This is a genomic window from Thermobispora bispora DSM 43833 (genome assembly GCF_000092645.1).
Lineage (GTDB): Bacteria > Actinomycetota > Actinomycetes > Streptosporangiales > Streptosporangiaceae > Thermobispora > Thermobispora bispora.
In genome coordinates, this window is record NC_014165.1 from 2,230,515 (window position 1) to 2,345,857 (window position 115,343).

The 115,343-nt window shown below is 73.2% G+C and carries 99 protein-coding genes (1 of these 99 only partly in view); 31 read left to right on the top strand and 68 right to left on the bottom strand.

The genetic code is table 11. The features are described 5' to 3' along the window. Nucleotides 1-239: 239 nt before the first annotated feature. Complete coding sequence (locus tag TBIS_RS18165) at nt 240-3,833, top strand: lipopolysaccharide biosynthesis protein (protein WP_013132171.1); 3,594 nt, start codon at nt 240-242, stop codon at nt 3,831-3,833. Nucleotides 3,834-3,925: 92 nt separating this feature from the next. Here the strand turns inward: TBIS_RS18165 and TBIS_RS09545 are convergent, their stop codons facing one another. After that, nucleotides 3,926-5,290, bottom strand: coding sequence for a GH39 family glycosyl hydrolase (locus TBIS_RS09545; protein ID WP_206771171.1), 1,365 nt, complete (start codon nt 5,288-5,290; stop codon nt 3,926-3,928). A 490-nt stretch (nt 5,291-5,780) separates the two neighbouring features. On the opposite strand from TBIS_RS09545, the gene TBIS_RS09550 reads away from it, so the two are divergent. Next, nucleotides 5,781-6,875 (top strand): GNAT family N-acetyltransferase, encoded by a 1,095-nt coding sequence (locus tag TBIS_RS09550; protein ID WP_013132173.1) that lies wholly within the window; start codon nt 5,781-5,783, stop codon nt 6,873-6,875. Nucleotides 6,876-6,935: 60 nt separating this feature from the next. Here TBIS_RS09550 and TBIS_RS09555 read toward each other — a convergent pair whose 3' ends face one another. Next, nucleotides 6,936-8,174 carry a cytochrome P450 gene (locus tag TBIS_RS09555; RefSeq protein WP_241019650.1) on the bottom strand — a complete coding sequence of 413 codons (1,239 nt, stop codon included), beginning with the start codon at nt 8,172-8,174 and terminating at the stop codon, nt 6,936-6,938. A 162-nt stretch (nt 8,175-8,336) separates the two neighbouring features. Between TBIS_RS09555 and TBIS_RS09560 the strand changes: the two genes are divergently transcribed. After that, entirely contained in the window at nt 8,337-9,419 is a 1,083-nt protein-coding gene (locus TBIS_RS09560; RefSeq protein WP_013132175.1) for a GNAT family N-acetyltransferase, read from the top strand. A gap of 237 nt (nt 9,420-9,656) precedes the next feature. Here TBIS_RS09560 and TBIS_RS09565 read toward each other — a convergent pair whose 3' ends face one another. The 7 genes from TBIS_RS09565 to TBIS_RS09595 form a co-directional block, all read right to left on the bottom strand. Then, entirely contained in the window at nt 9,657-10,946 is a 1,290-nt protein-coding gene (locus TBIS_RS09565) for a GH39 family glycosyl hydrolase (RefSeq protein ID WP_013132176.1), read from the bottom strand. Between the two features lie 136 nt (nt 10,947-11,082). Next, a complete protein-coding gene (gene mshC / locus TBIS_RS09570) occupies nt 11,083-12,294 on the bottom strand; it encodes a cysteine--1-D-myo-inosityl 2-amino-2-deoxy-alpha-D-glucopyranoside ligase (RefSeq protein WP_013132177.1) in 1,212 nt (403 codons plus the stop codon). 35 nt (nt 12,295-12,329) lie between these two features. Next, nucleotides 12,330-13,070 carry an NRDE family protein gene (locus TBIS_RS09575; RefSeq protein WP_013132178.1) on the bottom strand — a complete coding sequence of 247 codons (741 nt, stop codon included), beginning with the start codon at nt 13,068-13,070 and terminating at the stop codon, nt 12,330-12,332. A gap of 77 nt (nt 13,071-13,147) precedes the next feature. Further along, a complete protein-coding gene (locus tag TBIS_RS09580; RefSeq protein ID WP_013132179.1) occupies nt 13,148-13,909 on the bottom strand; it encodes an SCO1664 family protein in 762 nt (253 codons plus the stop codon). Beyond that, nucleotides 13,910-14,467 carry a DUF3090 domain-containing protein gene (locus tag TBIS_RS09585; RefSeq protein WP_013132180.1) on the bottom strand — a complete coding sequence of 186 codons (558 nt, stop codon included), beginning with the start codon at nt 14,465-14,467 and terminating at the stop codon, nt 13,910-13,912. 10 nt (nt 14,468-14,477) lie between these two features. After that, nucleotides 14,478-15,179 (bottom strand): histidine phosphatase family protein, encoded by a 702-nt coding sequence (locus TBIS_RS09590; protein WP_013132181.1) that lies wholly within the window; start codon nt 15,177-15,179, stop codon nt 14,478-14,480. Then, complete coding sequence (locus TBIS_RS09595) at nt 15,176-15,994, bottom strand: undecaprenyl-diphosphate phosphatase (RefSeq protein WP_013132182.1); 819 nt, start codon at nt 15,992-15,994, stop codon at nt 15,176-15,178. Before TBIS_RS09595 ends, TBIS_RS09590 begins: the two co-directional genes overlap by 4 nt. Before the next feature lie 35 nt (nt 15,995-16,029). Between TBIS_RS09595 and TBIS_RS09600 the strand changes: the two genes are divergently transcribed. Beyond that, complete coding sequence (locus TBIS_RS09600; protein ID WP_013132183.1) at nt 16,030-16,968, top strand: aldo/keto reductase; 939 nt, start codon at nt 16,030-16,032, stop codon at nt 16,966-16,968. Between the two features lie 150 nt (nt 16,969-17,118). Then, entirely contained in the window at nt 17,119-18,057 is a 939-nt protein-coding gene (locus tag TBIS_RS09605) for a hypothetical protein (protein ID WP_013132184.1), read from the top strand. 84 nt (nt 18,058-18,141) lie between these two features. Here TBIS_RS09605 and fabI read toward each other — a convergent pair whose 3' ends face one another. Then, nucleotides 18,142-18,906 (bottom strand): enoyl-ACP reductase FabI, encoded by a 765-nt coding sequence (gene fabI, locus TBIS_RS09610; RefSeq protein WP_013132185.1) that lies wholly within the window; start codon nt 18,904-18,906, stop codon nt 18,142-18,144. A 48-nt stretch (nt 18,907-18,954) separates the two neighbouring features. Beyond that, nucleotides 18,955-19,659 carry a 3-oxoacyl-[acyl-carrier-protein] reductase gene (gene fabG, locus TBIS_RS09615; protein ID WP_013132186.1) on the bottom strand — a complete coding sequence of 235 codons (705 nt, stop codon included), beginning with the start codon at nt 19,657-19,659 and terminating at the stop codon, nt 18,955-18,957. 78 nt (nt 19,660-19,737) lie between these two features. On the opposite strand from fabG, the gene TBIS_RS09620 reads away from it, so the two are divergent. Beyond that, nucleotides 19,738-21,234: a TldD/PmbA family protein gene (locus TBIS_RS09620; RefSeq protein ID WP_013132187.1), complete on the top strand. Its 1,497-nt coding sequence runs from the start codon at nt 19,738-19,740 to the stop codon at nt 21,232-21,234. Further along, nucleotides 21,231-22,631, top strand: coding sequence for a metallopeptidase TldD-related protein (locus TBIS_RS09625; protein WP_013132188.1), 1,401 nt, complete (start codon nt 21,231-21,233; stop codon nt 22,629-22,631). The genes TBIS_RS09620 and TBIS_RS09625 overlap by 4 nt, the downstream gene beginning before the upstream one ends. Before the next feature lie 215 nt (nt 22,632-22,846). Here the strand turns inward: TBIS_RS09625 and TBIS_RS09630 are convergent, their stop codons facing one another. Then, the gene (locus TBIS_RS09630; protein WP_013132189.1) at nt 22,847-23,062 is read right to left on the bottom strand and encodes a dodecin; all 216 of its coding nucleotides are present in this window, start codon (nt 23,060-23,062) and stop codon (nt 22,847-22,849) included. 67 nt (nt 23,063-23,129) lie between these two features. Here TBIS_RS09630 and TBIS_RS18660 point away from each other — a divergent pair, with 67 nt between their 5' ends. Beyond that, nucleotides 23,130-23,462, top strand: a complete 333-nt coding sequence (locus tag TBIS_RS18660; RefSeq protein WP_013132190.1) for a DUF3099 domain-containing protein — start codon at nt 23,130-23,132, stop codon at nt 23,460-23,462. A gap of 516 nt (nt 23,463-23,978) precedes the next feature. Here TBIS_RS18660 and mobA read toward each other — a convergent pair. The 3 genes from mobA to TBIS_RS09645 all read right to left on the bottom strand — a co-directional run bounded on the left by mobA (nt 23,979) and on the right by TBIS_RS09645 (nt 26,301). Continuing rightward, nucleotides 23,979-24,587, bottom strand: coding sequence for a molybdenum cofactor guanylyltransferase (mobA, locus tag TBIS_RS09635; protein WP_013132191.1), 609 nt, complete (start codon nt 24,585-24,587; stop codon nt 23,979-23,981). 7 nt (nt 24,588-24,594) lie between these two features. Further along, nucleotides 24,595-25,584, bottom strand: coding sequence for a GTP 3',8-cyclase MoaA (gene moaA / locus TBIS_RS09640; protein WP_013132192.1), 990 nt, complete (start codon nt 25,582-25,584; stop codon nt 24,595-24,597). 102 nt (nt 25,585-25,686) lie between these two features. Then, entirely contained in the window at nt 25,687-26,301 is a 615-nt protein-coding gene (locus tag TBIS_RS09645; protein ID WP_013132193.1) for a class I SAM-dependent methyltransferase, read from the bottom strand. 404 nt (nt 26,302-26,705) lie between these two features. Between TBIS_RS09645 and TBIS_RS09650 the strand changes: the two genes are divergently transcribed. Both TBIS_RS09650 and TBIS_RS09655 read left to right on the top strand, forming a co-directional pair. Next, on the top strand, nt 26,706-27,758 hold the full coding sequence (locus TBIS_RS09650; RefSeq protein WP_013132194.1) for a type III polyketide synthase: 1,053 nt from the start codon (nt 26,706-26,708) through the stop codon (nt 27,756-27,758). 17 nt (nt 27,759-27,775) lie between these two features. Next, nucleotides 27,776-28,345 (top strand): isoprenylcysteine carboxyl methyltransferase family protein, encoded by a 570-nt coding sequence (locus TBIS_RS09655; RefSeq protein WP_013132195.1) that lies wholly within the window; start codon nt 27,776-27,778, stop codon nt 28,343-28,345. A gap of 9 nt (nt 28,346-28,354) precedes the next feature. Here TBIS_RS09655 and TBIS_RS09660 read toward each other — a convergent pair whose 3' ends face one another. The 3 genes from TBIS_RS09660 to TBIS_RS09670 all read right to left on the bottom strand — a co-directional run bounded on the left by TBIS_RS09660 (nt 28,355) and on the right by TBIS_RS09670 (nt 32,229). Next, nucleotides 28,355-29,227, bottom strand: a complete 873-nt coding sequence (locus tag TBIS_RS09660; RefSeq protein WP_148231492.1) for a hypothetical protein — start codon at nt 29,225-29,227, stop codon at nt 28,355-28,357. A 181-nt stretch (nt 29,228-29,408) separates the two neighbouring features. Then, nucleotides 29,409-30,305, bottom strand: a complete 897-nt coding sequence (locus tag TBIS_RS09665; protein ID WP_013132197.1) for a hypothetical protein — start codon at nt 30,303-30,305, stop codon at nt 29,409-29,411. An 82-nt stretch (nt 30,306-30,387) separates the two neighbouring features. Further along, the gene (locus tag TBIS_RS09670; RefSeq protein ID WP_013132198.1) at nt 30,388-32,229 is read right to left on the bottom strand and encodes an AMP-dependent synthetase/ligase; all 1,842 of its coding nucleotides are present in this window, start codon (nt 32,227-32,229) and stop codon (nt 30,388-30,390) included. Between the two features lie 173 nt (nt 32,230-32,402). On the opposite strand from TBIS_RS09670, the gene TBIS_RS09675 reads away from it, so the two are divergent. After that, nucleotides 32,403-33,908, top strand: coding sequence for a peptide MFS transporter (locus tag TBIS_RS09675; RefSeq protein WP_013132199.1), 1,506 nt, complete (start codon nt 32,403-32,405; stop codon nt 33,906-33,908). A gap of 41 nt (nt 33,909-33,949) precedes the next feature. Beyond that, nucleotides 33,950-35,746 (top strand): glycoside hydrolase family 15 protein, encoded by a 1,797-nt coding sequence (locus TBIS_RS09680; RefSeq protein ID WP_013132200.1) that lies wholly within the window; start codon nt 33,950-33,952, stop codon nt 35,744-35,746. 178 nt (nt 35,747-35,924) lie between these two features. On the opposite strand, the gene TBIS_RS09685 is transcribed toward TBIS_RS09680, so the two are convergent. Continuing rightward, a complete protein-coding gene (locus tag TBIS_RS09685; RefSeq protein ID WP_013132201.1) occupies nt 35,925-36,884 on the bottom strand; it encodes a S66 peptidase family protein in 960 nt (319 codons plus the stop codon). 30 nt (nt 36,885-36,914) lie between these two features. Here TBIS_RS09685 and TBIS_RS09690 point away from each other — a divergent pair, with 30 nt between their 5' ends. Continuing rightward, a complete protein-coding gene (locus TBIS_RS09690; RefSeq protein WP_013132202.1) occupies nt 36,915-37,793 on the top strand; it encodes a sulfotransferase family protein in 879 nt (292 codons plus the stop codon). Here TBIS_RS09690 and TBIS_RS09695 read toward each other — a convergent pair. The 16 genes from TBIS_RS09695 to TBIS_RS09770 all read right to left on the bottom strand — a co-directional run bounded on the left by TBIS_RS09695 (nt 37,771) and on the right by TBIS_RS09770 (nt 53,640). Continuing rightward, the gene (locus TBIS_RS09695) at nt 37,771-39,681 is read right to left on the bottom strand and encodes an ABC transporter ATP-binding protein (RefSeq protein ID WP_013132203.1); all 1,911 of its coding nucleotides are present in this window, start codon (nt 39,679-39,681) and stop codon (nt 37,771-37,773) included. The two genes, TBIS_RS09690 and TBIS_RS09695, sit on opposite strands and share 23 nt — an antisense overlap. A gap of 42 nt (nt 39,682-39,723) precedes the next feature. Then, a complete protein-coding gene (locus tag TBIS_RS09700) occupies nt 39,724-40,602 on the bottom strand; it encodes an enoyl-CoA hydratase/isomerase family protein (protein ID WP_013132204.1) in 879 nt (292 codons plus the stop codon). 192 nt (nt 40,603-40,794) lie between these two features. Next, nucleotides 40,795-41,022: a helix-turn-helix domain-containing protein gene (locus TBIS_RS09705; protein WP_013132205.1), complete on the bottom strand. Its 228-nt coding sequence runs from the start codon at nt 41,020-41,022 to the stop codon at nt 40,795-40,797. A 114-nt stretch (nt 41,023-41,136) separates the two neighbouring features. Next, entirely contained in the window at nt 41,137-42,735 is a 1,599-nt protein-coding gene (locus TBIS_RS09710; RefSeq protein WP_013132206.1) for an ABC-F family ATP-binding cassette domain-containing protein, read from the bottom strand. Nucleotides 42,736-42,933: 198 nt separating this feature from the next. Continuing rightward, nucleotides 42,934-43,584: an acVLRF1 family peptidyl-tRNA hydrolase gene (locus TBIS_RS09715; protein WP_013132207.1), complete on the bottom strand. Its 651-nt coding sequence runs from the start codon at nt 43,582-43,584 to the stop codon at nt 42,934-42,936. Nucleotides 43,585-43,804: 220 nt separating this feature from the next. Further along, nucleotides 43,805-44,650, bottom strand: a complete 846-nt coding sequence (hisG, locus tag TBIS_RS09720; protein ID WP_013132208.1) for an ATP phosphoribosyltransferase — start codon at nt 44,648-44,650, stop codon at nt 43,805-43,807. 66 nt (nt 44,651-44,716) lie between these two features. Next, nucleotides 44,717-44,980, bottom strand: a complete 264-nt coding sequence (locus TBIS_RS09725; RefSeq protein WP_013132209.1) for a phosphoribosyl-ATP diphosphatase — start codon at nt 44,978-44,980, stop codon at nt 44,717-44,719. Nucleotides 44,981-45,136: 156 nt separating this feature from the next. Continuing rightward, a complete protein-coding gene (locus tag TBIS_RS09730; protein WP_277397005.1) occupies nt 45,137-46,129 on the bottom strand; it encodes an acetylxylan esterase in 993 nt (330 codons plus the stop codon). Between the two features lie 1,010 nt (nt 46,130-47,139). Then, on the bottom strand, nt 47,140-47,508 hold the full coding sequence (locus TBIS_RS09735) for a metal-sulfur cluster assembly factor (RefSeq protein WP_241019653.1): 369 nt from the start codon (nt 47,506-47,508) through the stop codon (nt 47,140-47,142). A gap of 38 nt (nt 47,509-47,546) precedes the next feature. Next, nucleotides 47,547-47,984, bottom strand: a complete 438-nt coding sequence (sufU, locus tag TBIS_RS09740) for a Fe-S cluster assembly sulfur transfer protein SufU (RefSeq protein ID WP_013132212.1) — start codon at nt 47,982-47,984, stop codon at nt 47,547-47,549. 3 nt (nt 47,985-47,987) lie between these two features. Continuing rightward, nucleotides 47,988-49,253: a cysteine desulfurase gene (locus tag TBIS_RS09745; protein ID WP_013132213.1), complete on the bottom strand. Its 1,266-nt coding sequence runs from the start codon at nt 49,251-49,253 to the stop codon at nt 47,988-47,990. Then, nucleotides 49,253-50,002 carry a Fe-S cluster assembly ATPase SufC gene (sufC, locus tag TBIS_RS09750; protein WP_013132214.1) on the bottom strand — a complete coding sequence of 250 codons (750 nt, stop codon included), beginning with the start codon at nt 50,000-50,002 and terminating at the stop codon, nt 49,253-49,255. Before sufC ends, TBIS_RS09745 begins: the two co-directional genes overlap by 1 nt. Before the next feature lie 5 nt (nt 50,003-50,007). Beyond that, nucleotides 50,008-50,337, bottom strand: a complete 330-nt coding sequence (locus TBIS_RS09755; RefSeq protein ID WP_013132215.1) for a non-heme iron oxygenase ferredoxin subunit — start codon at nt 50,335-50,337, stop codon at nt 50,008-50,010. Next, nucleotides 50,334-51,452, bottom strand: a complete 1,119-nt coding sequence (gene sufD / locus TBIS_RS09760; protein WP_013132216.1) for a Fe-S cluster assembly protein SufD — start codon at nt 51,450-51,452, stop codon at nt 50,334-50,336. Before sufD ends, TBIS_RS09755 begins: the two co-directional genes overlap by 4 nt. Then, nucleotides 51,452-52,864 carry a Fe-S cluster assembly protein SufB gene (gene sufB / locus TBIS_RS09765; protein WP_013132217.1) on the bottom strand — a complete coding sequence of 471 codons (1,413 nt, stop codon included), beginning with the start codon at nt 52,862-52,864 and terminating at the stop codon, nt 51,452-51,454. Before sufB ends, sufD begins: the two co-directional genes overlap by 1 nt. 11 nt (nt 52,865-52,875) lie before the next feature. Further along, nucleotides 52,876-53,640 (bottom strand): helix-turn-helix transcriptional regulator, encoded by a 765-nt coding sequence (locus TBIS_RS09770; RefSeq protein WP_013132218.1) that lies wholly within the window; start codon nt 53,638-53,640, stop codon nt 52,876-52,878. A 377-nt stretch (nt 53,641-54,017) separates the two neighbouring features. On the opposite strand from TBIS_RS09770, the gene TBIS_RS09775 reads away from it, so the two are divergent. The 4 genes from TBIS_RS09775 (at nt 54,018) to TBIS_RS09790 (ending at nt 57,786) form a co-directional block, all read left to right on the top strand. Continuing rightward, a complete protein-coding gene (locus TBIS_RS09775; RefSeq protein WP_013132219.1) occupies nt 54,018-54,944 on the top strand; it encodes an ABC transporter ATP-binding protein in 927 nt (308 codons plus the stop codon). 26 nt (nt 54,945-54,970) lie between these two features. Continuing rightward, nucleotides 54,971-55,732: an ABC transporter permease gene (locus TBIS_RS09780; protein WP_041432144.1), complete on the top strand. Its 762-nt coding sequence runs from the start codon at nt 54,971-54,973 to the stop codon at nt 55,730-55,732. 119 nt (nt 55,733-55,851) lie between these two features. Further along, the gene (locus TBIS_RS09785) at nt 55,852-56,748 is read left to right on the top strand and encodes an EamA family transporter (protein ID WP_013132221.1); all 897 of its coding nucleotides are present in this window, start codon (nt 55,852-55,854) and stop codon (nt 56,746-56,748) included. Nucleotides 56,749-56,799: 51 nt separating this feature from the next. Continuing rightward, nucleotides 56,800-57,786 carry a COX15/CtaA family protein gene (locus tag TBIS_RS09790; protein WP_013132222.1) on the top strand — a complete coding sequence of 329 codons (987 nt, stop codon included), beginning with the start codon at nt 56,800-56,802 and terminating at the stop codon, nt 57,784-57,786. A gap of 220 nt (nt 57,787-58,006) precedes the next feature. On the opposite strand, the gene TBIS_RS09795 is transcribed toward TBIS_RS09790, so the two are convergent. Together TBIS_RS09795 and TBIS_RS09800 are read right to left on the bottom strand one after the other, a co-directional pair. Next, nucleotides 58,007-59,485 carry a PrsW family intramembrane metalloprotease gene (locus TBIS_RS09795; protein ID WP_013132223.1) on the bottom strand — a complete coding sequence of 493 codons (1,479 nt, stop codon included), beginning with the start codon at nt 59,483-59,485 and terminating at the stop codon, nt 58,007-58,009. Between the two features lie 225 nt (nt 59,486-59,710). Then, nucleotides 59,711-60,664, bottom strand: a complete 954-nt coding sequence (locus TBIS_RS09800; RefSeq protein WP_013132224.1) for a heme o synthase — start codon at nt 60,662-60,664, stop codon at nt 59,711-59,713. A 339-nt stretch (nt 60,665-61,003) separates the two neighbouring features. Between TBIS_RS09800 and tkt the strand changes: the two genes are divergently transcribed. Genes tkt through pgl form a run of 6 tightly spaced genes read left to right on the top strand, consistent with a single transcriptional unit; the run spans nt 61,004 to nt 69,195 of the window. Beyond that, nucleotides 61,004-63,040 carry a transketolase gene (gene tkt / locus TBIS_RS09805; protein WP_420883179.1) on the top strand — a complete coding sequence of 679 codons (2,037 nt, stop codon included), beginning with the start codon at nt 61,004-61,006 and terminating at the stop codon, nt 63,038-63,040. Nucleotides 63,041-63,064: 24 nt separating this feature from the next. Further along, nucleotides 63,065-64,171 (top strand): transaldolase, encoded by a 1,107-nt coding sequence (gene tal / locus TBIS_RS09810; RefSeq protein ID WP_013132226.1) that lies wholly within the window; start codon nt 63,065-63,067, stop codon nt 64,169-64,171. A gap of 6 nt (nt 64,172-64,177) precedes the next feature. Further along, the gene (locus TBIS_RS09815; protein WP_013132227.1) at nt 64,178-65,821 is read left to right on the top strand and encodes a glucose-6-phosphate isomerase; all 1,644 of its coding nucleotides are present in this window, start codon (nt 64,178-64,180) and stop codon (nt 65,819-65,821) included. A 48-nt stretch (nt 65,822-65,869) separates the two neighbouring features. Further along, nucleotides 65,870-67,459: a glucose-6-phosphate dehydrogenase gene (zwf, locus tag TBIS_RS09820; protein ID WP_013132228.1), complete on the top strand. Its 1,590-nt coding sequence runs from the start codon at nt 65,870-65,872 to the stop codon at nt 67,457-67,459. Then, a complete protein-coding gene (locus TBIS_RS09825) occupies nt 67,456-68,364 on the top strand; it encodes a glucose-6-phosphate dehydrogenase assembly protein OpcA (RefSeq protein WP_013132229.1) in 909 nt (302 codons plus the stop codon). Before zwf ends, TBIS_RS09825 begins: the two co-directional genes overlap by 4 nt. 54 nt (nt 68,365-68,418) lie before the next feature. Continuing rightward, nucleotides 68,419-69,195, top strand: a complete 777-nt coding sequence (gene pgl / locus TBIS_RS09830; RefSeq protein WP_013132230.1) for a 6-phosphogluconolactonase — start codon at nt 68,419-68,421, stop codon at nt 69,193-69,195. A gap of 103 nt (nt 69,196-69,298) precedes the next feature. On the opposite strand, the gene TBIS_RS09835 is transcribed toward pgl, so the two are convergent. Beyond that, nucleotides 69,299-70,336 carry a GNAT family N-acetyltransferase gene (locus tag TBIS_RS09835; protein ID WP_013132231.1) on the bottom strand — a complete coding sequence of 346 codons (1,038 nt, stop codon included), beginning with the start codon at nt 70,334-70,336 and terminating at the stop codon, nt 69,299-69,301. A 197-nt stretch (nt 70,337-70,533) separates the two neighbouring features. Here TBIS_RS09835 and TBIS_RS09840 point away from each other — a divergent pair, with 197 nt between their 5' ends. Both TBIS_RS09840 and TBIS_RS09845 read left to right on the top strand, forming a co-directional pair. Beyond that, nucleotides 70,534-71,931: an NAD(P)/FAD-dependent oxidoreductase gene (locus tag TBIS_RS09840; protein WP_013132232.1), complete on the top strand. Its 1,398-nt coding sequence runs from the start codon at nt 70,534-70,536 to the stop codon at nt 71,929-71,931. A 45-nt stretch (nt 71,932-71,976) separates the two neighbouring features. After that, nucleotides 71,977-73,584, top strand: a complete 1,608-nt coding sequence (locus TBIS_RS09845) for an amidohydrolase (protein ID WP_013132233.1) — start codon at nt 71,977-71,979, stop codon at nt 73,582-73,584. A 320-nt stretch (nt 73,585-73,904) separates the two neighbouring features. On the opposite strand, the gene TBIS_RS09850 is transcribed toward TBIS_RS09845, so the two are convergent. The 11 genes from TBIS_RS09850 to uvrA form a co-directional block, all read right to left on the bottom strand. Further along, nucleotides 73,905-74,261: an RNA polymerase-binding protein RbpA gene (locus TBIS_RS09850; protein WP_013132234.1), complete on the bottom strand. Its 357-nt coding sequence runs from the start codon at nt 74,259-74,261 to the stop codon at nt 73,905-73,907. A 72-nt stretch (nt 74,262-74,333) separates the two neighbouring features. Beyond that, the gene (gene secG / locus TBIS_RS09855) at nt 74,334-74,564 is read right to left on the bottom strand and encodes a preprotein translocase subunit SecG (RefSeq protein ID WP_013132235.1); all 231 of its coding nucleotides are present in this window, start codon (nt 74,562-74,564) and stop codon (nt 74,334-74,336) included. A 119-nt stretch (nt 74,565-74,683) separates the two neighbouring features. Beyond that, nucleotides 74,684-75,466: a triose-phosphate isomerase gene (tpiA, locus tag TBIS_RS19835; protein ID WP_013132236.1), complete on the bottom strand. Its 783-nt coding sequence runs from the start codon at nt 75,464-75,466 to the stop codon at nt 74,684-74,686. A gap of 3 nt (nt 75,467-75,469) precedes the next feature. Beyond that, nucleotides 75,470-76,657: a phosphoglycerate kinase gene (locus TBIS_RS19840; RefSeq protein ID WP_013132237.1), complete on the bottom strand. Its 1,188-nt coding sequence runs from the start codon at nt 76,655-76,657 to the stop codon at nt 75,470-75,472. After that, complete coding sequence (gap, locus tag TBIS_RS09870) at nt 76,657-77,661, bottom strand: type I glyceraldehyde-3-phosphate dehydrogenase (RefSeq protein ID WP_013132238.1); 1,005 nt, start codon at nt 77,659-77,661, stop codon at nt 76,657-76,659. Before gap ends, TBIS_RS19840 begins: the two co-directional genes overlap by 1 nt. A 655-nt stretch (nt 77,662-78,316) precedes the next feature. Next, nucleotides 78,317-79,297 carry a DNA-binding protein WhiA gene (whiA, locus tag TBIS_RS09875; RefSeq protein WP_013132239.1) on the bottom strand — a complete coding sequence of 327 codons (981 nt, stop codon included), beginning with the start codon at nt 79,295-79,297 and terminating at the stop codon, nt 78,317-78,319. Nucleotides 79,298-79,324: 27 nt separating this feature from the next. After that, complete coding sequence (locus TBIS_RS09880; RefSeq protein ID WP_013132240.1) at nt 79,325-80,278, bottom strand: gluconeogenesis factor YvcK family protein; 954 nt, start codon at nt 80,276-80,278, stop codon at nt 79,325-79,327. A 107-nt stretch (nt 80,279-80,385) separates the two neighbouring features. Continuing rightward, complete coding sequence (rapZ, locus tag TBIS_RS09885) at nt 80,386-81,246, bottom strand: RNase adapter RapZ (RefSeq protein WP_013132241.1); 861 nt, start codon at nt 81,244-81,246, stop codon at nt 80,386-80,388. 100 nt (nt 81,247-81,346) lie between these two features. Beyond that, nucleotides 81,347-83,281: an excinuclease ABC subunit UvrC gene (gene uvrC, locus TBIS_RS09890; RefSeq protein WP_013132242.1), complete on the bottom strand. Its 1,935-nt coding sequence runs from the start codon at nt 83,279-83,281 to the stop codon at nt 81,347-81,349. Nucleotides 83,282-83,357: 76 nt separating this feature from the next. Beyond that, nucleotides 83,358-83,762: a Rieske (2Fe-2S) protein gene (locus tag TBIS_RS09895; RefSeq protein ID WP_013132243.1), complete on the bottom strand. Its 405-nt coding sequence runs from the start codon at nt 83,760-83,762 to the stop codon at nt 83,358-83,360. Nucleotides 83,763-84,424: 662 nt separating this feature from the next. Further along, on the bottom strand, nt 84,425-87,265 hold the full coding sequence (gene uvrA / locus TBIS_RS09900) for an excinuclease ABC subunit UvrA (RefSeq protein WP_013132244.1): 2,841 nt from the start codon (nt 87,263-87,265) through the stop codon (nt 84,425-84,427). 463 nt (nt 87,266-87,728) lie between these two features. Here uvrA and TBIS_RS09905 point away from each other — a divergent pair, with 463 nt between their 5' ends. Together TBIS_RS09905 and menC are read left to right on the top strand one after the other, a co-directional pair. Continuing rightward, nucleotides 87,729-88,373: an MBL fold metallo-hydrolase gene (locus TBIS_RS09905; RefSeq protein WP_013132245.1), complete on the top strand. Its 645-nt coding sequence runs from the start codon at nt 87,729-87,731 to the stop codon at nt 88,371-88,373. Next, a complete protein-coding gene (gene menC / locus TBIS_RS09910; RefSeq protein WP_013132246.1) occupies nt 88,370-89,476 on the top strand; it encodes an o-succinylbenzoate synthase in 1,107 nt (368 codons plus the stop codon). The genes TBIS_RS09905 and menC overlap by 4 nt, the downstream gene beginning before the upstream one ends. Nucleotides 89,477-89,482: 6 nt before the next feature. Here menC and TBIS_RS09915 read toward each other — a convergent pair whose 3' ends face one another. The 13 genes from TBIS_RS09915 to TBIS_RS09975 all read right to left on the bottom strand — a co-directional run bounded on the left by TBIS_RS09915 (nt 89,483) and on the right by TBIS_RS09975 (nt 102,749). Next, on the bottom strand, nt 89,483-89,779 hold the full coding sequence (locus TBIS_RS09915; protein ID WP_013132247.1) for a hypothetical protein: 297 nt from the start codon (nt 89,777-89,779) through the stop codon (nt 89,483-89,485). Between the two features lie 95 nt (nt 89,780-89,874). Then, nucleotides 89,875-90,714, bottom strand: coding sequence for a CDP-diacylglycerol--serine O-phosphatidyltransferase (pssA, locus tag TBIS_RS09920; protein WP_013132248.1), 840 nt, complete (start codon nt 90,712-90,714; stop codon nt 89,875-89,877). Next, nucleotides 90,701-91,381, bottom strand: a complete 681-nt coding sequence (locus TBIS_RS09925) for a phosphatidylserine decarboxylase (RefSeq protein ID WP_013132249.1) — start codon at nt 91,379-91,381, stop codon at nt 90,701-90,703. The genes pssA and TBIS_RS09925 overlap by 14 nt, the downstream gene beginning before the upstream one ends. 127 nt (nt 91,382-91,508) lie before the next feature. Then, nucleotides 91,509-92,483, bottom strand: coding sequence for a TerC/Alx family metal homeostasis membrane protein (locus tag TBIS_RS09930; RefSeq protein WP_013132250.1), 975 nt, complete (start codon nt 92,481-92,483; stop codon nt 91,509-91,511). 266 nt (nt 92,484-92,749) lie between these two features. Next, a complete protein-coding gene (locus TBIS_RS09935) occupies nt 92,750-93,985 on the bottom strand; it encodes a glycosyltransferase family 4 protein (protein WP_013132251.1) in 1,236 nt (411 codons plus the stop codon). After that, entirely contained in the window at nt 93,982-95,640 is a 1,659-nt protein-coding gene (gene murJ, locus TBIS_RS09940; protein WP_013132252.1) for a murein biosynthesis integral membrane protein MurJ, read from the bottom strand. The genes TBIS_RS09935 and murJ overlap by 4 nt, the downstream gene beginning before the upstream one ends. 26 nt (nt 95,641-95,666) lie before the next feature. After that, nucleotides 95,667-96,620 carry a hypothetical protein gene (locus TBIS_RS09945; RefSeq protein ID WP_013132253.1) on the bottom strand — a complete coding sequence of 318 codons (954 nt, stop codon included), beginning with the start codon at nt 96,618-96,620 and terminating at the stop codon, nt 95,667-95,669. Nucleotides 96,621-96,671: 51 nt separating this feature from the next. Further along, nucleotides 96,672-97,643, bottom strand: coding sequence for a copper transporter (locus TBIS_RS09950; protein ID WP_013132254.1), 972 nt, complete (start codon nt 97,641-97,643; stop codon nt 96,672-96,674). After that, complete coding sequence (gene steA / locus TBIS_RS09955) at nt 97,640-98,836, bottom strand: putative cytokinetic ring protein SteA (protein ID WP_041432149.1); 1,197 nt, start codon at nt 98,834-98,836, stop codon at nt 97,640-97,642. Before steA ends, TBIS_RS09950 begins: the two co-directional genes overlap by 4 nt. A 91-nt stretch (nt 98,837-98,927) precedes the next feature. Continuing rightward, on the bottom strand, nt 98,928-100,670 hold the full coding sequence (recN, locus tag TBIS_RS09960; RefSeq protein WP_013132256.1) for a DNA repair protein RecN: 1,743 nt from the start codon (nt 100,668-100,670) through the stop codon (nt 98,928-98,930). 89 nt (nt 100,671-100,759) lie between these two features. Further along, nucleotides 100,760-101,665, bottom strand: coding sequence for an NAD kinase (locus TBIS_RS09965; protein ID WP_013132257.1), 906 nt, complete (start codon nt 101,663-101,665; stop codon nt 100,760-100,762). 92 nt (nt 101,666-101,757) lie between these two features. Further along, nucleotides 101,758-102,567 carry a TlyA family RNA methyltransferase gene (locus TBIS_RS09970; protein WP_013132258.1) on the bottom strand — a complete coding sequence of 270 codons (810 nt, stop codon included), beginning with the start codon at nt 102,565-102,567 and terminating at the stop codon, nt 101,758-101,760. Then, a complete protein-coding gene (locus TBIS_RS09975; RefSeq protein ID WP_013132259.1) occupies nt 102,564-102,749 on the bottom strand; it encodes a hypothetical protein in 186 nt (61 codons plus the stop codon). The genes TBIS_RS09970 and TBIS_RS09975 overlap by 4 nt, the downstream gene beginning before the upstream one ends. A gap of 322 nt (nt 102,750-103,071) precedes the next feature. On the opposite strand from TBIS_RS09975, the gene TBIS_RS09980 reads away from it, so the two are divergent. Further along, a complete protein-coding gene (locus TBIS_RS09980) occupies nt 103,072-103,419 on the top strand; it encodes an SCP2 sterol-binding domain-containing protein (RefSeq protein ID WP_013132260.1) in 348 nt (115 codons plus the stop codon). A 114-nt stretch (nt 103,420-103,533) separates the two neighbouring features. Here the strand turns inward: TBIS_RS09980 and TBIS_RS09985 are convergent, their stop codons facing one another. Continuing rightward, nucleotides 103,534-104,535 (bottom strand): HAD-IIA family hydrolase, encoded by a 1,002-nt coding sequence (locus TBIS_RS09985; protein WP_013132261.1) that lies wholly within the window; start codon nt 104,533-104,535, stop codon nt 103,534-103,536. Beyond that, nucleotides 104,532-104,897 (bottom strand): tetratricopeptide repeat protein, encoded by a 366-nt coding sequence (locus TBIS_RS09990; protein WP_242384261.1) that lies wholly within the window; start codon nt 104,895-104,897, stop codon nt 104,532-104,534. The genes TBIS_RS09985 and TBIS_RS09990 overlap by 4 nt, the downstream gene beginning before the upstream one ends. Nucleotides 104,898-105,081: 184 nt before the next feature. Here TBIS_RS09990 and TBIS_RS09995 point away from each other — a divergent pair, with 184 nt between their 5' ends. Together TBIS_RS09995 and TBIS_RS10000 are read left to right on the top strand one after the other, a co-directional pair. After that, a complete protein-coding gene (locus TBIS_RS09995) occupies nt 105,082-106,311 on the top strand; it encodes a DUF1015 family protein (RefSeq protein WP_050760491.1) in 1,230 nt (409 codons plus the stop codon). A 239-nt stretch (nt 106,312-106,550) separates the two neighbouring features. Then, entirely contained in the window at nt 106,551-107,426 is an 876-nt protein-coding gene (locus tag TBIS_RS10000) for an MBL fold metallo-hydrolase (RefSeq protein ID WP_083785337.1), read from the top strand. Nucleotides 107,427-107,846: 420 nt separating this feature from the next. On the opposite strand, the gene TBIS_RS19425 is transcribed toward TBIS_RS10000, so the two are convergent. Both TBIS_RS19425 and tyrS read right to left on the bottom strand, forming a co-directional pair. Next, the gene (locus TBIS_RS19425; RefSeq protein WP_204251888.1) at nt 107,847-108,929 is read right to left on the bottom strand and encodes a tetratricopeptide repeat protein; all 1,083 of its coding nucleotides are present in this window, start codon (nt 108,927-108,929) and stop codon (nt 107,847-107,849) included. A 732-nt stretch (nt 108,930-109,661) separates the two neighbouring features. Next, nucleotides 109,662-110,927, bottom strand: coding sequence for a tyrosine--tRNA ligase (gene tyrS, locus TBIS_RS10010; protein ID WP_013132266.1), 1,266 nt, complete (start codon nt 110,925-110,927; stop codon nt 109,662-109,664). A gap of 238 nt (nt 110,928-111,165) precedes the next feature. Between tyrS and TBIS_RS10015 the strand changes: the two genes are divergently transcribed. Then, on the top strand, nt 111,166-113,397 hold the full coding sequence (locus tag TBIS_RS10015) for a rhamnogalacturonan lyase family protein (RefSeq protein WP_013132267.1): 2,232 nt from the start codon (nt 111,166-111,168) through the stop codon (nt 113,395-113,397). On the opposite strand, the gene TBIS_RS10020 is transcribed toward TBIS_RS10015, so the two are convergent. Further along, on the bottom strand, nt 113,385-114,089 hold the full coding sequence (locus TBIS_RS10020; RefSeq protein ID WP_013132268.1) for a DNA-3-methyladenine glycosylase: 705 nt from the start codon (nt 114,087-114,089) through the stop codon (nt 113,385-113,387). The genes TBIS_RS10015 and TBIS_RS10020 overlap by 13 nt on opposite strands. Further along, nucleotides 114,068-115,343: the 3' portion of an argininosuccinate lyase gene (gene argH, locus TBIS_RS10025; RefSeq protein ID WP_013132269.1), read on the bottom strand. Its footprint extends 173 nt past the window's final position; 1,276 of the gene's 1,449 nt are visible here — the last part of the coding sequence; its start codon lies off the right edge, out of view; it ends in the stop codon at nt 114,068-114,070. Before argH ends, TBIS_RS10020 begins: the two co-directional genes overlap by 22 nt.

Consider the following 115,343-nt stretch of genomic DNA (forward strand, 5'->3'; position numbering starts at 1 on the left):
CCCCGGGCATGGGTACGCTCGGGTTTCAGCAGCTAGGGCGGCACCCCCGTGCCACCCCCGCGCATTCCCCGGAGGCCCTGCATGCGCACAGCTCTCCCCGACCGCTCGCCGTCCGCTCAGGTCGCCGTGCCTCAGGCGGGGTGACGGGTGACGCGCATGCTCCACACCGGCGCCAGGCGCCCCGGCGAGACGTTCCTCACCGGCCGCCGGTGGCGGGGAGTCCCCGGTAAGGGGGCCGCATGACCGCCTCAGAGCAGGGCCGGGGCGTCCTCCGCGGCAGCGCGGCCGGCTCGTTACCCGGCCTCGCCCGGCGGGCCGGGGACGGTCCGCCCGCCGGCCGGCTCCGCGCGGCGATCTCCGGCATCGTCGGCGACCCCCTCCTCCGCAACGCGTACGCGCTCATGATCAACGCGGGGGTCTCGGGCGCGCTCGGCCTCCTCTACTGGGTGCTCGCCGCCCGCCTCTACGACGCGGAAGAGGGCGGCCGGGCGATGGCGGTGATCGGCGCGATGCGCCTGCTCGCCTCCCTCACCTCGCTCGGGTTCTCCGGCACCCTCACCCGGTTCATCGCCGACACCGGCCGCGCCACAGGCCGGTTCATCGCCGGCGTCTACCTGCTCGCGAGCGGGGCGGCGCTCGTGCTGACCGCCGGCTTCCTGCTCACCCTCCCCCACTGGGGCCCGAACTACCGCGACCTGAGCGGGCTCGGCCCCGGCCTGCTCTTCTGCGTCGCCGTGGTCTCCTGGGTGGTCTTCACCCTGCAGGACGTCGCCCTCACCGGGCTGCGCAAGGCCACCTGGGTGCCGGTCAAGAACATCGCGTACGCCGTCGTCAAGATCATCCTGCTCGTCGCGCTGGCGAAGGCGCTGCCGTCGGCCGGCATCGCGGTGTCCTGGGTCCTGCCCGTGGTGATCGGGATCCTCCCCGTGGATCTGCTGATCTTCGGCAGGCTGGTGCCCGAGCACCGCAGGCGGACGGCCGGGCGGCGGCCGCCGTCGATCCGGACGCTCGGCAGGTTCCTCGCCGGGGACTACCTCGGCTCCATGTTCATCCAGGCGATCACCTTCCTGCTGCCGGTGATCGTCGGGGCCCTCGTGGAGGCGCGGCAGTTCAACTACTACTACAGCGTCACCATGATCGGCGGGCTGCTGGAGACGCTCGCCATGACCATGGCGGCCTCGCTCACCGTGGAGGGCGCCTTCAACCGGGCCGCGCTCGCCGCCAACGGCCGCCGCGCGCTCAGCCGCTCCCTGCTCAGCCTCAGCCCGGTGGTGTTCGGCGCGATCGTGCTCGCCCCGTGGGTGATGGCGCTGTTCAGCCCCGGGCACGCCGAGCACGCGACCACGCTGCTCAGGTTCGTCGTGCTCGCCACGCTCCCCCGCGCGGTGGTCGAGATCCATCTCGGCGTGCTCCGCGCCATGAACCGGGCCCGGGCGCTCGTGGTCGTCCAGGGGACGATGTGCGCCGGCGTGTTCGCCGGGACGTTCGTCCTGCTGCCCCGGCTCGGCATCACGGGGGTCGGCCTCGCCCTGTTCCTCGCCCAGCTCGGCGTCGCCCTCGCCGTCCTGCCGTCGCTGGTCCGCGTGCTGTGGACCCGCGAGGGCACCGAATCTGGTGGTTCGTCCCGCATGATGGTCCCCGTGACGACGATCAGTGAGCGCGTGACCCGGTTAGGGACCCGGATGCTGGCCGTCATGCCCCACCCCGACCGGGTGAAGAGATGGCTGCTGCCGATCCTGTCCGCCCAGGGCCTGGCCATCTACCTGATCGCGCTGCTCGCGCCGCCCGGCGAGCTCGCCGGCGTCGACGTGGAGCGGATGAACGGCCTCGGGCTCATCTCGGTGCTGCCGCCCACCGCCTTCGCCGGGCTGGCGCTGCTGATCGTCACGTTCTTCGTCACGTTCGCCCAGCGCCGGTACCGCCCCGTCCTGCTCCTCGCCCAGCTCCTCGCGATCACGTTCTGCCTGCACGGGGCGGGCGCTCTGGTCGCGGAGGAGCCGCGCTTCCCCACGGCCTGGCTGCACGTCGGCTTCGCCGAGTACATCGCGCGGACCGGTGGCACGCTCCCCGGCCTCGACGCGCGGTTCAGCTGGCCGGGCTTCTTCGCGCTCTTCGCCTTCGTGGGCGGCGCCGCCGGCATGGAGGACTTCCGCGGGCTGGTCAACTGGACGCCCCTCGTCTCGAACGTCTGCTACCTCGTCCCGCTCCTGCTGATCCTGCGGCGCATGCGCGCCGACCGCCGGGCCAAGTGGCTGGCCGCGCTGCTGTTCGTCACCCTCCAGTGGATCGGCCAGGACTACTTCTCCCCGCAGGGCACCACGTACCTGATGTACCTGCTGCTGATCGCCATCGTGGTGACCTGGTTCGGGCGCGAGCGCGATCGGCCGGCCGGGGAGCCCCGCGGGCTGCTGAGCCGGCTCGCCGGCTACCTCGACGAGGCGGAGCCGGGTGAGCTGCCCGCGAAGCAGGCCGACCCGATCACGCGGATCGCGCTGTACGGCGTGCTGCTCCTGCTCGGCGCCGCCGCGGCCGCGACGCACCAGATCACCCCGTTCATGATGGCGGCCTCCACCCTCGGCCTGGTCATGCTGCGGCGGTGCGGGGTGGCCACGCTCCCCTGGCTGATCGGCGGGTTCGCGGTCGGCTGGCTGAGCTACTTCGCCACGCCGTACTGGTACGGCCACATCGGCGACCTGTTCGGCGGGATCGGCTCGCTGCTCAGCAACCTGACCGCGAACACCACGGGCCGCATGGAGGCGGCGACCGGCGATCCCCTCCACCCGTACGTGCTCCAGCTCCGCCTCGGGTTCGCCGTGGTGCTCGTGCTGCTCGCCGGGGTCGGGCTCGCCCGCCGGGTGCGGCGCATGGTGATGGACCGGGTCGCGCTGGTGCTCACCGTGACCCCGCTCTCCGCGATGGCGCTGCAGAGCTACGGCGGGGAGATGGGGCTGCGCGTGTACCTGTTCATGCTGCCGGGCGCCTGCATCCTCGCCGCCTACGCCTTCTTCCCCGAGCCCCCGGGGAGCCTGCGGGGCATGCGCCAGGTGATCGGCAAGCCCTCCCGGCTCGAGCTGCTCCGGGCGCGGCTCGCCCTCCCGCTCGCCGTGGTGACCACGCTCGCGCTCTGCGGCGGCTTCTTCGTCGCCCGGTACGGCAACGAGCAGTTCGAGCGCATCACCACCGGCGAGGCGCTCGCCCTCGAGTACATCTACGCGCGCGACCGGCCCAGCGCCCGGGTGCTGGTGCTCGCCCCCAGCGACGCGGAACCCGGCACGGTGAGCAGCGACCTCATGGCGAGCATGGTGCCGTGGCGGGAGAAGCACGTCGAGCGGGTGGAGTGGGTCAGCACCCCGCCCCCGACCGACCCCGAGGACATCGGCCAGGTCATCACCGCGCTGCGCTCGCTGGGCCCTGGATCGTTCCTGCTCACCACCCGGGCCCAGGAGACCCTGCTCGAGGTGACCGACCCGGCCGGCCAGGGCATCGAGGACGGCTGGGGCGCGCGGCTCCGGCGGGCGCTCGGCGCCTCCCCGGACCTGGTCACGCTGTACGCGAACGAGGACGCGGCCGTCTACGCCCTGCGGCAGCCGCCGCCCGGCTCGGTGCCGCCGCCCCCGGACCTCACCTCGACCCCGCCGAACGGCACGCCCTGGACGCCGCTCGGGATCGCGGCCTATGTGCTCTACGTGGGATCGCTCATCGGGTTCGAGCTGCTGGGGCTGCGCGGCCGGCACGCCTCACCCTGGCGCCGCCGCCTGCTGCGCACCGCGATATGCGCCGCGGTGGTGGCCGCTGCGGTCGTGGTGGAGAGGTTCGTCTCGCTGGGGCTGTGACCCGCCGGGCCGCGGCGAGTCACGGTCGAGGGGACGTGGCGCGGGAGGCGCCGCGGCCTTGACGCCCGCCCGCTGACGACGGCGGCCGTGGCTCACCGGTCCGGGGCGCGGGGCAGCCAGCGCACCTCGTACGGCCCGAGCGCGACCGGCGTCCCGTCGGCGAGCACCGTCTGGGCGGTGCCGGTGGTGTTGACCAGCACCATCCGCCGCTCCTGGGCGAGGGCGCGCACCGGCGCCCGGCCCGGCGGGAACGGGCGCCCGTCCGGGGCGGTGAGGGCCACAGGCACCGGCTCCGTGCCGTGCGGGAACCACTGGGCGAACCGCTGCAGCAAGCGCAGCGTGGCCGAGGCCTCCCCGGTCTCGTTGGGGATCAGGCAGAACGGGCATCCCTCGCGGACCCGGCGCGGCGCGTACCCGTCCCAGTGGAGCACGGTCGCGGCGCCGGACTCGGCGAGCTCGATCAGCGCGGCCGCGGTCACCGCGAGGCGCCGCCGCTCCGGCCAGCCGAGGGCCGGGCAGGCGCCGCCCTCGAGCGACGCGCACGGCAGCGGGTAGAACTCCGCCCACCACACCGGCAGCCCGGAGCGCTCCCGGAGCCAGCGGGTCATCGCGCCGAACTTGCCGAGCGCGCCGAACTCGTCAGGGCGCAGTTCCCCTTCCGCGGTGAGCGAGCCACCGTCGACCACGATGAAGTCCGCGCCGCGCTTGTGCCGGAGCCAGTAGTCGATCGCCTTGAGCACCCTGCCGTCGACCGTTCCCCACGGCCCGGACACCTCAGAGGGGACCGGCGGCTCCCCCGCGTAGCTGTCCACCGGCATGTACGGCCCGCCCACCCGGATGCGGGGGTCCACCTCCTTCAGCGCGTCGTACACCCGGTTGTACAGCTCGGTGTACGCCACGGCGTCCCACTCGCCGCGCCGCTGGTCCCAGAAGCCCTTGAACTCGTTCCAGACGATGAAGTGCCGCACCTGCGGGTACCGCCGGGCGACGGCGGCGGCGAGCCGGGCGAAGTCGTCGAAGTGCTCCCGCCGCGGGGCGATCTCCAGCAGGCTCCAGTCGGTCGTGCCCGGCCGGCCGCCCTTCATCCAGTCCGGGGCGCAGCAGAGGGTGATCACCGGCACCCCTCCGGTCTCGGCGATCAGCCGCACCCGCTCGTCGAGCGAGGAGAAGTCGTACTCCCCCGGCCGCGGCTCCGGGTTGCCCGCACCGAAGCCCATGATGTGCTGGTTCTGCACGACCCGCGCGGCCGCCAGGGAGCTCACGGCACGGTCGCCGAAGTCGTCGGCGGCGGTGTACTGGGTGTGGGTCAGGCCCCAGCGCGGCCAGGTATCGGGCTCCTCGGCCCACTCCACCCGCAGCGGGGTGACGACGCTCGCGGCGCCGGGCGCCGCCACCGGGGGGCGCTGCGCGGACCGGCGGAGCGCCACCACGCCGAACAGCGCGATGATCGAGCTCACCGTGAGCGCCGCGGCCAGGAGCGCGATCGGCCACCGGGGCCGCCGCCTCCGCCTACGGCCTCTCCGGCCCACCGTGGAACGATCCTTTCCAGCCCACCCTGGCACGATATCGGGCACCGGTTCCATCTGGTAACACCGGACCCGTGGGTCACGCGACGCGGCCGTACCCGGTTGCCGCCGGGGCGGCCGAGCCGGGCGGCGCGGACCGGCTCGGGCGGCGCGCCGAGGCCGGGGAGAGGCGGCCGCGCGGCCGGGCGCGGCCGCGTCCTCACCACGCAACGCGGCCGGACGGCGGGGGCGCCGGATCGGGTGCCGTGACGACGCCGCCCGCTGCCCGGCTCGCTGAGCGACCGGAAGAGCGCCGCGTGGCCGCGTCCCCTGCGGCGTCCCGGGAGGCGCGGCCTTCCCGAGCGGGCCCCTCGAGCGTCCGGGCGTGTCCGGATGCGGCCCGGCGGCCCCAGCATCCGGCATGACCGGGGAAGATAGGTCTGTGCGGATATCCGTGGTTCACCCCAAAGATCTCGGCGAGCCGGAACTGGCCCGGTGGCGGGAGTTCCAGGCCGCGGACCCCGAGCAGGACAACCCCTTCCTCTGCCCGGAGTTCGTGCAGACCGTCGGCCTGCTCCGGCCCCAGGTCCGGGTCGCCGTCATCGCCGACGGCTCGGGCATCTGGGGGTTCTTCCCCTACGAGCGGCACCCGCTGGGCATCGGCAGGCCGGTCGCCGCCGGGCTCACCGACCTGCAGGGCATGGTGTACGCGCGCGGCCTCGAGCTCGACGCGGTGGGGCTGCTCCGCGCCACCGGCCTGGCGGTATGGGAGTTCGACCACCTCCACCCGGGGCAGCCCATGTTCGCCCCGCACCACGAGAGCCGCCACCCGTCGCCGATCATCGAGCTCGCGGGCGGCTACGACGAGTACCTCGCCACGCTCCGCCGGAAGTCGCCGACCACGTACCGGATGACCCGGTACAAGCGCAACCGGCTCGGCCGGGAGGTCGGCGAGGTCCGCCACGTGGCCGAGTCCACGGACACCGCCGCGCTCCGGCGGGTGATGCACTGGAAGTCCCAGCAGTACCGCCGGACCGGCCGCATGGACCGGTTCGCGCACCCGTGGATCGTCGAGCTGGTGGAGCGGCTGCACGCCATCCGCACCGACCGGTTCGCCGGCAGCCTCTCCCTGCTCTACGCGGGCGACGAGCTGGTCGCCGGCCACTTCGGGCTCCGCACCGGCAGCCAGCTCTGCACCTGGTTCCCCGCCTACGACACCCGGTTCGGCAAGTACTCCCCCGGCCTGCTCCAGCACCTCGCCATGGCCCAGGACTTCGCCGCGGCCGGCCTGCGCCACATCGACATGGGCCGGGGCCCCAAGGACTACAAGGAGCAGCTCAAGACCCGGGACCTCGAGGTGGCCGAAGGCCGGGTGGCCCGGGCGTCCGCCGGGGCGGCGGTGCACTGGGTCGCCCAGGTGCCGCTGCGCCGGCTCCGGAACGCCGTGGTGAGCACCCCCTTCCTCCGGGACCGCGCCGACCGGCTCCTCAAGGTGTACGGCAGGCTCAGCAGCCGCCTCCGCCCGGTCCGCGACTGACCCGTGGCGCCCGCACGGGGTGCCCGGCGGCCGCACAGACGTGAACGGCAGAGCCGCAGCTCAGAGGGTGACCGGCAGCCGCCGGACCGCGTTGTTGAACGTGGACGTGAGCGGCTCGGGCGGCCCGGCGAGCCGGATCCCCGGCGCCCTGGTGTACAGCTCCCGCAGCAGGATGGTCATCTCCCGCTTGGCGAGGTGGGCGCCGAGGCAGTAGTGCGCGCCCGGCCCGCCGAACGCCACGTGCGGGTTGGGATCCCGGGTGATGTCGAACACGTCCGGCTCGGGGAACACGCTCTCGTCGCGGTTGGCCGAGTTGTAGAAGAGCACCACCTTGTCGCCGGGCTTGAGCGGCTGCCCGCGGAGCTCGTACTCGACCTTGACGGTCCGCTGGAGCTGCGTGATCGGCGAGGAGTACCGGAGGATCTCCTCGACGGCGCCGCCGATGTACCGGTCGTAGTCGGACAGCAGCAGCTCCCGCTGGCCGGGGTGCTCGCTGAGCAGGGTCACCGCGTGCGCGAGCGCGTTCGCCGGGGAGTCCACCCCGCCCACGCACAGCAGCAGGAAGAACGCTCCAAGTTCCCGGTTGGTCAGCCGCTCCCCGTTGACGTCGGCGTTGGCCAGGGCCGAGACCACGTCGTCCCCGGGCCGCTTGCGCCGCTCCCGCGCGAGCCGTACCACCAGGCCCCGCAGGCCGAACATCGCCCGGGTGTTCCGGAAGGCGTACCGGAGCATGCCCGACGTGTCCGCGCGCACCGCCTGGTACTGCACGGTGTCCTCCACCCAGCGCACGACCTGCTGCCGGTCCTCCTCGGGGACGCCGACGAGGTCGCAGATCACATTGGTGGTGAAGGGCCGCGCGACCAGCTCGACGAAATCGCCGCCGCCCGCCCGGATGAGCCGGGTGACGGCCTCCTCCGCCCGCCGCCGCATGAGGACGTCGAGCCGCTCCATCATGCGGGGCGCGAAGGCCCGGGACACGATCCGGCGCAGGCGGGTGTGCTCCGGCGCGTCCTTGTTCTCCAGCGAGTCGCCGTAGACGTACTTCACCCAGCTCGCCGGCTCCGGATTGGCCACCGCCGGGCTGTTCGAGAAGACCGCGGCGTTCCGGCTCGCCTCCACCACGTCGGCGTGCCGTACCAGGGCGTAGAACCCCTTGCCCGATCGGGCGAGCGGAACCTTGGGCTGGGGGAAGAAGAGGGGGCGCTCCTGCGCGCGGAGCCGGCGAAAGACCTCGGCCCGCTCCTCGGCAGGTCGCGCCCAGAAGTCAAGGGCGGCGATGTTCACGTCTGGGCTCGTCACGGTCACACCACAAGCCTGTCATACGGCCTTTGCGATTCCACCACCGGCGGCCGGAACCGGACACCGCCGCCACGCGATCACCGCGTGCGGGCAAGGTAGTCACATCGAACGCGCCCCAAAGCGGCAACTGGCATGATCATCCCGTCACGACGGAGGAACGGCATGCAGGTCTCGGTCATCCGCCCCCACGAGCTCGGCCCCGGGGAGATCGCCGAGTGGCGGGCCATGCAGCAGGCCCAGCCGCGGCTCGCCAGCCCGTTCCTCGCACCGGAGTTCACCATCGCCGCCGGCGAGGTGCTGCCCAACGCCTACGTCGCCGTCATCCACGGCGAGGGCGGGCGGATCATCGGGTTCTTCCCGTTCGAGCGGCACCGCTTCGGGGTGGGCAAGCCGATCGCCGGCTGGGTGACGTTCGCCCAAGGGATCGTCCACGCGCCGGGCGCCGAGATCGACCCCGACGCCCTGCTCAAGGGGGCGGGCCTGGACGTGTGGGAGTTCGGGTTCCTGGTCGGCGGCCAGCCGTTCGCCCGGTACGCGTCCACCGTGGCGGAGTCGGTGCTCCTGGACCTCACCGGCGGCTACGACGCCTACCTGGCCCGGGTGAAGGCGAACTCCCCCCGCACGATCAAGACGGCGATGACGCGGATGCGCAAGCTCGCCCGCGAGGTCGGGGAGCTCAGGGTGGAGCTGCACTCGCCGGACCCGGCGGACCTGCGCCTGCTCATGCGGTGGAAGTCCGCCCAGTACCGCCGGATCGGGCGGCAGGACCGGTTCGCCCGGCGGTGGGTGGCCCAGCTGGTCGAGCGGATGCACGCCACCCAGGCCCCCGGCTGCTCGGGCACGCTCACCATGCTCTGGGCCGGGGAGACCCCGGTCGCCGGGCACATCGGGCTGCGCACCCCGGAGCTGCTCGCCGGGTGGTTCCCCGCCTACGACGCGGCGTACGCCAAGTACTCCCCCGGGCTGCTCCAGCACCTGCTCATGGCGAAGGCCGCGGCGGAGCACGGGATCCGGCTGATGGACTGGAGCGTCAGCCAGGGCGACGACTACAAGCAGCGGCTGCGGACCGGGGGCCACATGGTCGCCGCCGGCTGCGCCTGGCGCGGCTCACCGCGGGCGGCCGCGCACCGGCTGCTCACCACGCCCGTCGGCCGGCTCCGCCGGCTCGCCCTGGAGACGCCCTGGGCGTACCGCCTCATCGACCGGGTGATGCGCCGGTACGGGGAGCTGCGCACCCGGGCGTGACGCCCGCGCCGGGCCCCCGGCCGGTCCGCCGGCGGGCGAGCGGTCCCGGCACCGCCCGCCGGGCGAGCCGTCTCCATCCCGGCACCGCGGGCCGCGCACCCGCGGCCGGCGCGGCGCCTCCCGGGCGCCCTCTTCCGGCGCGCGCCCGGGGCGCCCAACGGCCCCGGCCGTGCGGGTGCCGGCGCGCCCGGGTGTCCTCGCAGCCCGCCGCCCTCGGGACGAGCCCTTCGGTGGATCTCAGGTGCGGGCGACCCAGCGGACCTCGTACGGGCCGAGCGTCATCCGCTGCCCGTCGACCACGGCGTCCACCCGGCTGTCGGAGGTGTTCACCACGAGCATCATCGCCTTCTGCGCGAGCACCCGCACCGGACCGGGCGAGGCGCTCACCCGGACCGTCTCGGTGCCGTACGGGAACCAGCGGGCGAAGCCCTGGAGGAGCCGGAGGATCTCGGTGGGCCGCCCGCCCCCGCGCCGGTGCGGGTCGGTCCACAGGCAGCCCGGCGGGCACTCCCGGCCCGGCTCCTGGCGGCTCCAGTACAGGACCGCGGCCGTGCCCGACTCGGCGAACTCCATGAGGGAGACCGCGGTGACTGCGGTCCGCTTGGCATCCGACCAGGTGGAGAATTCCGGCTCCGGATACCACTCGGCCCACCAGATCGGCAGCCCGATGTTCCGGTGCAGCCACTCGTTCACCGCGGCGAACTTCCGCTGGGCGCCGAAGTCGTCGGGGATCATGCCCCTGCGGCTCTCCGCGGAGCCGTCCACCACGACGAAGTCAGCGCCCCGCTTGTGCTTCGCCCAGTAGCGCAGCACGTCGAGCACCCGCTGGTCGACGTTGCCCCACTCGCCCTCGAGCTCCGACGGCCGGTCCGAGTCCTCCATGACCGGGTACGGCCCGCCGACCTTGATCTTCGGGTTGACGGCCTTCAGCGCGTCGTAGACGAGGTTGTACAGCTCCGTGTACCCCTCGTAGTTCCAGCGCTGCTTCTCCTCGTCGAAGAAGCCCTTGAGCTCGTTCCAGACGATGTAGTGGGTCACATCGGGGTACCGCCTGGCGATCTCGGCGGCGAGGGCGGCGAAGTCGCGGTAGTGCTCGGGGCGCGGCGCCTCCTCGATCCGGCTCCAGTCGGTGGTGCCCGGCTGCCCGCCCTTCATCCAGTCCGGGGCGCAGCAGAGCGTGATCACCGGGATGCCGCCGGTCTCGCGGATGAGGGCGATCCGCTCGTCCAGGGAGGAGAAGTCGTACCGGCCCGGGCTCGGCTCGGGGTTGAGCACGCCGAACCCCATGATGTGCTGGTTCTGCAGCAGGCGCTGCTCGGCGATGGCCGAGCGGGCCGTGCGCAGCGCCGCGGCGTCCCCGTAGTCCACGGTGTACTGGGTGTGGGTGAACCCGTAGACCGGCCATCCGGAGCCCACGCCGTCCACCATGCCTCCGATCGGCGAGCCGTTTCCCGCAGGGGTGCACGAGAGTATCAGCAGCGCGACGAGCACGCCGATCATCGGCAACGCCCACCGGCGAGACAGCACCCCGGTCCCCTCCCTCCCAGGCCGGTCCGGCATCTCCGGCGAACGCCCGGCCAGATCAACGCTATGGCGATCGCCATCGTTCCCGGCCTGGTTGAGCGGGAGCTGGGGAAAACTTGACCGGCCGCCGGGGAGCCCGTCAGAGCGCCACACCGAGCAGGGCGTCCACCATGTCGCGGACCAGGCCGGGCGCCGAGGCATCGTCGCCGTCCGCGGCGGCCCAGGCGTCGATGAGCGCGAGCGCCCCCGGGGCGTCGAGGTCGTCGGCGATCCGCTCGCGCACCCGGGCGAGCAGGGCCGCGCCGTCGGGCCCGGCGGGGCGCGCCACGGCGGCCCGCCACCGGGCCAGCCGCGCCTCGGCCTCGGTGAGCCGGTCCGGGGTCCACTCCCAGTCCGACCGGTAGTGCCGGGCGAGCAGCGCGAGCCGGATCGCCATGGGGTCGGCCTCGTGGCGGAGCTCGGAGACGAACACGAGGTTGCCCCTGGACTTCGACATCTTCTCGCCCTCGTAGGCGACCATGCCCGCGTGGACGTACGCGCGGGCGAACGGCCACTCGCCCGTGGCCACGTGGCCCTCGCACGCCCCCATCTCGTGGTGCGGGAAGATCAGGTCCGAGCCGCCGCCGGAGACGTCGAATCCGGGGCCGAGGTGGCGCAGCGCGATCGCCGTGCACTCGACATGCCAGCCGGGGCGGCCCCGCCCGAAGGGCGACTCCCAGGACGGCTCACCCGGCCGCTCACCCCGCCAGAGCAGCCAGTCGAGCGGGTTGCGCTTGCCGGCGCGGCCGGGGTCGCCGCCGCGCTCGGCGAAGAGCCGCCGCATGGTCTCCTCGTCGTACCCGGAGATCGCGCCGAACTTGGGGGCGGCGGCGACGGAGAAGTACACGTCGTCGCCGATCCGGTAGGTGGCGCCCCGCTCCATGAGCCGGACGATGACCTCGGCGATGTCGTCGATGACCTCGGTGACGGCGACGTAGTCGCGGGGCGGGAGGATGCGCAGCGCCTCCATGTCCGTGCGGAAGAGCTCGATCTCCCGGTCGGCGAGCTCCCGCCAGTCCACCCCGATCGCCTGCGCCCGCTCGAGGAGGGGGTCGTCGACGTCCGTGGTGTTCTGCGTGTAGTGCACGTCGTGGCCGGCGTCCCGCCACGCTCGGTTCACCAGGTCGAACGCGAGGTAGGTGTTGGCGTGCCCGAGGTGGGTGGCGTCGTACGGCGTGATGCCGCACACGTACATCCGTGCCTTCCCCGAGGGCTCCGTCTCCCGGACCTCGCGGGTCGCGGTGTCGTACAAACGGAGCGGCAGACCTGAACCAGGCAGTTTCGGGACTTTCGGAGCAGACCACGATCGCATGCTTCGAAGCCTATCCACGCAACCGCGAATCGCGCTCAGCCGGTGGCCCGCACCTGGTGCCAGGAGCCCGGGTCCTCCGGGCAGGGGCAGAAGTCGTACCGGACGCCCTCCTCCCCCAGCCCTACCAGGGTGACCGACAGGGAGGCGAAGACCCGCCCGCCGACCGTGCGCCGGATGAGCAGGGACCGCGGGTCGTCCGGGGGCAGGCCGGCCCCGGAGGCGAGGTCCAGCCACTCCCCCCAGAACCTGGCCGGGGAGGCCTCGGCCCGCCAGACCGGCCGGGCGGCCGCGGCGAACCGGTCCCGGAGCCAGGAGGCACGGGGGTCGCCGTGGCCCCGCGCCCAGCCGGAGTTGACGAGCACGTGCACGCCGTCGGGGAGCTTGTCCTCGGTGACCCGCCTGCCGTCCCAGCTCCACAGCCGGACCCCGTCGAGGCCGGCGAGCACCAGGTGGAAGGGGTCGTACGCGCGGGGATCCACCCGGGGCCAGCCGCCCTCGGCCGCGGCGAGGAGCGGCAGCTCCCCCCGGGACCGCCGGATGCCCTGCGGGGCGAGGGCGCCGCGCCCGTTGAGCACGGCCGCGGCCCTGCGGTGCCGGGGATCCGCGGCGAACCAGGTCCCTCCGGCCTGCAGGTCCCGGCCGCCGATCAGCCCGGGGTGCTCCGGCCAGTGGCGCGCGGGGGACATCCACGGCCGGGTGACGAACTCATCCCGTACCGCGGCGAGCAGCACGGGGAGCGGCGACTCCGGCATCACGCTCACGATCAACGTGCACACCGCGTTCCCTCCGTATCGGTAGAGACTGGTTGCAGCGTGCACAAATAGAACAGCCCGCGCAAGGGGGGTGAATCCCATCAAATGGGCGGCCAGGGAATGGCCGGCCAGTCGTCCGAGGGGTGCGGGTGCACCTTGCTGTGCAGCAGCCGCCTGACCCGGTGCAGGGTCGCCTCGACCTCCGCGGGCGACAGGAGCTCGTGCAGCCGCCTGCCGAGCCGGCCGTGGTCGATCTCCGCCTCCAGCCGCTCGAGCACCGTGATCGCCTCCCGGGAGAGCGGCTTGCCGCGCCACTGCCACAGCACGGTGCGGAGCTTGTCCTCCACCGCGAAGCAGACGCCGTGGTCCACCCCGTAGACGTGCCCGTCCGGCAGGGGGATCAGGTGGCCGCCCTTGCGGTCGGCGTTGTTCACCACCGCGTCGAACACGGCCATCCGGCGCAGGGCGGGGCTGCGGCTGCGGATCAGCGCCAGCAGGTCGGTGTGCGGATCGGCGTCGATCCACAGCTGCACCATGCCCGGGCCGTACGGGCCGTCCCGGTACACGGTCGGCGGCACGATCCGCCACCCGGTCACCGCGGCGACCTCGTAGGCGGCGACCTCGCGGGCGGCGAGGGTGCCGTCGGGGAAGTCCCAGAGCGGGCGTTCGCCCCGGACCGGCTTGTAGACGCAGGCGGCCGTGTGGCCGTCCAGGCCGATCGAGCAGTAGAGCGTCATGTTGCTGGCGTCGACGAGCCGCCCGGTGACCTCGAGCGTGCCCTCCCGGAGCAGGCGCAGCGCCGTCGCCTCGTCGAGGGCGGGCCTGCTCTCCTGGCGGGCACCCGGCTCGCTCCCGGCCGTCATCTACCGCAGCCCTCCGGGGTGGTGACCGTTGAGACGGACGCAGATGTGACCGTGGGGGTCGATGGGGCGGCCGCAGAGCGGGCAGGGCGGGCGACCGGCCGCCACGACCTTCAGCGCGCGCCGGCTGAACGCGCGCGCAACCGCCGGGCTGATCCGGACCCGCAGGACGGCGGGCTCGGGGCGTTCGCCCGTGGGGTCGTCCTCGTCCTCGTCGACCGCCTCCTGGGCCTCGATGATCACCTGTGAGGTCTCCGGGTCCCAGCCGAGCGCCATCGTGCCCACCCGGAAGTCCTCGTCGAACGGCGTCTCCAGCGGCTCGTCATCGGTGAGGTCCGCCGGGGGGAGCGCCGGGATGGGCGCGCGGCCGCCGCTGCGGCGCAGCACCTCGTCGAGCAGCTCGTCCAGGCGGTCGGCCAGCACGGCCACCTGGAACTTCTCCAGCACGACCGTGGTGATCCTGCCCTGGCCCCGGGCCTGGAGATAGAACGTCCTCGCGCCCGGCTGCCCCACGGCGCCGACGACGAACCTCTCGGGCGGATCGTAGTCGTAGACCGGCATAGCCCCGACCTTATGCGGTCCCGGCTCCACCGCCGACCGCGGCGTCGCTGCTGTCCATGGCGTCGTCCTCCCCCTCCTGCGCCGCCTCGCCGTCCGGCGGGATCAGGTTCGCGATCCCCCCACCGATATCGTTCGCCCTGAGCAGGAACGGGCGCAACGGGGTGTACCGGATCGCGGTCACCGACGCGGGGTCCACGGTGATCCGCTGGAACTGGTCGAGGTGCAGCCCGAGCGCGTCCGCGACGATCGCCTTGATCACGTCTCCGTGGGTGCACACCAGGTAGACGGCCTTCGGGCCCAGCCGCTCGTTCCACTCCCGGACCGCCCGTACGGCCCGCCGCTGCACGTCGGCCATGGCCTCCCCGCCGGGGAAGACCGCCGCGCTGGGATGGGCCTGCACCACCCGCCAGAGCGGCTCCTTGGCGAGCTCGGTCAGCGGCCTGCCGGTCCACTCCCCGTACCCGCACTCCCCGAACCGGTCGTCGATCTGCACCGGGACGTCCCGGCCGCGGGCGACCTCCTCGGCCGTCTCCACGCACCGCTCCAGCGGGCTGGAGACGATCGCGTCGAGCCGCAATGGGGCCAGCCGCCCGGCCACGGCCCTGGCCTGCTCGCGCCCGCGTTCGTCCAGGTGCACACCGGGCGTCCACCCGGCCAGGGTGTGCCCGGTCATCTCGGTGAGGCCGTGCCGCAGGAGCAGAAGGGTGGTCATGAAGAGATCACGCCCAGGGAGAGCAGGGTGAGCAGGAACGACCCGAGGAACACGCGGTACGCCACGAAGATGATGGTCGAATGCTTGGCGACGTAGCGCAACAGCCAGGCGATCGAGGCGTAGCCCACGACGAACGAGACCGCGGTCGCGATCAGGGTGGGCCCGAGCGGGACCCCGGACTCCTCGCCGATCACGCGCAGCTCGAACAGCCCGGAGAGCACCACGGCCGGGATGGAGAGCAGGAACGAGTAGCGGGCCGCGGCCTCCCGGGTGTACCCGAGGAACATGGCGCCGGTCATCGTGGACCCGGACCTGGAGGCGCCGGGGATGAGCGGCAGCATCTGCCACAGCCCGATGATCAGGCCGTCCCGCATGTTGAGGTCGGCGACCTCCTTCTTCTTCCTGCCGAGCTGGTCGGCGAGGAGGAGCAGGAGGCCGAAGACGATGAGCATCACCGAGTTGAGCCACAGGTTCCGGGCCGGCCCTTCGATCAGGTCCTTGAAGAGCAGCCCAGCGACCCCGATCGGGATCGTGCCGATGCCGATGTACCAGCCCATCCGGGCGTCGAGGTCGTGGCGGAGCTCGGGCGTCCACAGGCTGCGGAGCCAGGTCCACGAGATCCGCACGATGTCCCGCCAGAAGAAGAGGACCACCGCGAGCATGGTGCCGAGCTGGCTCACCGCGGAGAACGCCGCCCCGGGGTCCCCCCAGCCGGCCAGCTTGGGGACGATCAGCAGGTGGGCGGAGCTGGATATGGGCAGGAACTCGGTGAGCCCTTGCACGGCACCGAGCACGATGGCTTGCAGTACATCCATGGCGCCGACAGCCTATCGGCTACTCTAACCAGGCAATGGATCAGCGATTCGTCGGGCGCAGCGGTCTCGCGGTGTCCAGGATCGGGCTCGGCACGATGACCTGGGTCCGGGACACCCCGCCCGAGGAGGCGACGGCGCAGCTCACGGCGTTCGCCGACGCCGGCGGCACGCTGATCGACACGGCCGACGTCTACGCGGACGGGGAGGCGGAGCGGCTCATCGGCCGGCTCATCCGCGACGTCGTGCCCCGCTCCCGGCTGGTGATCGCCACCAAGTCCGTGCTCACCCCGCGGGGCGACGTGGACGCCTCGCGGCGGAACCTCATCAGGTCCCTCGACGCCTCCCTCTCCCGGCTCGGGGTGGACGAGGTCGACCTCTGGCAGCTCCACGCCTTCGATCCGCGGGTCCCGCTCGAGGAGACGCTCGCCGCCGTGGACCTCGCCGTCTCCACCGGCCGTACGGCGTACGCCGGGGTGTGCAACTACACCGGATGGCAGCTCGCCGCCGCGGCCGTCCACCAGCAGTGCGGGCCGGGCCGGGCGCCGATCGTCTCCATCCAGGCGGAGTACTCCCTGCTCGCCCGCGAGATCGAGCTGGAGGTGCTGCCGGCCGCCGAGTACACCGGCGTGGGGGTGCTCGCCTGGTCACCGCTCGGGCGAGGGGTGCTGACCGGCAAGTACCGCACCGGGATCCCCGCGGACTCGCGCGGCGCCTCACCGCACATGGCCGAGTTCGTCCGGCCGTACCTCGACGAACGCTGCCGCAGGATCGTGGAGTCCGTGGTGACCGCGGCCGACGGGCTCGGGGTCACCCCGCTCGCCGTGGCCCTCTCCTGGGTGCGGGACCGGCCGGGCGTCGCCTCGGCCATCGTGGGGGCGCGGACCCACGCGCAGCTCCTCGACATCCTGAAGGCGGACCGGCTGACCCTGCCGCGGGAGATCCGGGAGGCGCTCGACGACGTCTCCGCCCTCTGACGCCCGATCCGGGCCGCCGAACGAGAAATTCTTTCATGTATCACATATCGATACCGAATTGCAACATTCTGCTGCATGATCCGGAGCTTTGCCGAAAGAGTGTCAAAGTAAAGCGGCGGACGGATCGGCGTTTTAGGGGAAAGAGGCTACATGGGGACTGGACGCGGCACCATCGCGATATCCGCTGGGGCGCTGACCCTCATCCTCAGCGGAGGAATCCCCTTGCTCATCGCCACCCCGGCGCAGGCACGGGACTGCGGCACGGGCCACGGCCTGCTCTCCGGGCTGACGAGCGGTGTCTGCCACCTCGTCGACGGCGTCACCGACGTGCTCGACCACGCGACGGCCGGGCTCACCTCACCGGTGTCCAAGCTTCTCGACACCACGGTGGGCACGGTGAACGACGTGGTGGGCACGGTCGACCAGACGCTCGGCAAGACGGTGCAGAGCGTCGGCGAGGCGGTGAAGTCCACCGGCCAGGCCGTGAGCGGTGCGACGGGCTCCAGTGCCGTCGAGAGCGCGGCCGACGCGGCCGGCGACACGGTGAAGGGGCTGGGCGAGATGGTCTCCGGGCGTGAGACCAAGGAGCAGGTGCCGACCGTGCAGCGCTCCTGCGGGAAGGATTCGGAGTGCGCCGCCGACGCCCGCCCCCGGGAGAAGCGCGAGGCCGGTGAGAAGGAGCGCGCGGAGCGGCCGCAGCCGGTCAAGCCCGCGCGGCCGGCCAAGAAGGTCGCGGAGGAGACGCTCCTCCCCATCGAGCCCCAGCGCCCGAAGCCGACGACCACCACCCGGACCTCGGCGGAGAAGCCTCGGGTGACCCCGGACGAGGACGCGGTCATCCCCCTGCTCTGGCCGGTCCGGGACCTTCCCGACCTGACCATCACCCGGTCGCGGGAGCCGGTGCGGCCGGAGCGGCGCGACGACGCGGCCGGGACCGTGCTGACCGCGGTGCTCCTGCTGTCGGCCGTGCTCGCCACCCGGATCGTCGCGACCCGGCGGGCACGCGAGGAGGAGGCGCAGCAGGCGGGCATCCCGCTGGAGAACGGCCTGTGGCGGCCGAACGCGCAGGGCCGCCACCGTCTCGCCTGACGGCGCCCGGGCGGGCGCGTCCCGCACCGTACGCTCACGGCCGGCGCGCCGCCGCGCCGGCCGGGGTGACGGCTCGCGGGCGGCTCAGGCGCCCATGGCGTGCACCCCGCCGTCCACGTGGATGATCTCACCTGTGGTGGCGGGGAACCAATCGGACAGGAGCGCGACGCACGCCTTTGCGGCCGGGGTGGTGTCGTTCAGGTCCCAGCCGAGCGGCGCCCGCGCCGGCCAGCTCTCCTCGAACTCCTGGAAGCCGGGGATGCTCCGCGCCGCCATGGTGCGCAGCGGCCCGGCGGAGACGAGGTTCACCCGGATGCCGTGCTTCCCGAGGTCCCGGGCGAGGTACCGGGCGCACGACTCCAGGCCGGCCTTGGCCACGCCCATCCAGTCGTAGACGGGCCAGGCCTTGCTCGCGTCGAAGTCCAGGCCGACGATGGCGCCCCCCTCCTTCATGAGCGGCAGGCAGGCGACGGCGAGCGACTTGAACGAGAACGTCGAGACGTGGAGCGCCGTCGCCACGTCCTCCCACGGCGTGTTGAGGAAGTTGCCGCCGAGGCAGGACTGGGGGGCGAAGCCGATGGAGTGGACGACGCCGTCGAGTCCCTCCAGGTGCTCGCCGACCCGGTCGGCGAGCGTGTCGAGGTGCTCGTTGTTCTGCACGTCCAGCTCGATCACCGGCGGCGGCTCGGGCAGCCGCTTGGCGATGCGCTCGACCAGGCTCAGCCGGCCGTAACCGGTGAGCACGACGCGGGCGCCTTCCTCCTGGGCGAGCCGCGCCACGTTGAAGGCGATCGACGACTCGGTGAGGACGCCGGTGATCAGCAGCCTCTTGCCTTCCAGCAAACCCATCTCTCAGCTCCAGTCTCTCGTCATCGAGCGCCCGCGCCTGGGCCGGGCTCAGTGTCCCATGCCGAGGCCGCCGTCGACGGGGATGACGGCACCCGTGATGTAGGAGGCGTCCTCGCTCGCGAGGAACCGGACCACCCGGGCGACCTCCTCCGGCTTCGCCTGACGGCCCATCGGGATCTGCTTGCGGATCTGCTCCTGCTGGGCCTCGGTGAGCACCTTGGTCATGTCGGTCTCGACGAACCCGGGCGCGACGATGTTGACCGTGATGTTGCGGGAGGCGAGCTCCCGGGCGAGCGACCTGCCGAACCCGATCAGGCCCGCCTTCGAGGCCGAGTAGTTGGTCTGGCCGGCCGAGCCGGACAGGGCGACGACCGAGGAGATCAGGATGATCCGGCCGCGCCGGAGCCGGAGCATCGGGCGGACCGCCCGCTTCGCCACCCGGTAGGCGCCGACCAGGTTCGTGTTGAGGACCTCGGTGAAGTCCTCCTCACTCATCATCGGGAGCAGGGTGTCGCGGGTGATCCCGGCGTTCGCGACCACCACCTCCACCGGGCCCTGCTCCGCCTCGACCTTCTCGAACGCCGCGTCGACGTCGGCGGTGCTCGTCACATCGCACCGGACGGCGAAGAAACCCTCGGGCGGCTCCCCGGTCCGGTAGGTGATGGCGACCGCGTCTCCGGCGGCGGCGAGCTCGCGGGCGATCGCGAGGCCGATGCCGCGATTCCCGCCCGTGACGAGAACTGAGCGAGTCATGTGTCCGAAGCTATCGGGTGACGGGCCCGGAACCCGTTGTATGCGGAAGACAAGATCGCACGGTTAGGATCTGTGGACATGCGCCAGATCGACCCCGGCTTCCTCGCCCTGCCCCTGCGGCGGATGGCGGACGCCGCCCTGCAGCGTGCCCGAGACCTGGGGGTGGAGTACGCGGCCTTCCGCCTCGAGCGGGTGCGGGCCGAGACGCTGCGCCTGTTCGACGCCCGGCTCGAGGGCTCCATGGACGCCGACGACCTCGGCTTCTCCGTCCGCGTGATCAAGGATGGTACCTGGGGTTTCGCGTCCGGGATCGAGCTGACCCCCGAGGCGGCCGCGCGGGCGGCCGAGGAGGCGGTGGAGGTGGCGCGGGTGAGCGCGCCGATCAACCGGGAGCCGGTGGAGCTCGCGCCCGAGCCGGTGTACGCCGACGTGACGTGGGTCTCCTCGTACGAGATCGACCCGTTCGAGGTCCCGGTGGGCGAGAAGGTGGAGCTGCTCGCCGACTGGTCCTCGCGGATGCTCGGCCGGGTGGACCACGTGTCCGCCTCGCTCATGCAGGTCAAGGAGCAGAAGTTCTACGCCGACTCGGCCGGCACGGTCACCACTCAGCAGCGGGTGCGCATCCACCCGGTGCTCACCGCGATGAAGTCGGACGGCTCCCGCTTCGACGACATGCGCACCCTCGCCCCGCCGGTCGGCCGGGGGTGGGAGTACCTGACCGGCACCGGCTGGGACTTCCCGGCCGAGCTCGCCGAGATCCCGGACCTGCTCGACGAGAAGCTCAAGGCCCCCTCGGTCGAGCCGGGCACGTACGACCTGGTGATCCACCCGTCGAACCTCTGGCTCACGATCCACGAGTCGATCGGGCACGCCACCGAGCTGGACCGCGCGCTCGGGTATGAGGCGGCCTACGCGGGCACGTCGTTCGCGACCTTCGACAAGCTCGGCACGCTGCAGTACGGCTCGCCGGTGATGAACGTGGTCGGCGACCGGACGGTCGAGCACGGCCTTGCGACGATCGGCTGGGACGACGAGGGCGTGCAGACCCAGTCGTTCGACATCGTCCGCGACGGCGTCCTCGTCGGCTACCAGCTCGACCGGCGCATGGCGCGGCTGAAGGGCCTGGGCCGGTCGAACGGGTGCGCGTTCGCCGACTCGCCCGGCCACGTGCCGCTCCAGCGGATGGCGAACGTCTCGCTGCAGCCCGCCGAGGGCGGCCCGTCGACCGAGGAGCTGATCTCCCGGGTGGAGCGCGGCATCTACATCGTCGGCGACAAGAGCTGGTCGATCGACATGCAGCGCTACAACTTCCAGTTCACCGGGCAGCGCTTTTACAAGATCGAGAACGGCCGGCTCGCCGGGCAGCTCCGGGACGTGGCCTACCAGGCCAGCACCCTCGACTTCTGGCGCTCCATGGAGGCGGTCGGCGGCCCGCAGACCTACGTGCTCGGCGGGGCCTTCAACTGCGGGAAGGGCCAGCCGGGCCAGGTCGCGCCGGTGAGCCACGGCGCCCCGTCGGCGCTGTTCCGGGGCGTCCGGATCCTCAACACCGTCCAGGAGGCCGGCAAGCGATGAGCACAGGGAACGAGCCCGGAGGGCGGAACATGACGCCGCAGGAGATGGTCGAGCGGGCGCTCGCCCTGAGCGAGGCGGACGATTGCATCGTCATCGTGGACGAGGGCTCGACGGCGAACCTGCGCTTCGCCGGCAACACGCTCACCACGAACGGGGTCGGCCGCTCCTCCCGCACCACGGTGATCTCGATCGTCGGGGACCGGGCCGGCGTGGTCTCCCGCTCCGCGGTACGGCCGGACCAGCTCGCCGACGTGGTGGCGGCGGCGGACCGGGCCGCTCGGGAGGCGCCGCCGTCCGAGGACGCGCGGCCGCTGGTGAGCGGGGCCGTCTCCCCGGACTGGGACCGGCCGGTCGAGCCGACCTCCATCGAGGTCTTCCGCGGCTTCACCGCCGCGCTCGGGCAGACCTTCAGCGCCGCCGAGGCGTCCGGCCGGAGGCTGTACGGCTTCGCCGAGCACACGATCACCACCACGTTCCTCGGCTCGTCGACCGGGCTCCGGCTCCGCCACGACCAGCCGACCGGCCGCCTGGAGCTCAACGCGAAGTCGGCCGACATGTCCCGCTCCGCGTGGGTGGGGGTGGCGACGCGCGACTTCACCGACGTGGACGTGCCGGCGCTGGACGCCACGCTCGCCCAGCGGCTGGAGTGGGCCAAGCGCCGCATCGAGCTCCCGCCCGGCCGCTACGAGACCATCCTGCCGCCCTCCGCGGTCTCCGACCTGATGATCTACATGTACTGGTCGGCGGGCGCGCGGGACGCGGCCGACGGGCGGACGGTCTTCTCCAAGCCGGGCGGCGGCACCCGCGTCGGCGAGCGGCTCTCCCCGCTGCCGGTGCGGATCAACAGCGACCCGGCCCACCCGGGGATCGAGTGCGCCCCGTTCGTGATCGCGCACGCGTCCACCCGCGAGCAGTCGGTCTTCGACAACGGCCTCCCGCTCACCGCGACGGACTGGATCGCGGACGGCACGCTCACCAACCTCCTGCAGACCCGGCACTCCGCCGAGCTGACCGGCCTGGCGGTCACCCCGGGCGTCGACAACCTGATCATGGCGGGCCCGGAGGGCGGCCGGTCCCTGGAGGAGATGATCGCCGCCACCGAGCGCGGCCTGCTGCTGACCTGCCTCTGGTACATCCGGGAGGTCGACCCGCAGACCCTGCTGCTCACCGGCCTCACCCGGGACGGCGTGTACCTGGTGGAGGGCGGCGAGGTCGTCGGGGAGGTCAACAACTTCCGGTTCAACGAGTCCCCGGTGGAGCTGCTCGGCCGGCTCACCGAGGTCGGCGCGCACCAGCGGACGCTGCCCCGGGAGTGGAGCGACTACTTCACCCGGGTGGTGATGCCGCCGATCCGGGTGCCCGACTTCAACATGTCCACGGTGAGCCAGGCGAACTGACCGCCGCGTCGGCCGGCCGGGCGAGCCGGCCGTCTCGGCGGTACGCCGATGTGACCCGGCCGGGCCGGCGGTGAGCCCGGGTGAGCCGGCCGCCGCGGCCCGGTCCTCCCATGGGCACCTCCCGCGGGCCCCGTTCGCGGGGAGCGCCGCGGCGGGACGGCTCCGGCGCGGGCTGACCGGGGCCGCGCCTCGGCGCGGGCCGTCGCGGCGCGCGGTCAGTCCGGGTCCTCGAGGCGGAAGCCCACCTTGAGGCCGACCTGGAAGTGGGCCACGTCGCCGTCCGCGATGTCCCCCCGGATCTCGGTGACCTCGAACCAGTCGAGGTGCCGCATGGTCCGGGCCGCCCGGCGGATCGCGTTCCTGATCGCGTGGTCGACGCTCTCACCCGACGTGCCGACGACGTCGATCACCCGGTAGGTGCGATCGCTCATCTCTCCCCCCTCTGTCGCCGTGACTACCCCCGTACGGCTTACCCGTCCCCGGCCAAGGGGGTCTAACGTGGAGTTCGTGAAGTCATGGCGCGGATTCCGGCGCAACCGCCAAGTCGTCCACCGGGTTACGGACGCCCCGGTCTCCCTCACCGACGACATCAAACGTCGTGAGCGGGCCTACCTCATCAAGATGGGCATCCGGCTGATCTGTTTCATCCTGGCCGTGGCCCTCCCGGCCCCGTGGCCGATCAAGCTGCTTCTCGTGGCCGCCGCGGTTCTTTTGCCATACGTTGCCGTTATCGGGGCCAATCAACGAGGACGGGACGTCGATCCAGACCTTGATTTGACCTCCCCTGAACGGAAAGAGATAACCGGATCCCGACGCGAAATCGGGTCGTGACGAACTCTTGACGTACGTCAGGGGTTTGCGGTGTACAGTGTTTAGCCAAGCGCTCTGGTCCCCCGTCGGAGCGCTGGTGCCGGCGTTCCGGGCCCCCGTCGGAACGCCGATGATACGGCGCCGGGTGGTTTGCCCCCGTAGCCACCCGGCGCCGTCCTTTTCTGGGAATACCGATAGGCCGGACTCCGCGTACGGAAAGCGGTAAGCCCGGTACCACACCCCGTTCCTCAGCGGCCATCCCCGGCAACGCCGGCCGCGCACACCCTGGCCCGACGCCCTATGCGCGTCCGGATGGGGCACCTCTCACGGCCGGCCGCGTCACCTCATCCCTCGCCCCGACGACGCACGCGTCCGGGCAGGGCATCCGCTCACGGCCGGCCGCGCTCGCCTCGCCTGCCATCCCGGCGCGGCGCGCGACCGAGCCCCCTCACACCCGGCGCACGCCCCGCGGTGGTGCCGCTCCCAGGTGCCCGTATCCCCGGCCCCGGACCACGCCCGTGAGCGGGGCCGTACCGGTCACCACCGGGACGCGGGCTCCGCCCAGCGGCGGGCGCGGGCGAGATCGTCCGGCGTGTCGCAGTCGAACCACGGCGGCCGCTCCCCCTCCGGCACGGCGATCCGGACCGGGTCCGGCCCGAGCGGTCCGAGCAGCCCGCGCAGCGAGGTGCCCCGGTACCGGCCGAGCGCGGCGGCGAGCACCCCGGTGCGCCACGCGCCGATCAGCCACTGCTCACCGCCCGCCTCATCGGTCAGCACGGCACCGGCCCGCGCCCGCCGGGCGCGCTCGAGGAGCAGGGCGACGTGCCCGGCGGTGAGGAACGGCAGGTCGGCGGCGAGCAGCGCCAGCAGCTCGGCCCGCACCTGTGCCAGCCCGGCCCGCAGCGCCGGGATCGGGCCTGACCCCGGCGGATCCTCCCGGGTGAACACCGCCCGCGCCAGGGGCGTGCCCGCCGCCCGCTCCGGAAGCGGCCGGGGCGGGCCGACGACGATGAGCCGCCCGGCATCGGGCACCGCCGCGGCCACCCGCGCGATCAGCGGCAGCCCGCCGACCGGCGCCCCCGGCTTGTCCGCGCCGCCGAGCCGCGCGGCCCGCCCACCGGCGAGGATCACCGCGTCGTACGGCATCGCCGCCTCAGCCGCCGATCGCCGACATGGAGCGGGGCGGCTGCAGGAAGCCGGGATCGTTGATCCCGTGCCCGGCCTTCTTCCGCCGGACCGCGCCCCGCCACAGCTCGGCCAGCTCGTCGTCGGACGCCCCGGAGCGCATGGCGGTGCGCAGATCGGTCTCCTCGAGCGCGAACAGGCAGTTGCGCACCTGCCCGTCGGCGGTGATCCGCACCCGGTCGCAGGCGCCGCAGAACGGGCGGGTCACCGAGGCGATCACCCCGACGCGGTGCGGGCCGCCGTTCACCAGGTACATCTCGGCGGGCGCGCTCCCCCGGGCCCGCGGGTCGTCCTCGGTGAGGTCGAACTCCTGCTTCAGCAGGCCGAGGATCTCGTCCGCGGTCACCATGTCCTCCCGGCGCCAGCCGTGCTGGGCGTCGAGCGGCATCTGCTCCACGAACCGCAGCTCGTACCCGTGCTCGAGGCAGAACCGCAGCAGCGGGACCGCCTCGTGCTCGTTGACGCCCCGCATGAGCACCGTGTTGACCTTCACCGGGGTGAGCCCGGCCGCCGCCGCGGCGGTGAGCCCGTCGAGCACGTCGTGCAGCCGGTCACGGTGGGCGAGCCGGATGAACAGCTCGCGGTCGAGCGTGTCGAGCGAGACGTTGACCCGGTCGAGCCCGGCGCGGGCGAGCGGCTCGGCGAGCCGGGCGAGCCCGATGCCGTTGGTGGTCAGCGAGATCCGCGGACGGGGGCGGAGCCGCGCGGTGGCGGCGACGATCTCCACGAGATCACGGCGGAGCAGCGGCTCGCCTCCGGTGTAGCGCACCTCGGTGATGCCGAGCCGCTCCACCCCGATGCGGACCAGCCGGATGACCTCCTCAGCGGTGAGGATGCTCGGTTTGGGCAGCCAGTCGAGGCCCTCGGGAGGCATGCAGTAGGCGCACCGCAAATTGCACCGGTCGGTCAGCGACACCCGCAGATCCGTCGCGACCCGGCCGAAGGAGTCGACCAGCACCAGGAGACCTCCATTGCGCGAGAGCCTAAGCCTATGCCGTGTGGCCTTTGTGGCGGCAACCCCTCGCGCGGGCGCCGGGATTCCCGGCCGGGCGGCGCGGGGTCACCCGCGGCGGGCGAGCAGGAACGCGTCCCGGGCCACCCGCGTCCCCTCCGGCTGCTCCACCGGCCGGTCCCGGGTCTCGGCCCGGACGATCTCCAGGCCGCACCCGGCGAGGTCCGCGGCCAGGTCACGCGGGGAGTAGAGGACCGCGGGGTCCTGCGGGCCGCCCACGCCGTTGGCGAGGTTGTCGCTGTCGTGCCCGACGATGAGCAGCAGCCCGCCCGGGGCCACGGCGCCGGCGGCCGCGCGGACGACCGCGCGCCGCTGCTCCGCAGGGGCGTGGAAGTAGGCGATGAGCACGAGATCGTACGCCCCGGGCTCGGGCGTGTAGCGGAGCAGGTCGGCCTCGACGATACGGAGCCGGTCCACGTGCTCGCCGAGCCGCCGTTCGGCGAGCGCCCGGGCCCGGCCGAGGGCGACCTTGGAGAAGTCCACCGCGGTGACCGTCCAGCCGCGCTCGGCGAGCCACAGCGCGTTCCGCCCCTCGCCCGCCGCGAGGTCCAGGCCGCGGCCGGGCGGCAGGTCGGCGGCGACCTCCGCGACCCACCGGTTCGGCTCGGCCGACCACAGCAGCTCCTTCTCGGCGTAACGGCGGTCCCACTCGGCGCTGTCCATGGCGTCCTCCACGATCTCGCCTCGGATCGCTCGTCCTTGATCGGGCCCGCGGCGGACCCGCGCTCACGCTACCGCGGGCCGGCCTCGCCGCACGCCCCGGGCGGCCCGCCCCACGGCCCGGGCGTTTCGGCGCACGGCCCGGGCGGCTCGGCGCGTACGGCCCGCGACGCGGTGGTCACCGCCGGCGCCTCTACCGCGCCATCGGCCACGCGGACCACGCCCCGTCGCTGCGCAGGCGGCTCGCAGGGCACCCGCCGGACCGCGGACCGCGGAGCCCGGCGGCCGATCGAGGCCCGCCGCGGCGGCGCGGCCGGCGCGCCGGGCCCGGACCGGCATACCGCCGCAGCAGGCGGGCAGAAGGAGTTGAGTCACCGGTTCCCGGCCTGCCAGCCAAGGAGGGGACCATGGCGCGGATCGCGGCGGTCCACGGGGCGCTGCCCCCGTACCGGTACGCGCAGGGAGAGATCACCGCGGCGTTCGCGCGGATGTGCCTGCCACCGGACGCCGACCGGGGGTTCCTCGACCGGCTGCACCGGAACGCGCGGGTGGCCCACCGCCACCTGGCGCTCCCGCTCGAGGAGTACGGCGCGCTCGACGGTTTCGGGGCCGCGAACGACCGCTACCTCGCGGCGGCGCTGGATCTCGGGGCCGAGGCGATCTGCGGCGCGCTGAAGGCGGCCGGTCTCGCCCCCGGCGACGTCGACATGATCGCGTGCGTCTCGACCACGGGCGTGGCCACCCCCTCCCTGGATGCGAGGCTCGCCGGCCGGCTCGGCCTCCGCGAGGACGTCACCCGGCTTCCGCTCTTCGGCCTGGGCTGCGCCGGCGGGGCCGCGGGACTCGCCCGGGTCCACGACCACCTGCGGGGCCACCCGGATCACGTGGCCGTGCTGCTCTCGGTCGAGCTGTGCTCCCTCACCCTGCAGCGGGACGACCTCTCCCCGGCGAACCTGGTGGCCGCCGCGCTCTTCGGCGACGGTGCGGCGGCCGTGGTGGCGTGCGGGGACGCCGCGGCCCCGGGGCCGGGGCCGGCCGTGGTGGCGAGCCGCAGCCGCCTCTACCCGTGCTCCGAGGGGGTCATGGGCTGGCGGGTGACCGGCTCGGGCTTCCGTGTGGTGCTCGACGCGGGCATCCCCGACCTGGTGCGGGCCAACCTCGCCGGTGACGTGCGGCGGTTCCTCGGCGAGCACGGGCTGACCATCGGGGACATCACGGCCTGGGTCTGCCACCCGGGCGGCCCGAAGGTGCTCGACGCGGTCGCCGAGGCGCTCGCCCTGCCGGAGGACGCGCTGGACGTGACGTGGCGCACGCTCGCGGAGATCGGCAACGTCTCCTCGGCCTCCGTGCTGTTCGCCCTCCGGGACACCCTCGCCCGGCGGCCGCCCCCGGGCTCGCCTGGGCTGCTGATCGCGATGGGCCCGGGGTTCTGCTCCGAGCTCGTGCTCCTGCGATGGTGACGGGGAAGGTGGCGCGCATGTCGCCCTGGTACGCGCTCCTGGTGGCGGCGGTCGGCGCGGAACGCCTGGCCGAGCTCGCGGTCTCGCGCCGCAACGCCCGCTGGTCCCTCGCCCGCGGCGGGGTGGTCACCGGCCGGGGCCACTATCCGCTGATGGTCGCGCTGCACGCCGGCCTGCTCGCCGGATGCCTGCTCGAGGTACGGCTCGCCCGCCGCCGGTTCCGGCCGGCGCTGGGGTGGCCGATGCTCGGCCTGACGCTGGCGGCGCAGGCCCTGCGCTGGTGGTGCGTCCGCACCCTCGGCCCGCGGTGGAACACCCAGGTCATCGTCGTGCCGGGCATGCCGCTCGTCACCGCTGGGCCGTACCGGGTGATGCGCCACCCCAACTACCTCGCCGTCGCCGTGGAGGGCGCCGCGCTGCCGCTGGTGCACGGCGCGTGGCTGACGGCGGCCGCGTTCACGCTCCTCAACGCCCCGCTGCTCGCGGTGCGGATCCGGTGTGAGAACGCCGCCCTGGCCTGGGCGGCCGGCGGCGCAGGGGCGGCCGCCCGGCCCACCGGGGAACCGGGCGGCCATGGACCGCGGTGATCCGGGCCGTCAGCGGTACACCGGGACGTAGTCCGAGGCGCTGCTGCCCTTGAGGAAGCGGGTGCCGTCGAACTTCACGGTCCAGGTGCCGGAGCGCAGCGCCCGGACCTTGGCGGAGAAGCTGCCGTCGGCGCGGGTCTTGACGGTGTCGACGTGCTTCCAGTGGCGCGAGCCCTTGGCGCGGAAGTAGACGTCGATCTTCTGACCGCCGAGCCGGTACCAGCCGTACCATGCGGGGCGGTCGTGGGGGCAGGTACGGCCCAGCACGGCGACGTTGCCGTCGACCCGGTAGTACCAGCCGCCGTAGCAGCGGGCGACCTGCAGCTTGCCGCGCAGCGTGATGGGGCGACCGGCCCGCACGGGCTCGGGCGCGGCGTCGAAGCCGACGATCCGGGTGGGCTTCGGCGCGACCGGCGGCTTGGGCACCACGCGGTCGCGCTTGACGGTCAGGTACCGCACCGCGGTCTGCCGCTTTCCGTCGGCGCCGGTGACCACGACGCTGACGCGCCAGGTCCCGGCGTCCCGCCAGGTGAAGGTCCACGAGGTGGAGAAGGTGACCGGCCCGTGCGAGTGGAACGGGGCCAGCCGCTTCCCGGGCCGCCCGTCTCCGCGGCGGGCGCCCTTGGGGCCGCTGAGCTCGAAGGCCACGCTCTTGGCGCCGAGCGCGGTCACCTTGGCGGTGACCGAGGCCGAGCCGAACCCCTTGACCACGACCGGGTTCGGGGTGACCTCGAAGCTCAGGATCCTCGGAGCGGACGGGTGCCCGTGCCGCGCGGTCTTCGCGGGCGCGGGTTCACCGCCGTCCGCGTAGGCCGGCGCGGTGGCCGCCAGCGCTGTCGCGCCGACGGCGACCGCCACCATCGTGGTAGCGATCCGCTTCACCATTACGACTTTCCTCTCCCCGTAAGGGACGTGGCGTCCCCCTGTTTCGTACGCCACCGGATAGACGACCCGATGACGGGGAAAGTTGCCGTGCGGATCCCGAAAAGCGGTTACAAATTGATAACATTACTTATTTCATAATTGATGAACTTTATGACCTAATATGCACGTTCATCCGCGTTCATAGCTGTTTCGTGCCGCTGACAGATCGGGCATGGTGGTCATCTCCGGGATATTCCACCCGCCATTCCTGGACGCCCTCGCGCGGGACCTTCGCGCTGAACCAGCCGTCCTTCCCGGTCGTGGCGGACCCGGCCGTCCGCCAGGAGCGCGCCCCCTTCGGCCGGTGGCGGATGAGGACCCGCTGCCCGGCGAAGGGCCGGTAGGCCACCCGGCCCGCCGGATCCACCCGCAGCAGCGTTCCGGTGACCCGGACGCGGCCGCCCGCGCGCGCCACCGTGACCCCCGAGAGCTCGGTCGCCCGCCGCAACCGGAACTCGGCCTGGGCGGTGGTCTCGGCGCCGCGGGCGTTCCGCGCGGTGACCGTGACCGTCCACGGGCCGCTCGGATACCGGCGGGACAGCCGCTTCTCCGGCAGGAAGCGCCAGGTCTCCCAACCGGCGTCGGCCGCGGCGGTCCGCAGGCCCCGCGCCCGCCAGGAGGGCACGGCGCCGCTGCGCCACGCGAACAGCGGGGCGATCCGGTCGAAGGCGGTGGTGACCTGCTGGACCGGGACGGGCACCGGCGCGTCGCCGGCCTCCTGGCCGGTGGCCGCCTCATCGGCGTCCGGGGCTCCGGCCGCCGGAGGACGTGCCTGGGCGCCGCCCGGTTCCCCGTCCGGCCGGCCCGGCTCGAGCTCGGCGCTGACCTCGGTCGCGCCCCGCACCACCACGTCGACGACGATCGCGACCGAGTCCTTCGGGCCGACCACCGGGTCGGATGGGCTGATCTCGATCGACTTGATCACCGGACCGCGCGCCGCGGCCGCCGTGCCCTCGGCCAGCGCCGGCGGCACGGCGGCCTGGCCGGCCGCGAGCGGCAGGGCCGCGGCCAGCGTGACGAGCGAAGATCTCCTCATGTCCCCGAGACCGTAGGCGGCGCGGCGGGAGCGCCTCCGCCCTGACACGCCCAGGCCGGGCAAAACGTTCGCAAGCGGCCGATCAGGCGCCGCCGTACAGATCGTCGATCACGTCGGCGTACTTGGCGTGGATCCGGCGGCGCTTGAGCTTCAAGGTCGGGGTGAGCTCCCCGCTGTCCGGCGTCCACTCGTCCGGCAGGAGCCGCCACCGCTTCACCTGCTGGACCCGGGCGAGCCTCCGGTTGGCGGCCTCGACCCCGGCCTCCACCTCCTTGAGCACGTCGGGATGGGTGGCGAGCTCGGCGAGCGAGCCGAAGGAGATGCCGCGCGCCCGCGCCCACTCCGGCGCGACCTCCGGGTCGAGGGTGAGGAGCGCGATCGGGTACGGCCGGCCCTCACCGTAGGCGAGCGCCTGGCCGATCAGCGGGTGCTCCTTGAGGTGGTTCTCGATGTTGGCCGGGGAGATGTTCTCCCCGCCCGAGGTGATGAAGAGCTCCTTCTTCCGGTCGATGATCCGGAGGAACCCGTCCTCGTCCATGGTCCCGACGTCGCCGGTGTGCAGCCAGCCGTCGGCGTCGAGCAGCTCCGCGGTGGCCTCGGGGCGGTTGAGGTAGCCGCGGGTGTTGAGCGGGCTGCGGGTGAGGATCTCCCCGTCCTCGGCGATCCTGACCTCGACGCCCGGCTCGGCCCGGCCGACCGTGCCGAGCTTGTAGGCCGTGGGGGTGTTCGAGGTGATGGCGCCGGTCGTCTCGGTCATGCCGTACACGTCGAGGATCTTGAGCCCGAGGCCGGCGAAGAACCGCTGCACGTCCTGGGGCATGGGCGCGGCCGCGGTGGCGAGCCAGCCGGCCCGGTCGAGCCCGATGAGGCTCCGGATGCCGGAGAGCACCGCGGCGTCGGCCTGCCCGTAGGCGGCGCGCACCTCGGGCGTGACGGTCCGGCCGTACTGGCCGGCCTCGATGAACGCCAGGCCGGCGGCCATCGCCTGGGCCACCTTCTCCCGCTGCTCGGCGGGCTGCAGGGTGAGCAGGGCGCGGAGCTTGGAGGCGATCTTCTCCCAGACCCGGGGGACCCCGAAGAACATCACCGGCCGGACCTCGCCGAGCACCGCGGCGAGCTGGGTCATGTCCGGGCAGAAGTAGATGTGGGTCCGCTTGAACAGCGGCAGGTAGAGGCTGAGCACCCGCTCCGCGATGTGCGCGTAGGTGAGGTAGGAGATCTGGGTGCCGCCGAAGGGCAGCCGCACGATCCGGTCGGTGGTGGCGACCTCGTAGAGGACGTTGGCGTGGGTGAGCGGCACCCCCTTGGGGTGGCCGGTCGTGCCCGAGGTGTAGAGCACGGTGAGCACGTCATCGGGGGTCACCGCCCGCCACCTCGCCTCCACCGCGCCCGGGTCGGCGGCGAGCGCCTCGGCGCCCATGGCGAGGAACTCCCGCCAGCTCAGGAACCGGTCGTCGCCCGAGGGCGCGCCCTCGAGCATGATGATCTTCCGCAGCCTGGGGAGCTCGCCGAGCACGGGCTCCCAGCGGGCGAGGTCGGCGGGGCCGCCCAGGACCGCGACCACCGCGCCGACGTCCTTGGCGACGTAGGCGACCTGCTCGGGGGCGAAGGTGGCGTAGACCGTGCAGGGTAACGCCCGCGCGTGCACGGCCCCGAGGTCGGCGAGCACGTGCTCGGAGCGGTTCGGCATCATCAGCGCGATGGCGTCGCCCGGCTGCACGCCGAGCGCGGCGAACCCGGCCGCGATCTCGAGGACCCGCCGGCGGGCCTGCGCGAAGGTCAGCGTGGCCCATCCGTCCCCGGTCCGGTCGGAGTACGCGGGGTCATCGGGGTGCTCCTCGGCCACCTTCAGCAACTGGTCGCACACGGTCCTGCCGGCGATCTCACGCTCGATCTCCGCACGCTCGTCCAGAACACTGGCCATCGCGCCTCCCACGGTGCTGCTGCCGAAGTGACCTGGATCACACCACAGCATCACCCTCCCGACAAGCCCCAATGACCTTGCTGCGGAGTGATTTTCACTTAACGGGTTGAATCACTCATTTGGATCAGGCAGGGTGAAACGAGACAAAACGGATTAACGGAGAGTAAAGCCCGATGCAAACCGTCTCGCCGGCCCGCGATCGGGGCCCGGCCTTCTCCGGCCATCCACGCGGCCTCGCCACGCTCTGCGGCACCGAGATGTGGGAGCGCTTCAGCTACTACGGCATGCGCTCGATCCTGGTCCTCTTCCTCGTGGCGCCCCCGGTGGCCGGCGGAATGGGGCTCTCCGAGACGACCGCGGTCGGGGTGTACGGCGTCTACATCGCCTCGGTCTACCTGCTCGCGCTCGCCGGCGGCTGGATCGGGGACCGGCTGCTCGGCACCCGGCGGACGGTCCTGCTCGGCGCGTGCGTGATCATGTCCGGCCACCTCGCCATGGCGGTCCCCGTGGCCGGGCCGTTCACCTGGCTGGGGCTCGCCCTCATCGCCGTGGGAAGCGGGCTGCTCAAACCGAACATCGCCGCGCTCGTCGGCCACCTCTACCGGGACGAGGACGAGCCCCGGCGGGAGGCCGGGTACACGCTGTTCTTCCTCGGCATCAACGTCGGCGCCTTCCTCGGCATCATCGTCGTGCCCTGGCTCCAGCGCGGGGACCGGTGGCACCTGGCGTTCGGCGCCGCCGCGGCGGGCATGGCGATCGGGCTCGCCCAGTACGTGCTCGGCGGCCGGCGCCTCGCCGGCGCGGGCGAGCGCCCCGGGCACCGGCTCACCCCTGCGGAGCGGCGCCGCTTCACGGCCGTGGCGCTCACCGGGACGGCCGTCACCGCCGCGGCCCTCGGCCTGTGGGCGCTGAGCGGGACGTTCACCATCGAGCGGTTCACGCTCGCGCTCGCCGTGGTGACCGCGCTCGTGCCGCTCGCCTACTTCGCCTTCCTGCTCTTCGGCTCCCATGAGATCACCCCGCCGGAGCGCACCGGGCTGTACGCGTACCTCTGGCTCTTCCTCGCCGCCGCGGTCTTCTGGATGATCTACGACCAGGCCGGCAGCGCCCTGCTGCTCTTCGCCAAGGAGCACACCCGGCTGCACATCCTCGGGTTCGACGTGCCGCCGAGCTGGGTGGCGAACGTCAACTCGCTCACGATCATCCTGCTCGCGCCGGCGTTCGCGCGGTTCTTCGTCGCCGCGGGGGACCGGATCGGCATCCCGGCGAAGTTCGCGGCCGCGCTCCTGCTCATCGGGCTGAGCTTCGTGGTGATGGCGGTCGCCGCCGGGTTCGCCGCCGGCGGGACGAAGGTCTCGGTCGCCTGGCTGCTCACGGTGTACTTCATCCAGACCATCGGCGAGATCTTCCTCACTCCGGTCGGGCTCTCCGTGACCCGGCGGCTCGCCCCCGCCGCGTTCCAGAACCAGATGATGGGCGTGTGGTACCTGGCGATCGCGCTCGGCGACGCGGCCGGCGGCCAGGTCTACCGGCTCACCACCGTGGTGCCCATGCCCGTCTACTACCTGGTGCTCGCCCTCGCCGCGATCGCGGCCGGCCTGCTCATCGCGCTCGGCTCGGGCCGGCTCCGGGCGCTCATGGGCGACCCGGCCGGAACGGAGCCCGCCCGCGCGGGGTGACCTGCGGCGCCACCGCCAGGGCTCCGGGCTAGCGTGTCCCCATGCGGATCGAGGACTACGCCCTCATCGGGGACATGCAGTCGGCCGCGCTGGTCGGGCGGGACGGCTCGATCGACTGGCTCTGCCTGCCCCGGTTCGACTCCCCTGCGTGCTTCGCCCGGCTGCTCGGCACCGGGGACCACGGCTTCTGGCGGCTCGCCCCGGCCGGGATGGAGCGGGCGTCGCGGCGCTCCTACATCCCGGACACGCTGATCCTCGAGACGGTGTGGGAGACCGCCGGCGGCACGGTCAAGGTGATCGACTTCATGCCGCCCCGGCATGAGAACCCGGACCTGGTGCGGATCGTCGAGGGCGTCTCCGGCACGGTGGAGATGACCACGGAGATCTGCATCCGCTTCGACTACGGCCGGATCGTGCCGTGGGTCCGCCGCCGCGACGGGCTGCTCCACGCCATCGGCGGCCCGGATTCGGTCTGGATCCACTCCCCGGTGCCCCTGGAGGGCGGCGGGTACCGGCACTCCGCCGCGTTCCGGGTCTCCGCCGGAGACCGGCTGCCGTTCATCTTCACCTGGCACCCCTCCTACCAGCCGCCGCCCGAGGCGATCGACCCCATCGCGCAGCTCGCCGCGACCCGGGAGCTGTGGGAGGAGTGGGTCTCCCGGTGCACGTACCACGGCCCGTGGCGGGACGCGGTGGTCCGCTCGCTGATCACGCTGAAGGCGCTGACGTACCGCCCCACCGGCGGGATCGTCGCCGCGCCCACCACCTCCCTGCCCGAGCACCTCGGCGGGGTGCGGAACTGGGACTACCGGTACTGCTGGCTGCGGGACGCCGCGATGACCCTCGAGGCGCTCACCAGCACCGGGTACCTGGAGGAGGCGGCCGCCTGGCGCGACTGGCTGATCCGGGCCGTGGCCGGCCGCCCCGAGGACCACCAGGTCGTGTACGGCGTGGCGGGCGAACGGCGGCTGCCCGAGCTGATCCTCGACTGGCTCCCCGGGTACGAGAACTCCCGCCCGGTGCGGATCGGCAACGGCGCGGCCGGGCAGGTCCAGCTCGACGTCTACGGGCAGATGCTCAACGCGCTCTTCGAGGCGCGCCGGCGCGGCCTCCCCCCGGACGACCACGTCTGGGCGATGATGCGGGCGGTGCTGGGGTTCCTCGAGGTCAACTGGGCGCAGCCCGACGAGGGCCTGTGGGAGGTCCGCGGCCCGCGGCGGCACTTCGTCCACTCGAAGGTCATGGCGTGGGTGGCGTTCGACCGCGCGGTCCGGGCGGTGCGGCTCGGGTGGCGCGAGGGCCCGGCCGACCGCTGGCAGGAGCTGCGCGACCGCATCCACGCCGAGGTCTGCGCCAAGGGCTACGACCCGGAGCGGGCCACGTTCACCCAGTCGTACGGCTCCCGCGAGCTCGACGCGGCGCTGCTGCTCATCCCGATCGTGGGGTTCCTCCCGCCCGAGGATCCGCGGGTGGCGTCGACGATCGCCGCGATCGAGCGGGAGCTGATGACCGACGGGCTGGTGCTCCGCTACCCCATCGCCGAGGAGAACCCGATCGACGGCCTGCCCGGGACCGAGGGCGCGTTCCTCGCGTGCAGCTTCTGGCTCGCCCAGGCCCGGGCGATGACCGGCCGGGTGGCCGAGGCGGTGGAGCTGTTCGAGCTGCTGCTCTCGCTCCGCAACGACGTGGGCCTGCTCGCCGAGGAGTACGACCCGCGGCTCGGCCGGCAGCTCGGCAACTTCCCGCAGGCCTTCAGCCACATCCACCTGGTGCGGACCGCCCTCGCCCTCGACCGGGCCGTGCGCGCCGCCGGGGCCGCCGCCCGGACGGCCCGGTGACCGGGACGGGCGGCCCGGCGATGCCCGGACGCGTGCGGGCCTCCGGGAGCGCCGGCCGCGGCGTGCGCCGGACCGGGCCGGCCGTGCCGAGCGGGCGGCGCCGGGCACCCGGCGGGGCCGCGGTGACGGCCACCGCGGAGGGCCGGTTCGCCCGGGCCGCGCGGCCGTGGGCGAGGGGTCACCCGGGTGTGCCGGCCGGCCCGGCCGCGCTGGTGAGCGTCCGCGACGCCGTGTCGAGCACGGCGGGCGCCTCGAGCCAGACCGGGAACTGCGGGGCGCCGTGGCCCACGGGCAGGCCGGCGAGGACCGGCACGCCCAGCGGGGCCAGCCGTTCGGCGAGCACCTCCAGCGCGTCCCCGCAGCCGACCCACGACCCGAGCGCGAACCCCAGCGCGCCGTCGAGGCAGCCCGCCTGCAGCAGCTGGGTGAGCATCCGGTCGATCCGGTACGGCTGCTCGCCCACGTCCTCCAGGAGCACGATCCGCCCGCGGGCGCGCAGCGCGTACGGTGTCCCGCACAGGGCGGCGAGGAGGGTGAGGTTGCCGCCGGTGAGCGGGCCCTCGGCCCGGCCCGGCACGACCACCGTGGTCCCCTCGATCCGCACCGGTTCCCCGGACAGGGCCTGCCGCAACCGGTCGAGGGTGGGCCGGTCCGGGCCGTCGGCGCCCCCGAGCACCCGGGTCGCCGGCATCGGGCCGAAGAGCGTGGCCACCCTGAGCCGGTCGGCGAACGCGCGGTGGAGCGCGGTGATGTCGCTGGAGCCGATCAGGATCTTCGGGCCGGCCGCCCGCATCGCCGCCCAGTCGAGCAGGCCGAGCAGCCGGGTGGCGCCGTACCCGCCCCGGGCGCAGACCACCGCGGCCACGCCCGGGTCGCACCAGGCGGCGGCCAGGTCGGCGGCCCGGTCGCCGTCGGCCCCGGCGAGGAAACCGTTCCGGTCGAGCACGTGGGCGCCGGTCACCACCTCCAGCCCGAGAGCGGCGAGGACCGCGCGGCCCCGGTCGAGCGCGTCCGGGTCGACCGGCCCCGAGGGCGCGACCAGGGCGACCCGGTCCCCCGGGCGGAGCGGGCGCGGGAGCCGTGCCGGTGGCGTCACCGGCGCGCCGGAGGCGGCTCCGGCTCGGCTGCGTTCGTGCATCCCCAAAGGGTGTCAGACTTGACCGTACCTATGCGACCTCCGACGCACATTCTCGTGGTCAACGGAGTCAAGGTCCGGCGGCCGGTGTTCGTGATCTCCGCTCCGCACTCCGGCGCGGACCTCGTGGCGCGTGCCATCAAGCGGACTCCGGGTTTCCATATCACCATGGGCCGTGCGGCCGTCACCCGGGTCGTGTACGCGTTCGCGCGGCGGCCGTCGATCGCCGGCAGCGGGGGCGCGCCGGCCGTGCTGCGCGACGCGTTCGCCGAGGCCTGGCAGGTGCGGCCGGGCGCCTGCGCCGAGTGCCCGCCGGCCTGCCGGGAGGCGGGAGGGATCATCGGCTCCGGGCCGTGCGTCAACGCGGCCTCGCTCACCAGGTTCGGGGACGCCACCCCGGACCTGATCTACAGCGCGCAGGTGCTGCTGAAGGCGTTCCCCGACGCCCGGCTCATCCAGGTCATCCGGGACGGCCGGGACGTCGCCGCCGACATGCTCGCCGACCCGGCCTGCCTCGCCTGGTTCAAGCCGCACATGCTGAGCGAGGACGCCGAGTTCCCCAACCCGTTCCTCGGCCTCCGCTCGGCCGAGCACCGGGACCGCTGGGCGAGGATGCCGTCCGCGGGGAAGGCCGCGCTCCGCTGGCGGGGGGCGGTGCGGCTCAGCGCCACCTTGCGCCGGGAGCTGCCCCCGGACCGGCTGCTCACGCTCCGCTACGAGGACATGATCGCCGCACCGGACACGGCCGTCGACGCGATCTCCCGGTTCCTGGAGGCCGAGGTCTCGGCGATCGCCCTCTACGGCGCGCCGGCGCCGCGGCCGGGGAGCTGGCGGTCGCGGCTCTCCGCCGCGGACGCCGGGCTGGTGGAGAAGGTGGCACGCGAGGAGCTCACCCGGCTGGGCTATCTGTGACCGCGGCCCGGGCCGGGGCGTCGGCGAACTGGGTCCGGTACAGCTCGGCGTAGAGGCCACCGCGGGCGAGCAGCTCCTCGTGCCGGCCCTGTTCGGCGATCCGGCCGCCGTCGATCACCAGGATGGTGTCGGCCTCCCGGATCGTGGAGAGCCGATGGGCGATCACCAGCGAGGTCCGGCCGCGCAGCGCGCTCTTCAGCGCCTTCTGCACCGCGGCCTCGGACTCGGAGTCGAGGTGGGCGGTGGCCTCGTCGAGCACCACGACCCGCGGGGCCTTGAGCAGGAGGCGGGCGAGCGCGATGCGCTGCTTCTCCCCGCCGGAGAGCCGGTAGCCACGGTCCCCCACGACGGTGTCGAGCCCGTCGGGCAGGCTCTCCACCAGGTCGGCGATCTGGGCGGCGCGCAGCGCCTCCCACAGCTCCTCGTCGGTCGCGTCCGGCCGGGCGTACCGGAGGTTGGCGCGGATGGTGTCGTGGAACAGGTGCGGGTCCTGCGGGACCACGCCGACCGTCTCCCGGATGCTCTCCAGGGTGGCGTCCCGGACGTCGAGCCCGTTGAGGCGCACCGCACCGCCGGTGACGTCGAAGAGCCGGGAGACCAGGGCCGTGATGGTGGTCTTGCCCGCCCCCGAGTACCCGACGAGCGCGACCAGCTCGCCGGGGCGGGCGGTGAACGACACGCCCTTGAGCACCTCCTGGGACGGCCGTCCGGCGTCCGGCCGGGCGACCGCCTCCAGGGAGGCGAGCGAGACCTCCTCGGCGCTCGGGTAGCGGAACCGCACGTCCTCGAACTCGATCGTGACCGGCCCCGGGGGGATGGGCCGCGCACCGGGCCGCTCGGCGACCATCGGCTTGAGGTCGAGCACCTCGAACACCCGGTCGAAGCTGACCAGCGCGGTCATCACGTCCACGTGCACGTTGGAGAGACTGGTCAGCGGGCCGTACAGGCGCATGAGCAGCGTGGAGAGGGCGACCAGCGTCCCCAGCTCGAAGGCGCCGCTCACCGCGAGCGCCCCGCCGAAGCCGTAGACGAGGGCCGTCGCGAGCGCGGCGACCAGGCCGAGCGCGATCCGGAACAGCGCGCCGTACATGGCCACGGTCACGCCGACGTCGCGGACCCGGCCGGCCCGCTCGCTGAAGTGGGCCGCCTCCTCCTCGGGCCTGCCGTACAGCTTCGCGAGCATCGCCCCGGCGACGTTGAACCGCTCGGTCATCACCGAGCTCATCTCCGCGTCGAGCTGCATCTGCTCGCGGGTGAGCTGGGACATCCGGCGGCCGATCCACTTCGCCGGCACGATGAAGATCGGCAGCAGCACGAGCGCGACCAGGGTGATCTGCCAGGACAGCACGATCATGGCGCCGAGCACCATGACCAGGCTCACCACGTTGGAGACCACCGAGGAGAGCGTGGTGGTGAGCGCGCGCTGCGCGCCGATCACGTCGGTGTTGAGCCGGGAGACCAGGGCGCCGGTCTGCGCCCGCATGAAGAACGCGACCGGCATCCGCTGCACGTGGTCGAAGACCTCGGTGCGCAGGTTGTAGATCAGGCCCTCGCCGATGCGCGCGGAGAACCACCGCTGCGCCAGGCTGAGCCCGGCGTCGAGCACGGCGAGCGCGGCGATCGCCACGGAGAGCCAGACCACCACGGTGAGCCGCTTGGGGACGATCCCGTCGTCGATGATCGCCTTCATCAGGAGCGGGTTGGCGATCGCGGTCACCGCGCTCACCACGACGAGCAGGAGGAAGGCGGCGATCTGCCAGCGGAACGGCCAGGCGCAGGCGCCGATGCGGCGGATCGTGCCCGGGGCGATCCGCTCCTGCATGACGGAGCGGTCGCGCCGCAGCGACCGCATCACCTCGTAGCCGTAGTGGCCGCCCATCATCGCCATGACCGCACTCCCCCGCTGAGTGCAGCAATCAGAGCACGGCGCTCAATTCCCCGCGCCCGCGGATCCCCGCGGCGCCGGGGCGGAGAAGAGCGTCCGCAGCCTGATCATCTGCTCGCTCCGCTCGGCGGCCGCCTGCTCTTCGAGGGTCCGCTGCCGCGCCCCCAGGAGCAGCCGCTTCGTCGCCGCGGCCGCGTGCCGGTCGATGGCGAGCAGCGACGTCACCAGTTCGTGCACCGCGCGGTCGAGGTCGCCGGCCGGCACCACCCGCTCGGCCAGCCCGTAGCGCGCCGCCTCCGCCGCGTCCACGGTCCGCGCGGTGAGGCACATCTCGATCGCCCGGGGCAGCCCCACCAGCTCGACCAGCGGCTTGGTCCCGGTCAGATCGGGCACCAGCCCGAGCGCGGGCTCCTTCATGCAGAACTTCGCGTCCTCGGCCACGATGCGCAGGTCGCAGGCGAGCGCGAGCTGGAAGCCCGCGCCGATCGCGTGCCCCTGCACCACCGCGATCGACACGATCTCCGGCCGGCGCAGCCACAGGAAACCGCGCTGGGACTCGGCGATCAGCCGTTCGAGCGCCGCATCGTCCAGTGCGGCGATCTCCGAGAACGATCTCTGCCCTGGTGCGCCCGTCAGCAGGCTCAGGTCGAGCCCCGCTGAGAAGGACGGCCCCTCGCCTCGGACCACGACGATCCGCACCTGCTCCGGCAGGTTCTCCCCGAACCGGGCCAGCGCCGACCACATCGCGGGCGTCTGGGCGTTCCGCTTCTCGGGCCGGCACAGGGTGACCGTCGCGATCTCGCCGTCCACCTCAAAGCGCACCCCGACCTCGGCCGGGGCACCAGCCGAGATCGTCTCGTCAGCCGGGGAAGCGCTCGCCTCAGCGGGTCGCTCCCCACTCCCCCCAATCTGCGCGTCCGCCATCGCCGCTCCTGCATCCGGTCGAAGGCCGTCGCCCGCCCGGTCCGGATCCGCTCCGGTGCACCGGCCGCGCCAGGCGATCAACCACGGTCGCGCCCGAGCTTACCGGCCCGTCGGCGGCGGCCCGGACCCGACTCCCCCGTCCGCTGGGAGGGCGGCCGCGGTCGCGCGTGCTGAGGTGTGCGCTGCGCTGCTTCAGCGCTGCTGCTGCTGCTTCGACTTGCCGCGGGTGGCCCCGCCGCGTCCCCGGAGCGTCACGCCGGACTCGCTGAGGATGCGGTGGATGAAGCCGTACGAGCGGCCGGTCGAAGCCGCGAGAGCACGGATGCTCTCGCCCGCCGTATAGCGCTTCTTCAGATCGCTGGCGAGTTTCTCCCGTTCGGCCCCGGTCACCCGGGTGCCCTTCTTGAGGGTCTCGGCCACGAGTACCTCCTGTAGTGCCAGACTTCCGCAGCGTTACTTACGCCATGATCAGTCATTTCCGCTGGATCGGCTACCTCCTCGGCCGGAAAGGATCGTCAGCTGCTCGAAATAAGATCATGCGAGCGCCACCAGATCGGAAAATTCGTCATTCCATACATCTTCGACGCCGTCTGGCAACAAAATCACCCTATCCGGCCTGAGCGCCTCGACGGCACCCTCATCGTGTGTGACTAGGACAATCGCCCCGGTGTATCGCCGGAGTGCAGCCAGGATCTGCTCACGCGAGGCCGGGTCGAGGTTGTTCGTCGGCTCGTCCAGCAGGAGGACGTTGGCGCTGGAGAGGACCAGCATGGCGAGCGCCAGCCGGGCCTTCTCCCCGCCGGAGAGCACCCCGGCGGGTTTGTCCACGTCATCCCCGCTGAACAGGAAGGAGCCGAGCACGGTCCGCAGCTCCCCGTCGGCCAGGGCCGGCCCGGCCGCGCGCATGTGCTCGAGCACGGTGCGCTCCGGATCGAGCGTCTCGTGCTCCTGCGCGTAGTAGCCGAGCTTGAGGCCGTGGCCGCGGATCACCTCCCCCGCGTCCGGGCGCTCCAGGCCGGCGAGCAGCCGGAGCAGGGTGGTCTTCCCCGCGCCGTTGAGGCCGAGGACCACGATCCGGGAGCCGCGGTCCACGGCGAGGTCGACGCCGGTGAAGACCTCGAGCGATCCGTACGACTTGGACAGGCCGCGGGCCGCCAGCGGGACCTTGCCACAGGGCGCGGGATCGGGGAGACGCAGCCTGGCGACCCGATCGGGGCGGCGCTCGGGCTCGACGGAGGCGAGGAGCCGCCGCGCACGGCGCTCCATGTCGTGCGCGGCCTTCGCCTTTGAGGCCTTCGCCCGCATCCGGTCGGCCTGCGCGAGCAGCGCGGACGCCTGCCGTTCGGCGTTGATCCGCTCACGCCTGCGGCGCCGCTCGTCCGCCTCGCGCTGGGCCAGGTACGCCTTCCACCCCACGTTGTAGACGTCGATCAGACAGCGGTTCGCGTCCAGGTGGAAGATGCGGTTTACCGTTGCTTCAAGAAGTTTAACGTCGTGGCTGATGAGGACCAATCCGCCCTGATAGGAACGTAAAAAATCCCGAAGCCACCAAATTGAGTCTGAATCGAGATGGTTTGTCGGCTCGTCGAGCAGGAGAGTATCGGCTCGACCGAACAGAATTCGGGCGAGTTCCACCCGCCGGCGCTGTCCCCCGGAAAGCGTGCCGAGCGGCTGCCCGAGAACGCGATCGGGCAGCCCCAGGCTCGAGGCGATCGTCGCCGCCTCCGCCTCCGCCGCGTAGCCGCCGAGCGCGTGCAGGCGGTCCTCCAGCCGCGCGTAGGCCCGCAGCGCCCGGTCCCGGACCCGGGCGTCGTCCGCGGCCATGCCCTCCTCGGCCTCGCGCAGCTCGCGCAGCACCCGGTCCAGCCCGCGCGCGGAGAGGATGCGGTCCCGGGCGGTGACCGACAGATCGACGGCGCGCGGGTCCTGCGGCAGGTAGCCGATGCTCCCGGTCACCGTGACCGTTCCGGCGGCCGGGACGCCCTCCCCGGCGAGGACCTTCATGAGCGTGGTCTTCCCGGCGCCGTTCCGGCCGACCAGCCCGATCTTGTCGCCCGGGTTCACCCGGAAGGACGCGCCCTCGACGAGCAGGCGGAAACCCGCGCGCAATTCCACCCCAGTTGCTATGATCATGATGAAAAAAGGACTCCCGGGAACAAATAGCACAAGATCGACTAGGGCGGACAATCATCCGGGAGCGCGCATAGCGGACATTGTAGGACTCCTGTGGCCATGACCGGCGTCGTCCGGCGCGACGGCGGGGGACGCCGGTGGCCCGGCGGCCGTGCCACACGGCCCGGGCCCGCACTCCATCCGGCGTGGTCCGCACGATCAGGGATCGATGAGGCGGATCCGGACGCACCGGAACAGGCCGGGCGCCGACTCCAGCACGGACCGCCGGGGATCAGGGACCGCCAGGAACGGCTCGGTCTCCCGGGCGAACACCCCGGCGAGCCGCCGGTCCTCCCGGAGCGCGCCCACCGCGCGCCGGTCCCCGCCGAGGACCACGGCCTCCAGCTCCGCCTCGTACGGCACGAGCACCTGGCAGGCGGCCTCTGCGGCGGCGCGGAGCGCCTCGGCGGCCTGCTTCTCCCTCCGCCGGGCGAACCGCTGCTGCGACCAGCCACCGGCCGCGCTGCGGCCGTGCACGGGGCGCGAGCCGACCTTGGACGCGATCAGCCGCTCCCCGGTGAACACCCCGGCCGCGAAACCGCCGAGCCGGACGAGCAGCACCCCGACGGTCCGCTCCCGGCCCGCATGCGCGATCAGCTCCGCCACGGGGTCGCCGGCCTCGCCGAGCGGCGGGAACGGCACCCGGCACTCGGCCACCGCCCCGTCCTCCGCCTCCAGCCGCACGCTCTCCGGCGTGGCGCTCACCCGGATGGGGCCGTGCCGTTCGGTGAAGCCCTCGACCCAGCGCCGGAGCCGTTCGGGCGCGACCGAGACCCACCTGCCTCCGCCTGCCGCGGGCCGTACCGTCATGGCAGAGCACCATAGTGCCGGTCGCCGGAGACCGGCATCGGAATTTCCGGCGGCGCCCCTGGGAGCGCCGGAGGGCCCGTCACCGGGCCGCCGCGGCGGCCGCGGCCCGCGCCGGGCGCCCGGCCCCGGCACGGCCCTCGTGCGGCACCGGGCGCCGGTGGACGGCCCTCCCGGGCGGCCGGCCCGCACGCGGCCGGCCCGGACCCGCCGCGGATCCGGCTCACAGGCGGCAGGCGTAGATGGCCGTGACGAGGATGGCCCGCGCGCCGATCTCGTACAGCCGGTCCATCACCTGCTGGTGGTCCTTGCGGGGGACCATGGCCCGGACCGCGACCCAGCCCTCGCGGTGCAGCGGGGAGACCGTCGGCCCCTCCATCCCGGGAGTGATCTTGATGGCCGCCTCGACCCGCTCGACCCGGATGTCGTAGTCGATCATGACGTACTCCCGGGCCACCCGGACGCCCTGGAGGCGGCGGATGAGCTGCTCGAACCCGTTGGTCTCCGGGACGCCGGCGCGCTTGATCAGCACCGCCTCGGAGTGGGCGATCGGCTCGCCGAACACCTCGAGGCCGACGTTCCGCAGGGTCGTGCCCGTCTCGACCACGTCGGCGATCGCGTCGGCCACGCCGAGCCGGATCGCGGTCTCCACCGCGCCGTCGAGCTTGATGATCCGGGCGTCGACCCCCTGGTCGGCGAGGTACTTGCCGAGGAGCCCGGCGTACGAGGTGGCGATGCGCCGCCCGGAGAGGTCGGCCACGCTCGTGAACGCGCCCGGGGTGGAGGCGAACCGGAAGGTCGACCGCCCGAACCCCAGCGGCATGACCTCCTCGGCCGGCGCACCGGAGTCGATCAGCATGTCGCGCCCGGTGATCCCGGCGTCGAGCGTCCCCTCACCCACGTAGACGGCGATGTCCCGGGGACGGAGGAAGAACAGCTCGCAGGAGTTCTCCCGGTCGACGACGACCAGCTCCTTGCTGTCCTTCCGCTGCCGGTATCCGGCCTCCCGGAGCATGGTCTGCGCCGGCTCGGCGAGCGCGCCCTTGTTGGGAACGGCGAGACGCAGCATGTGGTGGTGCAACCTTCCGAAGTCGATGGGACGGGACGGACGCGAGGAAGCCGCGGCGGACCGCGGCTACAGATGCTTGTAGACGTCCTCCAGCCCCAGTCCGCGGGCGAGCATGAGCACCTGAGCGTGGTAGAGCAGCTGCGAGATCTCCTCGGCCGCCCGGTCGGCCGACTCGTGCTCGGCCGCCATCCAGGCCTCGGCCGCCTCCTCCACGACCTTCTTGCCGATGGCATGGACGCCCGCGTCCAGAAGGGCGACGGTCCCTGACCCCTCCGGGCGGGTGCGTGCCTTCTCCGCCAGCTCGGCGAACAGCTCTTCGAAGGTCTTCATGGTCTCTCTCGGCTCGTCGGGTGGGCACCCTCAGGGTAGCGGTCGGCGCGCCCCATCAAGCGTATCCGGGCCGCGCGGGGCACCGGGCACGGCCGCGCGGACCGGGGCGGCCGCGCCCCGCAGGGCGGGAGGACGGGGCGCGGCCGGACGCCTCGATCAGCCGAGGACCTTGCGGGCGAGCCGCACGTTCTCCAGCTCCTGGTGCACGTCTCCGCCCTCGTGGCCGTTGAACTCCCACACGGAGATGTCCTTCGGGCCCGCGTAGTGGTTGTAGGCGGCGAACACGGTGGACGGCGGGGTGATGCCGTCGCGGAGGGCGACGGAGAAGTGCGCGGGGGTGCGGGCGCGGACCGCGAAGTTCATCCCGTCGACGTAGTCGATCGTGGCGAACACCTCCTCGGCCCGGGTGCGGTGGATCGCGCAGAACCGGCCGAGCTCGCCGTACGGGTCCTCATCGGTGATCTCGACAGCCCGGCGGACGTGGCAGAGGAACGGCACGTTGATGAAGGCGTAGGCGAGATCGGGGACGAGCGCGGACACGGCGAGCGCCATGCCGCCGCCCTGGCTGATGCCGGCCACGATGATCCGCTCGGGGTCGACCGCGGGGTGGGAGCGGGCCGCCTCGACCGCGCGGACCGCGTCCGTGTACAGGCGGCGGTAGTAGTAGTTCTCCGGGTCGAACACGCCCTGGGTGAGCTTGCCCGGCGTCTCCGGGCCGCTCCCGGGTGCGGGATCGGGCGTGTCGCCCACCCGCCAGCCGCCGCCCTGGCCGCGGCTGTCCATGACGAACGTCGCGAAGCCGGCGGCCGGCCAGAGCAGCCACTCGTGCGGCAGGCCGCGCCCCCCGTTGTAGCCGACGTACTGCACCACGCACGGCAGCGGCCCGGAGCGCCCGGCGGGCTTCAGCAACCAGCCCTTGATCGGGTGGCCGCCGAATCCGGCGAAGGTGACGTCGAACACCTCGACCAGCTCGAAATCGCTCTCATAGGGCTCGAAGCGCGCGTTCAGCTCGTGCGCCCGCGCCTCACCGAGCGTGCGCTCCCAGAAGGCGTCGAAGTCCTGGGGCTCATGCCGCTCGGGCAGGTATTCGCGCAGCTGGTCGAGGGGCATGTCGATGAACACGGGCGCCTCCACTAGGTCGATCGGCACGGCCCGGCCGTCCGGCCGGGCGGTCTCCTGAGCCGGTCGCCTCGCACAATAGCCCCTAGATCACCGGTAAACCACGGTATTTCAGGCGGTAAAGCTTGATGTTTCAGGAAATCTCTGTAGGAATCAGAGGAAACCGGGCCATGGCGGCGCGCCGGCGCACGCCGGGCCGCCGTGCCGGGCGACAGCCATGGGCCGCAGCCAGGCGCACAGGGGGTCGCACGGTATCCATGCCCTGGCGTGCCCGCGGTCCGGCGCAGCGCCCCGTCGCGCACAGGGTCGCCCGGCACCCGTGACCAGAGCAGCCGTCCGGCGCGCGCATCGGCGCACGGCGGATCGCCACGCCCGCGGAGGACCCGGCTTGACGCCCGGTACGGCTTCCGCCCATCCGGCAGCATGGGCACACGGTGGAACGCCGTACGAAGCCGCCCTGCCGAGGCTCACGACCTGGTACCTGCCGCGCTCAGATCAGCGCACACCGGATCCCAACGCCCGCGGAGCACCCGGCCCCGACGCCATGGCCTGCGCCCACCAGGCAAGCGCGGCACACGGCGGAACGCCGTCCGACCTCGTGTTGCCCAGCATCACGGCCTGGACCTGCCGGCGCCGCGCATGGCGCCACGGCGCAGTCCGGAGCTCTGGAGCTCGCGTCCGCAGGGCACGGCGGACCGCCGATGAGGGCCCGTCTACCGTCACCACGCCGGGCCGTGCTCCGGGCGGGCCGCACGCATCGATGGCGGCGCCGCGCGACCGCCAGGGACGCCACCGAGCAGCCACAGGCTCCGGGCCCGGCGCGTGACGGCACGGTGGGCACCGGGTCGGTCCCCCGCCCCCGGCACCGCTCGAGCGTGCGGCAGCGCCGTACCGGTGGTGTCCGGCCACCGAGCGCCGGGCTCGGCCGGAGCCGGACGACCGGCGATCGCCGCCGGCCGTGCGCTGTCACGGGAGCCTGGCCCGCGCGCGGTCTGCCGCGCGCCTCCCGGCCGCCGGGGACCGCCGCGCCGTGGCCGCGCTCAGACGTTGAAGCCGAGCATGCGGAGCTGCTCGCGGCCCTCTTCAGTGATCTTGTCCGGGCCCCAGGGCGGCAGCCACACCCAGTTGATCGTGACGCTCGACAGCACGTCGGCGAGCGCGGACGCGGCCTGGTCCTCGATCACGTCGGTGAGCGGGCACGCCGCGCTCGTCAGGGTCATGTCGATGGTCGCGGCCGGCAGCTCGCCCTCCCCGGCCGGTTCGAGCTTCACGCCGTAGACCAGCCCGAGGTCGACCACGTTGATCCCGAGCTCGGGGTCGACGACGTCCTTGAGCGCCTCCATGACGTCGTCGACCGTGATCTCCTTATTCGGGCGCGCCCCGGCCGGGGTCTCCGTCGGCTTGCTCACCGCGCCTCCTTCCCGCTCCACAGCCGCGCCGTCGGGGTTCACCCCTGGCTCCTGATCACCGCGTCCTTGTACGCCATCCAGGCGAGCAGGGCGCACTTGACCCGGGCCGGGAACTTGGCGACGCCGGCGAACGCCACCGCGTCCCCCAGCACCGCCTCGTTGGGCTCCACCTGCCCCCGGCCCTGCAGGAGCCGGGTGAACTCGTCGACCACGGCGAGCGACTCCTCCACGGTCGACCCGGTGGCGAGCTCGTGCAGCATGGACGCCGCCGCCTGGCTGATCGAGCAGCCCTGGCTCTCGTACGACACGTCGAGCACCTTGCCGCCGTCCCCGAGCTTCACCCGCAGGGTGACCTCGTCCCCGCAGGTGGGGTTGACGTGGTGCACCTCGGCGTCGTAGGGCTCGCGCAGGCCCCGGCCCTGGGGATTCTTGTAGTGCTCCAGGATCAGCTCCTGGTACATGGATTCAACGATCATCGTTCAGCCGAACACCTTCTGCACGTGGTGGAGGCCTCGGACCAGCGCGTCGATCTCGTCCGTCGTGTTGTACAGGTAGAACGACGCCCTCGTGGTCGCGGGAATTCCGAACCGCAGGTGGAGGGGGCGTGCGCAGTGGTGGCCAACCCGTACGGCGATGCCGTGCGCGTCGTCGAGGATCTGCCCCACGTCGTGCGGGTGGATCCCCTCCAGGGTGAAGGAGATCGTACCGCCCCGCGCCTCCGGGGTGCGCGGGCCGATGATCCGCAGGCCGGGGACCTCCTGGAGCGCGTCGAGCGCGTACCGGACCAGCGACGCCTCGTGCGCCTTGATCTGGTCCATGCCGATCGACTCGAGGTAGTCCACGGCCGCGCCGAGGCCGATCGCCTCGACGATCGGCGGGGTCCCGGCCTCGAACTTGTGCGGCACCGGCGCGTAGGTCGAGCGGTCCATCCAGACCGCCTCGATCATCTCCCCGCCCCCGAGGAACGGCGGCATGGCGTCGAGCAGCTCGCGCCGTCCCCAGAGCACGCCGATGCCGGAGGGGCCGACCATCTTGTGCCCGGTGAAGGCCACGAAGTCGACGCCGAGCTCGGCCACGTCGATGGGCTGGTGGGGCACCGACTGCGAGGCGTCGAGCGCCATCAGCGCGCCGACCTCCCGGGCCCGCGCGAGGATGGGCGCCACCGGGTTGACCGTGCCCAGCACGTTCGACTGGTGCACGATCGACACGATCTTCGTGCGCTCGTTCACCAGCTCGCCGAGGCCGCTGAGGTCGAGGCGGCCCTCGTCGGTGACCGGGAACCACCGCAGCGTGGCGCCGGTCCGCTGCGCGAGCAGCTGCCAGGGCACGATGTTGGAGTGGTGCTCCATCTCGGAGATGACGATCTCGTCACCCGGGCCGAGGCGGAACCGCTCGTCGGCGCAGACGGGGTTGCCGAACGAGTACGCGATGAGGTTGAGCGCCTCCGAGGCGTTCTTCGTGAAGATCACCTCGTCGCGCGACGGCGCGCCGATGAACCGGGCGATCTTGTCCCGCGCGTTCTCGTACGCCTCCGTGGACTCGCTGCCCAGCGTGTGCAGCGCGCGGCCGACGTTCCCGTAGTGCCAGGTCAGGTGATCGCGCATCGTCTCGATCACCTGGGTGGGCTTCTGGGAGGAGTTGGCGGAGTCGAGGTAGATCAGCGGCCGTCCGCCGGGCAGCTCGCGGGAGAGGATCGGGAAGTCCTTCCTGATCCTCTCCACATCGAAGCTCGCTGCAGTCGTCATCAGACGGACGCCGCCTTCACGTACGCCTCGTAGCCCTCGGCCTCGAGCTTCTCGGCGAGCTCGGGCCCGCCCTCCTCGACGATCCGGCCGCCGGCGAAGACGTGCACGAAGTCCGGGGCGACGTACCGCAGGATGCGGGTGTAGTGGGTGATGAGCAGCACCCCGGTGTCGCCGCGCGACCGGAACCGGTTGATCCCGCCGGACACCACGCGGAGCGCGTCGATGTCGAGGCCGGAGTCGGTCTCGTCGAGGATGGCGACCTTCGGGTTGATCAGCTCGAGCTGCAGGATCTCGTGGCGCTTCTTCTCCCCGCCGGAGAAGCCCTCGTTGACGTTGCGCTGGGCGAAGGACGGGTCGATGGCGAGCGCCTCCATCTTCGACCGCAGCTCGTTGCGGAAGTCGCGCAGCTTCGGCGCCTCACCGCGGATCGCGGTGATCGCGGAGCGCAGGAAGTTGGAGACGCTGACCCCGGGGACCTCGACGGGGTACTGCATGGCGAGGAACAGGCCCGCCCGGGCGCGCTCGTCCACGGACATCGCGAGCAGGTCCTCGCCGTCGAGCAGGACCTCGCCCTTGGTGACGGTGTACTTGGGGTGACCCGCGAGGGCGTAGGCGAGGGTGGACTTGCCCGAGCCGTTCGGCCCCATGATGGCGTGGGTCTCGCCCCCGCGGACGGTCAGGTCGACCCCGCGGAGAATCTCCTTGTCGCCAACTGCGACGTGCAGATCACGGATCTCAAGGGTGGGCACGTGTATTACTCCTTCGAGAGCGAGACGTACACGTCATCGCCGTCGATCTTCACTCGGTAAACGGGCACCGGCTTGGTGGCCGGCGGTCCGGTGGGCTTGCCGGTCCGCAGGTCGAAGCACGAACCGTGCAGCCAGCACTCCAGCGAGGAGTCGTAGACATCTCCCTCGCTGAGCCGTACCTCGGCGTGCGAGCAGACGTCGTGGAGCGCGAACACCTCGTCGCCGAGGCGCACCAGGGCCACCGGGACGTCCTGCACCTCGACGCCGATCACCCCGCCGTCCGGGATGTCGCCGACCGTGCAGACCTTCTCCCAGTTCTCGGCCGTGTCCGTCATCGCTCCAGCTCCGCTTCCACGGTGGCCAGCACGCGCTCCCGCACCTCCGGCACCTCGATGTTCTCGATCAGCTCGGCGAAGAACCCGTGGACCACGAGGCGGCGCGCCTCCTGGTAGGGGATCCCGCGGGACTGGAGGTAGAAGAGGTGCTCCTCGTCGAGGCGCCCGGAGGCCGACGCGTGGCCGGCTCCCACGACCTCGCCGGTGAGGATCTCCAGGTTCGGCACCGAGTCGGCGCGCGCGCCGTCGGTGAGGATCAGGTTCCGGTTGAGCTCGTAGGTGTCCGTTCCGGTGGCCTCGGTCCGGATGATCACATCGCCCACCCAGACCGCGTGGGCGCCCTCGCCCTGCAGCGCGCCCTTGTACGTCACCCGGCTGCGGCAGTCGGGGACGGAGTGGTCGACGAGCAGGCGGTGCTCCAGGTGCTGGCCGGCGTCCACGTAGTACAGGCCGAGCAGCTCGGCGTCGCCGCCGGGGGCGGTGAACCCGACCGAGGGCGAGAGCCGTACCAGGTCGCCGCCGACGGTCACCACGAACGACCGGAACGTCGCGTCCTTGCCGAGCCTGGCGTGGTGGTGGGCGACGTGCACCGCGGTGTCGTCCCAGTCCTGCAGGCTCACCACCCGCAGGGTGGCGCCCTCGCCGATGTCGAACTCGACGTTGTCGGCGTAGACCCCGCCACCGCGGTGGTCGAGGATCACGGTCGCCTCGGCCATGGGCTCGAGCACGACCACGGTGTGGCCGAAGCCGACGCCGCCGGTCCCGCGCACGTTGATCGTGGTGGGCCGGGAGGCGGCGGCCTCCCGGGGCACCGTGAGCACCGTGGCCGTCTCGAAGGACGCGTACGCCTGCGCGCTCACCCGGTCGGTGGGCGTGTACGCACGGCCGATCCTGGGGTCGTCGCGCTTCACCGTCTCCACCCGCACCTCGGGGGCGGCGTCCACCTCGACGGTCACGCCGCCGGTGAGGGCGGCGCTGCCGTCGTGGAGCCCCTTCAGCCGGGTGAGCGGGGTGAACCGCCACGCCTCCTCCCGGCCGGTCGGGACCGGGAAGTCGGCGACGTCATAGGACGAGAACTCGTGGAGCGTCGAGAGCGGCTTCGTCTCCACCCCCATCAGCCGACGGCTCCTTCCATCTGCAGCTCGATCAGCCGGTTCAGCTCCAGCGCGTACTCCATGGGGAGCTCACGGGCGATCGGCTCGACGAAACCGCGCACGATCATCGCCATGGCCTCGTCCTCGCTCAGGCCGCGGCTCATCAGGTAGAAGAGCTGGTCCTCGGAGACCTTGGAGACCGTGGCCTCGTGGCCCATGGACACGTCGTCCTCGCGGACGTCCACGTACGGGTAGGTGTCCGAGCGGCTGATCTGGTCGACGAGCAGGGCGTCGCACTTGACCGTGGAGGCCGACCCGGCCGCGCCCTCGGCCACCTGCACCAGCCCGCGGTAGGAGGTGCGGCCGCCCCCGCGCGCCACGGACTTGGAGACGATCGTCGAGGAGGTCTTCGGGGCGAGGTGCACCATCTTGGCGCCCGCGTCCTGGTGCTGGCCGGGGCCGGCGAAGGCCACCGACAGGGTCTCGCCCTTGGCGTGCTCGCCCATGAGGTAGACGGCCGGGTACTTCATCGTGACCTTGGACCCGATGTTGCCGTCCACCCACTCCATGGTCGCGCCCTCGTACGCCACGGCGCGCTTGGTGACGAGGTTGTAGACGTTGGTCGACCAGTTCTGGATGGTGGTGTACCGGCAGCGGGCGTTCTTCTTGACGATGATCTCGACGACGGCCGCGTGGAGCGAGTCGGTCGAGTAGATCGGCGCGGTGCAGCCCTCGACGTAGTGGACGTAGGAGTTCTCGTCCACGATGATCAGGGTCCGCTCGAACTGGCCCATGTTCTCGGTGTTGATCCGGAAGTAGGCCTGGAGCGGGATCTCCACGTGGACGTTCGGCGGCACGTAGATGAAGGAGCCGCCCGACCACACGGCCGTGTTGAGCGCGGCGAACTTGTTGTCACCGACCGGGATCACCGTGCCGAAGTACTCCTTGAACAGGTCCTCGTGCTCCTTGAGGCCCGTGTCGGTGTCAACGAAGATCACGCCCTTGCGCTCGAGGTCCTCGCGGATCTTGTGGTAGACGACCTCGGACTCGTACTGGGCGGCGACCCCGGCGATCAGCCGCTTCTTCTCCGCCTCGGGGATGCCGAGCTTGTCGTAGGTCCGCTTGATCTCCGGGGGAAGCTCGTCCCAGGACGTGGCCTGCTTCTCCGTCGGGCGGACGTAGTACTTGATGTTGTCGAAGTCGATGTCGGAGAGGTCGGCGCCCCAGGTGGGCAGCGGCTTGCGCTCGAACAGCCGCAGGCCCTTCAGGCGCAGCTCGAGCATCCACTCCGGCTCGTTCTTGATCGCCGAGATATTGCGGACGACCTCCTCCGACAGCCCACGCGGGGCCGTCGCGCCGGCCAGGTCGGTATCGGCCCAGCCGAATCTGTACGTCCCGAGGCCTTCCAGCTCCGGGCGGTCGGTGACAGTCACCTTCCGGACTCCTAGCTCGTCGATGTGCTCGATGGGTGGGTGCGCGCCCGCCGCGCGGCGAGCGCGAGGGAGCTCACGTGCGTGGTGCAGACCCCGTCGCCGTTGGCGATCGTGGCCAGCCGCTGCACCGGCGCGCCGAGCACCTGGGCGAACGCCTCGGTCTCGGCCTCGCAGAGCTGCGGGAACTCCGCCGCCACGTGCGCCACCGGGCAGTGGTGCTGGCACAGCTGCTGGCCCCCGGTGCGCGTCGTGCTCGCCGACGCAACGTACCCTTCAGCCGACAGCGCCTCGGCCAGGACGCGCACCCGCTGCTCGGCCGGCACGCCGCGCATCACCTCCGTGAGCCGCCCGACCAGGCCGCTCACCTGCTCCCTGGCGAACTCCGAGATCGCCTCCTCGCCGAGACGCTTGGCGAGGAAGCGCAGCGCGCTCCCGGCCAGGTCGTCGTAGGCGTGCTCGAAGGCGCTGCGGCCGGCGTCCGTGATGGCGAACAGCTTGGCCGGCCTGCCCCGGCCCCGTCGGCCGCGCTGCCGTGCCGTACGCGGCTCGATGAGCCCATCGGCGAGCAGCGCGTCGAGGTGGCGGCGCACCGCGGCCGGCGTCAGCCCGAGGCGCTCCCCGAGCGCGGCCGCGGTCACCGGACCGTGCTCCAGGATCAACCGGGCGACCCGGGCCCTGGTGCCGCGTTCCGCCATGATCTCCCAGTGCACGGGCGACCGCGCGGGCCGTGTCGCCACGGCCTTCTCGGTGTTCGTCCTCCCGGGCACGTATTTCACAACATGAGTGTGCCGTAATTCCTTCCCCCGGCACAAACCCGCTGCACCCGGCCCCACGTGCGGTTATCACTTAGGGTAGCCTTACCTAACCTGATCATCCCGTGGCGCCCCGGGAGGCAACGGACGTCCCGGGAGAGAGACGCGCACCCGGTCCTCGGCGGAGATCACCCGCACCCCGGCCGAGCCCGGTCCGGCCGACGCCCCGGTCATCCGGCGCGGCGCGCCCGGATCCCTGCTCGGCGGACCGCCGTACGGCCTGGGGCAGCCGGCCGCCGGTGTGACCGCCCCCGGGCACTTCCTAGACTCGAAGCCGAGCGATGACCACCCGGCGGGCGCGCCTCCACTGTGCGCCCCGCCCCGGAGGGGAGGCCGGTGCCGTGCATTCCGTCGACAGCGCCCCGGCGGCCGCCGTCGAAATCCGGGACCTCGTCAAGCGGTACGGGCGCAAGACCGCGGTCGACGGCCTGACCCTGACCTGCCGCAGCGGCGAGGTCACCGCGATCCTCGGGCCGAACGGCGCCGGGAAGACCACCACGATCGAGATCTGCGAGGGGTTCCGCCGCCCCGACGGCGGGCTGGTCCGGGTCCTCGGCCGCGACCCGGCCGATCCCTCGCTCAAGGCGCGGGTCGGGGTGATGCTCCAGGCCGGCGGCGTTCCCCCGGCCGTGCGGGCCGGTGAGTGGCTGCGCGTGCTCTCCCGGTTCTACGCGCACCCGCTCCCCCCGGACGACCTGCTCGAGCTCCTCGGCCTCCGCGAGCACGCCCGCACGCCGTTCCGCCGGCTCTCCGGCGGGCAGCAGCAGCGCCTCTCCCTCGCCGCCGCGGTGATCGGCCGCCCCGAGCTGGTCTTCCTCGACGAGCCCACGGCCGGGCTCGACCCGCAGGCGCGGCACGCCTGCTGGAACGTGATCACCGGGCTCCGGGACGCCGGGGTCTCGGTGGTGCTCACCACCCACCAGATGGACGAGGCGGAGCGGCTCGCCGACCACGTGGTGATCATCGATCGCGGCCGGGTGGTGGCCGAGGGCACCCCGGCCGAGCTCACCGGCGCCGAGCGCCAGCTCCGGTTCCGCGCCCGCCCGGGGCTCAACCTCGACGAGCTGCTCACCGCGCTCCCCCCGGGCAGCACGGCCAAGGAGTCCCCGGCCGGCCACTACATCATCGAGGGCCAGGTCGGGCCGCAGCTCCTCGCGACCGTCACCGCCTGGTGCGCGGCCGAGGGGGTCACCACGGAGGACCTGCGCATCGAGCGCCGTACCCTGGAGGACGTCTTTCTCGAGCTCACCGGCAGGGAGCTGCGGTGAGCCGGTCCGGTAACGGGGACGGCAGGATGACGATCGACTTCACCCCCAGGCCGGGAGCCGCCCCGCTCCCCCGCATGGTCGCGGCGCAGGCGGGCGCGGAGATCCGGGCCATGCTGCGCAACGGCGAGCAGCTGCTGCTCCTGTTGATCATCCCGGTGCTGCTGCTCGCCGGGTTCTCGCTCGCCCCTCTCATCGAGGTCGAGGGGAGCAGGATCGGCTTCGTCACCCCCGGCGTGCTCGCGCTCGCCGTGATGTCCACCGCGTTCACCGGCCAGGCCATCGCCACCGGCTACGAGCGGCGGTACGGCGTGCTCAAGCGCCTGGGCGCCACCCCGCTCTCCCGCCCCGGCCTGCTGCTCGCCAAGACCTGCGCCATCGTCGCCGTGGAGCTGCTGCAGATCGCCGTGGTCTGCGCGGTGGCCCTCGGCCTCGGCTGGTCCCCGGCGGGCAACCCGCTCTGGCTGGTCCCGCTGGTCCTGCTCGGCACCGCCGCGTTCAGCGGGCTCGGCCTGCTGATGGCCGGCACGCTCCGGGCCGAGGCGACCCTCGCCGCGGCCAACCTCGTCTACCTGGTGCTGCTCGGGCTCGGCGGCGTGGTGTTCCCGATCAGCCGCTTCCCCGCGGCGATGCAGCCCGTCCTCGAGCTGCTGCCCATCACCGCGCTCACCGGCGGCATGCGCGCGGTGCTCGCCGACGGCGGGGCCGTCCCGGCCGGGCCGCTGCTCGTCCTGCTCGGCTGGGCCGTGGTGAGCCTCGCCGCCGCCGCCCGGACCTTCCGCTGGGAGTGACCGGGCCTCCCCCGGTGGACGCCCGCCCGCCATGGCCCGGGCCCGCCGCACCCGCGCCCGCGCCCATGTGGCACCGTTGACCCGTCGACCCATCGGTCCGATCCCCAGGAGCCAGCCGCGTGGCAGCCGAACCACTACCCCAGCCCGCCCAGCCGTACCCGGCCCGCGCCCGCGAGACCGCCGCGCTCCGCGCGGTGCCCCCGCCGGTCCTGATCCTGCTCGCCGTCTTCTCGGTCCAGCTCGGCGCCGGGATCGCCAAGCACCTGTTCGCCCAGCTGCCGCCGGACGGGGTGGTCTTCCTCCGCGTCGCGACCGGCGCGCTCATCCTCGCCGCGGTGGCCCGGCCGCGGCTGCGCGGGCTCAGCCGGTCGGACCTCGCCGTGGGCGTCGCCTTCGGGCTGAGCCTCGGCCTGATGAACTGGTCGATCTACCAGGCCCTCGCCCGGCTGCCGCTGGGGATCGCGGTCGCCGTGGAGTTCATCGGGCCGCTCGCCCTCGCCGTGGTGGGCTCCCGGCGCCGGCTCGACCTGCTGTGGGTCGTGCTCGCGGGCACCGGGGTGGCCCTGCTCGCCCCCTGGGACCAGGGGGTCACGAGCTGGTCGGGCATCGGGTTCGCCGCGCTCGCCGGCGCGTTCTGGGCCGCGTACATCGTGCTCTCCGCGGCGACCGGCGCCCGGTTCCCCGGCAGCGGCGGCCTCTCCTTCGCCATGATCGTCGCCGCGATCACGCTCATGCCGCTCGGCGTCGCCTCCGGCGGGAGTGACCTGCTCCGGCCCGAGCTGCTCCTCCTCGGCGCCGGGGTGGGCCTGCTCTCCTCCGTCATCCCGTACACCCTGGAGCTGGAGGCGCTGCGCCGCATCTCCAAGCGCGTCTTCGGCATCCTCATGAGCCTCGAGCCCGCGGTCGCCGCGCTCGTCGGCCTGGTGGTCCTCGGCGAGGTGCTCAACGCCCGGGAGTGGGCGGCGATCGGCTGCGTGATCGTCGCCTCGATCGGCGCCACCCGCTCCGAGAAGTGAGGCGGGCATCACGCCGGGCCGCCGGAGGGAGCACCCCTCCCCGCGCCTACGATGAAGCTCGTGAACCGCCTCCCTGACCAGCTCCGCGAACTCCATGACTCATATTGGCGCCCCACCACGGAGAGCCTCCGGCGGTGGGCCCTGGCGGCGATCGCGGTCAACGCGCTGATCACGGTGACCGGCGCCGCCGTCCGGGTCACCGGGTCCGGCCTCGGCTGCCCCACCTGGCCGAAGTGCACCCCGGACAGCTTCATCCCGGCGCCCGAGCACTCGACCGTCCACACCGCGATCGAATTCGGCAACCGGCTGCTCACCTTCGTCCTGCTCGCCATCGCGGTGGGGTGCGTGATCGCCGCGCACCGGCTCGGCCGGGACGGTGCGCCCCGCCCGTCCCTCGTCCGGCTCGCCTGGCTGCAGCCCATCGGCATCGTCGCGCAGGCCGTGTGGGGCGGCATCGTGGTCCTCACCGAGCTCGACCCGTTGACGGTCGGCGTGCACTTCCTCCTCTCCACGGCGATGATCGCCGCGTCGGTCGCGCTGTACGTGCGGTGCGGGGAGAGCGACGGCCGGGTGCGCAGCGTCGTGCACAAGGACATCCGCACCCTCGGCTTCGTGGTGGCCGCCTCGGTGCTCGCCCTGCTCGTCGCCGGGGTGGTGGTCACCGGAACCGGGCCGCACGCCGGCGACGAGATCGCCAGCCGGCTCGACCTCGACCTCGAGGCCGTGGTGCGCCTGCACACCAACTTCGCCTACATCACGGCCGGGCTGACCTTCGCCCTCCTCTTCGCCCTGCACGTCACCGACGCCCCGTCCCGCCCCCGGCGGCTGGCCCTCCTCCTGCTCGGCCTCGAGTTCGCCCAGGGCGCGATCGGTTACGCCCAGTGGTTCAGCGGGGTCCCTGCGGGCCTCGTCATCCTGCACGTGCTCGGCTCGACCCTGATCTGGCTCGCCACGCTCTTCCTCGTGTACGCGCTGCGCTCGCGGGAGGCGGTGGCGGACGCCCCGCCGGTCGACGAGCTCCGGCAGGTCAGCGCCTGAGCCTCCGGCGGTTCAGCGTCCGGGCGTCACCCGGGCCGTCTGAGCGTCATCCGGGCCCATCGCCGTGCGGCGCCGCCGCGCCGGGCCGCGGCCGTGTCCCCTCGGGGCACGTTCCCCGCGGTACGGCCGGCGGCCGCCCTGGCGGTGGGCCCGTTCCGTTCCATCGCCGATCCCCCGGCGCCCGATGACCCGGGCCGCTCACCTGGCGGACGGGACCCGGTCAGCGGCCCGGCGGGGTCCACCCCGGCCCGCCGTACCGGCCCTGCGGCGGGACGCCCGGGGACCCGCCCGGGTTCCGCCACCCGCCGGGGTCGCCGGGCGGGTTGCCCGGCGGCGGGCCGGGCGGGTTCCACTGGGCCGGCGGCTGGTGCGGTGAGCCCGGCTGCGGCCGGTGCGGGTTGGGAGGCTGCCCGGGGCCGTGCCCCGGTGGGGCGCCCGCGGACCACCCGGAGGCGGCACCCGGCGCATGGCCCGGGTACGGCGGCCCGCCCGGCGCAGGCCCCGGCGGGCCGCCCGCGGGCGGGGCGAAGCCGCCCCCGGAGGCACCGGGGTGCGGCGGCCGCCCCGGCGGAGAGCCGGACGGGACGCCGAAGGCCGGGCCGGATCCGCCCCACATGCCGCCGGACCGGCCGGGGGCCGGGAGGGCGGCGCGCGCGTGGGCCATGGCCTCGATCAGGGAGCGCTGCTGGGCATGGAAGGACGCCTCGTCGATCGCGCCCCGGGCCGCGCGGGCGTGGAGCAGCCCCAGCTCCGTGGCGGCGACCTGGAAGTCGCTCATCGCCCGGGCCGCGGCGCGGCCGCCGTGGAGCCGCGCCCACGCGCGGGCGTCCCGCCGGCGCTGCAGGGAGGAGAGCATGGCGATGTCCGCCTGGCCGATCACGCCGATCCGCTCGTAGGGCGGCAGGTAGTACTGGAGCAGGCCGACCATCCGCCGCCGGTCCGCGAAGATCACGATGATCTCGATGACGAGCAGGATCATCAGGAGCACGTAGGCGATCGCCAGCCCGCCGAGGCCGAACGAGGAGGCGAAGCCGTTCCAGACGCCGTGCAGCACCATCGCGCCCGCCCAGCCCGCGGCGATCGCCGCGTACCCGCGGGCCCCGCGGTGCAGCGCGGCGTACGCCACCGACATCCCGATCAGGGAGGTGAAGAGCGGGTGGGCGAGCGGGGAGAGGATGCCGCGCACCGCCACCGTGGCCGCGAGCGCCTCGGGCTGGCCGTGGGTGAGCTGGGCGAGGTAGTAGCCGACGTTCTCCGACATGGCGAAGCCCAGGCCCACCATGCTCGCGTACATGATCCCGTCGGTGGGCCCGTCGAGCTCCTGCCGCCGGAACCGCAGCAGCCCGAGGAGCACCAGCCCCTTGAGGGTCTCCTCGACCGGGGGCGCCCCGAACGTGGCGACCAGGGCGCGGGCGTCCTCGGCGTCGCCGATGTGGCGCGTGACCAGGATCAGGTTGAACGTGTTGAGCAGGCCGGCGAAGAGCACCGCGACGCCGGCGCCCCAGGCGAACGCGAAGATCAGCTGGGCGCGCGGCTCCGGCTCCAGGCGGTCGAGCGCGAGCACGAGGGCCAGCAGCAGCGGGACCGGCGCCACCGCGAGGCCGAGCGCGATCGCGAAGTGCACCGGGTCGCCGTTGAGGATGTCGATGGAGAACGACACCAGGGCGCAGATCCCGGCCGCGATCAGACCGCCGATCACACCGGCCGATGGGCGTTCCTTCAGAATCGAACGAGGATCATGGCTCGCCACTGGGTGAATCTAACCGAATTCCCGGGTCACTATCCCACTCTTGCTTGATAACGATCCGTCACCGGGCCGGCCGGCACGGCGGACCGGGCCGGCGGCCCGTGGTGGCCCGTGGCGGCCGGGACCGCCGGCCGGGGCACGCCCCGCCCGGATCCGCCCACCGCCCCGGGCGCGCGATCAGACGAGGAGCGAGTCGATCGCCACCGCCAGGAAGAGCAGCGCGAGGTAGACGTTGGACCAGTGGAAGAACCGCATCGGGCGGAGTTCGATCCCGGTCTTGCCCGCCTTGAGCTTCGCGTACATCCGGTAGACCTCGGCCAGGCAGACGGCCCCCAGCACGGCCGCGACCACGGGGTAGAACGCGGTCGTGCCGGCGACCGGCCACAGCAGCAGCGAGCACAGCACGGTCGCCCAGGTGTAGGCCGCGATCTCCAGCACCACCCGCCGCTCGCTCGCCACCACGGGCAGCATCGGCACCGAGGCGGTCGCGTAGTCCTCGCGGTACCGCATGGCGAGGGTCCAGGTGTGCGGCGGCGTCCAGAAGAAGACGACGCCGAAGAGGACCAGCGGCTCCCAGGAGAGCGAGCCGGTGATCCCCGCCCAGCCGATCAGCACCGGCATGCAGCCCGCGATCCCGCCCCAGACGATGTTCTGCGGGGTGCGCCGCTTGAGGTACATCGAGTAGACGAAGACGTAGAAGAGGATCGCGCTCAGCGTGAGGGCGGCGGCCAGCGCGTTCACCGTGACGGCGAGCCCGGCGACGGAGACGATCCCCAGCACCACCCCGTAGATCAGCGCGGCGCGGTCGGAGACCTCGTGCTTGGGCAGCGGGCGGCGGCGGGTGCGCCGCATGGCGCTGTCGATGTCCCGGTCGACGTAGCAGTTGAGCACGTTCGCGCTGCCCGCCGACAGGGTGCCGAACACCATGGTGGCGCACGACGTCCACAGGTCCGGCAGCCCGCGCGCCGCGAGGAACATCGTCGGCAGTGTCGTGATCAGCAGGAGCTCGATGATCCGGGGCTTGGTGAGCGCGACGTAGGCCCGCAGGACCTGCGCCACCGAACGGCGACCGGCGCGGTCGGCCGCCGCCCCCGGGGCGATCATCGCCTGCTTGTTCGTCAGCACCGTCACGGCGCTTCCATCGTTCGCGGGGTCAAGGCGTAACCTCTGACTTGGAGCGGATCTCCGGGCAGGGCCGCCTCCAGGGTGGAGGCTTTCGATTGCGGAACCACTCTAGCCGCCGGGAACGCCGGTCCTTGCACCGGGGCCGAGCCGTACCGCGCGCCCGCCGTACGCGAACGGAAACCTGGCTTACTCACCGGTAAGGCTATTGAACCGTTAGGGTCCTTGTGGGCGGGAACATGCACCCTGCGGCGCCAGAGAACAGAGGGGATCGAGCAGTTGAGCAGCTCTAGCCTGGAATGGAGTGACCTCGATCGGCGGGCGGTCGACATCGTGCGGGCCCTCGCCATGGACGCGGTGGAACGGGCGGGCTCGGGGCACCCGGGCACCGCGATGAGCCTGGCTCCCGCCGCATACCTTCTGTTCCAGCGGGTCCTCCGCCACGATCCCTCCGATCCCACCTGGGTGGGAAGGGACCGTTTCGTTCTGTCGTGCGGCCACACCAGCCTCACGCTCTACATCCAGCTCTACCTCTCCGGGTACGGCCTCACCCTCGACGACCTGAAGGCGTTCCGCCAGTGGGGCAGCCGCACCCCGGGCCACCCGGAGTACGGCCACACCGCCGGCGTCGAGACCACCACCGGCCCCCTCGGCCAGGGCATCGGCAACGCGGTCGGCATGGCGATGGCCGCCCGCCGCGAGCGCGGGCTCTTCGACCCGGACGCCGCCCCCGGCGAGTCGCCCTTCGACCACATGATCTGGTGCTTCGCCTCTGAGGGTGACATCGAGGAGGGCATCAGCCACGAGGTGAGCGCGCTCGCCGGCCACCAGAAGCTCGGCAACCTCTGCGTCGTCTTCGACGCCAACCAGATCTCGATCGAGGACGACACCCGGATCGCGCTCTCCGAGGACATCCTCAAGCGGTACGAGGCGTACGGCTGGCATGTGATCAACGTCGAGTGGACGCGGGACGACGGTGAGTACGTCGAGGACGTCCACGCGCTGTACGAGGCGCTGCAGGCGGCCCGCGCGGAGACGGAGCGGCCCACGTTCATCCGGCTCCGCACGATCATCGGGTGGCCTGCCCCGAACAAGAAGAACACCGGGAAGATCCACGGCGCGGCGCTCGGCCCGGAGGAGGTCGCGGCGACCAAGCGGATCCTCGGCCTCGATCCGGAGAAGGAGTTCTACGTCCCCGGCGACGTGCTCGAGCACGCCCGTGACGTGGTGCGCCGCAACCGCCTGCTCCGGGCCGAGTGGGACGAGCGGTTCCAGAAGTGGCGGGCGGCCAACCCCGAGCGCGCCGAGCTGTTCGACCGGATCTCCCGGCGCGAGCTCCCGGAGGGCTGGCACAAGGTTCTGCCCGCCTTCGAGCCCGGGTCGTCGATCGCGACCCGGAAGGCCTCCGGCGAGGTGCTCAACGCGCTCGCCCCGGTCCTGCCCGAGCTGTGGGGCGGCTCGGCCGACCTCGCCGAGTCGAACAACACCACGATGAAGGGCGAGCCGTCCTTCATCCCCGAGGAGCACCAGACCAAGGAGTTCCCCGGCCACAAGTACGGCAGGACGCTCCACTTCGGGGTGCGCGAGCACGGCATGGGCGCGATCCTCAACGGGATCGCGCTGCACAACGGCACCCGGCCGTACGGCGGCACCTTCCTCGTGTTCAGCGACTACATGCGCCCGTCGGTCCGGCTGGCCGCGATGATGAAGCTCCCGGTCATCTACGTGTGGACGCATGACTCGATCGGGCTCGGCGAGGACGGCCCGACCCACCAGCCGGTCGAGCACCTGTGGTCGCTGCGCGCCATCCCCGGGCTCGACGTGGTGCGCCCGGCCGACGCCAACGAGACCGCGGCGGCGTGGCGGGCCATCCTCGAGCACAACGACCGGCCGGCCGCGCTCTGCCTCACCCGGCAGAACGTGCCGGTGTTCGCGGAGACCGCGGACCCGGGTCACGTGGCCCGCGGCGGGTACATCCTCCAGGAGGCGTCGACCGGCCAGCCCGCCGTGCTGATCATCGCCACGGGGAGCGAGGTGCAGCTCGCGGTGGCGGCGCGCGAGACGCTGGAGGCGCAGGGCATCCCGACCCGGGTCGTGTCGATGCCGTGCGTCGAGTGGTTCAAGGCCCAGGACCTGGCCTACCAGCAGACCGTGCTCCCGCCGTCGGTGCGGGCCCGGGTCGCGGTCGAGGCCGGGGTGACTTTCGGCTGGCGTGAGTTCGTGGGCGATGCCGGGGAAGTCCTTGGATTGGACCACTTCGGCGCCTCCGCGCCCTACAAGACGGTGTTCGAGCAGTTCGGCCTCACCCCCGACCGCGTCGTGGCCGCGGCGAAGGCGAGCCTGGCCAGGACCGGCGCCGACAAGGGCGAGACGACCGGCAACTGACCACCCGGAGGCTGAGGACCACCCATGAGCCAAAACCTGAAGCGCCTCGTGAAGGCCGGAGTCTCCATCTGGCTCGACGACATCAGCCGGGAGCGGCTGCGCAGCGGCAACCTCGCCGTCCTGATGCGCGAGCGGCAGGTCACCGGCGTCACCTCAAATCCGACGATCTTCGCCGCGGCGCTGAGCAAGGGCGACGCCTACCGCGACCAGATCCGCGACCTCGCCGTGCGCGGGATCGGCCCGGAGGAGGCCGCCCGGGCGATCACGACGTACGACATCCGCTGGGCGGCCGACGTGCTGCGGCCGGTCTACGACGCCACGCAGGGCATCGACGGCCGGGTCTCGATCGAGGTGGACCCGCGGCTCGCCCGCAACCCGGAGGCGACCATCGCCGAGGCCCGGATGCTCTGGTGGACGATCGACCGCCCCAACCTGCTCATCAAGATCCCGGCGACCCAGGAGGGGCTGAGCGCGATCACCCAGGCCATCTCGGAGGGGATCAGCGTCAACGTCACGCTGATCTTCTCGCTCGAGCGGTACCGCCAGGTCATCGACGCGTGGATGACCGGGCTGGAGCGGGCCGCCGCCGCCGGGTACAACCTCGCCGCCATCGACTCGGTCGCCTCGTTCTTCGTCAGCCGGGTGGACACCGAGATCGACCGCCGCCTCGAGCAGATCGGCACCCCGGAGGCGCTCGAGCTGCGCGGCAAGGCCGCGGTGGCCAACGCGCGTCTCGCGTACCACGCCTTCGAGGAGGCGATGAACTCCCCGCGGTGGCAGGCGCTGCGCGCGGCCGGCGCCCGCCCACAGCGGCCGCTGTGGGCGTCGACCGGGGTGAAGAACCCCGCCTACCCCGACACGCTCTACGTCGAGCAGCTCGTGACGGCGGGGGTGGTGAACACGATGCCGGAGAAGACCCTGGAGGCGGTCGCGAGCCACGGCAAGATCTCGGGTGACACGATCCGCCCCTTCTACCAGCACGCCTGGGACGTGATGGCCTCCCTCAAGGAGGCCGGGATCGACTACGACGACGTCGTCCGGGTGCTGGAGGAGGAGGGCGTCGCGAAGTTCGAGGCGTCGTGGACCGAGCTGCTGGAGACGATCGAAGCCGAGCTCAGGAAGGCGGCCTGAGGGCAGATGACCATTGAGGTGAGCCTGGGTGCCTCGGCCGAGGCGGCCCAGGAGGTGAAGGAGAGACTCGTCGCCGAGGGGGTACCGGCCGCGCTCACCGCGGGCGACCCGGCGCTGTGGGGGCCCGACGCCGAGGCCGAGGCGTCGATCCGGCTCGGCTGGCTGAACCTCCACGAGACCAGCCGGGAGCTCCTCCCGCGGCTCACCGAGCTCGCGGAGCGGGTCCGGGCCGGCGGGATCGACACGATCGTGCTCGCCGGGATGGGCGGCTCGTCGCTCGCCCCGGAGGTGATCTGCGCCACCGCCGACGTGCCGCTCACCGTGCTCGACACCACCGACCCGCACCAGGTGCGGCGCGCGCTCGGCCCCGGTGACGGCTCGGCCGACGTGCTCCGGCGGACGCTCGTGGTGGTGGCGAGCAAGAGCGGCACCACGATCGAGACCGACAGCCACCGCCGGATCTACGAGAAGGCGTTCGAGAACGCCGGGCTCGACCCGGCCGAGCACATCGTGGTGGTGACCGACCCGGGCTCGCCGCTCCACCGGCTCGCCGAGGAGTCCCGCTACGAGGTCGTGCTCGCCGACCCGAACGTGGGCGGGCGGTACAGCGCGCTGAGCGCGTTCGGCCTGGTGCCGAGCGCGCTCGCCGGCGCGGACGTGGCCCGCCTGCTGGACGAGGCGGCGCAGGTGCGGCCGCTGCTCGCCCAGAACGAGGGCAACCCCGGCCTGGAGCTCGGCGCGCTGCTCGGCGCGGAGGCGCTCCGCGGCCGGGACAAGCTGATCCTGCGCGACGAGCCGTCGGAGATCACCAGCCTGCCCGACTGGATCGAGCAGCTCATCGCCGAGTCGACCGGCAAGGACGGCAAGGGCATCCTGCCCGTGGTGGGCGCCGACGCCGCGGAGGCGTCCGACCAGTACCAGGTGACGATCGGCCCGGAGGCCGGGGCGTTCGTCGACGGGCCGCTCGGCGCCCAGTTCCTCGTGTGGGAGTACGCGACGGCGATCGCCGGGCGGGTGATCGGGATCGACCCGTTCAACCAGCCGAACGTGGCCGAGTCCAAGGAGAACACCGCGCGCCTGCTCAAGGAGGCGGGGGACGGCCCGCTCCCCACCGGCCGGCCGATCCTCGTCGACGGGCCGGTGGAGGTCTACGGCGACGTGCCCGGCCACCCGAAGGACCTGGCCGACGTGCTGACCTGGCTGCTGAAGTCGCTCCCGCCCCAGGGGTACCTCGCGATCATGGCCTACCTCGACCGGGAGGCCGCGTTCGACGCGGCCGCCGTCGGGGAGGCCTCGTTCGAGGAGACCGCGGAGGCCTGGGCGGCGGCCGACATCGCCACGCTCCGCGGGCTGCTCGACCACCGGACCGACCGGCCGGTCACCTTCGGCTGGGGGCCGCGCTTCCTCCACTCCACCGGGCAGTACCACAAGGGCGGGCCGCAGAACGGGGTCTTCCTGCAGATCACCGGGGCGGTCACCGACGACATCGAGGTGCCGGGGAAGCCGTACACCCTGGGCCGGCTGCAGCTCGCCCAGGCGCTGGGCGACCTGCGGGCGCTCACCTCCCGGGGCCGGCCGGCGGTGCGCCTGCACCTGACCGACCGGGTCGCCGGGGTCCGGCACGTGCTGTCCGCCGCCAAGGAACTCTGACCGATCCGGGTGCCCTGCGGTGCCACACGGGATCGCAAAGGAGGATCCATGACGGAGCAGGACCATCCGGAAGGCGGCGACGCCACGACGCCGAAGGCCACCGCCGCACGGCAGACCTACTCCGGCAACCCGCTGCGGGACCCGCGGGACAAGCGGCTGCCGCGCGTCTCCGGTCCCTGTGTGCTCGTGCTGTTCGGGGTGACCGGGGACCTCGCGCGCCGGAAGCTGCTGCCCGCGATCTACGACCTGGGGAACCGGGGGCTGCTGCCCCCGGGCTTCTCCCTGGTCGGGTTCGCCCGGCGGGACTGGGCGCACGAGGACTTCGCGCAGATCGCCCACGACGCGGTGAAGCAGCACGCGCGCACCCCGTTCCGTGAGGAGGTGTGGGCCCAGCTCAGCGAGGGGTTCCGCTTCTGCCCGGGTGAGCTCCACGACGACCACGCCTTCGACCGGCTCACCGCGCTGCTCACCGAGCTCGACCAGACCCGGGGCACGGGCGGCAACTACGCGTTCTACCTCGCGGTGCCGCCGAAGCTGTTCGCCCCGGTGATCCGGCAGCTCAAGCGCACCCGGCTCGCCCACGCGCCGCGCGGCGCGTGGCGGCGGGTCGTGGTCGAGAAGCCCTTCGGGCGCGACCTGAAGACCGCCCGCGAGCTGAACGCGCTGATCAACACGGTCTTCCCCGAGGAGTGCGTGTTCCGGATCGACCACTACCTGGGCAAGGAGACCGTCCAGAACATCCTCGCGCTCCGGTTCGCCAACACGCTCTACGAGCCGATCTGGAACCGCGGCTACGTGGACCACGTCCAGATCACCATGGCCGAGGACATCGGCGTGGGCGGCCGGGCCGGGTACTACGACGGCATCGGCGCCGCCCGGGACGTGCTCCAGAACCACCTGCTCCAGCTCCTGGCGCTGGTCGCCATGGAGGACCCGGGGAACTTCGACGCCGACTCGCTGCGCCGGGAGAAGGAGAAGGTGCTCAGCGCGGTCCAGCTCCCCGCGGACCTGGCCACCGGCACCGCGCGGGGCCAGTACACCCGGGGGTGGCAGGGCGGCGAGCCGGTGGTCGGCTACCTGGAGGAGGACGGCATCCCGCCGGACTCCACCACCGAGACCTACGCGGCCGTCCGGCTGGAGATCGCGAACCGCCGGTGGGCGGGCGTGCCGTTCTACCTGCGGACCGGCAAGCGGCTCACCCGCCGGATGACCGAGGTGGCGATCGTCTTCCAGCGCGCCCCGCACCTGCCGTTCAGCAAGACCGACACCGAGATCCTCGGCCAGAACGCGCTGGTCATCCGGGTGCAGCCGGACGAGGGTATCACGGTGCGGTTCGGCTCCAAGGTGCCGGGGACGGCCATGGAGGTGCGGGACGTCAGCATGGACTTCGCCTACGGCGAGTCCTTCCTGGAGTCCTCGCCGGAGGCGTACGAGCGGCTGCTGCTGGACGTGCTCATCGGGGACCCGCCGCTCTTCCCGCACCAGCGGGAGGTCGAGCTCTCGTGGATGATCCTCGATCCGATCGAGGAGTACTGGGCCACCTGCGGCAGACCTGAGGGGTACCCGGCGGGCACCTGGGGGCCGCCGTCGGCCGACGCGATGCTCGCGAGGGACGGACGCGCCTGGAGGCGGCTGTGACGATCTTCACCCTGTCCGACACGACCGCGTCGAAGATCTCCTCGACCCTCACCATGCTGCGGCACCAGCTCGGCGCGCCCGCGATCGGCATGGTGCTCACCCTGGTGGTCGTGGTCGACGAGGCCGGCCAGTACGACGCGACGCGGGCCGCCACCGAGGCGGCTCGGGAGCATCCCTCGCGGATCCTCGTGCTCATCAATCGCGATCCGGACGAGCCGAACCGGCTCGACGCCGAGGTCCGGGTGGGCGAGAGCGCGCCGGGCGAGGTGGTGCTGCTCCGCCTGTACGGCGAGCTGACCGCGCACGCCGACTCGGTGATCATGCCGTTGCTCCTCACGGACACCCCGGTGGTCGCCTGGTGGCCGGGCCGGTGCCCCACGGTGCCGGTGAAGGATCCGATCGGCCGGCTGGCCGACCGCCGGATCACGGACGCCCGGGCGGCGCCGGACCCGATCGCGGCGATCCGGGGCCGGGCCGCCACCTACGCGCCCGGCGACACCGACCTGGCGTGGACCAGGATCACGGTGTGGCGCAGCCTGCTCGCCGCCTGCTTCGACGAGCCGGTCGGCCGGGTGGAGCGGGGCGTGGTCGAGGGGGCGGCCGGGAACCCGAGCGCGCCGCTGCTCGCCGCGTGGCTGTCGGAGCGGCTGGACGTGCCGGTCGAGGTGGCCGATTCGCCGGGCCCCGGGCTCACCGGGGTGACCCTCGACCTCGTGGGCGGGGAGCGGCTCACGCTGACCCGGACCGACGGCCGCATGGCGACCCTGACCCTGCCCGGCCAGCCCGGCCGGCGGGTCGCCCTCGCCCGGCGGTCCACCACGGACCTGCTCGACGAGGAGCTGCGCCGGCTCGACCCGGACGACATCTACGCTGCCGCGATCCGCAACCTCGCCCGCACGTCCTGACCCCCGGCCCCGCCGCCGGACCGTCCGGCGAGGGCTGACCGTAAGGAGCAGACCGTGAGCGTTCCCACCGTCATCGTGCACCGCGACGCCGAGGTGCTCGCGCAGGCCGTCGCCGCCCGGCTGATCACCCGGCTGGTCGACACGCAGGCCGCCCGGGGCTCGGCCCACCTGGTGCTCACCGGCGGCGGGATCGGCATCGCGACGCTCGCCGCGCTCGCCGCCACGCCCGCCCGGGACGCGATCGACTGGCGGTCGCTCGACATCTGGTGGGGGGACGAGCGGTTCCGGCCGTCCGGCGACCCCGAGCGGAACGAGACCGGGGCGCGGGAGGCGCTCCTCGACCACGTGGACGTCGACCCGGGCCGGGTGCACCCGATGCCGGGCTCCGACTCGGGGCTCACCCCGGAGGAGGCGGCGGAGGCGTACGCGGCCGAGCTGGCCGCGGCGGCCCGGCCCGAGGACCACGGCCCGGTGCCCTCGTTCGACGTGCTGCTGCTCGGGATCGGGCCCGACGCCCACGTCGCCTCGCTCTTCCCCGGCCAGCCCGCCGTGTACGAGGAGGACCGGCCGGTGGTCGCGGTGCACGGGGCGCCGAAGCCGCCCCCGACCCGGCTCTCCCTCACCTTCCCCGCCATCCAGGCGGCCCGGGAGGTGTGGGTGATCGCGGCCGGGGCGGAGAAGGCGCAGGCCGTGTGGCTCGCCCTCTCCGGGGCCGGGCCGTACCAGGTGCCGGCGGCCGCGGCGCGGGGGCGGCAGCGGACGATGTTCCTGCTCGACCGGGCGGCGGCGGCGAAGATCCCGCCGTCCCTCGGTCGCATCGCCTCCCCGTGACCCCGCGGCGCGGGCCGCAGCCCGGGTACGGCTCCGGCCCCGGACCCGAGGAGGAGGGGGACGGTCCGCGGGTCGATCCGGAAGCGGCGGAGCCGGCCGTGGGCTAGGAGGCCATCGCCATCACCCCGACCGGGATCCGCGCCTCGAGCATCCGAGGGTCCTCGGTGGGCATCGGCGTGGCCCCGAGCGAGCCGAGCAACCGGCGCATCCGGACGTTCTCGGCGAGCAGGGTGACCCGTACCTCGGCGAGCCCGAGGTCGCCGGCCTGCCGCAGCAGGATCCGGGCGAGGATGCCGCCGAGCCCTTTGCCCTGCCAGCGGTCCTCGACGAGGAGGGACATCTCCGCGATGCCCGGGGCGGGGGTGAACATCAGGCTCGCCAGGGCCACCACCTGGCCGTCCCGGCCGGCCACGAACGACCTGCCGCGGTCGCGGTCGCAGAGCCGGTCGAACATGTCCGGCGGGAGCTGCGGGAGCGAGGTGAAGTACCTCAGCCGGCGCGTCTCCGGGGAGCAGCGTTCGTGCAGGTCGCGAAGGGACTCCCGGTAGTGCTCGGTGAGCGGCCGGACCACGACCTCGGCGCCGTCGGCGAGCCGCACCGGCTCGCCCACGGTGGCGGGCTCCCGGGGCGGCTGCACCAGGCGGGCGAGGGCCGCCGCGCGGGCGGCCTCGGCGAGCGTGAACGGCAGGCGGGTGCGGCGGATCCGGACCGCCCGGCGGGGCGCCACGGGCACCACGAGCAGCGTGGGGTCGGGCAGCTCTCCGGCCAGGTCGCCGGCGGACGAGCCGTACACCCAGCGTGCGTCGTCCGCGCGCAGCAGCTCGGCGAGCACCTCGGGCAGCCGCCAGGGCGCGGCGGTGAGCCGCGCGGCGAGCAGCAGGGCGCGCGTCGGCTCGTCGGTGAGCTCGCGGGCGGTGGCGGGCACGATCCGCACCCCGCGCCCTCCGGCCGCCTCCAGGGCGGCCCGGATCGCCTCGGGTGACGCGGGGACGTCCGCCAGGAACTCGTCCACCGTGCCGTCAGCGTCGCTCTGCACCGACAGCCCCAGGATGTTGCCGCCCTTCTCCGCGAGTGCCGCGGCGATGGACGCCAGCCGTCCCGGCCGTTCGTCCACCGTCGTTCTGATCCGGTAGAACCCCATCGGCAGCTCCTCCCCTCTCCCTGGTCCCCCCACAGTCTCGCCGGGCGCCGTTACACCACGGCTACACGGAGATGAGCCACCCGTTTCCGTTCCCACAGCGGCCGAAAACAGCCGGGCATCCGCACAAGTACCGGAACTATGCCACGATTTTCGTCGCAGGATAGCGAGATCGTCACTGATATAGCAGGATTGGCGCCATGACTGCTCCGCTGTCGCCGGATTTCGTCAACGGTGAGGTGTCGTTCTGGTACCGCTCGATCGGGGTGCCCGAGCCGGGCGGCCCGCTCGACGGGAACCTGGAGGCCGACGTCGCCATCGTCGGCGCCGGGTACACCGGGCTGTGGACCGCCTACTACCTCAAGAAGGCGCAGCCGTCCCTCCGGATCGCCGTCCTGGAGAAGGAGTTCGCCGGGTTCGGCGCGTCGGGCCGCAACGGCGGCTGGCTGACCGGGGCGCTCGCCGGATCGCCGGAGCGCTACGCGAAGACCCACGGCGCCGACGCCGTCCGGCGGCTCCAGCGGGCGATGTTCGCGGCCATCGACGAGGTGATCAAGGTGGCCGCGGCGGAGGGCATCGACGCCGACATCGTCAAGGGCGGGGAGCTCACGGTCGCGCGCTCCGCCGCCCAGGCGGCCCGGCTGCACGAGTCGCTCGCCGCCCAGCGGCGGTGGGGGTGGACCGAGGAGGACGTCCGCCTGCTCTCCACCGGGGAGCTCGACTCCCGGATCCGGGTCAACGGCGCCGTGGCCGCGACCTGGACCCCGCACTGCGCCCGGATCCAGCCGGCCAAGCTCGTCCGCGGGCTCGCCGAGGCCGTGCGGCGCCTCGGCGTGGAGATCTACGAGCGGACCCCGGTCACCGAGATCGCCCCCGGCCGGGCGGTCACCCCGCGCGGCACGGTGCGGGCCGGCTACGTGCTCCGCTGCACCGAGGGGTTCACCGCCCGCATCCCCGGGTACCGCCGGGCCTGGCTGCCGCTGAACAGCTCCATGATCGTCACCGAGCCGCTGCCGGACGACGTCTGGGCGGAGATCGGCTGGGACGGCCAGGAGCTCCTCGGCGACATGGCCCACTACTACATCTACGCGCAGCGCACCGCCGACGGCCGGATCGCGTTCGGCGGGCGCGGCAAGCCGTACCTCTACGGGTCGCGGATCGATGCCCGGGGCCACACCCCCGCCTGGACCATCGGTGCGCTGTGGGAGCTGCTCACCGCGTTCTTCCCCGCCGTCGCCCGGTTCCGGGTGGACCACGCCTGGTCCGGGGTGCTCGGCGTGCCCCGCGACTGGTGCTCGACCGTCCACGTGGACCGGGCCACCGGGCTCGGCTGGGCCGGCGGCTACACCGGCCACGGGGTGACCACCTCCAACCTGGCCGGCCGTACCCTGTGCGACCTGGTGCTCGGCCGGGAGACCGAGCTCACCGGCCTGCCCTGGGTGGGGCGCCGGGTGCGCGCGTGGGAGCCCGAGCCGCTGCGGTGGCTCGGCGTCCACTCCATGTACCGCCTCTACCGGCTGGCCGACGCCCGGGAGAGCGCGGGGCTGGCCCGCACCTCCGTGCTCGCCAAGATCGCCGACCTCATCACCGGCCACTGAGCCCGCCGCGCAGCCCCGCAGTGCAGACCCGAAGAGAGGAGAGCCGTGTGCGCTGAGATCCTGTTCAAGGGCGGCCGCGTCTTCACGCCCGGCGGCTTCGCCGAGGCCGTGCTCGTCCGGGACGGCCGGATCGCCGCGGTCGGCCGCGAGGCCGACCTGGTACGGCTCGCGCCCGGGGCCGAGCCGGTCGACCTCGCCGGCGGGCTGCTCACCCCCGGGTTCGTCGACGCGCACATCCACCCCGTGCAGGCCGGGCTGGAGCGCGCCAAGTGCGACCTGTCCGGGGTGTTCGGCCTCGACGCCTACCTCACGAAGATCGCGGAGTACGCGGCCGCGCACCCGGACCGGGAGTGGATCGACGGCGGCGGGTGGGACATGTCGGCCTTCCCGGGCGGCCTGCCCCACCGCACCCAGCTCGACTTCCTCGACCGGCCGGTGTACCTGGTCCAGCGCGACCACCACGCGGCGTGGGTGAACACCCGGGCGCTGGAGCTCGCCGGGATCACCAAGGACACCCCCGACCCGGCCGACGGCCGGATCGAGCGCGACCCGGACGGCACGCCGAGCGGCGTGCTCCACGAGGGCGCCATGGACCTCGTCGGCCTGCTCACCCCGCGCCCCACCGCCGCCGACCTCGACGCCGCCCTGATGGACGCGCAGTCCCACCTGTTCTCCCTCGGGATCACCGGGTGGCAGGACGCGATCGTCGGCTCGTACGCCGGGTCGGACGACCAGCTCCCGGTCTACCTGTCGGCCGCCGAGTCCGGGCGGCTCAAGGCGCGGGTGGTCGGGGCGCTGTGGTGGGACCGCACCCGGGGCGCCGAGCAGATCCCCGAGCTGGTGGAGCGGCGGGCACGCGCGGACGGGCTCCCCCGGTTCCGGGCCACCGCGGTGAAGATCATGCAGGACGGGATCCCGGAGAACTTCACCGCCGCGGTCATCGAGCCGTACTGCGGCTGCGGCGGCACCGGGCTCTCCTACGTGGACCCGGAGCTGCTGCCCGGGTACGTCAAGGAGCTCGACGCGCTCGGGTTCCAGGTGCACTTCCACGCGATCGGCGAGCGCGCGGTGCGGGAGGCGCTCGACGCCCTCTCCGGCACCGACCCGGCCAACCGGCACCACATCGCGCACGTGCAGATCATCCACCCGGAGGACGTGCCGCGGTTCGCCCGGATCGGGGTGACCGCGAACATCCAGCCGCTCTGGGCCACCCACCACGCCCAGATGGACGAGCTGTGCATCCCCTACCTGGGCCCGGAGCGGGCGCGCTGGCAGTACCCCTTCGCCGACCTGGTACGGCACGGCACCCGGCTCGCCGCCGGGTCCGACTGGCCGGTCTCCTCGGCCGACCCCCTGCAGGGCATGCACGTTGCGGTGAACCGCACCGAGCCGGGCGGCTCGGTCCACGCGTCCTACCCCACCGCCCAGACGCCGTTCCTGCCGGAGCAGCGCATCGACCTCCGGACGATCCTCACCGCGTACACCGCGGGGTCGGCCTGGGTGAACGGGTCGCCCGCCGGGGTGATCGAGCCGGGCCGGCCCGCGGACCTGGTCGTGCTCGACCGGGATCCGTTCGCCCTGGAACCGGGTGAGATCTGGACCACCCGGGTCCGGATGACGTTCCTCGACGGGGAGTGCGTCTACCACGCCTGACCGGCCGGGCGGCGTGCCGGCGGGATCGCCGGAGGCGCGCCGGCCAGAGCGCCGGACGGCGGCCTGGGCCCGCTCGGCGCGCGTGCTCACGGCGGGCCCGGCCAGCCGAGGTCGTCCCGCACACGTGTCACGCGGCGGGGAGGCCCGGGAAACGTGCGGACCGCGGCCGGCACGCCGGCGGCCCCGGCGGCCGGGCCGCGCGGGCAAGCCCCACTGGAAGGGGCCGGCCCCGGCGGCGCGCGCCCGGAAGAGCAGGAAGCCCTCGCCCCGGGCGGGGCGAGGGCTTCACCGTTCCGGCGCCGGGGCGGCGCCGATCGCGGTCAGTACGTGATCTTCGGGCGGTGGGGAGACTTGCGCAGCCGCTCCAGAGCCTCGGCGAGGATCTGCCGGCCGTCCTCCTCGCTGCGACGCTCCTTCACGTACGCGAGGTGCGTCTTGTACGGCTCGTTCTTCGGCGGAGCGGGCGGGTTCGACCGGTCACGCCCGGCCGGAAGCCCGCAGCGTGGGCAGTCCCAGATCTCCGGGATGGGCGCGTCGCTGGCGAAGGCCGGACGGACCTCGTGCTGGTTGGCGCACCAATACGAGACCCGTACACGGGGTGCGGCCTCGCCGCGCTCGGCCTCTCCCATGGGGCCGGCGCCGACTCGGCTGCCACGGATCGCGTTGCCACTACCCACCGGTGAACTCCTTGCGCTCGATCGCCCCGGGGAGGGGGGAGTGAATCTCTGTCCCGCTTGCCGGGCGCGCCGCTACGGCTTGAGCAGCAGGCCCAGCGCGACGATGCACACGAACCAGATCACACCCGTGATGATGGTGAGCCGGTCTAGGTTGCGCTCCACCACCGAGGATCCTCCGAACGAGGAGGAGAAGCCACCGCCGAACAGATCCGACAGGCCGCCCCCCTTGCCCTTGTGCAGCAGGACGAGCAGCACCAACAGGATGCTCGACAGGATGAGGGTGATGGAGATGCCGATAGTCACCGTAGACCTGTTCCTCTATCCGGGCGTGCCACTATCCGTGTGCACGTCGATGGCGTGACGATTCATTGTCTTAATGAGGGTACGACCTGATGACAAGTCGCACCCTCACTTCGGGCCGGTCAGCCGGAGTTCTCACCGAACCGGCAGATCTTGACGAACTCCCCCGCATCGAGGCTCGCCCCGCCGACGAGGGCGCCGTCGATGTCGGGCTCCGCCATGATGCCGGCGATGTTCCCCGACTTCACCGATCCTCCGTACAGGATACGGACGACCTGCGCCACCTCGTCTCCGTAGCTCTCGGCGAGCCGGGACCGGATGGCCCCGCACACCTCCTGAGCGTCCTTCGGCGTGGCGACCTCCCCGGTGCCGATCGCCCAGACCGGCTCGTACGCCACCACGATCGACTTCGCCTGCTCGGCCGGGATCCCGGACAGCGCGCCGTCGAGCTGCTCGAGCGTGTACTCGACGTGGCGGCCCTCCTGGCGGATCGGCAGGCCCTCGCCCACGCACAGGATCGGGGTGAGCCCGTGGCGGAACGCGGCCTTGAGCTTGGCGTTGCAGAGCGCGTCGTCCTCGTGGTGGTACTGCCGGCGCTCGGAGTGACCCACCAGGGTGAAGGTGCACCCGAGCTTGGCGAGCATCGCACCCGAGATCTCCCCGGTGTAGGCGCCCGAGTCGTGCGCCGACAGGTCCTGCGCGCCGTACAGGATGCGGAGCTTGTCCCCCGCGACCAGGGTCTGCACGCTGCGCAGGTCGGTGAACGGCGGGAGCACCGCGACGTCCACCTTGTCGTAGTCCTTGTCGGTCAGCGAGAACGCCAGCTTCTGGACGAGCGCGATGGCCTCGAGATGGTTGAGGTTCATCTTCCAGTTGCCGGCGATCAGCGGCTTGCGGTCGGCCATCTGCTACTCCTCCAGCGCGGCGAGTCCGGGAAGCTTCTTGCCCTCGAGGTACTCGAGGCTCGCCCCGCCGCCGGTGGAGATGTGCGAGAAGCCGTCCTCCGGCAGGCCGAGCCGCCGGACCGCGGCCGCCGAGTCACCGCCGCCGACCACGGTGAACGCGTCCGACTTGACCAGCGCCTCGGCGATCGCGCGGGTGCCCCCGGCGAAGGCGTCGAACTCGAACACGCCCATCGGGCCGTTCCAGAACACCGTCTTGGCGTCGGCGAGCTTGGCGGCGAACAGCTCGCGGGTCCGCGGGCCGATGTCGAGGCCCTGCCGGTCCGCCGGGATCGCGGTCGCGTCCACCACCTCGTGGGGCGCGTCCGCCGCGAAGTGGGTGGCGGCCACCACGTCGACCGGGAGCACGATCTCCACCCCGCGCTCGGCCGCCTCGGCGAGGAAGCCCCGCACCTGGTCGAGCTGGTCCTCCTGGAGGAGCGACCCGCCGACCTCGTGGCCCTGGGCCTTGAGGAAGGTGTAGGCCATGCCCCCGCCGATGAGCAGGCGGTCGACCTTGCCGAGCAGGTTGGCGATCACGCCGATCTTGTCGGAGACCTTCGCGCCGCCCAGGACCACCACGTACGGCCGGACCGGGTTCTCGGTGAGCCGCTTGAGCACCTCGACCTCGGCGCGCACGAGGTCGCCGGCCGCGTGCGGCAGCCGCTTGGGCAGGTCGTAGACGCTCGCGTGCTTGCGGTGCACCGCCCCGAAACCGTCCCCGACGTACAGCTCGGCGAACGAGGCGAGCTTGTCGGCGAACTCACCCCGGACCGCGTCGTCCTTGGACTCCTCGCCCGGCTCGAAGCGCAGGTTCTCCAGGAGCGCGACCTGGCCCTCCTTCAGGCCGGCGACCGTGGCCTGCGCGGACTCGCCCACCACGTCGGTCGCGAACGCGACCTCCTGCCCGAGCACCTCGCCGAGGCGCCGGGCCACCGGGGCGAGCGAGTACTTCGGGTTGGGCTGGCCCTTCGGGCGGCCCAGGTGGGCGCCGACGATCACCTTGGCCCCGCGCTCCACCAGCTTCTTGATGGTCGGCGCCGACGCGCGGATCCGGCCGTCGTCGGTGATGTTGTCCCCGTCGAGGGGGACGTTCAGGTCGGAGCGCACGAAGACGCTCCGACCCTTAACGTCGAGCTCGTCGATTCCGATCATCAGAGGGTGGCACCCACGTACTCGATCAGGTCCACGAGGCGGTTGGAGTAGCCCCACTCGTTGTCGTACCAGCCGACCACCTTGACCTGGTTGCCGATGACCTTGGTGAGGCCGGCGTCGAAGATGCAGGAGGCCGGGTCGGTGACGATGTCGGCGGAGACGATCGGGTCCTCGGTGTAGGAGAGGATGCCCTTGAGCTCGCCCTCGGCGGCGGCCTTGATCGCCGCGTTGACCTCCTCGACCGAGGTCTCCTTGCGGACGTCCACGGTCAGGTCGGTGGCCGAGCCGGTCGGCACGGGCACGCGGAGCGCGTAGCCGTCCAGCTTGCCCTTGAGCTCGGGCAGCACCAGGCCGATCGCCTTGGCGGCGCCGGTCGAGGTCGGCACGATGTTCAGCGCGGCGGCGCGGGCGCGCCGGAGGTCACGGTGCGGGCCGTCCTGCAGGTTCTGGTCCTGCGTGTACGCGTGGACCGTGGTCATGAGGCCCTTCTCGATGCCGAAGGCCTCGTGGATGACCTTGGCCATCGGCGCGAGGCAGTTCGTGGTGCAGGACGCGTTCGAGATGATCGTGTGGGCCTTCGGGTCGTACGACTTGTGGTTGACGCCCATCACGATCGTGATGTCCTCGTTCTTCGCCGGCGCGGAGATGATGACCTTCTTCGCGCCGTTCTCGGCGTGCACGCGCGCCTTGTTGGCGTCGGTGAAGAGCCCGGTCGACTCCACGACGACGTCAACCCCGAGGTCGCCCCACGGGAGCTTGGCGGGGTCCCGCTCGGCGAACACCTTGATCGACTTCCCGTCGACGATGATCTCGTCGCCGGAGACCTTCACCTCGTTCGGAAGCCGGCCCAGGATGCTGTCGTACTTCAGCAGGTGGGCGAGGGTGGCGGGGTCGGTGAGGTCGTTGACAGCCACCACCTCGATGTCCTTGCCACTGGCGGCCACGGCGCGCCAGAAGTTGCGGCCGATGCGGCCGAAGCCGTTGACGCCTACGCGGATGGTCACGGGATCCGACTCCTCAACGGTCGTGCGCCGGTTCCCCGGCGCCATGGCTGGATGGAACCTCAGTAGCAGACCCTATCGAAAGCCAAGCGGTCTAGACCATTTGGACCCGGTACTTGTGATCGATTAAGCACGGATGGGGCCCATCGGGGCCTCCCGGGCGCGGTGCGCCCGGGCCCGGGAACACAGTGCTCCAGGCCCGGGAATGCGGTGCTCCGGGCCAGGGAAGACGGTGCTCCGGCCCGAGGGCGGGCGTGACGAACGGCGCCGGGGCGCGGCCGGGCCCGCGCCGCCGCCGTAACGCCCGGTCGCGCGAACCGCGAGGGTCATGCCCCTCGCCACGGAAGCCTGCCCTCGCCACCGCCCAGGAGGCCTCTCGCCACGCGCCGCACGGCCCGATGCGCGGACCCGCGGGACCTTTCGATGCGGCGGCCACGGGGCCTTTCGAGCGCGACCGCGGGACCCCTCGGCGCGCACCGTGAGGGTCTCCCATGCGCCGCGAGAGTCTCCGATGCGCACCGCGAGAGCCCGTCGCCGCTCATGGCCGAGTCCCGCTCCGCCCACCGGAGACCCGCGCAGTCCTCAGAGGCCGCTCCACCCACCGGAGACCCGCGCCGTTCAGCGGAGGCCCGCGCCGTTCAGCGCGCGGGCCCGGTGCTCACTGCGAGAGCAGGTCGGCGGGGATGCTCGCCTCGGTGGTGGCGATGCCGAGGTCCTGCGCCTTCTTGTCCGCCATGGCCAGCAGGCGGCGGATCCGGCCGGCGATCGCGTCCTTGGTGAGCGGCGGGTCGGCGATCTGCCCCAGCTCCTCGAGCGAGGCCTGCTTGTGCTCCACCCGGAGCCGACCCGCCATCACCAGGTGCTCGGGCGCCTCGTCGCCGAGGATCTCCAGCGCGCGCTGCACCCGCGCGCCCGCGGCGACGGCGGCCCGGGCGGACCGGCGCAGGTTGGCGTCGTCGAAGTTCGCGAGCCGGTTCGCCGTCGCCCGCACCTCGCGCCGCACCCGGCGCTCCTCCCACGCCAGGACGCTGTCGTGCGCCCCCATCCGGGTCAGCAGCGCGCTGATCGCGTCGCCGTCCCGCACCACCACCCGGTCGACGCCGCGCACCTCCCGCGCCTTGGCGTGGATCTTCAGCCGGCGGGCGGAGCCGACCAGGGCGAGGGCCGCCTCAGGGCCCGGGCAGGTCACCTCGAGCGACATCGAGCGGCCCGGCTCGGTGAGCGAGCCGTGCGCGAGGAACGCCCCGCGCCAGGCGGCCTCGGCGTCGCAGGTCGCCCCGGCCACCACCTGCCGGGGCAGTCCCCGCACCGGGCGGCCGTGGTTGTCGATGAGACCGGTCTGCCGGGCGAGGGCCTCCCCGTCCTTGTAGACGCGCACCACGTACCGGGACGTCTTGCGCAGGCCGGACGGCGCGAGCACGAGCACCTCGGCCTTGTGCCCGAACACCTCCGAGATGTCCTTGATCAGCCGCCGCGCCGCGACGTTCGTGTCGAGCTCCGCCTCGATGACGATCCGTCCCCCGACCAGGTGCAGCCCGTTCGCGAACCGCAGCAGCGTCGAGACCTCGGCCTTCCGGCAGCACGGCTTGAGCACCGAGAGCCGGCTCAGCTCGTCCTTCACCATGCCCGTCATGGCCATCTGCGCGTGCCCTCCCCCAGAACGACTTCAGGCGCCAGTCTCTCGCACGTGGCCCCGAGACGATCGCCGGTTCCCATGGAAAATCTCTGCCAGCACCGAGGCAAGACGTGGCCCATCGTGGCGGGGAGACCCGTCCGAAACGGCCACATCCGCCAATACCAGGCGGGCTCCCATGGCCTCCGCCGCCTTCTCCAGGGCCCGCCGGTCCCCCACGACCCTATGGTCGGCGAGCACCGTGTCGAAGGTGAGCGCGGGGGCGTGCTCCCGCAGCACCTCCAGGTGCTTCTCCGGCGAGAACCCGTCGGTCTCCCCGGGCTGGGGCGCCAGGTTGAGGATCACCACGCGTCGGGCGCGGGTCTCGTGCAGCGCCCGGGCCAGCTCCGGCACCTTCAGGTGCGGCAGCACGCTGGTGAACCACGACCCCGGGCCGAACACCACCCAGTCGGCCTCGCGGATCGCCTCGACGGCCTGCGGGCAGGCGGGCGGGTCCGGCGGGAGCAGCGAGATCGACAGCACCCGGCCCGGGGTGGTGGCGCAGGCGACCTGTCCCCGGACGGTCGTGATCCTCCCGTCGACCTCGACCTCCGCCTGGATGTCCAGCGGCACCGAGGCCATGGGCAGCACCCGGCCGTGGGCGCCCAGCAGCCGGCCCACCCACTCCAGCCCGATGACGGGGTCACCGAGCAGCTCCCAGAGCGCGACGATGAGCAGGTTGCCGACCGCGTGCCCGTGCAGCTCCCCCTCACTGCGGAACCGGTGCTGGACGACCCTGCTCCACGTACGGCCCCATTCGTCGTCCCCGCAGAGGGCCGCGAGGGCCATCCGCAGGTCACCGGGCGGCAGCACGCCGAGCTCGCGCCGGAGCCGGCCGCTCGAGCCGCCGTCGTCGGCCACGGTCACCACGGCGGTCAGGTTCGAGGTGACGGTGCGGAGGGCGGTCAGCGACGCGTACAGGCCGTGCCCACCGCCGAGGGCCACCACCCTGGGTCCGCCCGCCGGCCGGCCGGATCCCCCCGGCGGCTCGGCGTGTCTCGGGGGCGGGCCGTCCGGGGCGCCGGAGCGCTCCGGAGCGCCCGCGGTCTCGGGCGTCACTCGCGGCCCACGTCCCGGTGGGTGACCTGGACGTCCATGCCGCGTTCCCGCAATCGCGCCGCGAGCTCCTCGGCGACCGCCACGCTGCGGTGCTTGCCTCCGGTGCACCCCACGGCGAGGGTGGCGTACTCCTTCCCCTCCCGGACGTAGCCGGCTGCCACGACTCCGAAGACCTCCTCGTACCCGTCGAGAAACTCCTTCGCCCCCGGCCGGTTGAGCACGTACTCCCGGACCGGCGCGTCGAGCCCGGTCATCGGCCGCAGCTCGGGCACCCAATGCGGGTTGGGCAGAAACCGACAATCGATCACGATATCGGCATCGACCGGCAGCCCGTACTTGTACCCGAACGAGACGACGGTGACCTTCAGCCCCGGCCGGTCCTCGCCGCCGAAGTACGAGGCGATCTTCTTGCGCAGCTCGTGCACGTTGAGCCGCGAGGTGTCGATGACGAGATCGGCGTTGGCGCGCACCTCCCGGAGGATCCCGCGCTCCCGGTTGATCCCGTCGACGAGCCGGCCGTCCCCCTGCAGGGGGTGCGGGCGCCGTACGCTGTCGAACCGGCGGACCAGCTCCTCGTCGCCCGCCTCGAGGAAGACCACCCGGACGTCCACGCCCCGGCCGTCGAGCTCCTCGATCGCCGCGTTGAGGTCCGTGGTGAACGCGAGGCTGCGCACGTCGACCACGACGGCCACCCGGTCGGTCGCCTTGCCCGCCTCCTCGGCGAGCGAGGAGAGCATGCCGGGCGGCAGGTTGTCGATGACGTACCAGCCCAGGTCCTCGAGCGCCTTGGCCGCGGTGCTGCGCCCGGCCCCCGACATGCCCGTGATCACCACGAACGACGGCTGTCTCGTCGTCATCTCCGCTCACCGCCCCTGCCGATGGATGCGCCGTCCCGCGCGGGGAGCACGGCGCGGTGCGCCCGGTCCCCGGCCGCCGCGTGCCTGGCCCGGGGCGCGTTCACGCCTTATCGCCCCGCAACGCGCTGACGATCGCCTCGGCGGTCGCCGGCCCGATGCCGGGAACGGCACGGATCTCCTCCTCGGTCGCGTCGCGCAACCGCTTCAGCGAGCCGAAATGGCGCAGCAGCGCCTGCCGACGCGCCGGTCCCAGGCCCGGGATCCCGTCGAGCGCGCTCTCCTTCAGCGCCTTCGACCGCTTGGACCGATGGTAGGTGATGGCGAAACGGTGCGCCTCGTCGCGGATCCGCTGGAGCAGGTAAAGCCCCTCGCTGCCGCGCGGCAGGATCACCGGGTGGTCCTCGCCCGGCAGCCACACCTCCTCCAGCCGCTTGGCCAGGCCGCAGACCGCCACGTCGTCGATGCCGAGCTCGTCGAGCGCGCGCTGCGCGGCCGCCGCCTGCGCCGGGCCGCCGTCCACCACGACCAGGTTGGGCGGGTAGGCGAACTTGCGCGGCCGGCCGGTGTCCGGGTCGATCGGCGTGCCCGCGCCCGGCCGCTCCTCGTCGCCCTCCGCCCCCTCCAGGGCGGGGGCGAGGTCGCCCGTGGCCACCCGCTCCTCCAGGTAGCGCTTGAACCGGCGGCGCACCACCTCGTGGATCGAGGCCGCGTCACCGTCCGGGTTCCGCACGGCGAACCGCCGGTACTCGCTCTTGCGGGCCAGGCCGTCCTCGAACACCACCATGGAGCCGACCACGTCGGAGCCCTGGGTGTGCGAGACGTCGAAGCACTCGATGCGCAGCGGCGCCTGCTCCAGGCCGAGCGCGTCCGCGATCTCCTGCAGCGCCCGGCTGCGGGTGGTCAGGTCGCTCGCCCGGCGCATCTTGTGCTGGGCGAGGGACTCCTTGGCGTTCCGCTCCACGGTCTCCAGCAGGGCCTTCTTGTCCCCCCGCCGGGGGACCCGCAGCTCGACCCGGCCGCCGCGCCGCTCGCTCAGCACCTCGGCGAGCGCGGCCGAGTCCGGCGGCTCCACGGGGACGAGGATCTCCCGCGGGACCGCGGCGTCGCCGTACATCTGCAGCAGGAACCGCTCGACGAGCTCACCGGTGGACGCGTCGTCGACCTTGTCGACCACCCAGCCGCGCTGGCCGCGGATGCGGCCGCCCCGCACGTAGAACACCTGCACGGCGGCCTCGAGCGCGTCCTCGGCGATGGCGATCACATCGCAGTCGGTGGCCTCGCCGAGCACGACGGCCTGCTTCTCCAGGGCCCGCTGGAGGGCCCGGATGTCGTCCCGGAGCCGCGCGGCCCGCTCGAACTCCTCGGCCTCGGCGGCCTCCCGCATCTCCCGCTCGAGCCGTTTGATGAACCTGCCGGTGTCGCCCGCCATGAAGGAGCAGAAGTCCTCGGCGATCTTCCGGTGCTCCTCCGCGGTGACCCGGCCGACGCAGGGGGCGGAGCACTTGTCGATGTACCCGAGCAGGCAGGGCCGCCCCATCTGGGCGGCGCGCTTGAACACGCCCGCCGAGCAGGTCCGCACCGGGAACACGCGGAGCAGCAGGTCCACGGTCTCCCGGATCGCCCAGGCGTGGGAGTACGGGCCGAAGTACCGGGTGCCCTTGCGCTTGGCGCCCCGCAGCACCTGCACCCGGGGGTACTCCTCCCCCATGGTGACCGCGAGGTACGGGTATGACTTGTCGTCCCGGTACTTGACGTTGAACCGCGGATCGTACTCCTTGATCCAGGAGTACTCGAGCTGCAGCGCCTCGACCTCGTTGCTCACCACGGTCCAGTCGACCGAGGCCGCGGTGGTGAGCATGGTCTGGGTCCGCGGGTGCAGACCGGCGAAGTCGGTGAAGTACGAGTTGAGCCGCTGGCGGAGGTTCTTCGCCTTGCCGACGTAGATCACCTGTCCGCCGGCGTCGCGGAAGCGATAGACGCCCGGCGACTCGGGGATGGAACCGGGCGCCGGTCGGTACGTTGCCGGATCCGCCACACCGAAAGCCTACTCGCGCATGTCCCGTCTCCGGCGCGGGCGGAACGGGCCGCCCGCGCCGGAAGCGGCCGGGCGGCTACCCCACGACGACCGTGTCGCCCTGGACCGTGACGTTCCGGGCGGGGAGCGGCGATTTCGCCGGGCCCTCCTTCACCGAGCCGTCGGCGATGTCGAACAGCGTGTTGTGGCAGTGGCAGATGATCGCCCCTTTGTCGACGCTGCCGACGAGGCACCCCTGGTGGGTGCAGACCGCGCTGAAGGCCTTGAACTCGCCCTGGGTGGGCTGGGTGACCACGATCCGCTTGTCCCGGATGACCCGGCCCCCGCCGACCGGGATGTCGGAGGCGTTGACGTTCACGCTCTCCCCGGCATCTCCGCCCGCCGCGCCATCCGAGCCGCCCCCGCCGCAGGCGGCCAGGGCGGCGGCCACCCCGGCCGCTCCGGTACCGAGGATCAGGGCCCGGCGTGTGGTATCGGTCATGCTCAACCTCTCCGGATGGGTGCCGGGGACGGCCCGTTTCGGCCCGTCCCCGCCATGACTTTCACCGTATGTGGTTGGTTACGGCTCTCACGCCGTGGGGGTTCCGTCCGGACCCGAACGAGAGGTGTGATCCTGCGCACACCCGAGACGGCGCCGCTCCCACCCGTGGTGAGATCCCGGCTCCCCGGCCACGATGACGCGCTCGCCCCGGTCACGGCTGCGCGGCGGTGGCGCGCCACGTCCCACGCCCGTGGTCGTACGCCCCTCCCCTGTTCACGGCGGCGCTCCCCCGTTCACGGTGACGCGCCCGCGGACGTCGGCGGTCACAAGCCGCTCCCACCCGTGGTGAGATCCCGGCTCCCGGCCACGATGACGCGCCTCGGCTCGAGATGGCGCACGGATCCCGTGGCCGGCCATCCGGGCCCGGTCCGCGCCCAGCCGGGGTCCGCGCGCACCCGGTCTCCCGGGGTGATGCGTTCCCTCGGCCACGCTGCTGCGCCGGCTCACCGCCCGCGGTGCCGCGCCCGCTCTACCGCGACGATCGGGACATCCCGGAGCGTGCCCGGCCGCCGCTGACCCGCCCTCCGCTCGGCCGCCGCCTCGATGACGACCCGGGCCGGCGCTCCCTCACCCGGGCGTTCACCCGTGCCGTCCGCGGGCGCTCAGCCGCCGAGGATCTTGCGGAGGAAGCGGCCGGTGTGGCTCTCCTCGACCTGGGCGACCTCCTCCGGCGTGCCCGCGGCGACCACCCGGCCGCCCCGGGAACCGCCCTCCGGCCCCATGTCGATGATCCAGTCGGCCGTCTTGATCACGTCGAGGTTGTGCTCGATGACGATCACCGTGTTGCCGGCGTCCACCAGGCGGTGGAGCACGCCGAGCAGCCGGCGGATGTCCTCGAAGTGCAGGCCCGTGGTCGGCTCGTCGAGCACGTAGACCGTACGGCCGGTGGAGCGCCGCTTCAGCTCGGCCGCGAGCTTGACGCGCTGCGCCTCGCCCCCGGAGAGGGTGGTGGCCGGCTGGCCGAGCCGGACGTACCCCAGCCCGACGTCGCAGAGCGTCTGGAGGTGGCTGCGGATCGCCGGGATCGAGTCGAAGAACTCGAGCGCCTCCTCGATCGGCATGTCGAGGACGTCGGCGATCGTCTTGCCCTTGTAGCGGACCTCCAGGGTCTCCCGGTTGTACCGGGCCCCGTGGCAGACCTCGCAGGGCACGTAGACGTCCGGCAGGAAGTTCATTTCGATCTTGATGGTGCCGTCGCCGGCGCAGGCCTCGCAGCGGCCGCCCTTGATGTTGAAGCTGAACCGCCCGGGCTGGTAGCCGCGGACCTTCGCCTCGGTGGTGGCGGCGAAGAGCTTCCGCACGTGGTCGAAGACCCCGGTGTAGGTCGCCGGGTTCGATCTCGGGGTACGGCCGATCGGCGACTGGTCGACGTGCACCACCTTGTCCACCAGCTCGATGCCGGTGATCCGCGAGTGGCGGCCGGGCACGGTGCGCGCGCCGTGCAGCTCCTTGGCGAGCGCGTTGTACAGGATGTCGTTGACGAGCGTGGACTTGCCCGACCCGGACACCCCGGTCACCGCGGTGAACACGCCGAGCGGGAACTCCACGTCGATGCCGGCGAGGTTGTGCTCGCGCGCGCCCTTCACCACGAGCTGCCGCTTCTTGTCCCGCGGCCGCCGCCGCTCCGGTATGTCGATCCTCCGGCGGCCGGACAGGTACGCGCCGGTGATCGACTCCTCGCAGGCGATCAGGTCCTGGACGGTGCCGGAGACCACGATCTGCCCGCCGTGCTCGCCCGCGCCCGGGCCGATGTCCACCACCCAGTCGGCCGCCGCGATCGTGTCCTCGTCGTGCTCGACGACGATCAGCGTGTTGCCCATGTCCCGGAGCTTGAGCAGGGTGTCCAGCAGCCGCTGGTTGTCCCGCTGGTGGAGGCCGATGGACGGCTCGTCGAGCACGTAGAGCACGCCGACGAGCCCGGAGCCGATCTGGGTGGCGAGCCGGATGCGCTGCGCCTCGCCGCCCGCGAGGGTCGCGGCCGGGCGGTCGAGGGTCAGGTAGTCGAGCCCCACGTCGAGGAGGAACCCGAGCCGCGCCTTGATCTCCTTGATCACCCGCTCGGCGATCTGCGCGTCCCGTGGGCTGAGCCGCAGGTCGCTGAGGAAGGCCGCGCACTCCGCGATGGACATCGCCGAGACGTCGGCGATGGACTTGCCGCCGACCGTCACGGCGAGCGAGACCGGCTTGAGCCGCCGGCCCTTGCAGGCCGGGCAGGGCACCTGGCGCATGTACCCCTCGAACCGCTCCCGGCCGACGTCGCTCTCGGCCTCGGCGTGCCGGCGCTGCACCCACGGGATCACGCCCTCGAACGTGGTGTAGTAGGAGCGCTCCCGGCCGTAGCGGTTGCGGTACCGGATGTGGACCTGCTCGTCGTAGCCGTAGAGGATCGCCTTCTGCGCCTTCTTCGGCAGCCGATGCCACGGGGTGTCGAGGTCGAACCCCATCGCGTGGCCGAGCGCCTCGAGCAGGCGGGTGAAGTAGTCGCTGGTGTGCCCGTTCGCCCACGGGCTGACCGCCCCCTCGCCGAGCGTCCGCTCCGGGTCGGGGACGACCAGCTCGGGGTCGACCTCCATCCGGGTGCCGAGGCCGGTGCACTCGGGGCACGCCCCGAAGGGCGAGTTGAACGAGAACGACCGGGGCTCCAGCTCCTCGAACGAGAGGTCGTCGTAGGGGCAGTACAGGTGCTCGGAGTAGAGCCGCTCCCGGTTCGGGTCGTCCTCCGGCAGGTCGACGAAGTCGAGCATGACCGTGCCGCCGGAGAGCCGCAGCGCGGTCTCCACCGAGTCGGTGAGCCGGCGCCGGGCGCTCTCCTTGACCACGAGCCGGTCGACGATCACCTCGATGGTGTGCTTCTCGTACTTCTTCAGCGCCGGCGGCTCCTCCAGCCGGATCACCTGGCCGTCGACCCGGGCCCGGGCGAACCCCTTGGTCTGGAGCTCGCGGAACAGCTCGCCGTACTCTCCCTTGCGGCCGCGGATCACCGGCGCGAGCACCTGGAACCGGGTGCCCTCCGGGAGCTCGAGCACCCGGTCGACGATCTGCTGCGGGGTCTGCTTGGCGATGGGACGGCCGCAGCTCGGGCAGTGCGGCTTGCCGATCCGCGCCCAGAGCAGCCGGAGGTAGTCGTAGACCTCGGTGATCGTCCCGACGGTCGAGCGCGGGTTGCGGCTGGTCGACTTCTGGTCGATGGAGACGGCCGGGGAGAGGCCCTCGATGAAGTCGACGTCGGGCTTGTCGAGCTGCCCGAGGAACTGGCGGGCGTAGGCGGAGAGCGACTCGACGTACCGCCGCTGCCCCTCCGCGAAGATCGTGTCGAAGGCCAGGCTGGACTTGCCCGAGCCGGACAGGCCCGTGAATACGATCAGCGCGTCCCGCGGCAGGTCCAGCGAGACGTCCTTCAGGTTGTGCTCTCGTGCGCCACGCACGATAAGGCGATCAGCCACGGTGGTCCCGAAAGATCGACGAGTCAAACAGGTGTACGAATAGGCTATCCCGAGCCACCGACCTTACCGGGCCGTCGCCCGGAATCCGGCCCGCGTCCGCGTGGGCGGGGCGCATCGTCCGCCCGGGCCGACCAGGGTATGCGCTCCGGCCGGATTCCGCCCGCCGGTCGGGGGAACTCCCCGGTGAGCGGCCACGGGCTCCGGCGCCCCGCGCCCGTGGCGTACGGCCGGCCGCGGTCCAGGCCCGCCGCCGACGGGGTCCACGGCACCCGGGGCCGCCGCCCGCGGATGTCCGCCGGCCGGGCCGCCGCGTCCGGATCCACGGCCGGACGGGCGCCTCCCGGCCGTTTCACCGGTGGGCTCGCCCGTGCGGTGCCCCGGCCCGCGGCCGTACGGGCCCCTCCCCCCGGCGCGGCCGCGGCGGTGGGATTAGCGTGAGCCGTACCGACCGAGAAGGAGGACCATGACGTACACCGGTAACGTCACCAAGGGCGGGCCGCCCGACGTCCGCGAGCTGCCCGGCATCACCATCTGGAAGATGGAGGTCGGGGACTTCGAGAACAACGCCTACCTGATCCGGTGCAACGCGACCGGCGACGGCCTCCTGATCGACGCGGCCGCCGAGCCCGACCGGCTGCTCGAGCTGATCGGGGACCGGCCGCTCCGCGCCATCGTGACCACCCACCGCCACCAGGACCACTGGATGGCGCTGAAGGAGGTCGCCCGGGCCACGGGGGCCGAGGTGATCGCCCACCCGCTCGACGCGCCCGAGCTGCCCGTCCCGGTGACCCGCGAGGTGGTCCACGGGGACGTGATCACCGTGGGGAACGCGTCGTTCGAGGTGATCCACCTGCGCGGCCACACCCCGGGGTCGATCGCGCTGCTCTACGAGGACCGGCACCTGTTCACCGGTGACTCGCTCTTCCCCGGCGGCGTGGGGAACACCTGGGGCGACCGGGAGAAGTTCGAGCAGCTCTTCACCGACGTCGTGGAGCGCGTGTTCGACCGGCTGCCGGACGAGTGCTGGGTCTACCCGGGGCACGGCCGCGACACCACGCTCGGCGCCGAGCGCCCTCACCTGCCGGAGTGGAAGGCCCGCGGCTGGTGAAGATCACCGGCGTCGAGCTGATCCGGATCACCATGCCGCTGGCGGCGCCGTTCGCCACCTCCTACGGCACGATGACCACGCGGGACGCCCTGCTCGTCCGCGTGGTCACGCCGGAGGCGGAGGGCTGGGGGGAGTGCGCCGCCATGGCCCGGCCGGATTACACGCCGGAGTACGTGGCCGGCGCCGCCGACGTGCTGCGCCGCTTCCTGATCCCGGCCCTGCCCCGGGAGGCGGACGCCCACCGGGTCGGCCCGGCGCTGGCGTGGGTCAAGGGGCACCGGATGGCGAAGGCCGCGCTGGAGATGGCGGTGCTCGACGCGCAGCTCCGCGCCTCGGGCGAGTCCTTCGCCCGGTTCCTCGGCGCGGTCCGGGACCGGGTGCCGTGCGGGGTGGCGGTCGGCATCACCGGGTCGCTGCCCGAGCTCGTCGACACCGTCGGCCGGTACGTCGCCGAGGGGTACGCCCGGATCAAGATCAAGATCAAGCCGGGCTGGGACGTGGAACCGGTCCGCGCGCTCCGCGAGCGCTTCGGCGACGGCCTGCTGCTCCAGGTGGACGCGAACGCCGCCTACACGCTCGCCGACGCCGCGCACCTGGCCCGGCTGGACCCGTTCGGCCTGCTCCTCATCGAGCAGCCCCTCGCCGACGACGACCTCGTCCAGCACGCCGAGCTCGCCCGGCGGATCCGGACCCCCATCTGCCTGGACGAGTCGATCCTCTCGGCCGAGCACGCCGCCGCGGCCATCCGGCTCGGCGCCTGCTCCGTGGTGAACGTCAAGCCGGGCCGGGTCGGCGGCTACCTCGAGGCGCGCCGCATCCACGACCTGTGCCGCGCGCACGGCGTGCCGGTCTGGTGCGGGGGCATGCTGGAGACCGGCCTGGGCCGGGCGGCGAACATCGCCCTCGCCGCGCTGCCCGGCTTCACCCTGCCGGGCGACATCTCCGGATCGCGCCGCTACTTCCCGGCCGACATCACCCCGCCGTTCGAGCCCGACGACGGCCACCTCGCGGTGCCGGACGGCCCCGGCCTCGGCGTGGAGCCGCTCCCCGACCGGCTGGCGGAGGTCACCGCGTCGCGCGAGTGGATCCCGCTCCCGGCCTAGCGGGCGCTACCGCTCGGCGGGGTCGGCGTGCGGCCGCGGCTGCTCCGTGGTGAAGACCTTCACGATACGGTCGGCGGCCGCGGCCGGCTCGTCCACGCTCTCCACCACGTCGCCCCACGACCAGCGGTAGAACCAGCCCTCGGGCATGGCCACGCAGTCGACGGTCTCGGTGAAGATCGCCGCGTCCGGGTCGCGGACCTTCAGCGAGGGCGGATCGGGGCGTAGCGAGGCCTCCAAGCCCCGGAGCTCCAGCTCCCGCGCCAGCTTTCCCAGGAAGTACGTTCGGGTGTGCTCACGTGGCATGGCGACCAGGGCTCCCTCGGACTAGGCGGTATCCAGCTGATGGCCGGGCCCGGACAGGGGCCCTGGGGACCGGGCCCCTGTTCCCGAGACGGACGTCAGCCCAGGCTCCCCGAGCGTCGTTCCCTGCGCTGCTGCTGTTTGAACATCAGAACGCGCAACGGAATCGCCGCCACGATGGCGATCTGCATCGTCGCGCCCACCTTGATCAGGTGGTCGCCGCCGGGCAGCCCGGAGGCCCAGATCGTCAGGCAGGCCACGTTGATCATCATCCAGGCGAAGACGACGGCGGCGAGGTTGCCCCGCGGCTTGGGGTACTCGATGCGGCTCACCATCAGCCAGGCCACGCCGAGGATGCCGGCCATGGCGAGCGGGTTCGGCTGGAAGAGCAGCACGATGGAGACGACGGTCATCGCCCCCATGGGGATGGGCAACCCCATGAAGTCGCCGCTCTTCGTCTTCACACAGGCGAACCGGGCGAGCCGTACCACGCCGGCGAGCACCACCGACCCGGCCACGCTGAGCACCAGCCAGAGCGGCAGGCTGGCCGAGAAGCCCGCCCAGAGCACGACCATGAACGCGGGCGCGAACCCGAAGCTGATCACGTCGGCGAGGTTGTCGAGCTCCGCGCCCATGGCCGAGGCCCGGAACTTCCGCGCGACCAGGCCGTCGAACAGGTCGCAGGTCGCGCCGATGAGGAGCAGGACGACCGCCGTGCCGAAGAACCGCGGGTCCGGGGTGAACTCCGCGTTCGCCCGCAGGTCGCTGATCGCCGACCAGGCGAGCACGCACACGGCGAGGAAGCCGCAGAGCGCGTTGCCGAGGGAGAGCGAGTCGGCGGCGGAGAGGCGGAAGGCCTTGCCGACCGGGCCCTGGGACCCGTCGCCGACCTCCCCGACCGGCCAGGTGGTCTCGGCGTGCAGGTCAGGCGTGGTCAAGGCGCGTCACCCCCGCCACCGTCCGCTGACCCACCGTGACCGCCGGGGAGATGCCCTCCGGCAGGTAGACGTCGACCCGGGAGCCGAACCGGATCAACCCGATCCGCTCCCCTTGCGAGACCTTGGCGCCAGGCGTGAGGTACGTCACGATGCGGCGGGCGAGCGCGCCGGCGATCTGCACGACCTCCAGCTCCCCGAGGGCGGTGGCGAACTTCCAGACCACCCGCTCGTTCTTGTCGCTGTCCTTGTCGAAGGCCGGCAGGAAGCCACCGGGGATGTGCTCGATCGAGGTCACGACCCCGTCGGCCGGGGCGCGGTTGACGTGCACGTTCAGCGGGCTCATGAATATCGCCACCCTGGTCCGGCCGTCCGGCCATGGATCGATGCTCTGCACGACGCCGTCGGCCGGGGCCAGCAACCGTCCCTCCCCCAGGGCGCGCTCGGGGTCGCGGAAGAACCAGAGCATGGCGCCGGTGAGGGCGGTGAGCGGTACGGCCGCCAGCGCCCACCTGGACGAGCGACGGGTCAGCAGGGCCGTGGTGACCGCCGCGGCGGCGGTCGGAACCAGCCAAGGGGACACTCCGCGCGCGAGCCGGACACGCGTCAGGGGACCTGCCGCGGCCCCCGCCGTCAGCGTCGCATCGCGGGTAAACGATTCATCGGACACAGGGAACCTTTGTAACCTTCGATGACTACGGACCGGTGTAGGGGCTGACGAGCGATATTACCGATCTCGCAGTCATCCCGAGCATTAACGAGTCAAGGCAACGCGGTTATCGCCACCTTTGTGAACTCTACGAAGTTTTCGACGCGGTGTGCGCCTTTTCGAGATTTCGGGCTTTGATCACACTTGCGACCGTGGTCACCGTCAGCGTGACCGCGATGACGCTGAGGGAGAGCCAGATCGGGACCTCGGGCGCCCAGGAGAAGCCGCTCTCGTGCAGCGCCTCGAGGATGAGCTTCACCCCGATGAAGGCGAGCACCACGGAGAGCCCGTAGCTGAGGTAGACGAGGCGCTGCAGCAGCCCGCCGAGGAGGAAGTGGAGCTGGCACAGCCCCATCAGGGCGAACGCGTTCGCGGAGAAGACGATGAACGGGTCCTTGGTGAGGCCGAAGATCGCCGGGATCGAGTCGAGGGCGAAGAGCAGGTCGGTGGTGCCGATCGCGATCATCACGATGAGCATCGGCGTGACCATCCGCCGGCCGTCGACCCGGACCGTGATGCGGGCGCCGACGTAGTCCTCCGTGGTGGGGAACACGCGGCGGGCCCAGCGGAGCAGGATGTTCTCCTTGAACTCCTCTTCCTCCTCCTTGTTGTGGTCGCGGATGAGGGTGTACGCGGTGTAGAGGAGGAAGGCGCCGAAGACGTAGAACAGCCAGCTGAAGTGCGCCAGGGCCGCGGCGCCGATCGCGATGAAGGCGCCGCGCATGACCAGGGCGAGCACGATGCCGACCAGCAGCACCTTGTGCTGGTAGATCCGCGGCACCCTGAACCGCGACATGATGATGTAGAAGACGAAGAGGTTGTCGACGCTCAGGCTGTACTCGGTGATGTAGCCGGCGAAGAACTCGGCGCCCGGCTCGATCCCGGCCCAGAACGTTAACCAGACGCCGAACAGCACGGCGAGGCTGGCGTAGACGCTGACCCAGAACCCGGCCTGACGGATCGAGAACTCACGTGGGTCGCGCTCGGTGATCCACAGGTCGAAGACGACGACCGCCAGCAGACCCGCGATTACCGCCACCCACATCCACCCGGGCACGCTCACACTCGACCTCCGGCACGCGCGCACAACACAATGCCGGAGGTCTCTCCCGCCCGCGAGCGGCGCGGACCGATGACCCCGGGTGCCCTGGGGGACACCGTGATGACGAGATCACCGCGTGGGGATACTCCCCTCCAACCGCACCAAGTATACGGGGGTCGATCGGCGCGCCGGTCCCGCCGGCCGGGTTACGCCGGCGGGACCGGGGTCACGGTTCCGTATCCCCGTCCGCTCCCCGGCGGCCCGTGGTAGCGGGTTCCGGGGTGAGCTCACCGGCCGCGCTGCGCCCGGTAGCAGGCCAGCACGGACTCCACCGCCTCGTCCTCGCCGGGCAGGGCCGCGCCCCGGGCGGCCGCGGCCGCGGCGAGCCGGGCGGCGAGCGCGGGGTCGCCCAGCAACCGCCCGATCTCCCGGCGCAGCGCGGCCGGATCGCCCGGAGGCACGAGGATCGCCGCCTCCCCCACCATGTCCGGGATGCCGCCCACCCGGGTCGCGATGATCGGCTTGCCTGCGCGCAGCGCCTCCTGGACGACGAGCGGCTGGCCCTCCCACCGGCTCGGCACGATCACGGCGTGCGCCACCTGGAGCAGGTCGGCCGGGTCCGCCCAGCCGTACAGGACCACGGGCAGCCCGTCCGCCTCGATCCGGGCCCGCAGCGCGTCCCGCAGCGGCCCCTCCCCCGCGATCACGAAGACCGGGTCCTCCGGGTACGGCCCGGCCGCGGCGTCGAGCAGGGTCTCCAGGCCCTTCTGCTGGGCGAGCCGGGCCACGGTGAGCAGCACCGGCCGGGGCGCCGGGCCTCCGGCGGCGGCTCCCCCGGTCTCCGGCCCGGCCGGCTCCGGCGGCGCGGATCGCTCCGGCTCCGCCGCGCTCCCCGGCGCCGCACCGTCCCCGGGTACGGCGCCGCGCGCGCCGAGCAGGTCCGTGATCCGCTGCCGCACCTCCGCCGCGGACCGGGTGGGCTCGCCGAGCGGCGGGGCCGGCACGATCGCCGGGCCGACGCGGCGCGCCCGGCGGGCCCGCATGCGCTCCCCGAGGTCGGGGGAGACGACGAGCACGTGGTCGGCCCGGCGGGCGACGATCCGCTCCAGGAGGCGGTAGATCGCGCCGATCGCGCCCCCGGCGGTGACCGCGTTGTGCAGGGTGACGAGGAGCCGGGGACGGCCCGGCATCCCGGTGAGCGCGAGGGCGGCGAGGGCGCCGGCGCGCAGGCCGTGCGCGTGCACCACGTCGGCGCCGCGGGCGAGCGCCCGGAGCCGCGCCACGGACCGGGCGTCGCTCGCCGGGCGGGGCCGGTCGGCGATGGGCACCTCGGCGAACCGCGCCCCGGCCTCCGTGAAGCCGAACGCCTCCTCGGTGGCGCGCGGCCCGGCCACGGCCACCCGGTGGCCGCGCCGCACCAGGCCGCGCGCGAGCATGCACACGTGCCGGCCGACGCCCCCGGTGCTGCTGCCGAGCACGAGCAGCACCCGGACGGCGGCGCGGCCGTCCCGCGGTCCGGTCATCTCCCGTCTCCGGTGTCCACTGGTTCGCGTTCCGGAAGCCGCCGTCCCCGCCGGGCGGAGGCGAGCACGGCGGCGAGGTCCCGCCGGGCGGCGACCGCTGCGGCGAGGAGTCCGGCGGTGAGGGCCGCGGCCCCGGCCAGGGCGGTCACCGCGACCCCGGCCCACGGGCCCGTCTCCCCGGGCAGCGCCGCCACCCAGGAGCCGGCCAGGAAGCCGCACACCCCGCCGAGCAGCGCAGCGAGCAGGGCCCGGGGGAGGCCGTGGGCCGCCGCGGCGCCCCGGGCGCGCAGCACGGCGATGAGCAGCGCCGCCCCGCCGACGGTCACGCCGACGGTCTGCCCGAGCGCGAGCCCGCCGAGCCTCCACTCGGGCGGGAGGACGGCGGCGAGCACGATCTGGGCGGCGATGACGGTGAACCAGCCGGTCACCGTCCCCCAGGCCGCGGCCCGCCCGGCGCCGATGGCGTACAGCACCCGGCTGAGGTGGGCCATGAGGCCGTAGCCCACGAGCCCGGGGGCGAACAGGGCGACCGCCCGGGCGAACTCGGCCGGGAGCACGTCCGTCTGGGCCTGGGCGAGGAAGACCTGGGCGATCGGGGCCGCGGCGCCGGCGAGCGCGCCGGCGGCGAGCCCGGAGACCAGCACGACCGCGCGGGTGGTCTGCGCCGACAGCGCGGCGAACCCCGCGTGGTCGCCCTGCGCGGCCCGGGCGGAGAGCGTGGGGAACGCTCCGGTGGCGATCGGCACGGCGAGCACGGCGTACGGCACCTGGTAGATCGCCAGGGCGTAGCCGTACGCGGCGAGCGCCCCGCCGCCGATCAGCCGGTTGGCGAGCGGGATCACGATCGCGCTCGCGGTCTGCTGGGCGAGGAGCGCGCTGAGCCCGGCCACGGCCAGCCGCCGCACCTGCCCGGCCACGCCGTCCGGGAAGCGCAGGGTGGGCCGCCACCGCAGCCGCAGCCGCGCGGCCGGCCCGATCACGGTGAGGGCGAGGGAGAGCACGCCGAGCGTGGTGCCGATCGAGAGCGCGAGCTCGGCCGGCCGGGGCACCGCGGCCGGGTCCGCGCCACCGCCGCCGAGCGGCAGGTACGACAGGTAGGCGACGATCACCACCAGGCTGGAGACCAGCGGGGCCAGCGCGGGCGCGGCGAACCGGTGGTGGGCCTGGAGCACCCCGTAGAGGACGACGGCGATCCCGTACAGCGGGATCTGCGGGGCGAAGACCACCAGCATCCGGGTGGCGAGGGCGATCACCTCGTCCGGGGCGCACCCCGGGATGTCGCCGCTCACGAGCAGCCACGCCACCGGGCCGGCCACCGCGGCGGTGAGCACGGCGACCGGGATGAGCAGCACCAGCACCCAGGTCAGCAGCGCGGAGGCGATCCGGCTCACCCGGTCCCGCGCCTCCGCGGTGGCGCGCGCCGCGGCCCCGGCGAGCACCGGGACCACCATGCCGGCGAGCGCGCCGCCCACCACGACCTCGAAGACGATGTTCGGCACGAGGTTCGCGGTGTAGTAGGCGGCGGCCACGCAGTTGGTGCCGACCGCGCGGGCGAAGACGAGCTGCTTGACGAACCCGGTGATCCGCGCCAGGACGGTGATCGCCCCGATGAGGACCGCCGCCCCGGCGACGCCGCGGCCGAGCCGCCTAACCATCGGCGCTCATCCGGCTCCGGCCCCGCTCACACCTGCTCCGCGCTCGCCTTCCCGGCCGGCGCCGCCTGCCCCGCCTTGGCGGCCGCCGGTGGTACGGCCTGCGGCTGCGGGGGACGGCGGCCGAGCATGTCGAGCCAGTTGAGCACCGGGTTGGCCGCGATCACCTTGGTGAAGCTGACCTTCTCCGAGGCGGCGGTGAGCGCCGCCACCACGCCGAGCGCGGCGAGCCGGGCCGGCCGGTTCAGCCGGGTCACCGCGGCGAGGCCGAGGAGCGCGCCGAGGGCGTTGGCGCCGCCGTCCCCGAGCATCGCCCGCTCGCCCAGGTCCTCGGGGAGGAGGGCCGCGGCCGCGCCGAGCGGGACCGCGGCGAGCGCCGCCGCGGACCGGCCGCCGCGCGACCCGGCCGAGGCGGCGAGCAGCGGGACCCCGGCGAGCAGGCCCACCTTGATCGCCCGGCCGGGGCGCAGGTCGAACAGGTTGGCGAGGTTGGCGCTGCCCGCGATCAGCGCGCCGTCGGCGAGCACCCCGAGCGCGCCGCCCACCCCCTTGGCGGGGGCGGCGAGGGCGGCCGCGGCGAGCCCGGTCGCCCCGATGCCGGCGATCTTCACCGCACCGCTGGTGATCTCGCCTCGCGCGAGCGCGGCCAGGTGGCCTTTGAAGCCCTTGGAGGAGGTCGTGCCGTACAGGTCGTCGTACGTGCCGAACAGCCCCGCCCCGGCGGCGGTGAGCAGGGCGGCGGCCCGGTGGCGCAGGGACAGCCCGGGGGTGATCACGGCCGCGGCGCCGGCGCCGGTGACGAGGGCGGTCCCTTCGAGCAGCGTGACCTGCTCACCCCGGTGGTTGGTGCGTGACCAGTCCTTCGCACCGCCGATGGGGGGCCGGCGCCGGAACGCGGCGTAGGCCGCGCGAGCGGCGATCGCACCCACGGCCGCACCGATCACGGCGCCCGTCAGGGCGCCGCGCGATGAGCGATTGGCCACTGCTGGCTCTCCTTGGTCTCTCACGCCTGCGGGGTATCGTGCGGCGGCGGATCACCCGCCCGCCGCGCTCGGGCTCGGCTGCTGGTGGGCGAGCTCCGGTTCGAACGCGCTCGCCCCGTCACCGATGCCGTACGAGCCCGAGCCGCCATCGAGCTGCTCCCGAAGAGCGTAGATCACCACGATGCGGCCCGCGGCCGTGTCCACGGTATCGACCGTGGAGACGGCGGACGCCGCCCCGCCGGTGTCGTGGAGCGCGGCGATCACCCCGCCGCCGGCGGAGGCGTCCGTCCCCCCGGCGACCACGGTGCCGAGGCCGGCCGCGTCCAGGCCGGCGGCCACGGCCACGATGGCCGCGTTCTTCCGGGCCGCGTCCTCCCCCTCGTACCGCTGGGCGGGGGCGAGGACGATCGCGAGGGTGGCGCGCTGCCGGGGATCCCCGCCGACGGTGAGGAAGTCGCCCTTCTCGAACGCCTCCAGCACCTGGGCGGCCGCCGGGTTGGGATGCCCGGCCTCCGCCCGGTCGGAGGTGACGATCGCGCTGGCGAGCACGGCCGCCGCCTTCTGGTACGCGGAGGCGTTCGGGGCGAACTCGAGCCCGGCCGGGGCGACCGCGTCGGCGAGCTCGCCCAGCACGTTCACCTGGTCGGCGGCGATGAACTTGTCGGTCAGGCTCACCCGCCCGGTGTACACGGCTCCCGCGTCGGTGACGACCTTCTCCAGCGGCTCCCGCAGGCTGGCGGCGGCGCCCGGGGCCTCGACGAGGACGACCCGCTCCCCGGCGAGCCGGTCGCGCACCAGCTCCGGCGCGTGCGCGGTGATGAGCGCGTCGCTGCCGCCCTGCTGGGCCTGGAGCTGGGAGATCTGCGTCAGATACCGCTCATTGTTCTGCCGCAGGGTCTCGGTGAGCTCCTCGGCCGACTTGAAGAACATGGGCTCGAGCACGGTGCTGCCGAGCACGATGCCGACCGTGAGCGCGAGGAAGATCGCGACGATCGAGACGAGGTGGTACCTGAAATCGATCACGAGAAGAGTCCGACCAACCAGAAGATGAAGCCGTTCCAGGCGACGAGGAAGCCGTTCAGCCAGACCTGGCCGATGGGGGAGACCGAGAGCACCACCCCGATGGTGAGCAGCGTGGTGGCCACGAGCAGCAGCAGGGACGAGGTGGAGATCCGGCTGCGGTAGAGCCGGCTCACCCCCTTGGCGTCCACGAGCTTGCTGCCCACCCGCAGCCGGGTGAGGAACGTGCTCGCCATGCCGGAACGGCCCTTGTCGAGGAACTCGTCGAGCGTCCAGTGGGTGCCGACGGCGACGATCAGCGAGGCGCCCTTGGCGTCGGCCAGGAGCATGGCGACGTCCTCGCTCGTGCCCGTCGCCGGGAAGACCACGGCCTCCAGGCCGAGCCGGCGCACCCGCTCCAGCCCGGGGGCGCGGCCGTCGCGGTAGGCGTGGACCACCAGCTCGGCGCCGCTGAACAGCGCCTTCTCCGACACGGAGTCGAAGTCGCCGACGATCATGTCGGGCACGTACCCGGCCTCGAGCAGGGCGTCGGCACCGCCGTCGACCCCGATCAGGATGGGACGGTACTCCCGGATGTAGGGACGGAGCGTGGCGAGGTCCTCCTTGTAGTGGTAGCCGCGCACCACGATGAGGACGTGCCGGCCCTCCATGACCGTCCGCACGTCGGGGACGCCGATGCCGTCGATGAGGAGGTCGCGCTCCCGCCGGATGTACTCCATGGTGTTGGCGGCGAACGCCTCGATCTGGGCGGACAGGCCGGCCCTCGCCTCGGTCATCGCGGCCTCGACCGACTCGGCCGTCTGCGGCTGGCCCTTGCCGACCAGCTCGTCGCCGAGGTAGATCATCCCGTCCCGGACGCGGATCACGTCACCGTCGGCGACCCGCTCGAACAGCTCCGGGCTCGCGTCGTCGATCAGCGGGATCCCGGCGTCCAGGAGGATCTTGGGTCCCATGTTGGGGTAGCGCCCGCTGATGCTGGGCGCCACATTGATCACCGCGGCCGCGCCGCACGCGACCAGGGCCTCCGCGCTGACGCGGTCGAGGTCGACGTGGTCGATGATCGCGATCTCTCCGGGCTGGAGGCGCTTGGTGAGCCTCTTCGTCCGGCGGTCGACTCTCGCCACCGCGGTGATTCCCGGAAGGTCCTCGACCTTCCTGCGGCGGAGGCCCGGAACGTTCAAGCTCGGGACCTTCATCATGACCAATCCTGCCAGATGACGGGCAGGGCACGGGCCGTGCCTCGGATCGATGACGGAAGGGTCACGGTTCGCCCACGTTCACCGTGGGTCATGCCGCGGTTCCGCCGCTCTCCGCCCACGCGGCCTTCTCGGCGGCCGCGATCTCGAGCAGCTCGGCCGCGTGGGCCCGGCCGAGCTCGGAGTCCTCCAGGCCGGCGAGCATCCGGGACAGCTCCCGGGCCCGCCCCTCCTGGTCGAGCACGACCACGCCGCTGCGGACCACCCGCCCGTCGCCCGACTTCTCCACCACGAGGTGCTGATCGGCGAAGGCCGCCACCTGGGCCAGGTGGGTGACCACGATAACCTGGGCGGTCCGCGCCAGCCGGGCGAGCCGCCTGCCGATCTCCACGGCCGCCTTGCCACCGACCCCGGCGTCGACCTCGTCGAACACGAACGTGGGCACCGGGTCGGCCCCGGCGAAGACCACCTCGATCGCGAGCATGACGCGGCTGAGCTCACCGCCCGAGGCGCCCTTGGCGAGCGGGAGCGGGGGCGCGCCGGGGTGGGCGGCGAGCCGGATCTCCACCTCGTCCACGCCGTGGGGGCCGAACTCCCCGGTCTGGGTGACGGCCACGCTCACCCGGGCGTGCGGCATGGCGAGCGCGGCGAGCTCCTCGGTCACCGCCCGGCCGAACCGCTCGGCGGCCGCGGTGCGGATCGCGGTCAGCTCGGCGGCGAGCTCGGCCAGGCGCGCGGTGAGCTCCTCCTGCTCCCGGCGCAGCTCGTCGATCCGCTCGTCGTCCCCTTCGAGCTCGGCGAGCCGCGCGGCGGCCCGCTCGGCCCACTCGAGCACGGCCGCGGCGTCCGGGCCGTACTTGCGGGTGAGCCCGTTCAGCGCGGCGATCCGCTCCTGCACGGCGGCGAGCCGCAGCGGGTCGGCGTCCACGGACTCCGCGTACGAGGCGAGCTCGGTGGCGAGGTCGGAGATCAGGTATCCGGCCTCGGCGAGCCGGTCGGCGATGGACGCGAGCGCCGGGTCGTAGCCGCGCACCGAGTCCAGCGCGGACCTCGCCTGGCCCAGCAGGGAGACGACGTCGGGGAAGCCGTCGGTGCTCGCCATCGGGTCGCCCAGGAGGGCGGCGTGGGCGGTGGTGGCGGCGGTGCGCAGCGCGTCGGCGTGCGCGAGCCGCTCGGCCTCCTCCTTGAGCTCGGCGTCCTCGCCCGGCTTGGGGCCGACCTTCTCGATCTCCTCCAGGCCGAACCGGAGCATCTCGGCCTCCTGGGCCCGCTCCCGCTGCCTGCCGGTCAGCTCCTCGAGCAGCTCGGTCACCTCGCGGTGCCGCCGGTACGCCTGCCGGTAGGCGCGGAGCGGCCCCTGCAGCTCCTCCCCCGCGTAGCGGTCGAGCGCCTCCCGCTGCCGGGCGGGCTGGAGCAGCCGCTGCTGGTCCATCTGGCCGTGCACGGCGACGAGGTCGTCGGCGAGGTAGGTGAGCGTCCCGACCGGTACGGCCCGGCCGCCGAGCCAGGCGCGGGACCGGCCCTCGGCCGAGACCGTGCGGGTGATGATGAGCGTGCCGTCCTCGACCTGGCCGCCGAGGTCCGCGACCTGCCGGGCCACCGGCCCCTCCGGGTCGACGATGAGGGTGCCCTCGACCGTCGCCCGCTCCGCGCCGGGGCGGACCTTGGCCGGGTCGGCCCGGCCGCCGAAGAGGAGGCCGAGCCCGGTGACCACCATCGTCTTGCCCGCGCCCGTCTCACCCGTGACCACGGTCAGCCCGGGCGACAGCGGCAGCACGGCCTCGTCGATGACGCCGAGCCCCTGGATGCGGACCTCCTCGACCCTGGGTCGCACTGGGTCCCTCCGTTCCACCGACCGAACACCGAGATCCTACGCGTTATTCGTCAAGATTTTCGAGGTCAGCGGGCGGGCCCGAATGCCGCTCAGGGCCGGACCCTGCCGCGCCAGCCCTGGACCGGCAGCCCGAACTTCGCGACCAGGCGGTCGGTGAACGGCGCGCCGGTGGTCTCCGCCCCCAGCAGCCGCGCCAGCCGTACCGGGGTCGGCGACCGGCGGACCTCGACCCGGCCGGCCGGGGGGAGGTCGAACCGGCGGCGGCCGTCGCACCAGAGCACCCCCGCGCTGGTGCCGGGGACGATCTCCACGGCGAGCGTGGAGCGCGGGGAGACCACGATCGGCCGGGCGAAGAGCGCGTGCGCGCTGTTCGGCACGAGCAGCAGGGCCTCCACCTCGGGCCAGACCACGGGGCCTCCGGCGGAGAACGCGTAGGCGGTCGACCCGGTCGGCGTCGCGCAGATCACGCCGTCGCAGCCCCACCGGGAGAGCGGCCGGCCGTCGACCTCCACCACGACCTCGAGCATGCGCTCCGCCTTCTCCACCGAGGCCTCGTTGAGCGCCCAGGTCTCCGCGACGACCGAGCCGTTCTCGCGGACGACGACCTCCACCGTCATCCGCTCCTCCACCTCGTAGCGGCCCTCGAGCACCCGGTCGACGACCGAGGCCAGGTCCTCGACCTCCGCCTCGGCGAGGAAGCCCACGTGGCCGAGGTTCACCCCGAGCAGCGGCACGCCGGCCGGGCGGGCGAGCTCCGCGGCGCGCAGCAGCGTGCCGTCGCCGCCGAGCACCAGGGTGAGCTCGGCCTCCGCGGCCGCGGCCGGGCCCTCGGGCACCACCTCCGCCCCGGCGCAGCCGATCTTGTCGGCCTCGATGTCGAGCACCCGGACGTTCAGGCCCGCGCCGATGAGGCGCTCCGCCACCAGGTGCGCGCTCTCCACGGCCGCGGACCGGCCGGTGTGCGCGATGACCAAGACCGTCCGCTCGGTGTTCACCCCTCGCTCACCGTTCCTCGCGCCGGCCGCCCGGCCCGCAGGGCAGGAGCCAGGCGCCGCGCCGGTCCCGTTCCCCGTCACGCCGCGCGCGCTCACCGGGGTCCCTCGGCCACCGCTCGCTCGATGGCCGCGTCCAGGTCGGGCACCGCCTCATGGCCCGGCCCCTTCCCCAGCCACAGGAGGTATTCCACGTTGCCCGCCGGTCCGGGCAGCGGGCTCGCGGTCACCCCCTTCACGGTGAGGCCGAGCCCCTGCGCCGCGGTGGCCACGTCCCGGACCGCCTCGGCCCGCAGCGCCGGGTCCCGGACCACGCCGCCGGGGCCGACCCGGCCCTTGCCCACCTCGAACTGCGGCTTGACCAGCAGCACGAAGTCGGCGGTGCCGGCCGCGCACCGCACCAGGGCGGGCAGGACCAGCCGGAGCGAGATGAACGACAGGTCGCCCACGATGAGCGTGGGCGGCTCGCCGACCATCTCCGGGGTGAGGTCGCGGACGTTCACCCGCTCCAGCACGGTCACCCGCTCATCGGTCCGCAGCGACCAGGCGAGCTGGCCGTACCCGACGTCGACCGCGATCACGTGGGCCGCGCCGTGCCGGAGCAGCACGTCGGTGAACCCCCCGGTCGAGGCGCCGGCGTCGAGGCAGCGGCGGCCGGCCACCTGGAGCCCGGTGAAGGCCTCGAGCGCGCCGAGGAGCTTGTACGCGCCCCGGGACACGTACTCGGGGCCCTCGGCCGCCTCGGCGACCACGATGGGGGCCCCGGTGTCCACCTGCGTCGCCGGCTTCTCCGCCACGGAGCCGCGCACGTACACCCGGCCGGCCTCGATCAGCCGGGCGGCGTGCTCCCGGGACCGGGCGAGCCCGCGGCGCACCAGCTCCCGGTCGAGCCGAACCCGGGTCACGGCGCGTCCGGCCCGGGCTCGCCGACCGAGGCGAGCACCGCCTCCAGACCGGCGAGCACCTCCTCGAAGATCGCCACATGCCCGGATACGGGCGTGTCGCCCAGCCGCTCCAAGGGCGCGAGCACGGCCGCGATGCCGTCCGCCGGCTCGCCCGTGCGCGGCGCACCGCCGCTGTCCGTCATCGGTCCCTCCGTCACTCCGCCGTCCCGGCGGGGCCACGGCCCCGCGCGCCCCCGATCGCCTCGGCACCACCGGACGGTGGCCCCGTCCGGGGTCCCCCGTCCCGGCCGCCTCCCGCCGGCTCCCGCCCGGCGGACGGCCGCGCCGCGGGCCGGCCCCGGACCGCGCCGCACCGCCGGGAGATCCGGGCGGCCGGGGCGCCGTCCGGCCTGCTCAGGCCGCGGGCGAGGCGGGCCTGTCCTTGATTGCCCAGGGCGTCCATGTGAAAGCTAGTGTCTCAGACAGGGGCATCCCGTGGTTCCGGCGGAAGAGAGGGTGGGCGTGATGGCGACCGTCGAGGAGTGCCGGGCGGCGCTGCAGCGGCTCGTCGAGCAGTTCGAGGAGATCAGCCCGGAGGACCGGGCCAAGCACGTGGTCGACCGGACCGTCGCCTGCCTCATCCCCGATCTCGGGGTCACCTTCTACGGGCGCGTCCACCCCGACGGCCTGGAGCCGTTCGGGGAGGAGCCGCCGCCGGACGGGCGGCCGGTGGACGTCAAGCTCACCCTCACCAGCGAGGACCTGATCTCGATGGTCAACGGCGAGCTCGACATGGCCCGGGCCATCCTCGGCGGCCGGGTCAAGATCGACGCGAGCCTCGGCGACCTGCTCCGGCTGCGCCGGCTCCTCTGACCGGGCCGCGCCGGCTCCCCTGATCCGATCGCCCGCCCCGTTCTCCCCCGGCCCGGCCGGCCCCGCCGGTGGATCCGCCGCCGCGCCGGCGGACGGCGGCCAGGGTGGCCGCCGTCACAGCCCGGTCGCCATGAGCGCCGGTTTCACCGCGTCCTCGTCGGCACGGCCCTCCCCCGCGGCCTCCCACGCGGCCGCGCAGGCGGCGCGCAGCCCGTCGAGCGGGGTCCCGTCGCCGGTCAGCTCGAGCCGCCCGTCCCGCCAGGCCGCGGTCCAGCCGCCGCACCGCCACCCGTCCGCGTCCCGCCGTACCGGCACCGGCGGCTCCAGCAGGCCGCGCAGGTCCGCGGCGATGTGCGTGGGCCGGTGGCGGGGCCCGGCGGTGAGCAGGTCGAGCGGGCCGGTCACCCCGGTCAGCACGAGCAGGCTGTCCACCCCGGCCCGGGTGGCGGCCTCGATGTCGGTGTCGAGCCGGTCCCCGACGATCAGCGGCCGCCGGGCGCCGGTGCGGAGGATCGACTCGCGGTGGAGCGGCGGTTCCGGTTTGCCGGCCATCACCGGTTCGACCCCGGTGGCGGTCGCGATGACCCGGCTCATGGCTCCGTTCCCCGGGTACTCGCCGCGGCCGGTGGGCATCGTCGTGTCCCCGTTGGCCGCCACGAACCAGGCGCCCTGCCGGACCGCGAGCGCACCCTCGCAGAGCAGCCCGTAGGAGATCCCCGGCCACATGCCCTGGACCACGGCGGCCGGGGACTCCAGGGCCGTGGTCACCGGCCGCAGCCCGTGCGCCCGTACGGCCATGCGGAGCCCCATGCCGCCGACCACGAGCACGGCCGAGCCCGGCGGCACCCGCTCGGCCACCAGCCGGGCCGCGGCCTGCGCCGAGGTCACCACGTCGTCAGCGCACGCGGGGATCCCCAGCTCGGTGAGGTGCGCGGCGATCGCGGCCGGAGTCCGGGAGGCGTTGTTCGTCACGAAGGCGAGCCGCAGCCCGCGGCGCCGGGCCTCGGCGAGCGCCTCCGGTGCCCCGGGCACCGCGTGGCCGCCCAGGTAGACGACCCCGTCGAGGTCGAGCAGGAGCGTGTCGTAGGCGTCCACGAGCGCCGGCGACCGCGTCATGCCCGCCTCGCCCGCAGCATCGCCCGCACCTGCCGGAGCGCCGAGACGTAGTGCTGGAGGTCGGGGCGCATCGCCGCCGCGATGGCGAGCGGCTCGTACGCGCCCTCGATGTCCCCGGTGCGCCACAGGGACATGCCAAGCCCGAAGTACGCGTAGTCCTCGACCGGGTTGGCGTCGACGATGATCCGGAAGCTGTCGGCCGCCTCGGCGTACCGGCGCGAGTTGAACTGCGCCCGCGCCAGCGCCTCACGGATGCTGCGCGAGTTCGGCTCTGCCTGCGCGGCCCGCTCGAGCAGGGCGGCGGCCGCGGCCGGGCTGCCGGATTCGAGCAGCTTCACACCCCGCCTGAACCACTCGTACACGCCTCCTGACGGGGCGCCGGGCTCTTCGCCGGGGGATCCGGGCGCTCCGTTTCGTTCCTGCGTCATGGGGTAAGGCCTCCTGCGCTGCTACGTGGTCGCCAGGCGTCGGTGACCGACGACCGGGTTGCCTCGGACCCGGCCCGCAAACTCCGGGGAGTCTGGACCGTATGGCAACATGCCCGTTATGAACAATTCCGAACGGACGTCTCTTGAACTTCGTCCGTTCCGCGGTGTCAGGTTCGCGGTCGAGGACCTCGCGGCCGTCACCTCCCCGCCATACGATCTCATCGGCCCCGGCGCCCTGCGGGAGTTGCTCAGCCGTCATCCCAACAACGTGGCGCGGCTGATCCTTCCCGGCTCCGGCCACTACGAGGAGGCGGGCGAGACGCTGCGGAGGTGGCTCGCCGACGGGGTGCTCACCGTGGACGATCACCCCGCGCTGTACGTGTACGAGCAGAGCGGGGCCGGCTTCACGCAGCGCGGCCTCATCGGGGCGCTGGGCCTGGGGTCGGGCGCGGTGCTGCCGCACGAGGACGTCATGCCCGGCCCCGTCGCCGACCGGCTCGCGCTCATGCGGGCCACCGAGGCCAACCTGGAGCCGATCTTCCTGATCTACGAGGGCGGGGGAACGGCCTCCCGGCTCGTCGAGGAGGAGGCGGAACGGCGGTCCCCCATCGCCGACGTCACCACCCCGGACGGGGTGCGCCACCGGCTGTGGGCGATGATCGACCCCGCCGCCATCGCCGCCGTCGCCGAGGACCTCAAGGGCCGCCGCGCGCTCATCGCCGACGGCCACCACCGGTACGCCACGTACGAGGCCCTGCGGCGCGAGCGCCCCGGGCCCGGCCCCTGGGACCATGGGCTGGCCTACCTGGTCGACTCGGCGCTCTACCCGCCGCAGATCAGCGCGATCCACCGGGTGATCCCCGGGCTGCCGCTGGAGGACGCGGTCAACCGGGCGAAGGGCGCGTGCCAGGTCCACGAGTTCTCCTCGCTGGAGGCCGGCCTGCAGGCGCTCGAGGCCGCGAAGGAGCCGGCGTTCCTGCTCGCCGGGCAGGGCCCGGCCGCCCACCTGCTCACCGACCCGGACCCGCTGCAGCTCGAGCACGCCATGCCCGCGGAGCGCTCCGCGGAGTGGCGGGCGCTGCCCACCTCGATCCTCACCTGCTTCCTGCTGCCCAAGGTCTGGGGGATCCAGGACGGCGAGGAGACGGTCCAGGTGGTCCACCACGACCCCCTGGCGGCGGTGGAGCTCGCCCGGCGAAAGGACGGCACCGCGGTGCTGCTCAACCCGATCCGGTTCCCGGACGTGCTCGCGATCGCGGCCCAGGGCGAGCGGGTGCCGCGGAAGTCCACCTCGTTCGGGCCGAAGCCGCGCACCGGCCTGGTCATGCGGCTATTCGCCGCGGGCTGATCCCCCGCGCACCCGGCCATCACGTCCCGGGCCGCCCGTGACGCCGGTGGCGCCCGGCCTTTCCATCGCGGTGAAGGAAATCCGGGCTTCCCCATATACCCGGGGGTGACCGTGCGTCATTACTCTGGGGTTCGATGGACGGATCACCGCTCTTGTAAAGAGGAACGGTCGAGTTTCAGGGGTGGACAGTGGAGAACGTGAGGCCGATCGGCGCCGACGTCTACGAGATCGACACCCGGATGGCCGGATGCCCCGGCGTCACCGCCGGCTATCTCATCCTCGCCGATCGTCCGTGTCTGATCGAGACGGGAACCTCGACATCCACCCCGACCGTGCGGAAGGCCCTCTCCGCGCTCGGGATCGGCCCCGACGACCTGGCGACGGTCGTCGTGACGCACATCCACCTCGATCACGCTGGCGGGGTGGGCGACATCGCCGCCGCCTACCCGTCGGCCGAGATCGTCGTGCACGAGCGGGGCGCCCGGCACCTCGCCGATCCCTCCCGCCTGCTGGCGAGCGCGCGGATGGTCTGGGGTGACAAGCTGGACACGCTCTTCGGCACCCTCCGGCCGACGGAGGCGTCCCGCATCCGGGCGCTCGGCGAGACCGGCACCATCGACCTGGGGTTCGGCAGGCACCTGTCGTGCTACTACACCCCCGGCCACGCCAAGCACCACGTCGGGCTGCTCGACTCGCTCACCGGGGACCTGTACGTCGGCGACGCGGCCGGGGTCTACCTCCCGGAGACCGGCGACCTGCGCCCGGCCACCCCGCCGCCGGACTTCGATCTCGACGCCGCCCTCAAGTCGATCGACCTGTTCCGGTCCCTCCAGCCGGAGCGGGTGCTCTTCACCCACTACGGGCCGGTCGAGGACGTGCAGCCGATCCTCGAACGGGCGGCCGAAGAGCTGCGCATCTGGGTGGACCTCACCAAGCAGGCCAAGGCCGAAGGGCTCGACCTCGACCACGCGGTGGCCATGGTCCGCGAGAAGACCAAGCAGCGGTACAAGACCACCGAGGGCGACCCGACCCTGCAAGGGCTGGAGACGCTGACCGGCGCCGAGGCGAACGTCGCCGGGATCATGCACTGGCTGGACCGCACCCAGCAGGGCTGATCCGCGCCGCCGGGCCGATCCCCCGCACCGGGCGGATCTCCCGGCGCCGGGCCGGCCTCGCCTCGGGCCGGCCGCGCATCCGGCCGGCCTCGAATCGGGCCGATCCGCGCCACCGCCGGGCCGTACCGCGCCCAGCCGGCCTGCGGCGGCCGCCGGACCGGGCCGCGTTAGCCGCCGGCGCGCCCAGGGCGCCGCGGTGCGGGACCCCGGACGCACGCCCGGCGGGGCAGGTACGGCACCGCGCCCGTCACCCGGCCGGTCCCGGCACGTCCTCCGTGCCGGCATCGCCCGATTCGCGCAGCCGAAGCGGCGCGGAGCCCGGACACCACGGGCGTCTCCGGGAACGTCTCCCGCGAGAACCGTGCCGTGGCGAGGCCGTGCCGCGGCCGCCCGGAGGGCCGATCGGCGGCCGGCCGGGGTTCAGCCCGCCTGCCCGCCGGCCTCTGCCGCGCGGTCGCCGCCGCGCACGGCCGGTACCGGCACGCCTTCGGCGCGGGCATCACCCGCGGCGCCGCCGGCGGTGCCGTCCGCGCCGCAGCCGCCCTCGGCCGTCTCGCCAGGGTCGCCGCAGGCCGTCTCACCACCGTCGCCGGCGGCGGTATCACCGCGGCCGCCGGCCGTCGCACCGCCGTTCGTCTCGCCGCCGGCCGTCGCACCGTCCTCACCGGCGGTGCCGTCCGCACCGGGGCCGGTCGCCTCGTCGCCGTCGCCCCCGGTGGCCTTCTCGCCGCCGTCGCCGGCGTGCGGCGCCCCATCACCGGGCTCCGGCTCCCCGCCGGGCTCCTCCCCCTCTGGGCCCTGCTCGCCGGGCTCGCCCGCGGCGTCCTCCGCGAGATCCTCCTCGATGTCCTCGATCACCAGGCCGGTCAGCTCGGCGTACCGCTCGGCGGCGTCGGTCTCCCCGTGCTCGTCGAACGCCATCGCCCGGGCGAACCACTCGACCGCCGCGGCCTCCTTCCCGGCGTCGGCGAGCGCGTCGGCGTACGCGAAGGCCAGCCGGGCGGACCACGGCCTCGGCTCCGGGTCGCGCAGCTCGGGCACCCGCTGCAGCGTGATCACCGCGGCCTCGTACTGGCCGAGGTCCCGCCGCGCGCCGGACTCCACGATGGCGAGCTCGATCCGGCTCGCCCGGTCGAGCCGCTTGGGGTCGCCGGTGCGGATGACGTCGAGGGCCCGCTCCGGGCGGCCGAGCCCGCGCTCACAGTCGGCGATCATCGGCAGGTAGATGTCCGAGCCGGTGATGCGCCGCGCGGCGCGGAGGTCCGCGAGCGCCTCGGCGTACCGCCCGGCCCGGTAGGCGGCGATCCCGCTCGCCTCGCGGACCACACCGATCCGCGGGGCCATGCGGCGCGCCGTCTGGGCGTGCTCGTAGGCCCGCTCCGGGTCGTCCTCGCCCAGCGCCCGCCCGGCCGCGACCAGGTGCTTGGCGACCAGTTCGGCGCGCTCGAGCGGCAGGGAGCGCAGCTCCGCCCGCACCTCGCGATCGAGCTGGTCCGCCGACACGCCCGGCGGCAGCGGGGGAAGGTCCGGCTTGCGCCCGCGGCGTTCCTCCCGCCGGGACGGCCCGGCCGCCGCCCGGCCCGCGCCGCCGCGGGGATCCGCCTTGCGCGGCCGGCCGTGGCGGTCGGGGAACTCCCCGCGCCGGCGGTCACCGCCGGCTCCGCGCCCGCCGAAGGCCCGTCCGCCGCGGCCGCCGATCCCCCCGCGCCCGCGGAGGCCACCGTTCCCGCGCGGGCCGCCGCCTCCGGCCCGGTTCCGCCACGGCCCGCGCTCCCTGTCACCGCGGCCGCTACCGCCACGCCCGTTATCTCTGTTCACTTGGTGCCCTTCGCTGCTCACTGGCCGGTTCCGGCCATGCGTCATGGTCCCCGCCCACGGGGACCCTGCGCAGCCGATCGTGGAGCCGCCGGTTCCGGCCGAGCGCCGGAGTACCCGCTGAACGCCGTCGTCGTCTGCCCGGCTCGTGCTCCGCACCGAGCCCTGACGCTTCCGGTTCGACGCGATGAAGGCCACCCGTCCGCGGGTGGCCGACGGTTCAAGGGTAGCGCGCCGCGCGGCCGTGCCCGTCACCCGCGCGTCCGGCCGGGACGCGGGCGCGCCGGCGCCGGCCGGCCGCATCCGCACGCGGGACACGAGCCCGGAGCGGCCGGGCCCACGGCGCCGCGCGCGAGCGACGACGCAGGCCCGCCCGGCCGGCCGGGCGGGCACACGGCTCCGGCGGCCCCGCCGGAGGGCTCAGCCGACCTCGACGCCGCCGATCGTCTTCTTGCCCCGGCGGAGCACCAGGAACCGGCCGTGCAGCAGGTCGTCGGCGGTCGGCACGTAGTCCTCGTCCGTGACCTTCACGTTGTTGAGGTACGCGCCGCCCTCCCGGACCGCGCGCCGCGCCGCCGACTTCGACTCGACGATGCCGCTCGCCGCGAGCAGGTCCACGTACGGCGCGCCGAGCGCGGGCACCTTCGCCTTCGGCACCTCGTTGAGCGCGGCCTCGAGGGTCCGCTCGTCGAGCTCCTGGAGGGTGCCGTGCCCGAAGAGCGCCCGCGAGGCGGCGACGACCCGCTCCAGCTCCTCCCGGCCGTGCACCAGCGCGGTGACGTCCTCGGCGAGCGCGCGCTGCGCCTCACGCGCCGCGGGGCGCTCGGCCACGGCCTTCTCCAGCTCCTCGATCTCCTCGCGGGTGCGGAAGGTGAAGACCTTCAGCAGCCGCACCACGTCACGGTCGTCGGCGTTCAGCCAGAACTGGTAGAACGCGTACGGCGAGGTGAGCGCGGGGTCGAGCCAGATCGCCCCGCCGGCGGTCTTGCCGAACTTGGTGCCGTCGGCCTTGGTGATGAGCTTGCCGGTGAGGCCGTGGACGTGGGCGCCCTCCACCCGCCGGATCAGGTCGACCCCGGCCGTGATGTTGCCCCACTGGTCGCTCCCGCCGACCTGGAGCGTGCAGCCGTACCGCCGGTACAGCTCCAGGTAGTCGTTGGCCTGGAGGATCTGGTAGCTGAACTCGGTGTAGCTGAGCCCCTCCCCCTCCAGGCGGGCCGCGACCGACTCCCGGGCGAGCATCCGGTTGACCGGGAAGTGCTTGCCGATGTCCCGGAGGAAGTCGATCACTGACAGCTTCTCGGTCCACTCCAGGTTGCTGACGAGCAGCGCCGAGTTCGGCCCCTCGTCGAACGAGAGGAACTTCTCCACCTGCGCCCGGATCCGGGTCACCCACTCCGCGACCACCTCGACCGGGTTGAGCGCGCGCTCGGTGCTGCGGCCGCTGGGGTCCCCGATGAGGCCGGTGGCCCCGCCGACGAGCCCGATCGGCCGGTGCCCGGCCCGCTGGAACCGGGTCAGGATCAGCAGCGTGGCGAGGTTGCCGACGTGGAGCGAGGGTGCGGTCGGGTCGAAGCCCGCATAGACGGAGATCGGTCCCTCGGCAAGTGCCTTGCGCAGTGCGTTCGCATCGGTGGTCTGCGCGACGATGTCGCGCCAGTGGAGCTCATCGAGGATATCGGTCACGGTCCTGGCTCTCGCTTCGGTCAAGGAAGGTACGGCTTTGTCACGAACGTGCCTGATCAACAGACCCTATCGCGACTCGGCGGGCGCCGATGCCACCCGGCCCTCTGGCTGAATCTTTCACCGCGGGCACCGCTTCTGCCCGCCGTTTGCCCAGCTTACGGCGGGCCAAACCGGGCCCGGGCGTGCCCTCGGGCCGGCCGCTGGACGGGCCATACCGGGGTGACCTGCCATAGGGCGTATGCGTGGATTATCGAAGCGCCTGACCACGGCGGCCTGCGCCGGCGCGCTCACGCTGACCGGCGCGGCCGCGGTGACGGCGCCCGCGGCCGCCGCGGTGGGCTGCCGGGTGGACTACGCCGTCACCGCGCAGTGGCCGGGCGGGTTCACCGGCGACGTGACCGTGACCAACCTCGGCGATCCGATCAACGGGTGGCGGCTGACCTGGAGCTTCCCCGCGGGCCAGCAGATCACCCAGGCGTGGAACGCGACGGTGACGCAGAACGGGGCGCAGGTGACCGCCGCCGACGCGGGCTACAACGCCGCCATCCCCACCGGTGGGACCGTGTCGTTCGGCTTCAACGCCTCCTGGACCGGGAGCAACCCGGCGCCGTCGTCGTTCGCCCTCAACGGCACCACCTGCACCGGTTCGGCGAGCCCGACCACGAGCCCGACGGCCGGCCCGACCCCGACCGTCACCGCCACGCCCACTCCCCCGCCGGCCGCCGGGGCGCGGCAGATGGAGGACCTCGACCGGGGGCTGATCAGCGTCCGGGCGCCGGGCGGCAACCTGGTCTCCTGGCGGCTGCTCGGCACCGACCCGGCGGACGTGAGCTTCAACCTCTACCGGGGCTCGACCAGGATCGCCACGGTCACCGGCGCCACGAACTACCTCGACGCCGGCGCGCCGGCCGACGCCTCGTACACGGTGCGGCCGGTGGTGGGCGGGGTGGAGCAGGCCGCGTCCCGCCCGTCCATCCGGTTCACCGGCGGGAACTTCCTCGACGTGCCCATCCAGCCGCCGCCGGGCGGCACCACCCCGGACGGGGTCTCCTACACCTACACCGCCAACGACGCCTCGGTCGGCGACCTCGACGGCGACGGCCGGTACGAGTTCGTGCTCAAGTGGGAGCCGTCCAACGCCAAGGACAACGCCCAGTCCGGCTACACCGGCAACGTCTACATCGACGCCTACCGGCTCGACGGCACCCGGATGTGGCGGATCGACCTGGGGCGCAACATCCGGGCCGGGGCGCACTACACCCAGTTCCAGGTGTACGACTACGACGGGGACGGCAAGGCCGAGGTGGCGATGAAGACCGCCGACGGCACGGTCGACGGCACCGGGCGGGTGATCGGCAACGCCTGGGCCGACCACCGGAACTCGTCCGGGTACGTCCTCTCCGGCCCCGAGTACCTGACGATCTTCAACGGGCAGACCGGGGCGGCGATGGCCACGGTCGACTACGACCCGCCGCGCGGCTCGGTCTCCTCCTGGGGCGACTCGTACGGCAACCGCGTCGACCGGTTCCTCGCCGCCACCGCCTACCTGGACGGGCAGCGGCCATCGCTGATCATGAGCCGGGGCTACTACACCCGGACCGTGATCGTCGCGTGGGACTTCCGCAACGGCTCGCTCGTCCGGCGGTGGAAGTTCGACTCGGATGTGGCCGGCGGCCAGTACACCGGCCAGGGCAACCACAACCTGTCCATCGCCGACGTGGACGCCGACGGCAAGGACGAGATCATCTTCGGGGCGATGGCCATCGACGACGACGGCCGGCCGCTGTGGAACACCCGCAACGGGCACGGTGACGCCCTCCACGTGGGCGACCTCGACCCGAGCCGGCCCGGCCTGGAGGTGTTCAAGGTCAGCGAGGACGGGAGCAAGCCGGCCGCCTGGTTCGCCGACGCCCGGACCGGGCAGATCATCTGGAGCAACGCCCCCTGCGGGTGCGACAACGGCCGGGGCGTCTCCGGGGACGTCTGGGCCGGGAGCCCGGGCGCGGAGTCCTGGTCGTCCGCGGTCAGCGGCCTCTACGACACCCGGGGCCAGAACATCGGCCGCAAGCCCGGCTCGGCGAACTTCCTCGTCTGGTGGGACGGCGACCCGGTGCGCGAGCTGCTCGACGGCACCCACATCGACAAGTACGGCCCCGGCGGCGACACCCGGCTGCTGACCGCGTCGGGGGTGCAGTCCACCAACGGGACCAAGGCGACCCCCTCCCTCTCGGCCGACCTGTTCGGCGACTGGCGGGAGGAGGTGGTCTGGCCGACCACCGACAACCGGGCGCTGCGGATCTACGCCACCACGGACGTCACCGACCGGCGGATCCACACCCTGATGCACGACCCGCAGTACCGGGTGGCGATCGCCTGGCAGAACACGGCCTACAACCAGCCGCCGCACCCGAGCTTCTTCATCGGGGACGGCATGGCGACCCCGCCCAGGCCGAACATCTACGTGCGCTGACGGGGCACGTGCGGGCGGTACGGCGACACGGTCGGGTGGCCGTCCACCCAGAACCGCCAGGGGATCTCCCGCCCGGCCGAGACGCCGACGCGCGGCCCGCTCCGGATCAGCTCGGGGGAGACCGGCTCCCCGGTGAAGACCCGGACCGGCCCGGAGCCGCAGCAGTCGAGCCCGTTGTGCTCCCGGGTGAGCGCGAGGGCGACGGCGAGCCGGGCCGGCCCCCGGGCGAGGTCCCGGTCGGGGATGCTCCGCCCGCTGGGCGGGGCGTCCCCCTCCCCGGCTCCCCCGTCACCGGTGCCCCCGTTGACCGCGTTCCCGTTGCCCGCCGCGGCCCGGCGGGCCCGGGCCACCTCCGCGCCGCGGATCACCTCGCCAGCGCGGAGCAGCACCGCCGAGCCGGTGCCCTCCGGCAGGCACACGAGGTTGGCGCAGTGGTGCATGCCGTAGGTGAAGTACACGTACAGGTGGCCCGGCGCGCCGAACATCACCGCGTTCCGCTCGGTGCGCCCGCGGTACACGTGCGAGGCCGGGTCCTGCCCGGGCAGGCCGTACGCCTCGACCTCGGTGAGCCGGACCGCGACCGGCCCGTGCGCGATCACCCGGCCGAGCAGGTCCGGCGCGACCTCCTCGGCCGGCCGGTCGAAGAACTCACGGTCGAGCGGGTCCCCGATCAGCTCTCCGAATTCGCCCATGCCGCCTGCTCGTCGACGATCTCGCGCAGCGCGGCGACCTGCTCCCGCACCCGGTCGGGGGCGGTGCCGCCGTAGGCGCTGCGGGCCGCGAGCGCGCCGCGCACGCTGAGCACGTCCCGGACGCTCGGGGTCCCCTCGGGCAGGCCCGCCGCGTCCGCGGCGAAGTGCGGGGAGACCTTGGCCAGCTCCTCGTCGGTGAGGTCGCCGAAGTCCTTGTCGTTGACCTGGCAGTACACCACCAGGTGCCCGACCGCCTCGTGCGCCTCGCGGAACGGCACCCCGCGGCGCACCAGCAGCTCGGCGAGGTCGGTGGCGAGAGCGAACCCGTCGGGCGCGCTCGCCTCCAGCCGCGCGGTGTTCACCCGCATCGTGGCGACCATGCCGGCCATCGCGGGGAGCACGAGGAGGAGGGTGTCGACCGCGTCGAACACCGGCTCCTTGTCCTCCTGCAGGTCCCGGTTGTAGGTGAGCGGCAGGCCCTTGAGCGTGGTGAGCAGGGACATGAGCGAGCCGATGAGCCGGCCGCTCTTGCCCCGGGCGAGCTCGGCCACGTCGGGGTTCTTCTTCTGCGGCATGATCGAGGAGCCGGTGGCGTAGGCGTCGTCCACCTCGATCCACCGGAACTCCTGCGAGGCCCACAGCACGATCTCCTCGCCGAGCCGGGAGATGTGCACGCCGAGCATGGCCGCGCAGAACAGGAACTCGGCGGCGAAGTCGCGGTCGGCGACCGCGTCCATCGAGTTCGGCGCCGGAGCGTCGAACCCGAGCTCGGCGGCGACCGCGGCGGGATCCAGGGGGAGCGAGGAGCCGGCGAGCGCCCCGGAGCCGAGCGGGCAGACGGCGGCCCGCTTGTCCCAGTCCCGGAACCGGTCCACGTCCCTGGCGAGCGCGTGGACGTGCGCGAGGAGCTGGTGCCCGAAGGAGATCGGCTGCGCGTGCTGCAGGTGGGTCATGCCGGGGGCGGGCGTGTCCGCGTGCTGCTCCGCCTGGTTGATCAGCGCGGTCTCCAGCTCGACCACCCGGGAGACGATGGTGCGCACGTGGTCGCGCAGGTAGAGCCGCAGATCGGTGGCGATCTGGTCGTTCCGGCTGCGCCCGGCGCGGAGCTTGCCGCCGAGCGAGCCGAGCCGCTCCAGCAGGCCGCGCTCGAGCGCGGTGTGCACGTCCTCGTCGGCGACCGTGGGGCGGAACTCCCCGCTCCGGCACGCCCGGTCCAGGTCGTCGAGCGCGCGCAGCATGCGGTCGAGCTCGTCC

Coding starts and splice junctions, on each gene's coding strand:
- TBIS_RS18165 (WP_013132171.1), top strand. CDS start 240: ATGACCGCCTCAGAGCAGGGCCGGGGCGTCCTCCGCGGCAGCGCGGCC.
- TBIS_RS09560 (WP_013132175.1), top strand. CDS start 8,337: ATGCAGGTCTCGGTCATCCGCCCCCACGAGCTCGGCCCCGGGGAGATC.
- mshC (WP_013132177.1), bottom strand. CDS start 12,294: ATGCGATCGTGGTCTGCTCCGAAAGTCCCGAAACTGCCTGGTTCAGGT.
- TBIS_RS09580 (WP_013132179.1), bottom strand. CDS start 13,909: ATGACGGCCGGGAGCGAGCCGGGTGCCCGCCAGGAGAGCAGGCCCGCC.
- TBIS_RS09585 (WP_013132180.1), bottom strand. CDS start 14,467: ATGCCGGTCTACGACTACGATCCGCCCGAGAGGTTCGTCGTCGGCGCC.
- TBIS_RS09590 (WP_013132181.1), bottom strand. CDS start 15,179: ATGACCACCCTTCTGCTCCTGCGGCACGGCCTCACCGAGATGACCGGG.
- TBIS_RS09595 (WP_013132182.1), bottom strand. CDS start 15,994: ATGGATGTACTGCAAGCCATCGTGCTCGGTGCCGTGCAAGGGCTCACC.
- TBIS_RS09600 (WP_013132183.1), top strand. CDS start 16,030: ATGGATCAGCGATTCGTCGGGCGCAGCGGTCTCGCGGTGTCCAGGATC.
- TBIS_RS09605 (WP_013132184.1), top strand. CDS start 17,119: ATGGGGACTGGACGCGGCACCATCGCGATATCCGCTGGGGCGCTGACC.
- fabI (WP_013132185.1), bottom strand. CDS start 18,906: ATGGGTTTGCTGGAAGGCAAGAGGCTGCTGATCACCGGCGTCCTCACC.
- fabG (WP_013132186.1), bottom strand. CDS start 19,659: ATGACTCGCTCAGTTCTCGTCACGGGCGGGAATCGCGGCATCGGCCTC.
- TBIS_RS09620 (WP_013132187.1), top strand. CDS start 19,738: ATGCGCCAGATCGACCCCGGCTTCCTCGCCCTGCCCCTGCGGCGGATG.
- TBIS_RS09625 (WP_013132188.1), top strand. CDS start 21,231: ATGAGCACAGGGAACGAGCCCGGAGGGCGGAACATGACGCCGCAGGAG.
- TBIS_RS09630 (WP_013132189.1), bottom strand. CDS start 23,062: ATGAGCGATCGCACCTACCGGGTGATCGACGTCGTCGGCACGTCGGGT.
- mobA (WP_013132191.1), bottom strand. CDS start 24,587: ATGCCGTACGACGCGGTGATCCTCGCCGGTGGGCGGGCCGCGCGGCTC.
- TBIS_RS09645 (WP_013132193.1), bottom strand. CDS start 26,301: ATGGACAGCGCCGAGTGGGACCGCCGTTACGCCGAGAAGGAGCTGCTG.
- TBIS_RS09650 (WP_013132194.1), top strand. CDS start 26,706: ATGGCGCGGATCGCGGCGGTCCACGGGGCGCTGCCCCCGTACCGGTAC.
- TBIS_RS09655 (WP_013132195.1), top strand. CDS start 27,776: ATGTCGCCCTGGTACGCGCTCCTGGTGGCGGCGGTCGGCGCGGAACGC.
- TBIS_RS09665 (WP_013132197.1), bottom strand. CDS start 30,305: ATGAGGAGATCTTCGCTCGTCACGCTGGCCGCGGCCCTGCCGCTCGCG.
- TBIS_RS09670 (WP_013132198.1), bottom strand. CDS start 32,229: ATGGCCAGTGTTCTGGACGAGCGTGCGGAGATCGAGCGTGAGATCGCC.
- TBIS_RS09675 (WP_013132199.1), top strand. CDS start 32,403: ATGCAAACCGTCTCGCCGGCCCGCGATCGGGGCCCGGCCTTCTCCGGC.
- TBIS_RS09680 (WP_013132200.1), top strand. CDS start 33,950: ATGCGGATCGAGGACTACGCCCTCATCGGGGACATGCAGTCGGCCGCG.
- TBIS_RS09685 (WP_013132201.1), bottom strand. CDS start 36,884: ATGCACGAACGCAGCCGAGCCGGAGCCGCCTCCGGCGCGCCGGTGACG.
- TBIS_RS09690 (WP_013132202.1), top strand. CDS start 36,915: ATGCGACCTCCGACGCACATTCTCGTGGTCAACGGAGTCAAGGTCCGG.
- TBIS_RS09695 (WP_013132203.1), bottom strand. CDS start 39,681: ATGGCGATGATGGGCGGCCACTACGGCTACGAGGTGATGCGGTCGCTG.
- TBIS_RS09700 (WP_013132204.1), bottom strand. CDS start 40,602: ATGGCGGACGCGCAGATTGGGGGGAGTGGGGAGCGACCCGCTGAGGCG.
- TBIS_RS09710 (WP_013132206.1), bottom strand. CDS start 42,735: ATGATCATAGCAACTGGGGTGGAATTGCGCGCGGGTTTCCGCCTGCTC.
- TBIS_RS09715 (WP_013132207.1), bottom strand. CDS start 43,584: ATGACGGTACGGCCCGCGGCAGGCGGAGGCAGGTGGGTCTCGGTCGCG.
- hisG (WP_013132208.1), bottom strand. CDS start 44,650: ATGCTGCGTCTCGCCGTTCCCAACAAGGGCGCGCTCGCCGAGCCGGCG.
- TBIS_RS09725 (WP_013132209.1), bottom strand. CDS start 44,980: ATGAAGACCTTCGAAGAGCTGTTCGCCGAGCTGGCGGAGAAGGCACGC.
- sufU (WP_013132212.1), bottom strand. CDS start 47,984: ATGATCGTTGAATCCATGTACCAGGAGCTGATCCTGGAGCACTACAAG.
- TBIS_RS09745 (WP_013132213.1), bottom strand. CDS start 49,253: ATGACGACTGCAGCGAGCTTCGATGTGGAGAGGATCAGGAAGGACTTC.
- TBIS_RS09755 (WP_013132215.1), bottom strand. CDS start 50,337: ATGACGGACACGGCCGAGAACTGGGAGAAGGTCTGCACGGTCGGCGAC.
- sufD (WP_013132216.1), bottom strand. CDS start 51,452: ATGGGGGTGGAGACGAAGCCGCTCTCGACGCTCCACGAGTTCTCGTCC.
- TBIS_RS09780 (WP_041432144.1), top strand. CDS start 54,971: ATGACGATCGACTTCACCCCCAGGCCGGGAGCCGCCCCGCTCCCCCGC.
- TBIS_RS09790 (WP_013132222.1), top strand. CDS start 56,800: ATGAAGCTCGTGAACCGCCTCCCTGACCAGCTCCGCGAACTCCATGAC.
- tkt (WP_420883179.1), top strand. CDS start 61,004: ATGGACGCGGTGGAACGGGCGGGCTCGGGGCACCCGGGCACCGCGATG.
- tal (WP_013132226.1), top strand. CDS start 63,065: ATGAGCCAAAACCTGAAGCGCCTCGTGAAGGCCGGAGTCTCCATCTGG.
- TBIS_RS09815 (WP_013132227.1), top strand. CDS start 64,178: ATGACCATTGAGGTGAGCCTGGGTGCCTCGGCCGAGGCGGCCCAGGAG.
- zwf (WP_013132228.1), top strand. CDS start 65,870: ATGACGGAGCAGGACCATCCGGAAGGCGGCGACGCCACGACGCCGAAG.
- TBIS_RS09835 (WP_013132231.1), bottom strand. CDS start 70,336: ATGGGGTTCTACCGGATCAGAACGACGGTGGACGAACGGCCGGGACGG.
- TBIS_RS09840 (WP_013132232.1), top strand. CDS start 70,534: ATGACTGCTCCGCTGTCGCCGGATTTCGTCAACGGTGAGGTGTCGTTC.
- tpiA (WP_013132236.1), bottom strand. CDS start 75,466: ATGGCCGACCGCAAGCCGCTGATCGCCGGCAACTGGAAGATGAACCTC.
- TBIS_RS19840 (WP_013132237.1), bottom strand. CDS start 76,657: ATGATCGGAATCGACGAGCTCGACGTTAAGGGTCGGAGCGTCTTCGTG.
- whiA (WP_013132239.1), bottom strand. CDS start 79,297: ATGGCCATGACGGGCATGGTGAAGGACGAGCTGAGCCGGCTCTCGGTG.
- rapZ (WP_013132241.1), bottom strand. CDS start 81,246: ATGACGACGAGACAGCCGTCGTTCGTGGTGATCACGGGCATGTCGGGG.
- TBIS_RS09895 (WP_013132243.1), bottom strand. CDS start 83,762: ATGACCGATACCACACGCCGGGCCCTGATCCTCGGTACCGGAGCGGCC.
- TBIS_RS09905 (WP_013132245.1), top strand. CDS start 87,729: ATGACGTACACCGGTAACGTCACCAAGGGCGGGCCGCCCGACGTCCGC.
- TBIS_RS09915 (WP_013132247.1), bottom strand. CDS start 89,779: ATGCCACGTGAGCACACCCGAACGTACTTCCTGGGAAAGCTGGCGCGG.
- TBIS_RS09935 (WP_013132251.1), bottom strand. CDS start 93,985: ATGACCGGACCGCGGGACGGCCGCGCCGCCGTCCGGGTGCTGCTCGTG.
- murJ (WP_013132252.1), bottom strand. CDS start 95,640: ATGGTTAGGCGGCTCGGCCGCGGCGTCGCCGGGGCGGCGGTCCTCATC.
- steA (WP_041432149.1), bottom strand. CDS start 98,836: ATGAAGGTCCCGAGCTTGAACGTTCCGGGCCTCCGCCGCAGGAAGGTC.
- TBIS_RS09975 (WP_013132259.1), bottom strand. CDS start 102,749: ATGACGGACAGCGGCGGTGCGCCGCGCACGGGCGAGCCGGCGGACGGC.
- TBIS_RS09980 (WP_013132260.1), top strand. CDS start 103,072: ATGGCGACCGTCGAGGAGTGCCGGGCGGCGCTGCAGCGGCTCGTCGAG.
- TBIS_RS09985 (WP_013132261.1), bottom strand. CDS start 104,535: ATGACGCGGTCGCCGGCGCTCGTGGACGCCTACGACACGCTCCTGCTC.
- TBIS_RS09995 (WP_050760491.1), top strand. CDS start 105,082: ATGAACAATTCCGAACGGACGTCTCTTGAACTTCGTCCGTTCCGCGGT.
- TBIS_RS10000 (WP_083785337.1), top strand. CDS start 106,551: ATGGCCGGATGCCCCGGCGTCACCGCCGGCTATCTCATCCTCGCCGAT.
- TBIS_RS10015 (WP_013132267.1), top strand. CDS start 111,166: ATGCGTGGATTATCGAAGCGCCTGACCACGGCGGCCTGCGCCGGCGCG.
- TBIS_RS10020 (WP_013132268.1), bottom strand. CDS start 114,089: ATGGGCGAATTCGGAGAGCTGATCGGGGACCCGCTCGACCGTGAGTTC.